Genomic DNA, 115,343 nt, shown 5'->3' with positions numbered 1-115,343 from the left:
TGAATGTCAAGACTGTTCAAAGTACCAACTTGGAATCATTTATCGTATCAGTTTTTCAATGCCAACTATTTTACTTGGTGATGAACTGCAAGCTATATTTGATTTTGGGCCAGGAGAGGATCCATTAGCGGATTGGGTAAAGCATGTTTTAGAGCATTTCCCATTAGAATATGAATTAAAAAAACCATGGAGATGGATTAATTCTGGCACAGCACCGTTAGGGGAATGGCTACTTGGTATTCGAGAAGATTTAAAAAACAATAAGGGTATAGATCTAAGGAAGGTACCTGAGAATATAACATGGATAAGACTGGATAATCTTCCAACAGACAGAGACAAATTACTTAAGGCATGTAATATTAACCCAAGTGAGGAAGGTAATATTCTTATAATTGGAGATAGCCGATTTCCAAAATCTCAACAGGAATTTGCAAGGGATATTTTTGGAGCAAGCACTGTTGAAAGTGTAAACCTTTCCGATCTGGTAGTTTTTGCATCAAACCTAAAGTTAAACTCTAGTAATGCATTAGTTAAAATATTAGAATTTGCTCAATCTATCATGACAAAAATCGAGGTAAAGAAATTTCTATCTAGGATAGAAACACTTAAATCCGGAAAAGCAAGAGTTGAAGCAAATAACCCTGAGATCGCTGCTCTTAAATTTTTAAAAACTCCCTCCTTTGCTAACCTATATGAATTATTTGTTGAGCTGCGAAAAACGGAAGGTTGCAGAATTTATCGACCAGAAATTTATAGATACTGCATAAATGCTCTAAGTTCTAGTCATGCCGATTTAACATTTTCTGACTCAGTAATTCGAATTAGAGAGAATAATAGATTTTTTGGAAGATCGTTGCCTAAAAAAGCAGTTGGAAGTACGCTATTGCTAAAGGGATTAGAGTCAGAGGTTGTAATTATTCTGAATGCCGATGTATTAAATTTTAAAAATTTATATGTTGCTCTAACTAGAGGATCAAAAAGTATAATTGTTTGTTCGAAAGAACCAATAATAGGCAAAAAATGATATTAGAACTTATATAATTTCAAAATTGATATTATATAAGTTTTGAAATTAGACATTAATTAATATCTTTAATTAATACTGTTTTTATCTTTAAAGTATCGTAACTCTAATTCCATTTTATCTTTTTCTAATTTTAGTTTCTCAACTTCTAATTTAAGTCTTTCAATCTCAAGTTGCTGCACAGTTGTATCATAATTATGATTTTGAACTCCATGATTGACTCCTATAGCACCATTGCATTGGTCAAAAAAATTATTGACTCTCTCACCAAAACTCAGAATATCTAAGGCAGATACTTCTAACTGTTCTGCAATTTGTTGTAATCGAGAATCTGAAATATCAGTCTTTCCCCTTTCTATATCACCATAAGCTCTAAGGGATATTTTTAACATTTCTGCTAAGTTTTCCTGAGAATATCCCTTCAGTAATCGAATACCCCTAATTTTATCGCCAGTAGTCATTGTCATGTTCGTAATAAAATATGAAGTTTCGCTTCACAAAATGTGAAGTCATTAACAAAAGTAATAAAAATGAAATGCTTTAACTTGCAGTCTATAAAGAATCTTTTCTACTTTAATTTTTGGCAAAAAATCCTTGTGTCAGCAATGAATAATATATTTGAAACTGATATTCAATTTGATGATTTATCAATCCTAAAAACTATTATCGGCAAAAGTAATATAAAGAATTTGTCGTCAAATAACGATTGCGATTGCGCAGGTTATACATCCACTTCAACCCAAGATGATCGTGATACCAATCAAATCGCCTCATCTGTTGGTCAAACCAATTGATGAAAAATATTATTACGCTGTTAACTGTGCCTTTCCAAGTTCATTAAGGATTCTGAACAAGGCACAAAAGGCTATACTTACTGCTGTTGACAATCAAAGCAGCATATCTTCGCTTTCAAATAAGCTTGGTATTCAATCTGATGTATTGGAAAGATTTTTCAAACTCCTTGCTGAAACAGAAATTATTCGATTTGACAATCACTTTACTAGTCCTCAAAAACCTACTTCACCAAAATCATTAAATTTTTGGGTTCATATAACCAACCAATGTAATTTGACATGCGGTTACTGTTATATCTCGACTTTGAATGCAACCGAAGGCATGCTCTCTGCCACTCAAACCCAATTACTTAATAAACTGGTTGAAACAGTAATCCGAAGAAAAATAACAAATATCAAGTTAAGGTTAGCAGGTGGAGAACCATTAATCCAATTCAAAACTTGGAAGTCATTTATTGTAGAGGCGAAGGCCAGACTAAAAACTTTGGATTGTGACTTCGTTATATCATTTATTACGAACTTGACAGTACTAAATGAGGATATAATAACTTTCTCTAAAGCACACGACATTCGCTTCGGGGTCTCTTTGGATGGATTAAACCAATATAACGATGCAACACGCAAGTTCCGCAACGGTTTAGGTTCCTTCAACCTGATTGATGGTAATATTCGCAAGTTATTAGCTAATAATATTCCTGTTTCTGTCAACACAGTGGTTAATAATCATAATCTGGAAGGCTTGCCTGGCCTGACACGTTATTTAATTGATTTGGATATACCCTTCCGATACTCCATCGTCAAAGGAGAGGCTGTTAATGCTGAGTTACTTGAACGATACCTGACAGAGGCTTACGTACTCATGGGAGACGCTGTACAGGTCGGATGGTCGTTTTCCAATCGGCATCAATTCTGTGACCTCAAACCTAATGAATTAGGCTTTCAGACTTGTGCTTCTGGCTTTTCTGGCGGTGCTATCTATATTGATGGTTCATTCAACTACTGTCATGTTCATTTTGGCGACCCTTTACAACATACTTTTTCCATTTTTGATGAAGACTTGGACATGGTGGATATGCTAGAACGAGGTAGCCATTATGAAGACATGAAATCGGCCGATTGTTCTTTATGCAAATATAAGTCGATTTGTACGAGTGGTTGTCCTGTTTATCGGATTAATGGGAAAGACCCTCAATGTTCTATTTATCATAAATTTATTCCATTAATTTATGAGCTTCAAGCAAGGGAGCGGTTGAAATTGCTCCAGGATTATAAGATGATAGAAGTCTAAATATAGCTAATCATATCTCTTCTATTGCTAAAGCGGCAGGTGTTTCTTGGAAATCTTTCTTTCTGTTCTGGCTCTTTTAGTTTCCATTTGCGCTTTATACATTCAACGTGTCCATAACGAGAAATCAATCAAGCCATTAGGACAGATTGATGTAATTGATAGTAAAACACAAATAGGCATTTACATCCAAAATAACGGGGTTGGCCCTCTAATTATTGATAAACTCATTTTCACAAAGAATGGCACACAATTTACCGCAATTAAAGATTGCCTAACCCTAGATCCAAAAATGTACTGGCATGTAGAAATTACGAATACTGTGAAAAAGGTAGTAGCATCTAATTTGAATTTTATCGTTTTTGAGAAGAATATTGAAGGTCTATCCAATTATGCGAAAGAGGACATCCGAAAGCAACTTACTCCGATATTATTGAAGGTAATTTATCGGGATATTTACGGCAATAAATTCAGCCATGAAAGAAATCTGAATTGGTTTTCTAGACACATGAGCTAGATAAAAACAAATAAAATAATTTACGGTTTGTCTTCCAAATTTTAGTAGAAGAACGGAGCCTATAGTTGAGAAAAGCAGTAATCAGCAAAAGTTTTCACCAACCAGGATTATAAGCAAAAAATAACTTGAAAATAGTTAATTTCCAGTAAATCACCCAATATATGCTCCTTTAGATATTTGATTTTTCTCCAACTAAAAATATCTTACTTTTTTGTTGTAATGTGTAACATTACATGTTACAATTGTACTATGATTCAATCTATCAGGCATAAAGGCTTGTTGCTTTATTATGAAACGGGAAATGGCTCGAAACTGCCAGCCCCGTTTTTGCGAAAAATCAACCGCATTCTTGACCAGTTAGATGCTATTTCGTCAGTAGATGATATTCAGCAGATGGGGCAAGGCATACATAAGTTATCAGGCGATTTGTCTGAATTTTGGTCTGTAAAAGTAACGCCTAATTTTCGCATCATTTTCAGGTTTGAAGAGGGCGATATTTTAGACGTTGATTATATTGATTATCACTAAAAGGAGGAAACCATGTTAAAACGGAACTTACCACCAGTTCATCCTGGGGAAATCTTACGGGAAGATTATATAAATGAGAGAGGCTTAACTATTACCGAGGTAGCTAAAGGTTTAGGTGTTGCCCGTGCTAATCTGTCGGCTATTCTTAACCAGCGGGCAGGGATAAGCCCTGAAATGGCGGTTAAGTTATCAGAAGCATTTGGCAATACTACCCAATTTTGGGTAAATTTGCAGAAAAACTATGAAGTATGGCATGCTGAACGGAAGGTAAACCGTCAGGCTATACAGCATTTTTTGTTACCAGCTACATGAGTAATAGTATAACCCAATTGAGTTTTTTAAATTTGTAAAGCCCAGCCAAAGGGCTTTTTTGTTAGTTGAAATGCACCTTAGCAGAGAGTTAATCTATTTTATTAATCATCAAAAAAAACATAGAAATTAAGAGAGGGAAAAATGGCAATTAAGAAATCCGAGTTATACAGTTCTCTTTGGGCAAGTTGTGATGAGCTAAGAGGTGGAATGGATCCAAGTCAATATAAGGACTATATATTGGTTTTGTTGTTCGTAAAATATGTGTCTGATAAATACGCAGATGATACTGATGCCATTATTGAAGTACCCGAAGGTGGTAGTTTCAAAGATATGCAAGCCTTAAAAGGCACGAAAGATATTGGCAACCAGATTAATATTATTATTGGTGTTTTAGCAGGTGCAAATGATTTAAAAGGCGTGATTGATGTGGCCGATTTTGCCGATGACGATAAATTAGGCAAAGGCAAAGAAATGGTGGATAGGCTCACCAATCTTATTACTATTTTTGAAAACCCCGCCCTTGATTTTAGTAAAAACCGTGCGGCAGGTGATGATATTTTAGGTGATGCTTTTGAATACCTGATGAAAAACTTTGCCACTGAAAGCGGCAAAAGCAAAGGTCAATTCTATACGCCAAGTGAGGTAAGCCGGGTAATGGCAAAAGTGCTGAACATTCACCATGCTACCAATAAAACTACTTTCTATGACCCTACTTGCGGATCGGGTTCGTTGCTTTTAAAAGCAGTAGATGAGGCCGATGGGAAAGGAACTATTTACGGGCAGGAGAAAGACGTGGCAACTGCCGCCCTGGCTCGTATGAATATGATTTTGCACGGACAGGAAGCCATCCAAATCCATAGAGGACAAAGTACGCTTTCAGACCCGTTTTTTAAAGATAATAATGGCTATCTGAAAACTTTTGATTTTGTAGTAGCTAATCCTCCTTTTTCTTCTAAAAACTGGGCTACGGGTTTTAATCCACAAGACGATCTTTATGGACGTTTTGAAAAAGATGAGATTGAAAGCAAAAAAGCCAATAAAGCAGTCTATAAAACGCCTCCAGATAAAAACGGAGATTATGCCTTTCTGTTGCATATTCTGAAATCATTAAAAAGCACTGGTAAAGGGGCTTGTATTCTGCCGCACGGTGTCTTGTTTAGGGGTAATGCTGAAGCCGAGATTCGTAAGAGCTTAATCGAAAGAGGATACATTAAGGGCATTATCGGTTTACCTGCCAACTTATTTTATGGCACTGGTATTCCGGCTTGTATTATTGTATTGGACAAAGAAGGGGCTGAAGAACGCAAGCATATCTTTATGATAGATGCCAGCAAGGGCTATATGAAAGACGGAAACAAGAACCGTTTGCGTGAGCAGGATATTCATAAAATTGTGGATATTTTTAACAAGCAAACGGAACTACCGAAGTTCAGCCGTTTGGTAAGTATAGAAGAAATCAGCGACCCAAAAAATGATTTCAACCTGAATATTCCTCGGTACATTGATAGTCAGGAAGCGGAAGATATACAGGACATAGAAGCGCATCTATTAGGCGGTATTCCGAATGCTGATATTGAAGCGTTAAATCAATATTGGGAAGTGTACAAGACTTTGAAAGCAGAATTGTTTGCCGCAAGCAGCAGACCTAATTACAGCCAGCTAAAACTCAGCAAAGAGCAGATCAAGCAAAGCATTTTTAATCACCCTGAATTTGTAAGTTTTAGTGAGGAAATGGACGCTTTGTTTACCGACTGGAAAACCCGAAATACCAAGCTACTAAAAGCTTTAATCATTGGCGTTAAACCCAAAGAAACTATTGCACGTATTTCGGAAGATGTGCTGACGACCTACACGGATAAAGCCCTGATTGATAAATATGATGTATATCAGCATTTGATGAATTATTGGCATAAGGTAATGCAAGATGATTGTTATCTAATAGCCGCAGATGGATGGAAAGCCGAACTAAGTATTATCAGACAAACCAAATCGGCGACATTCTGGGATTGTGACCTTGTACCCAAAACTTTGGTGATTGACCGCTATTTCTTACACGAGAAAAAAGCCATTGAGCAATTAGAAGCTGATAAAGAAGCCATTGCCACGCAACTAAGCGAACTGGAAGAAGAACACAATACAGAAGATGGTTTCTTTGCTGAATTGGACAAAGTAAACAAAGCTAACATACAAAAGCGACTAAAAACGATTGATAATCCTATGTTCAGGGCAGACAATGCCGAAGAAGTGAAAGTATTAAAATCCTATATTAAGCTCGTTGATGACCAGGCTGACCTGAATAAAAAAATAAAGGAAGCCACAACCGCTTTAGATATTAAGGTAATTGAACGCTACAAAACATTGACCGAGAGCGAAATAAAACAATTGGTAGTAGATGATAAATGGATGGCAAGTATAGAGCGCAGTGTAAAAACTGAAATGGAACGCATCAGCCAACGTCTTACTCAGAGGATAAAAGAATTAGCCGAACGCTACGAAACACCACTACCAAAACAGGTTGCTGAAATAACTGAATTAGAAGAAAAAGTAAATGCTCACCTTCAAAAAATGGGATTCGCATGGAACTAAGCAAAGGTTATAAAAATACGGAAATTGGCGTTATTCCTAGTGATTGGGAGGTAATAAAACTATTTGATATTATTGAGCCTAATAGAAGTATTAGATATGGAATAGTTCAGCCAGGGAAATTCGAGCCAAATGGTTGCCTAATGCTTAGGAGTCAAGATTATTCAAAAGGGTGGAGTAATTCAGATGAGATGCATAGAGTAGATGTAGTATTAGAAAATCAATATAAAAATGCTAGGTTAAACAAAGATGATTTAATAATGACTGTTGTAGGTGCTGGAATCGGTCAAGTGGTAATTACACCAAGTTGGCTTGATAAAGCGATTGTTTCAAGGAGTACCGCTAGAATTGCAATTGATAAAACAAAGGCCGCAAAAGAATACATTTTGTGTTGTCTTATAAGTCCACTTGGTATAAAACAAATATTGGATGCTCAAAAAGAAGGAGCACAGCCTGTAATAAGTTGTCTTGATTTGGCAAAATTTAATATACCTTACCCGCCTATTCAAGAACAAAAAGCCATAGCTAAAATTCTATCCGACACTGATGCCTTGATAAATAGTTTAGAAAAACTCATTACCAAAAAACGCAACATTAAGCAAGGGGCAATGCAAAAACTTCTGAAACCAAAAGAGGGTTGGGAAGTAAAAAAGTTGGGGGAAATTCTTAAAGTAAAACACGGAAAAGACCAAAAAGAATTTCAATCTGAAAATGGTAATTACCCTATTTTAGGAACTGGTGGGCTTATGGCTTTAAGCAGTAAATTCTTGTACGACAAGCCATCTGTATTAATTGGAAGAAAAGGAACGATTGATAAACCACAATTTATGCAAACACCCTTTTGGACTGTTGATACATTGTTTTATACTGAAATATTCAAAGGTTACGATGCGAAATTTATTTACTACATTTTCAACTTGATAGATTGGTATTCTTACAATGAAGCGTCAGGAGTTCCGAGCTTAAATGCAAAGACTATTGAAAAGATTGAAAAAGGATTTCCAAGCTTTGAGGAACAAACCCGCATCGCCACTATCCTCTCTGATATGGATAATGAAATAACTGGCTTAGAAGCCAAATTAGAGAAATACAGAAAGGTAAAACTGGGAATGATGCAAAACCTTTTAACTGGTAAAATAAGATTGGTATGAGTGCAGCAACCAACATACAAAACGTAGATGTACAGGTATTAAGCTTCAACGAGTTTTTTACTCAAACTGCCACTTATCCTGTTGGCATTGATAGTTATCAGCGTCCGTATGTATGGGGGAAAAGCAAAATACAGGAATTAATCAAAGATTTACAGGAGTATTTAGAAAAGCCTAATGATTTGTCCTACTATATGGGCAACATTCTATTGCATCAGCACGACGAAAAACAAAAACTATTTATTATTGACGGACAACAAAGGCTTACCACGCTATGTACTTTATACTATGTGTTGCACGGAAATTTATTATCTAATGGTAAAATGGCTTTAGAATATCGTTCACCTATTTCAGCTAAAAATATTCTTACTGCCAAAACACTTTTTCAGGAAATTAAAATAGAATGGCAGACCAAAATAGAATTCTTATTTAATAATTTAAAATTCACTTTTATTACTACTCTATCTGAAGATTTAGCTTTCACGTTCTTCGATACGCAAAACAACAGAGGAGTAAAACTGAACCCCACAGATTTATTAAAAGCTTATCATTTACGAGCCATCGGCAGTGCCGAATACATAAACATCCAAACCGATTGTGCAACCCGATGGGAGAAAATACAAGGCAGTAAAACCTTGTTTGGTCAAAAAAAAGATTTCATAGCCGAGCTTTTTCATCAATTTATATGGCGTAGTCGTTGTTGGAATGGGCAAAAAGTAATTTACAGAGAAAGAGACGAAGATATACTCAACGAATTTCAAAAGAAAACAATTGAACATACAAAGCCTGACATTGTGCCATTGTATCCTAATACCAATAATGCATTGGCAACAGCCTTACAGTTAAAATCGCAACATCAATTTACTTTATATCCTGCTGCTGTAGAAATGAGCAGTACAAGTGCTTACCTGCCATTCACATTTAGGCAACCTATAAGCAAAGGTTTAGGTTTTTTTCTATTTGCCGAAAAATATGCCGATTTAGTTAAAATTCTTTTCTTCAATCAAGATAATACTAATACTGAAATAAAAGCAGTTAGAGCATTTTATGACCAAGTGTTAAAACATATTTCGCTTTATTTAAAAGAACTGTACTTACTGGCAATAGTCATGTATTTCGATAAATTCAGTACTAATCGTTTGCTAGAGTTTACGCTTTGGTTTGACCACGTTTTGGGAGCATTACGGTTAGATAAGTATTATATTTTTAAAGAAACTACGATTAAATTTTTAAAGGAAACCGACAATAATATTTTCGATGTCATTAGTCAATCTTTCCGTCCTGATGAAGTAATAGCTTTTTTAAGCGACTTAAAATATGCAGGCCAAAATCTGGAAATAACAAAAATATACGCCCGTTCTGAATTACCAGATAGTGGAGTAAGAGGTGTATATAAAAATAGTGTACTGAAATACTATAACAAAACAAATCTTTCTGGTAAAGCCAACTGGATAACCAAAAACCTATTAAATAGCAAATTATAGTGACTATACAATCTACTTTAATATCATTGCAAGATGTTGTGAATAAAAATTTCTTTTTCAGTATACCTATTTATCAGCGTTTATATGTTTGGGAAGAGAGTCAAATAAAAACCCTACTTGAAGACATTAAAACCGCCCATTTTAATGAGAAAGAAATATTTTATTTAGGGGGTGTACTGGTAGTAGAAAACGAGCAAATCTCCAATGGTATAGTATATGACTTAATTGATGGACAACAGAGATTTACTACACTTTGGATGATTAGTGTCATATTTCAAAAAAGCTTAACCCCATTTATAGAGAGAAAAGAATTAGAAAGAAATCGTCACAGAGTTCATTTTGCTATTCGTGAAGATATATATAGGTATTTTAAGCAATATATTTTGGGTTTCAAAAATGGTAAGGCCAACACTAATATAGAGAATGCTTTAGCATATATAGATACTTTTAAAAAGGAATTAGAAAAAGAGGAAGCAGGAAAAAGCAGTAAATTTGCTCAATTTATATACGAAAAAGTACAATTGATTTTTACTGAAGTTCCTAGAGCAACAGACCTTAATAAATTATTTGAAATAATTAATAATAGAGGCGTCCAGTTGCAACACCACGAAATCCTAAAGGCACAATTACTAAACAAACTGAATCCTGAAGACAGGCTGAAGTATAGTTATATTTGGGATGCTTGTTCGTTTATGGAAAGTTATGTAGAAAAAAATATAAAAGAAATAGCTAAAGTAAGAATACAAGACCTATATGATAACGAAATTGCAAAAACAGGAGAGGAGAAACTAAGCCTTGCCTCAAATATATTAGGAGCCTTAACTGAACGTCAAATTGAAGATTTTGGAGTATTGAATCTAGAAACCATTTTATCAAATGACAATATTAAACTTGAAGACGATAAAAATACTGAAGAAGAAGTTTATGAAGCAGATGAAGTAAGAAGCATCATTTCATTTCCAATGTTGTTACAGCATACGCTTCGAATATTTTTAGCACAACATAAAAAGACTGACATTCCAAAAATATCAGATAGAGAACTACTGAACATTTTCGAGCAACATTTTCTTACTAAAGACAAAGATGAGGAACAATTAAAAACAGACATTGCCTATTTTATAGCACTGCTCTGGAAAGTGAGATATGTATTTGATAAGCATATTATTAAATGGGTTCGGTTAGAAGATGGAGACACACATCTTATTTGTAAGTTGGAAAAGTATAAAAGTGAAAATAATTTCTATTTAAGAAGAAGGCAGCCAGAAGCTAATGAAGGAGAAGCATTATTGCAAAGTCTTCTGTATCATTCTCAACAAATCACAACACATTATTGGCTTACACCATATTTGAAATTTTTAGTAGAAAACAAAGGTCAAGATAGTTTTAATTATTTAAAGCACTTAGACAATCATTTGTTGTGTTCAGCAGATGCAGAAAGTTTAATTGTAAGAACCCGAAAGTTCTTAGAACAATTCGATTACACCTCTACCTATGACATTTCATTATTGACACAACCAGAAGGAACAAGCTTTCCACATTACTGGTTTTACAAATTGGAATTTGTATTATGGGATAAACTAAAAGACAATAAAGGTGAGCGATGGAAAAATTTTAAATTCACTGCTAAAAATTCGGTAGAGCATATTTCGCCACAAACCCAAAAAGATACAGACACAAATACTGTTTCAGAATTAATGCTTAATCATTTTGGTAATTTGTCTTTAGTTTCGCGTAGTATCAATTCTGAATACAGCAATTTGCCGTTTAATGAAAAGCGGCAGCGATTTATAAACAACAATAAGGATAAATTAGATAGTTTGAAAATGGATTTAATTTATGCTAATGATACTTGGAGTGATTCAATTGCCAAGCAACATCAAGATGACATGATATTATATTTAGAAACTTATTTAAGAAGCACTACTATATGAGCAAAGTCGGACAAATAGAACGTGCCACCCAAAACCGAATTGTTGCCTTGTTTCAGCAACAATTGAATTACCGCTATCTGGGTAATCTCGAAAAGGTAGAAGGAAACAGTAATGTTGATGAAACTTTACTAAAAGCACATTTAACCCAACAAGGGTATAACCCGGCACTCATCACCAAAGCTCTGTTTGAGTTTAAAAAAATTGTAACCATCAATTCAAACGATGACCTTTACCAGGCCAACAAAAACGTATATGCTGCCCTCCGGTATGGTATCAACGTAAAAGAAGAAGCCGGACAAAATAAAGAAACCGTTTATCTGATTGATTGGAAAAACCCACTCAACAATGATTTTGCCATTGCCGAAGAAGTAACTATTAAAGGGCAATACAATAAACGCCCCGATATAGTCATCTATGTGAATGGCATTGCCATAGGCGTTTTAGAACTCAAACGTAGCACAGTATCGGTTTCAGAAGGTATCCGCCAGAATAACGATAACCAGAAACATCTCTTTATCAAGCCTTTTTACACAACTATTCAACTGGTAATGGCAGGACAAAATGTAGAAGGCTTGCGATATGCCGCCATTGATACCTCGGAAAAGTACTATTTAAAATGGAAAGAAATAAACGAAGATTTTAATCCAAACGATACCTATCTTTTAGAACTTACGAAACCTCTCAGAGAGCAAGCTGACAAAGCTGATAATCTTTTAGATAAGAATATCATTGAAATGCTAGGCAAAGAACGCCTGATTGAAATCATGCATAATTTTGTAGTGTATGACAGAGGGCAAAAAAAGCTCTGCCGTCCCAATCAATACTTTGGCTTAAAAGCCGCGCAGGAAAGTATCCGTCAGAAAGAGGGCGGTATCATCTGGCATACACAAGGCAGCGGTAAGAGCTTAACAATGGTATGGCTCACCAAATGGATACGAGAGCATAATCCCAATGCAAGGGTTTTAATCATAACCGACCGTGATGAGTTAGATAAACAGATTGAAAAGGTTTTCAAAGGAGTTGATGAACAGATAGTAAGAACCAAAAGCGGAGCCGATTTGATTGATAAATTAAATGCTACATCGCCGTGGCTTTTGTGTTCACTCATTCATAAGTTTGGTAACAAAGAAGAAGGCCGTGCTTCCGATTATGATAACTATTTACAAGAACTAAAGAATAGCCTACCCAAGAATTTCAAACCCAAAGGCGATTTCTACGTATTTGTAGATGAATGTCACAGAACCCAAAGCGGCGACTTAAATAAAGCCATGCGGCAGCTATTAGGCGAAAAAGCCATATTTATTGGTTTTACCGGAACTCCCCTTATGAAAGCCGATAAGCAAAAAAGCATTGAGATTTTTGGTAAGTACATTCACACCTACAAATTTGATGAGGCTGTCAAAGATGGCGTAGTGTTAGACTTGCGATATGAAGCAAGAGATATTGAGCAAAAAATAACCTCATTAGATAAAATTGATGCTTGGTTTGACAGCAAAACAAAAGGGTTAACCGATTTTGCCAAAACTGAATTGAAGCAAAAATGGGGAACCATGAAAAAGGTTTTCAGTTCAGTTGGCCGCCTGCAAAAAATTGTCGCAGATATTCTGCTGGATATGGAGACCCGGGAGCGACTACAAAATGGCAGAGGGAACGCCATTCTGGTTTCAGATAGTATTTATAACGCCTGTCGCTATTATCAGTTATTTCAGGATAGCGGTTTTATACGGTGCGCCATCGTAACCTCATTTGCCCCTACCCATAGCGATATTAAAGGCGAAGGTGAAAATTATACTGAAAAGATTATGCAGTATGAGATTTATCAAAAAATGCTTAAAGGCAAACCCCCCGAAGATTTTGAAGATGAAGTAAAAAAGCGTTTCATAGATGAACCTGCCCAAATGAAACTCCTGATAGTAGTTGATAAGCTATTAACGGGATTTGATGCCCCAAGTGCTACCTATCTCTATATTGACAAAAGCATGAGAGACCACGGCTTATTTCAGGCCATTTGTCGGGTAAACCGTCTGGACGGAGAAGACAAAGATTATGGGTATATCATTGACTATAAAGATTTGTTTGGCAGCTTAGAAAACGCCTACAACAATTTTACATCAAAAGCCTTTGAGGATTACGATAAGAAAGACGTGGAAGGCTTACTAAGCGACCGATTGACCAAAGGCAAAGAACGCCTGGCTGATGCCCGGGAAACAATTAAAGCCTTATGTGAACCCGTATTGCCACCCAAAGAAACAAAAGATTACATTGCTTATTTCTGTGGAAATCCGCAAATAAAAGAAGACTTGAAAGACAGCGAACCTAAACGCGTAGCTTTATATAAGGCAGTTATTTCGCTTATTCGTGCCTACGCCAATATTGCTGACGAAATGCCGGAAGCAGGGTATAAACCTGCTGAAACAGCAGCTATTAAACAGGATTTGAAGCATTTTGAAAGTGTTCGCAAAGAAATACAGTTAGCCAGCGGCGACTGGGTGGATTTGAAACAATATGAGCCTGCCATGCGGCACCTAATTGATAGCTACATAGGCGCAGAGGAAAGCCAAAAGGTTTCGGCTTTTGATGATTTTAGTCTGGTAGAACTTCTGGTAAAAGATGGCGAAAGTGCTTTAGATAAATTGCCCGACAACATTAAAAAGAACAAAGAAGCAATGGCCGAAACCATTGAAAATAACTTGCGGAAAGTAATAATTGAAGAAAGCCCGACAAACCCGATTTATTATGAGAAAATGAGCATTTTGTTGAATGAGCTAATCCAGCTAAGAAATGAAGAAGCCACAGAATATGAAGCCTATTTGAAAAGCATAGTTGATTTAGCCATAAAAGTAAAAAAGCCTGAAACAAGTAAGGAATACCCCACAAGCATAAACACCCAGGCCAAACGTGCATTGTATGATAATTTAGACAAGGACGAAATGCTAACGCTTGGCTTAGATAGCGCTATAATTGAAGGCAAACATGATGATTGGGAAGGCACTTTATCGAAAGAAAAACATTTAAAGAATAAAGTGGTTAAGCCTGTATTGGAAGAGTTTGGGAAGTCTGAAAAATTAGACCAAATTTTTGAAATCATCAAACAACAACACGGGTATAAGTGAGAATGGAAGAAACAAGCGTTTTAAATATCACACCTGACATATCTATTGATGTGGTTCGTAAAAACATCAAACATATGCACCTGGCGGTATATCCACCAACGGGCAGAGTGCGTATTGCAGCACCTATGCGCATAAACGATGAGGGCGTAAAACTTTTTGCCATTTCAAAATTAAGCTGGATAAAAAAGAACCAGCGCAATTTTGTTGCCCAGGATCGACAAACCCCACGCCAGTTTAAGGAGAGAGAGAGCCACTATTTTCAGGGCAAGCGCTACCTGCTGCGAATAACAGAACAGGACACTCCATCCAAAGTAGTAATAAAGACCAAAACTTATATAGACCTGTATATAAGACCCAATAGCACTACAGAGCAACGTCAAGACATTATTAATGAGTGGTATCGGGCAGAACTAAAAAAGCTCATTCAGCCTATTATTGATAAATGGCAAAGCCGTATAGGGGTCACAGTCAACGATTGGCAGGTAAAGCAAATGAAAACCAAATGGGGAACTTGCAATATTGAGCAAAAACGAATCTGGATAAATCTTGAATTGGCGAAAAAACCTGTAATTTGTTTAGAATATATTGTGGTGCATGAACTGATACATTTATTAGAACGCTACCATAATGACCGTTTTTTAGCATTGATAGATAGTTTTCTGCCACAATGGAAATTTTATAGAGAAGAACTCAATCGTTTTCCGGTAAGTCATGGGGAGTGGACTTATTGAGTAGGATTAATGGCTTTAGTTACGTTATGATCTAACATTTTCATTTTCTCCTGTTTTTAATATTCTATTCTAACTATTATGGGGAGGTTATTGGTACACGAGTTGGTACACTGCAAAATTCAATCTTATGAATAAAAATATTTAGATTAATTAAGTCATTGGAAAATATGATGGGCGTAACAAGGATTGAACTTGTGAACTCTTCTGTGTCAAAAAATGCTAGGTTACTTAGTTGAATTTAATTATATTTGTAATATAATAGTATTATAAATTAGAATTTTACAGGCATAACTAACATCATGATATCACTTATAACTCCTTCTAAAGCCCAAAGAAAACTTACTGATAATATCCGTAGGAGACGTTTGCTTATGGAGTTAACTCAGGAAGAATTAGCGGAACGCTCAGGCGTTGCTCTACCAACCTTAAGGAAATTTGAGCAGAAGGGGACTATTTCTCTGGAATCCTTTCTCAAACTTCTTTTAGTAGTTGGCGGACTTGAGGAGATCATTGACTCTACAAAACCAAATAAACCGCTATTCAATTCGATTGATGATGTGCTCAAGGAGGACAATCGTTCAACACGTAAACGAGGGCATCGGAAATGAAAAAACCAGTATCAGATATTAAAGTAGGTTTGGATTTTGGTGAAGAGATTTTGCCTGTCGGGCGTTTAGCTGCTCGTGACGGGGTTATCTATTTTGAGTATCACAATTCTTTCCTTCAATCGAACCTTGAAATTTCTCCACTACGTTTACCTCTAAAATCGGGAGTTTCTTCATTTGCGCCACGACCTTTTGAAGGCCTGGCAGGCGTATTCAGTGACAGTTTGCCTGATGGTTGGGGACGCTTATTATTTGACCGCTATATGCAATCACAAGGCGTACTGTCATCAGAGATAACACCTCTTGAACGTTTGGCCTATGTGGGATTAAAAGGTATGGGAGCGTTGGTCTATGAACCCGACTTTAGTCAGCCTAATATACATGATTTAATTCAGCTGGATTATTTTGCCGAAAAAGCTGAAGAAGTACTTACTGGCAGTTCAGGTGAAGTTATAAAAGAACTCTTGAGTCTAAATGGTTCATCTGCTGGAGCAAGGCCTAAAGCCCTTATCGGCCTTGATAAGAATCGCAAAAGTATATCACCCGGAGTAAAACATCTCGCAGAAGGGTTTGAACCCTGGCTTGTCAAATTTCCTAATACGCTAGATGGGACAGACGCTGGAGTCATAGAATATGTTTACGCTATTATGGCGAAAGAAGCAGGCGTGAATATGCCTGATGTACATTTATTCCCCTCACAAAAGGGAGCTGGTTATTTTGCCGTCAAGCGTTTCGATAGAGATGGATTAAAGCGATATCATATGCACACAGCCGCAGGCTTGTTACACAGTGATTATCGAATGCCTTCATTGGATTACGAAGATTTACTGACTCTCACGGGAGCACTTACCAAAGATATTCGTGAAGTAGAAAAGATGTACCGTTTGGCTGTTTTCAATGTATTGTCACATAACCGAGATGATCACGCCAAAAACTTCAGTTTTCTGATGGATAAAACCGGACAGTGGAAATTATCTCCTGCTTATGACCTTACCTTTTCCAGTGGCCCCAGAGGTGAGCAAAGCACTATGGTTATGGGTGAGGGGAAAAACCCAAAAGAGCAGCACTTAATAAAGTTAGGACTTGAAGCCAAACTTTCAAAACAATTGATTGACTTTATCATAGCTCAAACCAAATACGCATTAGGGCAATGGAAGAAATTAGCTACAGAATATGGGGTAAGCCCTACGAATGTAAATTTAATCGAGAGTAATATTAGAAGAACTTAAATTGGGAAGTATTGATTTACACTCTTTTATTAGCGATATTACCGAAAATGTATCTGAAACACTGATTATCAATGAACGTAAATCTGAATCTATTCGCAATCCATCAATTAATGTACACTTCTTTCAGAATGGCATATACCCAGCTGATTTAGGTGAACCAACATTCCCTCACGTTTTTGGAGCTTTTGCAAATGCATTCTATAAAAATACAGGGAAAAGACATTATAACCATCCTTCTAAGTCTGATTTACTTAAATCTTGACTAAATAAGGTAGATAAATGCTGAAAGTAAGCTTTTAGTTAGGTTGAATAGAGAGTTTTAAAAGAGATGGTTCGTTACTATCTCTTTTATTTTAACTTGCCGTTAGATGATACACAATAACAAAAAAATGAATGCTAATAATGTTTTTTCAATCATGTAAAACATTCTATTTTTAATTTTTTTATTCATCACATTTTTGCAAATCATCTAAAATCAGATATTCTGTAGAAGTATTTTTTTTATAAGTCTCATTCTATTCAATAAAACAAGCTACTTCAACGCTTGACTATGTTTAGGGACTGTCACGCCACCACCTGCAATTGGAGAGATTTTATTGTCTTTACCATTAAAATCATCGTTATCGTCATCATTATTTTCATTATCGTCTCCATAAAGCTTTTGAGCAATATTATTTATCTTTCTTATAAGAGGCTTAAAATCTTTATATAGTTTTCTTTTCTCTTTGCTCACATGTTTTTCTAAATCATTTTTTAGAAATAATTCACTGATCTTTACATTTAAACTATAACATATCCTATCTAATATATCTAATGTTGGATTAGCTTTATTATTTTCAATATTCGATAAATAGGGATATGGTACTTCTGCTAAACTAGCAAGTTCTCTGATGGTCAGTCCTCGCTCTTCTCGTAGTGATTTCAAAGTCGGACCGATATTTATAAGGTTTCTTTCGCCGTTCATATTTTTTATATTTTACTCTTATACTATGAAATAGATATAAAAGTTTATTTATCACACTTATTTGTTTATTCGCAGAAATTTTTGGGTAAGCGAGTTCATAGCCTATCCAGGTGAACTATCAAATTGATAGTAGGTAATACATACAAAAATTAAACAGAAAGAATTATTTCTATTGATAGTTATATTTATCCAGATTATCAGAAATTAACACATAACCTTCACGCTTACTATCTGGATGAAAATAGGCAAGCTCGGAAATTATTTTATCGATGACTCTAGCTGCTTTAAACCATTTAGGTTTTGAATTCTTGTTTATTGATGTTAATCTATTTAATAACGAAAACAATAGTGAAATTATTTCCTTACATCGATTTACTTCGTTAAATCTTTTTTTCTCTCTGCTATAATCCTGTAATTTCTTTATTCCGATATAAAGGTCGAGAAGAAGGTCTATTTCTTTAATTCTAGTATCACTCGTTGCAAAAGATATGCTCATTATTAGCCTATTTGTGGTTTATATTTCAACTAAAGCTAATGAGCTCACAGGAGTTCAGTAGCATTCCTGAACAAAATTAATATATTTTTTTGAGCATATGAACTTTTTAGAAAAAATATTTTGTTACTATATATGATAACAACTTCGTTGTCCCAAAAATCCCATTACAAATGGCAAACAAAAAACAATCATCTTCTTCCGTAGCCTCTTTAGCGGCAAAGGTATTATCAAAATCAGGATCATCCGATATTGCTAAAAGCTTGGCGGGTTCTGCTCTTTCTCAATTCAAATCAGGGAATCAGACAGGAGCAAAAATCGAAAGTGTGGCATCAAAAGCACTTAGCAGTATGAAATACAGCAGCCAGACAAAAAAGCTGGCGGGTTCAGTTCTATCGCAATCGGATAAAAAAAGATGAATTCATTAACCATCATCGACGCTCATGAACAATAATGGAAATTTTAAAAATTAAAATAAATATTCTTAAATGAACTTAGCACTAATTCAGGAACTACATAGAGAATTTGATACGACCATTAACGAGTCCGTAAAACAGCAAAGGAATATTGATTTTGACGAAATTATTCGTGGAAATAGAACAGAGTTTCTACGTGAATCTGCACTGAAAAGCGCAATTCAGACAAAGCTTGGGAATTCTTATCATACATACTTAAATAATCAGGTAAATACAGATGTGGTTCTATTATTTATAGATATGTGTAGCTTTTCTACCCGGTTTGGTCACTACACTAACGCACAGTTAGCAAATTTACTTGACCAATACTATGCTTTGGTAATACCTACGATTTATAAATATGGTGGTGAAATTGATAAGATTATTGGAGATGGAATTATTTGTTTATTTGGTCAGCCATTTTTAAGCGCTGTTGGCAGCCAGTTGTTTCAAAAAGCTGAAGACTGTGCGAAAGAACTCATTACTAAAACCAAAGGTGGGCCATTTAAATCAAAAATTGCGATACATGATGGTACAATAATGTACTATCGTAATAAACAAGTACAATATCCTGAGTATACTATTATTGGTAAACCGATAACAGAGTTACATAGACTGGAATCGATTTGTGAAGATGAGAAAATCAATTTTTACAATTCAACAAATTACTATAATTACACAAACACAAAATACCATTCTCAGCCTTGGTATCTCTCAGCCTTAAAAGGCATAACTCCACTACTTAAGGGCGTTACCTATAATCAAAGAAAATGTTTAGAAAAAATATAATTTAATTAGAATGAATACAGTAAAACAATTATTAGATGAAGTAGAAAATGATATACGAGATATTTTAAGTAGCAACTTTGAGTTAATAACTTCAAATACTCAGTCAGTGCCCAGCTATGAAGATTGCGATCTGACATTTGAAAGAGGTCAGATAAAAAAAGGCAAGAATATAGATACGTGTGTATTATTTATTGATATAAGGAATTCTGTCGCTCTGAATAATACGCATAGAAAAGACTCAATGGCTAAACTTTATTCTGCCTTTGCAAAATCAGTTACTACCACTGCCTATAACTTCAACGGCGCTGTAAGAAATATAATTGGTGACCGCGTTATGGTTGTATTTCAACCAGAAAATTGCTTTAAAAATGCAATGGAATGTGCCATTACTCTTAATACAATTTGCCGGAAACTTATTAACAAATATTTTCAACTCAATGATTTTAAGTGTGGGATAGGGATTGCTTTCGGTAATATGAGGGTAATAAAAGTCGGTATTCAAAAGCAAGGTGCAGAGAGAGCCTCTTCGAAAAACCTTATCTGGGTCGGCGATCCGGCAAATGTAGCGTCTAGATTGACAGATATAGCTAATAAAGATATGACTACAACACAAGTTAAGTACTCATACGAAACCTTTCAGTTTTATCCCGAAAATCAGAAATCCTATCTATCTCTTCAATCAGGTCTGCCTGTTGTAGGTTTGGGTCAATCTAAGCCGAATCCTAAACTTACTTTCAAAAAAGTAATTGCAGAAAAGACCGTAGATTTGGAAATTTTCATAAAAAAATCGAGAATTAATGAGAAAGGAGATTTAGTTCTTAATGAATTCTATGAAAAAAAAGTGCTGGCTTTTTCACATGTTGAAACTCACCATATGAATCCTGCGATTTTGATAACTGAAAAAGTTTATACAGAATATAAAAAATTATATCCTGACAGCCAATTACTTACGCAAAATTTCCTTTCTGAGCAAAATATAAAAACTAAAGATTATCACAATAAAATATATGGAGGTGGTATCATATGGAAGGCATAGTAAAAACAGAACTTAAATATATTTTCTCCAATATAAATGATTGGCTAAAATTTGCTGAGGCAAAACATGGAGCACTGATTACATTTAATACAGCAGCTATATTTGGTGTATTGCAGTTGTGGGGCGCATCTACTCAATATAAAGAGTTAGGAATATTTATTGTAATAATTTTTTCTTTATCAATTCTATTATCTTTATACTCGTTCATACCTGTATTTAGTTCCAAAGTTGATTGTATTACCGATGCAGATTTTCAGACAAAAAAAGAAAGTTTGAATATTTTGTATTTTAAGGATTTACACATACTAAATCAGAACCAATTGCTTGAACTTATAGCCAATAAATGTGGTACCACAGAAACCTGCACAAAATTTGATATAAATTTGGCCAGACAAATTATTAACAATGCTCGTATAACAAATACTAAATTTCGGTTTTTCTCTGTCGCAGGCTTTGTTACGTGGAGTGGAGTTCTTTCATTTATTTTGTTACTAATATTTGTACGCTAAAAATCAATACGATTATAAGGAAAAGCCATGAATATAAAAGCTGTTTTCGTAGGTATTAATAAGTATCAGGATGAGAAGATATCTGAATTAAATGGTGCAACACGTGATGCAACTGCTCTTTGGGCATTATTTACAGATAGTTTAAGCGGACTATCTGCAAGATTGTTAACTGATCAAAATGCGACTTATTCGAAAGTTCAACAAGCCATTATTGGTACATTAGAAACAGCAACTAATGAAGATATTATAATTTTATCTTTTGCTGGGCACGGCTCTCCTGACGGAAGTCTTGTAATGTATGATACATTAGTTAGTAATTTGGCAGGAACAACCATACCAATGGTGACCATTGCAGAAGCATTTAAGAAAACACAAGCGAAAGTGGTTCTTTTCATTCTTGATTGTTGTTTTAGCGGCCATGCTCCTGCACGTGTTCTTGAAATCAATGCCCGATCAAGAAACCCATTCGTGTTTTCTGATATTTATGGAGAGGGCCGCATTTTATTATCTGCTTGTGCTGCTGATGAAGTTGCGTGGGAACAGCCTGGTACGAGTCATGGTTTACTAACGTTTGCCGTTATCCAAGCTTTACAAGGCGAAGCTGGTAGAACTATACAATTTCCAGATATAGGAGGTGAAATTATCAGGCATGCAAGAATTGAAGGCGAAAAGATTGGTGTAACTCAAACTCCAGTTTTTCTAGGTAGTATTCAAGGGGGTCTGACTTTTCCAACATTGCAGCGTGGTGAGAACTTTATTGCTGCTTTCCCTGGAATGCCAGAACAGAAAATTGAAGGTCGATTTGAAGAACTAGAATCATGTGGGATTGAGCCTGATATCATCTCTGAATGGTCAAAAAAATATCCCAATGGCTTAAATTCATTACAACTTAAAGCTGTAAACGACCATGGTATCTTGAAAGGTAATTCTTTACTAGTCGTTGCTCCTACCAGCTCAGGAAAAACAATGATAGGAGAATTGGCAGCAATTCAGTCGGTTCAAAAATCTAGGAAAGCTGCTTTTCTATTGCCTTATCGCGCATTGGTAAATGAAAAATTCGAACAATTTACAGAGTTATATGGTCCATCCGGTATCAGAATAGTAAGATGCAGCGGAGACTCATCTGATGGAATTGCACCGGCATTAGCGGGTAGATATGATATAGGTTTTTTTACCTATGAAACATTCCTGAATATGGCCCTCAATTCTCAAAAGCTCTTAAGTCAGCTCGGGACAATAATCGTAGACGAAGGGCAGTTTATTACTGACCCTAATCGTGGCATGACAGTTGAATTAATATATTCCTTGTTACTTAGGTCAAGACAAAGCAGCATTAATCCTCAACTGTTAGTTTTATCAGCTGTTATTGGCAATTTGAATGGCTTTGACCGTTGGCTAAACCTACCGACATTAATCTCACATGAACGTCCAGTCCCTTTAGTAGAAGGAGTATTAGATAGACGTGGAACTTTTCAATATTTAGATTCAGATGGTACAACCAAACAAGAAGTGTTTTTAGAATCAAATAAAATTGTTCAAAGAAAAGAGAAAGCAAGTTCTCAAGACGTAATTGTACCTTTGGTAAAAAAATTAATTTCAAATTCTGAAAAAATAATTGTATTTAGAAATATGAGAGGGCCTGCCCAAGGGTGCGCCAAATACTTATCCCAAGAGTTAAACCTTCCTCCGGCGAATCAAGTGTTAGATGAATTGCCAAATCATGACCTTACTAATACTTCCTCTGATTTACGTGAAGCTTTAAAAGGTGGGACAGCATTTCATAATACAAATCTGCTTCGCCTCGAAAGAGAAGCTGTTGAAAAGGGGTTTAGAAATCCACAAGGTGGTATCCATGCATTGGCAGCTACTACAACCTTAGCAGCTGGAATTAATACACCAGCGTCAACAGTGATTTTAGCAGAAAACGAATTCATGGGGGATGATGGACGATCTTTTACTGTAGCCGAATATAAAAATATGGCGGGACGAGCAGGGAGATTAGGTTACAATGAAATTGGAAAAGCAATTATTTTAGCAGATACTCCTATTGAGAGAGCCCAACTCTTTCAGAAATATGTGATGGGAGTTCCAGAAGATATTAATTCCTCCTTTAATATAAATGATTTGTCAACATGGGTATTACGGTTACTTTCTCATTTAAAAGGGGTACGCCGTTCTGATATTCCCAGCTTATTAATAAATACATTCGGAGGTTATTCCGCATCTCTTAGAAATCCGGAATGGATTAAGTTGATTGAAAGTTCCATCAAACAATTAATTAGCCGGATGTTAAATTCTAACCTTGCTAATCTTGAAGGAGAAGTGTTGCACTTAACTTTATTAGGACGTGCGTGTGCGACTTCGTCTTTGAGTTTTGATTCGTCGCTTCGACTTGTGGAATTAATGGGCCAATTAAATATTGATACGATTTTACCAAAACATATAATTGCTATTTTACAAGTGCTATCAGAGTCGGACGCAATATATACACCAATAATGAAAAGAGGTCGCTCAGAAAGTGTAAGATTGAGTGACTTTGCCACTCGTTATGGCACAAATATGCTCTCTTTAATTCAGCGATATGTGCCGGATGAATTCTGTGTTTGGCAGCGTTGTAAACGTGCTTCAATCATTTGGGATTGGATAGAAGGTATGCCCGTTGATGTTATAGAAAGTCAATACACAACTAATATATTTCAAGGAGCAATTTCATACGGGGATATTAATAAAATTACAGAAGGTGTCAGATTTCATTTGAGATCAGCACATCAGATATTAGCTGCATTATTTCCAGATCGGTCTGATTTTCTAATAGCTCTTGATGAATTACTGATAAGAATAGAGTATGGATTACCATCATCGGCTCTGGGTTTGTTAAAGCTACCAATTCAATTAACACGAGGTCAATACATTGCCCTTTATAAAACTGGCCACTTAATAGTTGAAGATGTTTTAAATCTATCACAGGAACAGCTTCAAGAAATAATAGGTTTATCAAGTGTTGAACAATATAGGCAGAGATGAAAATTCACGTAGTAATTAATATGTTATACTGTCCAATTTATAAAAGTTACTTTCAGAAAGTATTTCTGAAGCAATTCCTTACTTCCTCAATATTAATTTCATTAAAATTTACAAATTAAGAATTATAGCCTGCAATCTCTATAATTGAAAAAGCGTTTGCAATTATTACATTTTGTGATAAATCGGCTGATAACTAGTCAACATTCAAATTAATTAAAGTGTTTTATTATTTCTTTAACAGAATAGATATCACAAGTACTTACTATCAAAAATCTTAATTCGAGCTGGGTTCGCAACCTGTCCACTAAGGGCAGCCACTCTTCTGAATTAGGTACATTTATGAATAATTCAAAGGGTTTTCTTAAGGTATAACAAAGACTTGACCCTTTCAAACTCAGGTTCGCAAAGATCAAATTCAGGATTTTGCGCTTCTCAGATATTTCAGCGGCCATGAAAAATTCATACGATCTGGTCAGCAAAGTAAGCAGCGATATCAGCGAATCCTTAAAGCCATCATCTCCGAATCGGTGTGAAGCGATTTGATTTTCAAGTTCAATCTGCTGTCCCCGCAATTTAGCTTTCTTTCCCTCAAAGTCTCCTTTTTCAATTGTTCCATCCAGAAGTAAGTCCATGAGTGTATCAAGACGGTTCTGAACTTTCTGGTATTCGTTTTGGAGTTCTTTTACCTGATAGCTTAAAAATTCCTGCTCTGTCTTATTGATGTCATACATATACTGTTGTACCCGGTCCAATATCAGTTCAGGAATTTGTATGTTCTTTAGGACAGCCTGCACTTGGGTCAAAATCAGGTCTTCACGTACCCACATAATCTTTTGAGGATTTACGGGTGAATAGCAACGCAGGTAAGTCCACTCAGCAATTTTTCCGCTAACGTAGGTTTTTTTCTTTGTATCGGCCGTAACCATTCGGCCAGATGTAGCACAGGTAAGTATCCCCCGAAATACAAATTCTTTTCCTGCCCATTCAAATCGTTTTTTATTCCACCCCTTCAAAATTGCCCGGCATTGATCAAAAAGATTCTTTTGAACGATTGGGGGATAACGATGGTCATATAATTGCCCTTTTACCATCATTTGTCCGTAATAAAACGGATTTGTCAGGATTTGATGAATCTGAGACCTTGTAATATCAGTTCTATTATTCCCACGATTTTTTGCACCCCAGATAATCGCCTGTGTCCTGATTTCCTCTAAGGTAAAACAGCCTTGTGCATAGGTTTTGAATATTTTCTCAACCAAAGGAGCACGGTCAGGGTCAAGGATCACATCGCCTCTACCACGACTATCTTTCACATTCAGATATCCGAATGGGGCGAGTGAAATCCATTCACCTTGTCGTATTTTGTGATCAATGGAGCGTTTAACATTATCACGTAGGCTATCTACATAGGATTGAGCCATGATAACACCCATAGACCACATAAATCTTTCCTGACTTACAGAATCCTTATGAATGATATAATTTTCAGTATTAAAGTGGAGTTCAATTCTCCCCTCTTGAATGAGTGCATCTAGCAGAGGATACTCCTTAAAAGACCTTTGCACCCTATCAACTTTGTCTGCCACTATAGCAATGGTCTCCCGATAGCTTTTGACAAACTTTATCATATCCATGAATTTAGTTCTGGAACCTACAGTTGAAGACTCTACTATTTCAAAAGTCTTTTCAACTTTTAATCCGTGCCTCAAGCAATACGTTTCCAAGCGATATTTTTGTGCTTCAATGGAATAGCCGTCTTCCTGTTCTCTATCGGATACACGAGTTAAAATAACCGCTTTGGTCGTTTTTTTCTGAGCATCTTTTGAAGAGGTAAATCTATAACTCATGATAGCTATATTACTCCTTTTTTTTACTTATTTCAAGGAGTATTTGAAAGAAATTTACAAGATTTCGAGCCGCTTCATGGGCTTCTTTCTGTGAAATTTTACCTTCATATAGCTCTATAATTCCTTCTACGACACCCATGTATGAATCTGGTTCTGGCTTCTGTTTTGGAGAGAAGATGTTTTCTTCCATTAATCCTGCTGTCTGTAATAGATTGTAAGACTATTGCTGCATTTTGAATCAGTTTCGATTTCAAAATAGGCAGATATTTCATTTAATCGGATTTTCAGGATTCATCAAAAAACGAATAAGTTTTAATGATAATATATCAAAGTCTGTAATGAATATGCGAGTATGCGAAATTGAAAGTGCACCATAGTCAGGCATGAATTACATTACACAACCATTCACAATCTTTGTTTGTGATTAATCAACTGCCAATTCAATTGCATTGAGTATTAGAATCCGATACCCAATAAATCCGACGAAAAACATTTTTGTTTTTCTGATTTCGGGTCAAAAGGGAAATCAATGCCATATCGTAAAAATGCTTCCAACTGCTTTATACAATTTGCTTCTGATGTAACCCGAATAAAACTTGATGTAGAGTTATTTCAAAAACTCAAAACTTATTTACCCAATCAAATTTATTTGAATATTAATTGCGCAGCAATATATCTTTGCTTCTCTACAAAGACGTTAGCTTCATGGCGTTCTAACAATCGGCATCAACTTCCTTTTCTCAAGAAAGGGAAAGATATTCATTATTTACTGTCCGATTTGAACCTCTTTATCGAGAAATATGCGTCGCAATCTTTAACTGGTTCACAAGAATACAAGTCATTACTTGATCGCAAAAGTGCCGCTAAACAAATCAATTCTACAGCAGGGACATTGGCGGTTTGGGTTACACAAAAGAACCCTGACCTCACCTTTATCAAAATAGGGAGAGCTGTCCGTTATCGACCTTATGATTTGTACATATTTAATTTAGAGCGATTGCGCACTAAAAAACTCTGCTGAATTTCAGTTCAAAGCAATCAAATTCAATTATCTGTCTCACGGAGAACGCAATGGGAAAGCCAAATGCGAATGTCAGCTCTATGCTGAAAATAAACCTGAATAATTACGACTATCACCAGCAAGAGGTCTTGCATTCTTTAAAAGAGCCCCATTCAAAAATATTGGATTTACCTGTAATAAAATATTATCAAAGTACAGATTTTTCTCTTATTAAATCAAAGAAACCAATTGATAGTGCAGGATTGATAGAATTTTTGGGTTCTTTGGGAATTTCATTGAAAATTGCCAAACACTACTTTTTTGAAGTCAGTGTCTATAACAAGAAGACCCATGAAAAACTCAAAACATTAGGCATACCCAATGAGGATGAAGGTTTTGAATTGATAAACCCATTTTTGAAAGGGACTATCGGCGCACAGACTATCTCTTTTATTCGAGGCACAAAACCCAATACTGAAAGCATTCATATATTTAAGGATAGCTTAGATTTCTTGTCTTTTCTTAGCAAAATCGGAGGTAAGAAAATTGTAGCAGATGCTATCATTCTGCATGCAAATGCCTGCATAGATCAAATCAAAATCTATATTCAAAATTACGGGTATAAGCAATTATATACATGGATGAATAATGATGAAGTTGGTAAGGAAGCGCAGGACCAAATCCTAACCCTCCTATCTTCAGAAAAAGAACTCAAAATTAAAGCCATGAGCAATTTATATAAGCCTTTCAAGACACTACACAATTGGTATCAAGCTCATGACAAACAATAAGGAATACTTGATGAACCATACACAAATAAAATCTTTATTCCGAGCCTCTGAAATTCAAATCAGGTATAAAAACAAAGTCCCTTATGCAGAAAGGGTTCAAATCCGGCAACCCAAAGATGCTTATCAAACGATCATACATTCATGGGATGAAAATAAAATTGAACTCGTAGAACAGTTCAAAATACTTCTGCTTGATCGAGGCAATAATTGTCTGGGATTTTCAGAAATTTCGTCAGGTGGTGTTACCGGGAGTGTTGCCGATCCAAAAATAATATTTTCAACATTATTATTAGCAAAAGCAAGTGCAGCTATCTTATTTCACAATCACCCAAGTGGCAATTTAGTGCCAAGTGAAGCTGATATAGAAATAACTAAAAAAATATGGCAGGGAGGGAAGATATTGGATATTACAATTCTAGATCATCAAATCGTTTCATCAAATGGATACTTTTCATTTGTTGAAAATGGAATCATGCCCGGTCATAAGCCTACGCCTTAAAAGGCAAGGGGGACAAATCTGTCCCCGATGAACCCAAAACAACTTTTGCTGTGACTAAAAAAGGTCAGCAATTTCTTTGATTCAGGCCAGAAATGCAAATTTTCTGAATATCCCTTCTTTAATCACATTTTGGTATTGATGCCTCAGTGCACAAACATGGGTGGTGGTCTGTTGCTGTCAGCCTGGCTAACATGGTGCTGATAACGCTTATCCCTCTTTTTTACGTTGGCAAAAAGGCTCTTCGACTCTCACCCAAAAATAGACACAAGCATCAATTTTTGGTCGTTCGGGGAGCTATTACCACCATGTTTGCCTTTTTTGCTGCCATCGTCCACCACCCATGAAAGAGACTTGATGATGAGCATTCCACTTTTCCCGGAAATGTTTCAAGTAGCAGAAATTGAAATCAACTATCGTAATCCTGTTCCACATCAAGACAGAATAAAAATTAATATGCCTTCAATGGCTTATCAGGTTTTTATCTGTACATGGGACAAAAGCAAAATCGAACTAGTAGAGCAATCTAAAATACTTTTGCTTAATCGGGCTAATTACTGTCTGGGAATTGCCAACCTTTCGATAGGAACGCTCACTTCTTGTCCACTTGATACCAGAATGATTTTTTCAATCGCTCTAAAAGCAAATGCTACTGCTTTTGTTCTGGCTCATAATCATCCTTCTGGTGATTACATGCCGAGTGAAGACGACACAAAAGCAACAAAAAATATCGTCAAAGCAGGAAATCTATTCGGTATAGCTATAATGGATCACATCATTCTGACTTCACATGGTTATTTCTCATTCGCAGAAAATAAAATTCTACCGAAATGAAATTGAAGGCAAACAGCTTTCAATACTCTTATTCCCTTCCAATAAGTGAGGTTTCATATGAGTCAATCTAAAGATATTTATACACGTATTACCAATAAAATCCTGTCAGACCTCGAAAAAGGTGAATTATCGTGGCGAAAGCCTTGGAACAGCAACCATCTGACAAGCCATGTCCAAAGGCCCTTAAGAGCCAATAATATTCCCTATACTGGCATTAATACAATTGTCCTGTGGTCTGTTGCCGCCGAAAGAGGCTATCAATTACCTCATTGGATGACATTTAATCAGGCTGTTCAGTACAAAGCATCTATCCGTAAAGGAGAAAAAGGTAGTCAGGTTATTTATGCAGACCAGATTATCAAAGAGGAAGAAAGCAGTGACGGTGAAAAACAATTTGTTCAGATGGCTTTCCTTAAACCTTATACAGTCTTCAATGCCTGTCAGATTGAAGGACTGCCTCAACAATTCTACGAAACACCCGAACAAATACCTGTGAATTCTCCTCAAAAAATTGCAGAATTAGAAACATTTTTTACTCAAACAAAAGCTGATATTCGAGAAGGGTATAAAGCCGCTTATTATATTGGTGATGACTATGTAGATATGCCGCCTATTGAGAGTTTTGATACTACACAAGACTATTATAGTGTTTTAGCACATGAAGTGACTCATTGGACAAGGCATCCAACCCGACTTAATCGTGATTTTGGTCGTAAAGTCTGGGGTGATGAAGGATATGCCAAAGAAGAACTGGTAGCAGAGTTAGGGGCCTGTTTTCTGGCAGCTGATCTTGGTTTTGAACCGATGCCAGAAGAGAAACATGCCGCTTATATGCAATCATGGTTACAAGCGTTACAAGACGATAAGAAGCTTATTGTCTTTGCCGCTTCTTATGCCCAGAAAGCTACTGAATACCTTCATAGTCTACAAGGTCCTCTTTTAAGTTAAAGCATTGGATACATCTGTTTTAAAAGTTTCATGCAGTTGATTATCTAAAAATCATGTCTTTGTTAATGAGTGATTGAAGTTGTCAGCTTGGCTCAAACGCTGTGATAACGCTTATCCCTCATTTTTACTTTGTAAAAATGCTCTCGGAGCGGATGCTCTACGACTCATGAAAAAAATAGATGACGAGTATCGATTTTTTGTCATTCGGGGAGCTATCCTTGCTTATTGTGCCTTTTTGCTGCCATCATCAACTACAAACAAAGGAGATTTGCTGATGACAAACACTACCGAAACTACAGAAAAAAGATTACCCACACATCTCATTTACATTACTAGTCCAAAAGCTGGAAGTAATGAGTCAAGTTGGCTTAAAGTCGGAGCTGCTTGGAAGCATAAAGAAAACGATGGTTTTACGCTTTCCATTGAGCATCCTCTGAGTCCAAATGGTCAGTATGTCATGCTGAAAAACGATGTAAAATCTGACTAAAAACATAAAGGCTAGGCAGATTCTTCTGCCTAGCCTTTATTCATTTCTTCGACAATAATTTCAGTTACAGCACTATCACCCTCACTAGCGTAGCGTTCATCAATCTGATAAACAATTCGAGGTATTTGTCTCGAAATCGCCATGAAAAGCGAGTATAACCCATAACCTGAAAGAGTTATCACTCTTGATGGTAAATCTATTATGATTTTATTTTTCACATCGCTAATCCTGAATTTTCTATAAACGATATAAGAATAAGGAAAGGCATCCATATTTCCATCCTTAAAAACCAGAGTTAATTCTCGAATGGAACCATCAGTTGAATAATTTGATGGTTCTTCATTGGAAGGAGGTTGCTTCAATTCAGTCGGATCACTTTCCTTCATCTGGTCGAAGCGTAATTTATATCCTTGGCTCATAGTGTCTATCTTTACGAGGAGATGGTTTGTCTACATCTTTCGTTCTGGCTTTATTTACAGGTATTGGAGCATCTATATCAATTGTTCTACGGATATGATGCTGAACAACCGTCATATCTGGACTTTGTTTATGAACCAATTCAATGGCTGATTGTCTGTCACCCATTTGCGATGCGTATTCCATCAACTGATCTTTATCATCTGTATAAATCCTGACTCTTTCACGGCCCCGAGACACGGATACATAAACTTGTTTTGAATCAGTTGCCGGAAACGTTGAGGCAGGTTGAGCAATCAAAACCTCATCAACAGTTTTTCCCTGAGATGCATGTGATGTAATACAATAGGCATGGGTCAGGTGCCCAAAATCTTTATTAACTTCAACTTCAGTATCGCAGTTGACATTCTTCAATTTAAATGTTCCATTATTGTTGACTTTTAGCACTTTGTACATTTGCCTGTTTTCAAGTCGATTCTTTCGATTATCAAAAGACGTTTTTGTAATGCGAATGATATCATTTTTTGCTACATGAATTATACTTTTCTCATACAAATCAAAGTCTTTGCTATTATGCATTGGTAACTGAATTGTTTGATTATCCTTATTTACAATATCAATTCCTCTTTCCGAGCTCTTTTTGACAGTCCACAAACTGCCTCTGGTGACATTTTTGAGGTTTTGATTAAATCCTATTACCTGACCTTCTTTAAAATTTCGCCAATCTCCTTTTTGAGCTTCGGTCAGGTTCATACTTTGCAAGCGTGATACTTCCAGTTCTTTCTTTCCCAACATGCCGGAAGATTTCAGCTTTTCCCGAATAGCCATAGTAACATCATCACTTTGTTGGTGGGTAGGAGAAATCACTAATACTGATTTTTTGCTATTGAGAGTTTCGATATAATCTTTAACAAGCGTTTCATAAGGTTTCAACGGGTTAATCGTTTTGATAGCTCCCATATCATCCAGTTTTTCAAAAGCACCTGATACATTACCAACTGATAAATCTTCCACGGCTCGTTTATATTTCTCATTCTGTTGACGATATATTTTACTGACCTCTGCGGTTTTAATATTACCAACTGTATTGAGGATTCGCTGAGCATCTCCTCTATCAACGCTTGAATGTTGTCTTGTATCACCAATTAAGATGAGGCGTGCATTCTGGTTATTTGCCAATTCCAGCAAAGAGGCCATATCTTTTGTACCTAGTGTTCCGGCTTCATCAACAATCAAGACCTGCCCGAGCAAATTTGTTTGCATCTTCTTATCTGTTAGAAGTTTCGTTACTGTGTCTGCTTGCTGAAAACCTTCTTCCCGCAACACACCTCTAGATGCGTCAGCAGAAGCTGCAACTATAGTCACGTTTTTACTTTTCTGTTCGATCAAAGGCACAAGTTCTTTTAAGATTGTCGTCTTACCTGTACCTGCTTTCCCACTCACAATAGAAACACGATCAGTGGTACTTAATACATGCTCTATAGCATTTTTGGCTTGTCCAGTTGCTTTAATTTTTGGTAGTTCCATATACAAAGGCCATAGTTTGCCTTTTCCCTGCTGAGCCAGCCTGACCATCCGCTGTTCTTCCGACAACACTTGGCGTGTTGTTGTCATGATTTTGCCTTTTTCCTTGATGTGGATCAGGCTATCTTCCTGTTTGAATTGTTCGGTAATATTATCCACAGAGACATTGGCATGGCCTATCCCAAAACGATAGGCCGCCGCCAACAACCGCCTATCCTGACAAACAGAAGCCCTTTCAAAGCTATGTTTCAGCGCATAGTCGACACATAGTTCCTGTGTAATTTGCTTTTTATCCTTTTTAGGAGCAAACCGAACGATTAAATCTTCGCTTTTGCCTTCCTTGGCTTCCAGTTCATGGATTTGCTTTTTCCAACTCACTCTCAGCTCATCCATAGAAAGACCTTTTTGTTTTTTGCTACGTGTCCTGGCCCCTAACTGATCAAGTTGTTTTACGTTAGTAATACCTTTCTCTTTAGCCACCCGACCTATTTCATCGGTTCGCTTAGAAAACAATTCATTGGCCTTTTGAGGGACACCAACGATTTCAAAGGAGTTCTTTGTCAATTGGATGCCATATCCCAGTTCGTCCAGACTGTCTGAAAATCGTTTCTGAAAACGTGCCTGATAATAAGGCATATCTCTTTTGATATCTCCGAACTGCCCTGCCTTGAACCGCTTTTCATAGTCATCCCATGTAGCATTAAAGACAAAACAATGTGCATGGAGGTGAGGGTCCGGTAGATAGTTATCAACAGGGCGAGCCGTCTGGTGTGTGAATGCAGCCCAGACAAGCTCTCCTGTTTCTCTATCCTTATCCTGGCCGTAGAGACGCACTCGGGTTTTCATGTCCTTCTCTATGTCCTCCATAGTCTCTCTAACGCTCTTTTCAAAAGCCTTCAGAAGATGATCATCTTTTGAGAGAGCATTTAAAATTGAAACTGACTTAGGACAATGGAAGTTAATGTCATAGCCAACTCTTCGTTCATCATTGGTGCGCAGGGTTAATGACTTCCCAGTCTTAGGATTTATATTATCACAAAGGTCATTGAATATGTCTTGTGTAACGATACCGCTTATCCCTAAACGTTCAGCTAATCGACCATCAAACCTTCCTTGTAATTCCTGATCGTTTACGTAGTAGTCACTCTTTTGGAGAGCATGCTTGAAATAATCTTTGGCTTGTTCTCCAGAGCTGCTTAATATCATTCGTATCATGACAATAAGGTTTATACCCAAACATTTCCTGCTTGGAAAAATTGATTATTAATTAAACTGGGTATAATGATTGGACTGGAAGACCCCGTTTGGGCTGTACGGCAAAACTTCACCTTATTATAAACTCGAAATATCAGACATCTCCCCTTGCACAGCCAAGGTACTTATTTGACCTCGACAAAGTCTACATCTTCAATGTCATCTGCCAGTGTTCTGCGATCGTTCGAGTTGGAGGGTTTTTTCGCATAATATTTTACTCCTTTGGTGTCTCTTGGATTTTTATCAAGTACAAAAGCACTTTCCAATTCCTCAGAAAACAGAATTCCATCAATTCTATCCATGATAAAATGATCTCCCTGATAATAGGCAAGCTGATAATTATACCAATACAAAATACTACTCACAAGTATTAAATATCCTACAGGTTGTTTGAACAGAATAAGTAATAGAGCAATAATAAAAAACAACAAAGGTTCGAGCCATGTCTCTATTTCTCTCAAATTGAATGCACGACCATTCCATCTAAAATTTTCAAAAAAAGGATGAATTTTGCCTGGGTCAACACTAGAACGGCCAAAGTCAAAAACTGATGGCAAACGTTTAATTTCTTTTTGGCGTTTAATACACTGGTACAAAAACGCAACTAAGAATAAATACCAAGTTGCGTTACGCCAAAGAAAATTTCCCAAGTCAAACTCATAGTAGCTTCCCGGTTGATACATTAAGATATTCATTACTTCTGAATTAGTGCTAGTAGTTCCGAAACCTAATAGTAAAGGTAAATTCTCTATTTCAAGCCGATAACCATAAGGTATATACGCTAAGAAAGAGAACATCATCATTGCATTGCCAAAGGAGAAATAACGCTCCCCTAAATCCCTCCTAATAAACACTTCGAGTAGTGTACGAGGAAAAGAAAGAATGCGAAGTGCTGTACCCATAACAGCATCGTCTATTGCCTGTGTACTCTTGCAAACAGTGCGAAAATAAATGTTTTGTTTGTTCATTTTAATAAAAGTTTTTTTGAAGAATTAAGATTTATAGTTTTGATTGAATCGCATTTTAATATGGTTTTCCTTAATAAAAACATCATCACCTTGGATGTGGAAATATCCTTCGACAAAGAAATTATTATTTGGGCCTCCGGTCTTAAGACGAATTAGTTCTTCAGGCCTGACTATCTTTCTTAGTTTCCAGGACTTCCCACTTGTATTTGAAACTTTATCCGCAATCGTATGGCCTGTTGTATACTCTTCAAAGTAATCCTCACCAATCAAATCAGATGCATACCGATTGGTTTCTAAATCAGTATTACTGTGAAACACTTTTGTTGCGAGCGTAGATAAAAATGAACTCACCTTATCTCTATACTTATCTCCCCCCATATTCGCATTATAATTTGGGAGATTTTGAGAGATGTATACAGTGGCCACTCGGCTACTTCTAGCAGTTGCTTGAAACTCGGTGTCCATTGGATGGAGAAAGTTCTGAGCTTCATCTGCCCATAGAAAAACGGGCCTAGAATTTTGCTTTATGGAACGCTTCTCCATTGCCCTTTGCCAAATGTATTTAAAAAGGGTTTGGGTCATATGTCCTGTTTTATGGTATTGTTTAAGGGGAAGATTTATGATAAGAATTTTTCCCATTAAACTATCCTCTGGCGAAAAATTCGATTCTTTGTTACAGAATAAAGAATATATTGGTTCTCGTAAAAATCTGAATAGAAAATTATTGAACGTGAGTTCGATAATCGAACGAGTTTTGTCACTAAGGTTTTTAAACCCTTTATTAAAAAACTGTTCAACAAAGTTGTATATTCGTATTTCGGGTACCGTTTTTTCACGTTCTATTTCAAATACTCCAGCATTCTTCATCCTGATTGTTTCTTGCAGACTAAGGGATGCAAACCATACTTCTGCTTTTGAACTCACATTTTCTCGTGCTTGTTGAAATGCCTTATTAAAAGCATTTCCATCTTCGTTGTCCTCGTCTGAGTCGTCGGGTTTTGGGATAGATTGTACGATGTCATAAAGACTCTGTATAGAAACTTCTCCATATGCCAAAAAGCATAAATCAATAGTATTATAGAGAAGCATATCCAAAGCTTCTTCCCAAAAAGGATCATCACTTTTACCTTTTTTTTCCTCTCCAGCTTTGATGACTGTCTTGAGGACTTCAACGATACTGTCTGTAGGATTTCCTTTGGCCTTACTTATTTCATATTGTAAAAGATTCATGTAATATTGGCCGGAAGGCTCAATAATCATGAGGTCGTTTTCTCGTTTGGCTAATCGACAATAATTTATCCAGAGATTTCTTTCGTCTTCTTTGCAACACAATACTAAGCCACCGAAGCCATGTGAGAGGTATTTCTGCGCCAATAAATGACCTGAACCAGAAGTTTTTCCACTTCCTGTATTACCAAATATAGCTACTCCAGTGCATGCATGGCGTATTCGCCAATAACCTGATGAGTTTCCTGTGAACTCTAAAATCGGTTTATCTAAATCAAATTGCTCCATATTTATTTCAGTTTAAAATTGGATTTAATTTTACTTTTGAAAGTGTAGTTATCTATTTCCTTGAAAGCTTGCTACTAAGCTGAAATACTTTTTGAGCGCAAAACCTGCCTTTGTGGCTTTCATTTAAAATCAGATTTCCTTTGTTTCTTTTTTTAGATAGCAAGTTGAAATCATCGATAATCAAACTTTTAATATGTTCTGATGTAATATTTTCTGAATTCATATCGTCCATTATTTTAGTTTATTATAATCATGTTTTATCTCGTACACTGAATTAGAAATAATTATGAAAGTCTTTTTAAATTTGATTTTACCACTTTTGAGAAGTCCGGTAAGTGATCACTCACCTACCGAACTTAGTTGGTTCAAGAAAGTCTATTCTGGTACGTATAATCCAGTAGCATGATTTCTTACCAATGTTTGACTGTAATGTTGAACAACAATTGGTGTTGAACCCGATGTTTGTAAAACACAAACATCAATCTCTTGTCCGAATTGGTTTTGAACTGTAGTGTACATGTTTTTATAAATTTTAGTTTGAAAACTCGGCGCTTAAGGAGTCCGACTATCCTCTTTTTTCCTATTAGAGAAAAAAAGTTCTTGTTCCAGATTTTGGGAATCTGGATAATTTATGTGCTTATAAATTGATATGATTGGTAGAATTATCCTACCTATTATTAAGTGCTAGCAATGACGAAAAATCTCATTAGCTTAACTATCATTGTTAAGGTCAAAATACTGTAACTCCCTTCTAGCTTAAGACTTTTATATTTGCCTTCTAAATTTATTAGAAACCTCTCGCGCAATCGAATAAAATATCTCTAATTAGGATTGCAATGTTATATCCCAGAAAATCTAGAATAAATGCTATGAACTTGATGTGTTTAAAATTTATCCAAATGATTATAATCATGACTCAAAGGTTGAACTTAAAAATGAAAGTGAAAAACCAGAGGAAAATTTTATTTTGAAGAAAATTAAAGTGCGAAAAAGATGTTTTCTGTCTTTAAAAAGACAATTTTTTGAGCATATTATCATTAAAGAAAAGAATTTTTAAAATTCCTCAGAAAACTAAATATTCTTGAGAAAATTGTTCCGTTAAAAAAATAAATTTCATTAATTTACAGTAGTGATGATAAGATTTCACTTACTATAAATAAGAAAATATTTTCAAATACTATCTGCTAAAATTATACTATGAAAGTCCTTGATGCTTTTTTGCTGCGCAAACCTTGGTATATAATTCTCAATCATGCTTCTACTCAAACTGGAACTAGTTTAAAACTATTTGAAAGGAGTGACCTTTCTGAAGGTGATTTACGTGATGAAGAAATAGAGTTTAACAAAGCAAATAATCTAATATTTAAAGAGTCAATTTCTTTTGCATGGGGCAAGATGAATGATGCTGCCAAACTACTAGAAATATATTGGATAAATCAAACAAAGACAGAAACAAATAAGAAAACAGGGAAGCTAGACTTTTATCTAAAGAAATTTATTACTTATGTTGAAAAAAGAGATAAGGACACTTTTAATAATGATATTGATACAAAAATTAGGAACAATTCAAAAAAGAAATATTGGGACAAGAAGTTTAAAAATATTGAGGAAAAGAGAAAGGCATTAGGCATACAGGCTAAATACGGTATAGTAATTTGTGATATTGCCCTAATTATTCTGGAGAAAGAAGCAGAAATAAGCACTAACATAGAAGAGGACAAAAGAATAACAAGAGAGATACGAGAAAAATTTATAAGAGCTTTAGATGATTCAGAAGACTTTACAGCCATCATTAATCAACAAGCAGCCTTTTGGAAATCAGATAAAAATAGTATTCCCTATTGGTTTCAGGACTCTCATTGGATTGGACATCAGAGGACAAATGGAGACCCAAAAGAAAATAATAACGATGAAAATAGTAAATGGGGGATTTTAAAGTTTTATATCTATATTGGGGTACCTACTAACGCTAAATATACTCCAATTAAAATTCTTACAGAAATTGGAGGAATAAAATATGAGGGGATTGGTGTCGTAACATTTGATGTAAAAAGTAAGTTTTTTATTGCTCATCTAACTTATAGATCTGCCTTAGATTCTAATATTGTTACACCTTCATTTTTTTTATTTCCAGTTAGTAATGAGCTAGATCAAAATTTTGCTATCGGATACACACAATATTTCTCTCAGCACTACAATACATTCATTGTTAAAACTGCTATACTTCTTCGTACACATGATGAGTTTGAACCCAAAAATTCGCCTTGTAAAAGCAAAGAGTTTAATGAAATTGAGTCTCCTATTCGTAGATTCTTTAATAATAAATCGTATAGTAGACTCTCATTACCTTTTGGCCCCATATCTAACCTATTCCACATTAATCAATATTATTCATTGCAAAAATGGATGGAAATGGGAACGCATGACTTTGATTCAGATCATACTTTATTAGCATGTTGTGATGAATATTATGTTTGCTTTTTTGTTGGTGATATTGATAGAATAAAATATAATCCAAATTCCATTAATAGTATAGATAAATACATTGCTTTTAAAGGAGACAGCGTTAAACACCTAACATCTAATATTCATGTTGACCAACTAAAAATAACATTTGATGATGATACAGTAGAATTTAATGCTTTTTATAACCATTACCAAACGCAAAATGTCAACTCGAATCATGAAACTTATAGTGGATTTGTTAGACGAAAAGGACAAACTTTACAGATAGTATTAGAGGATACAAGCGATCATTTGCCTGATATTGAATATTCACCTAAAATAAGAAGTACAATAGCAAGGTATATTTTATTAAGCTTCACAATCAGTAACCTTTCAAAAGGGTCTGCCCAGACAACTATCAATTCTTATCCATTTTTCTCAGGCATCATAACCGGGACCCATAAAAAAAATGAACCTGTTAGCTATATTGCTGTTGTTGTAAAAAAAGAAAGTATTAAAGGTGAAATTACTTTAAATGATTTTCGATTAAGAATCACTGATGAAAATAAGCGAGATGAACTCTCAAATAAAATTATTCAATATTTTCTTGAACAAATATCACAATCTAAAATTTCCAGCCCAGCTCCTTCTGATGATTTTATTAAACCATATCATAATATCGATATTTTCTCAAAATATATAGGTAGTGTCAGTCATGGCCCAAGAAAGACTGAAAATGGAGATTATAAATACTATTTTACTATATCTAGTGAAGATTCAACTTCGATATTAAACCAAGAATTTCTTGGCGTAACACCCGAAGAGGCAAAAGCACAAGCAGATTTATGGTTAGATACATATTACTCCTCCTTAAGGTAACACCTTTAGGCCTACTTCGGAGTTATCTCCGTTTTTTCTTTTGGAAAAGGAGGTTCAACTTTATATCCTGCATTTTCTAAGTATGCAGCCATTAATTCTATATGCTTTGAATCAAAAATAACTGGATCACTAAACCAATAGTATCTATTAGTTTTCTTACCTTTTTTATCCCAAGTACTACTAACTCCATGCAACCAATTTTCATTAAAATTTCGCTCTGAATGTAATCTTCCCTTTGAATCCCACTGACGCCATGTTCCGTGCTTGTCACCATTGTTAAAATGAATTTCATCGCTTAACTGGCCATTTTCATGGTATAGTAACCAAATTCCATGTGGTTTATCGTCCTTATTATGATGAGATTCTAATCGCAATTGGCCACTCTCATAATATTCTTTTTTAACAATCTTATCGTCCATTTACTCTTCCCTTTCAGAATAGAAATTTAATGAATTATAGACGATTTGTTGTTATATGTCAATAGCATTTTCATTTACGGTGTATTTAATATTGAGGAACTATTAGCTACCTCTTGTCCTTGAGTTAATAATATCTCCCGGTATTTAATAAGAGTTATTGCTTTGTAATCGATTTCTGTAATGTAGGATTGTAAGACCAAAATATCCTTTGCTATTATTTTAGATAGCCACATTTCAGCAATTAGAGAATTTTCCAATTTTGGTTCATAGCCAAGAAATCGTGTAATACGTTCTCTAGCGGCCTGAATGAAGGGAATATATGTTTTCTTATAGTTCTCATATATTATATCATCATAAATAAGACATAGATTTGGTTCCATATCTTTATTGCGAATTAGTTTAATATGTTCATCAGCCTGAACATAGAAATCAGCTTCATTCAGCTGTCCTAATCTGAAGCTGTGATAAAGTGAACGTAGAAATGGTTCAAAGGGAATTGTTACAGTTGGATGTGGTAAATATCCCAAACGTTTTTTAATCAACAGTTTGATCTCTACTTCAAGTTCAGGATAGACTTTCCATGATAGTTCCAAATCCTCCCAATAAATCAGGTCACTTGTAGAATGCTTGTAGTGTACCTGATATGCTTCTAAGTCGCCATTGAATACATCTTGAATCCATTGTTTTTCATCATCATCCATTTTCTCCTCCTTAATCAAATGAATTACTGAATATTGCTTATATTAGCATAATATACTCATGAAATCAATAATTTATCTATGGATAACGAGAAAAACAAGGATAGGGAAACAATGTTCCCATCTCCTTATGAACATTTTGAAGCTTTAATTGCGAATGATTTGAGAATGCGAAAAGAACTGGAAGATGAACTCAAGAAAATTAAACAAAATTATCAGCCGCCAAAATCTTATAAATTAGACTTACGGCCACCTGGAATAGAAGATGGCCGACAACATAAAAACTTTAATAGTGCGATTGCAAAGATAGAAAACCAAATTAAAGATACAGAAAATAGAATTGTTAAAGTAATTGATAGGGAATGTAAAAATTTGGAACTTAATAAGGAAGAGATTAATTTAATCAATAATATAACTTTTGAGAAAATGTTTCCGGACCCTCTCAAAGGCCTAGGTCCATTAGAAAAGAAGGCGTATATCAGTAGACCAAAAGATATTGAGGAATCCCAACAGAATATGTACTATCTTCTCAAAAATGCGCGTGAACATAGGCAATATAAAAACTCAAAAGAAGATTTCTCACCCAATATTGAATAATCATTTAATCCCTATCAATATCTCTATTACGTTCTTTTGAAGGCAGATTTTTCTTTTTGGGACTTTCTTTAAATAACGAGGGTATTTTTCCCTGCAATTGTTCTTTTAACAACTGTTCTCGACCTTGTTGCATTCCTAAAATATGTGGGCTTACTGCCTTTATTTTTGATAGTTTTTCAGCTAGTTCTGGTTCATACTTAGCAATCAGGTATCCATCATTAAATCCTTTCAAAAAATCTGGATCAATTTTATCTGTTTCTTCCATATTTAAAATGTTTCACGAGCATTTCGCTCAAGATATTGATTAATTGAGTCTTTATCATAAAGAATAACCCTTGGTTGAGGTTGCGTAAAACGGATTTTTCCTTCATCACGAAGTTTTTGCAATGTTGTTTTCGACTTGATATTTAATAACTGCATGGCTTCTTCATCCGCAACCCATTGAACCTTTTCTTTAAAATGTTCTTTCTTTAGCCTAGCAACAACTTGCTCAACAAGTGCATAAAAGGCATCCTCTTCAAGGCAAATAACTTGCATATAGAAAATTTTTTATTCACGAAACTATTTATTTTCCAAAGACTATCAAAGAACATTCAAAAGAAATGATTTGATTAAATCTGAATTCATGTTACCTACCTGTCATCAATCAAAAAAGGCAAGTACATTTTTACATGTAACTGTAAGATTGCAGAACAGAACGCGAACCTGTGTTTATTGACCTATGAAACCAAACTAATTACACTGTCTAGGGCATCATCCGTTGTTTTATTTATGAAGTTACTTTGATAGCCCATAGTAGTTTTTATATCTGAGTGTCTATATAATTGTTGCAAAATATTAGCAGGAATTCGGTCTGCTGATAATTGCGCAAAAGTATGTCTAGCGATATGCATTGTTAGAGGTTTATCTAGCTCAATAATTTTTGCCACTTTTTCTAAGTATATGTCACAGCTTTTAACTCTGGTTTTAATACGGACCTGCACATCATAGGCTTTTGAAAGATCGGATAGATTTGCCAAGTCATGAAAAACTAGATCATGAGCATTTATCCCACGTGGATATTGTTCCAATATTTCTAGTACCTTTTCAGGTACTTTAAGAGAGCCTGCTTTAAGATTTTTACCCATCGCATAATACAACCGATCGTTTTGAAAGTCAGACCATTTTAAACGTAATAAATCTGATACACGCATTCCTGCAAAATAGAAAGAAATTAACCACAAGTTTCGAGCATGATTTTCACCTTTTGGTAGTTCAATACTTTCTAATGCTCTTACTTCCTCTATACTTAGACCTATCTTCATGCTGTCAGGAAATTTAATTGAGATTTTTCCCTTTCCAAATGGATAATACTTAGAATCCACCAATCCTGCGGCGATGGCCCTGTTGAAAATTGTTCGTATGACTACGAAATGATTCATTACGGTTCTTTCAGACACATTACGAGAACCTATTAAATAGGCTCTGAACTTTTTCAACAGGCTTGTATCAATTTCTGCAAAATTTACATCTGACCCACTTAAAAACTTTTTAAATTGTTCAATCCTTGGAGAATCTGCCGATTTTTGATTGTATTTCCCTGTGGCTTCTAGCTGATCACAATATACTTTTGCTTGGCTAAAAAAAGACGTTCCTTCTTGAGGCTTTATTTGTTTACGAACTGCTTTAGAGGATACATCTTTATTGAGTGCAGCCATTTCTAACATTTTGTCATTAGCTTCTGCTTTCTTTTTAAGAATGAGATTGTTCAATCTAACAGAGTTAGGGTGTGACTTTTTCACTTGCTCTCTCAATCCATCCCAATCTATTTCACGGATACGATGGCCTAGGTAGAGATACGATGATTTTCTTTCTACGGTAACTCTGATTGCTAGTGGATAAGTACCATCTTGGTTACCCTTTTTGCGCAATACAACTTTAAGAGAAGTCGCCATAAATAAAAGCTTTAGATTTGTAGATATTCCTTATACAAATATACGAAGAATTGGTACAACATAGGTACAACAAATCATGTTTTTTTATGGATTCTATCAAATTCAAAATATTATAATTAACTCATAATAAGCACTTTAAAAATCAATACAATACAATAAAATACAAATCCCGCAGGACTTAAAATCCTGTGAGCCGAAACGCTCGTACGGGTTCGATTCCCGTCCCCGGTACTTTTTTAACTCGCTGATTATCAGTAAGTTATACAAAAAAAGGGTTTTAGAATTCAAAGTTGACAAAAAATTGACAAATGAATTCTCAAACCCTTCTCTTTTTAGCAAAGATTCACCACCTGCGAATTATGTCTGCTGTGTACCCCTACAAACTCTGCCGGATTACTCAAACGGACGACATTTCTAACCCCTCCTATGTAGAATATTATGTGTTTGATGAAAAAAAGGCTCAAGCGAAAAAGTTGGGGACTAAGCATAAATTTTAGCGAGTCTGAAGAGGAAGAAAGTAATATTTCTTATACCTCTGAACTGGTTTCTTAGTAGCATTCTTAGAACCATTGGAGCAGTATTACTACCTGTCCCTACAACCAAAATATGAAACTTTCGGCCAACAAATTTAAGCATCTGTATTAGTTCTCTCATTTTAGTCTTAACTGTCTCAGGATTTTTTGTAAGTAATAGTTGCTGAATAAAGCCTGGCCTTCTTTGATACTCTCTTCGGCGAGTTTGAATTTGCCCGCATAAGAACAATTGCCTATATGGCCGAATAAAAGTGTAGGATATAGAGGGTCTATGCTGATGGACTTTGTGCTGTATTCAATGGCTTTCTCTAACTCTCCTACTGACCGTAGAGATATACTGTACCAATAGATAATCTGCGCATCATTGGGGCTGTATTTGAGTGCTATGCGGTAGATAGTGATGGCCTGCTCCCATTTATTCTATTGCCGGTAGGTATTTGCCAGTACGGCATAAGCCAGCCCATTTTCAGCATCTTTCTGTAAGGTAGCTAAGGCATTTTGTTCTGCCAGACGCACACTCTGCTCCATATCCATAAAAGAAGAGTTACCTAATATGCGATAGGCAGAAGTTTTATAGTCCAGTGCGTCGGCAAAATCCGGATCAAGAGCAAGGGCCCGGCCGAAACGTTCGATGCCTGCCTCTAGTTTTTCTTTGGTACGGATAAGCATCAATTGCCTGCCTTTCAGGTATTCCTGATAAGCTTCCAAGTTTTGTGTGGGCATTACATTGCTGGCAGTTGTGTTGATACCTTTTAGCTTTTTACGCAATTCATTGCTGACTTCGTTGGTTATCCGGCTGATAAAGTCAATGGTATTGGTCAACTTTCCATCATATTGTTTGGCCCATACAACCTGATCTTCAGCTGCTTTTATGAGCTCGAGGCTTACCCGGATTCCTTGTGATGTTTTTGTTATTTTGCCATCTAATACATAGACAACATGCAGTTCGGAGGCAATCTGAGGGATAGTTTTATTGGTATGCTGAAATGATTCAGATGAGTTTTTTGAAATCACTTTCAGGTTTTCGAGTGAAGTCAGAGTGGTACGAATCTGCTCGGTGAGCCCCTCTGCCGTCATTGAGGTTTCGGTAGTATCAACGCTCTGAATGGGTAAAACAGCTATTGAATTATTTTCTACCCATTTCATAATACCAGTTGGCATACTATTCATATTCCATAAAAAACCAACAACCAGCACAACAGCTAAAATTGCCAAAGCCAGATAGGCATATTCTTTACGGGAAATTTTACGTGAGACCTCCTGGCGAACCGGAGCTGGTTCTTCTATTCTTTCAATGGGATTAACGGGTATTTGCTCAACGATTTCAGGGATATTCTCTGGAATGCTTTCTGTGGTATTTTCTCTGGTTTTGCGATAATCGGTAGGTGAAACACCAAATTCTTCGGTAAAATACTTACTGAAAGTCTGCTGGCTATCAAAGCCTATCAGGGAAGTGATTTCTACGATACGCAGGTTGGTATCCTCAAGCAATTGCTTGCCTTTACTAAGTCTTTTGAGCCAGATAAAACGTGAGGGAGAAAGATTGGTTTGTTCCTTAATAAAACGGAATAACTGCGAGCGACTGATAGCTAATTCAAGGCAGATATCATCGATGGAATACCCTGGTTTATCTAAATTCTTCTCTACTAAAGTGTTACGCTTTTCAAAATATTATTGTCCTTTACTGAGATTCATGGATTTAAATTACAAGTACCAAAATTAGAGAAGATTTGCTGAAGAACCAAGTTTGAGTCTGGTTAATAGAAGCAGATTATATTTACTTTTAATGAACACTATTTTTATATAAACGATATCAATATACGTAAGATATTGTTAAAATCTCACTCAATCAAGTGTTTACCGTTCCCTAAAAAACGAGGAAATTCTAACCAAAAAAGGTTTTCTATGCTTAGCTTCGTACCGTTTTAAAAAATCGGTGTAAAAGACAAAACACAAAATGGATAGATTCTGAGAGTATTTATCCTTCAAAGCAAAAGTAAATATATTGATAGCCTTGATTTTATGCCCTGATGTTGATGAGTAATTATTTATCAGATCTGATCGCACAAGCTTAGTCCGCCACAAGTTTATAGCAATTACCTCCCACACGTAATAGCCGTAAGTGTAAGTACATCTGCTAAAAAAGCAGGCTGGCATTGCTATGCCCTTTGGTGAAGAAAAGCTATTGATTCTGGCAAATAGATGAACCTTTTTTTCTAATTAACTATAAAACGGTACGATGAAAACATTTTTACTGAGAATTCTGAAATTGATTTATGTACTCCTCTTTTTTCTGTGGGGTAGTCAATCAATGGCGCAGGTGCTGAATGGCACCTATAATATAGAAGTACATTATTTGCAGGGTTATGGAAAAATTGATACAGATCCTACTACTGCAGGAGAACAAGTACACACGGCAAAAGTAGCATTGAATAGTAATAACGGGCTTCCTCAGGTACAATTATTTGACCTTTCGTCGGGTGCAAGTAACCAACCTAAAACCTGTTATGTATCTTATTCAGACGCCAACGACTGGGGGCCTGCAGTAGATTATAATATTGGCACGCTCATTGGTAGCACAAACGGTCGGTTTGACTGGACCTTTTTTACCTGGGAAGATGATGGTGGCGAGATATGCAACTGGGATGACGGTGATGATAACCGCGCTTATATATGGAATTACTATTTTGCTAATAGTTATACTCAGGCATCCTGGTATCAGTATGCTGATATAACTAATAGTGTCAATGGCACAAAAGAAAGAATAAAATCTACCTGGCGGTATCAGTATGGAGAAAAAACAGCTGCCTTAAATTTCGGTACTTTATCTAATACTACTTACACGCATATCAACACTAACAGAGGAGTACCCTCGGGTGCTAATACTGCTTTAGGGTATAAAAACCAATGGACATCTTCGACTAACGCCTCATTCAAAGCAGGTAATGATGTAACTTATAAATTTCAGATTAATAATTCAAAAAGAATTATATTTTCAACTGCCTATTCTGAAACCAATTTTGATACTTATGTCCATTTAGTGAAACTCAATAGCGACGGAAGTTTTAATAGTTATGTAGATGGCAACGATGATGGTGGCGGTAATTCAAAATCATATTTTCAAAAAGATTTATGTCCGGGGTTATATGGTGTTATTGTAGAAGGATATTATGATTCAAGCATCGGTGATTTTAAACTTACGCTTCAAGCTTCAGATTTAATACTTGTGCCTGGTACGCTTGCTATTTCTACCAATAATGGTGAAAGACTTAACCTTTGTCCAAATGCCACTATTCCGGCTATCAATAGTACTGCCAGTGCAACTTCAACAGTTGGTAGCATTACCTATCGCTGGGTAAGAGCTACCTATAACAATGGCTCATGGAGTGCATGGACTACTGATACAAATGCAGGAACTGGAACAAGCGCCTCAAATCTAGGCACCATCGGTAACAATGAAATTGTAGCTTTTTACAGGATAGCTAATGATTGTGGAAGCGAAAGAGGAACTAACATCGTGTATTTTGATAGATATACACCGACGGTCTCAGCGGGAGCTATTGCAGGGGCAACGATGATACCTTCTCCCAGAGAGTTAGCACTAGGAACAATGACCTCTTCGACAGATGCCACTGCAAGCCCAGGTCTGGTTATATCGTGGGAAAAGAAAGAACAGGGTGGTGCCTGGGAAACTGCTACACCAGCCGGAAGTAACCAGTCTTATAGTTTACCTGAGCTGAGTATAACCACTACTTTCAGAAGAAAAGCTTCGAGTACTTGTCCGAGCATAGCCTCGGTTTATTCGAATGAACAAACCATAACTGTTGTGAATCCGAATGGCCTCCTGACAGGAAAGGTAACTAGCAAAACAGGTGGAGGGGTGAATAATGTAACTATTACGGCACAACGAACGACTGCTGTTACAGGAGGGGCAACCAATAAAACTTATACCACTACTACCGGAATTGACGGTACCTATTCAATAGAGGGAGTGTATTATGGCTCAACAGCTACTGGCTCTGGTGCTGCTGCTGCTTTTACGATTACGCCTTCAAAAAATACCCATGTTTTTGACCCGACTTCTCTTACCAGAAATGTCAGTCAATTGCAACCGGCTCCGGCTGATGCCAACTTTACAGATAAAACAGTATTTAGTGTAACAGGAAAAGTTACTCAGGACTGTGCTGATTGTAATGGAGGGACAGTTCAGAATCCGGTATCATGCCCGATTGCCAATATTGAATTTTTGATTGACAATGTGTATTTAGCTAATAAAACCCTTACCGATGGTACCTATGCCCTTTCTATGGATGAGCAAAAGAACTATACTGTCAAGCCAAGATATAAAAATCATACCTTCTCTCCTGCTCAACAAATATTACCTGTTGGAGAGGCGCCCTCAATAGAAAATGTAAATTTTGTTGACATCACCACCCGTACCATCTCAGGAACAGTATTGGGCGGATGTAATGAGTACATCGGGCAAGCGACTATTAAATTCAGTCAGATATTGCCTGATGTTAACGGGAACCCGACAGCAGCCTGTTTAACTAAAACTATTACTACTAACCTGAATTCCGGTTATTATTCTATCACACTTCCAGCCGGAAAATACAGAGCCAGTATAGAAGGTTTCACTCCGGGCGGGAGTGGTACAGATCTGAATGGGCTGACAGTTAAAGATTTTCTGAATCAGAAAGTATTAATTCAGGACTCACTCACCCGTGATATAGACACTACTAACAGAGTACTTAATCTGGTATATCCAAGAGCCCCGGTTTTAGAAGTAATTGGCCTGAATACAGTGTGTACTTCAACAGCCAATGTCTGTACACCGGCACAGGCAGGTAAACCTTATTCAGTAATTGCACAAAGCGATACTGCTACCTTTACTATTAAAGTATGGCAAGGGCCAGCCAAAACTTGTCCTGCAAAAGATAGTCTGGTTTATTTACATACAAACATTCAGAAAGACGATACCAGTGAAGACTTCGTTTTTGCCAATCCTACGGGTAGTATTACCAAAAATCTGGTTGGAGGATTACCTAATATTGTCTGTCCATATTTCAAAACTTTTAACCTCCAATACACTGATAAATTTAAAAGATCGGCCACTGACATTAACAAAAATGTAGTGGTAACGGGTATAAAAGCAGATATTGGTACATTCACTACGGTATCTCCTGAAGTACCCTTTAAAATATTACACGATCCACAAGGTGATTTAAGCTATAGTTTCTGGGAGCAGAACAAGACAAGCGAAACAGCAATAAGGGCTTTCAGACAAGATAGCGATAATATGGGTGGATGGGCAAGTGTAACCATAGGTGCCAAATTCGGATTAGGATTGGCGTATACCGTTGAAAATTCGGTCTGGGGAACTATCAAGGGTTCATTAAATACAGGTTCCAGAAGTGTATCAGATAGTGTATCTATTCTTTCCATTTCAAATAATCAGGTATTTTCAACTGCCAATAATGAAGAAGTAGTAGGTGCGCAAGGCGATGTTTATATTGGTGCTGCACTTAATCTTCTTTATTCAAAAACTCATGTGCTCTCTTATAAAAGCCCATGTACGTTGACACTCAAAGATGATTTCATTATTGCGCCAGATGGTTTTGTGACCGAATATATTTATTCAGAAGACCATATCGTCAATACAGTCATTCCAACACTTAAGGCTTTCAGAGACAACCCTTCTAATACGCCTGAAGAAAAAGCCCGATATGCTAATCAGGTATCGGTATGGCAACAGACTTTAGCCAATAATGAAAGCAATAAAAAGAGAGCATCATTCGAAAAAAATCTCTCGTTTGATGGTGCCGCTGGTCCAATAAGCTCTACTACCACTACCAGTTCTACCAAAACCAGTACAATTGAGTTCGGGATGGAGATTGATAAAGAGCTAGCTATAGAATTAGGCTTTGAAGTGGCTGGTAATGGGGCAAGTGGAGCCTTTATTATGAATACCAAATTAGAAACAGGTGGTAGCATTGCTAGTACAACATTGAAATCTACTACGACCGGATATGTACTGGATGATGGCGACAATGGCGATTATTTTTCAATTGATATTAAAAAAGACCCTGTATACGATACTCCTGTCTTTCAGTTGGTAGCCGGAACATCAAGTTGTCCGTGGGAACTAGGTACACAGCCACGAGACGAAATGCAGCTGGTGTGTGCAGTGCCATCCGTTTCGAATATTCCGGCGGCAGGTGAAGCTGAGTTTATTCTTCAACTATCTAATACCAGCCAGAGTGGTGAAGCCCGTACCTATTTATTATCTTTTGACCAGTCAAGCAATCCATCTGGTGCGGTGGTTACAATCGGGGGAAGTCCTGTGGTGGGAAACACCTCATACACATTGGGTTATTTGGGCAGTGTTCAGGTAGTTGTTAAGGTAAAAAGAGGTGCTTCAAATGTTTATTCTTATACAGGGCTTAAATTTATACTTAAGGATGCGTGTGATGGAGCCATCAGTAAATCAGTCTCATTGAATGCGTTTTTCAATAGTCCTTGTAGCAATATAACCCTAGCTTCTCCAACCGATGGCTTTGGTATTATTACCAATACAATGCCGGTGATTCTGAAAGACTATACAGTAGCAAACCTGACGAATGTATCATTGGAGTATTCGAAGGTAGGAACCAGTAACTGGTCAACCGGATTTACAAAGACAGCCGCACAATTGTCTACTGATCCAAGTGGCACACTAGTTAACTGGGACATTGCCAATCTTCCGGACGGGAAATATAATATAAGATTAAAGCTATTGTGTGCTTCGAATGTTGTCTATTCTCAAACTGTTACTGGCATCATCGACAGAGTGGCACCTAAACTTTTCGGTAGCCCGGAACCCACCGACGACAATTATGTGATTGGCGACCAGATTTCAGCTACTTTTGATGAAGCACTGGGTTGTGCTAATCTAAACAGCAATAATGTCATAATTAAAAACTTAAAAACCAATGCCATTATTCAGGCGCAGCTAGGGTGCTTCGATAATAAAATCATGATTGTTCCGAAAGTTAGTATGGGAGTTACTCCGGATAGTATCAGGGTTACTTTGCAAAATATTCAGGATTTGTATGGAAATGTAAAAACAACACCTGATTCGTGGAAATTTATTCTTGGTAACTCTGTGGCTGCTACGGGTAACAAAGCGCTTTCGATTAACTCTAATACTTCGATACCGTCTGTTCAATCGGGAGCTATCTCTAATGCAGGGAATGTGACGATTTCGATGCAGGAGAATGCCACCGGAACATTAGATTTCTATTTTAATCTACCAGCCAATGCACCAAACGACTTCCTGATTAACTATTCGATTTCAGGAACAGCCAGTGCAGCCAATGATTATACTGTATCGTTTTTCCCGGCTTCACGGATTGATGGAAGAAAAATAGTGGCTAATCAGTTTAATGGCACCACTGGTACCATTACAATATTATCAGGCCAGAAGTCTGCCAGATTGATTATTGACCCTATCGGTGATACGAAATTCGAAGGTGATGAAACGATTATTATCACCGTGAATGAAGGAGGCGATTATGGCATCAGTGCCAGTTATATCATGACAGGCATTATTCTGAATGATGATGCAGATGATTGTTTGAATGGCGGTAATGTTTATACAGTCAGTAATAATACAGGTGGAAATACCTCAATAGCCGCAGGTACTTATCATAAATCTTTGCTGGAAACCAATGGAACCGTAGTTTCGCCAACAAATGTAACGATGAAAGGGGCTAAATCGGTAGTGATGAAGCCGGGGTTTGAAGTAAAACCGGGTGCTATATTCAAGGCCATTATAGAAGGTTGTCCGCCTGCACCATCAGGCTTTAGCATCACATCCCCCGATAAATCAGACCTGACTGCAAGTAACGACAATACACCTACTTTCATCACTCAGGCAGAGAGTACGCCTACGCAAGCTTCTTCTGCCGTTCAGTATGCGCCAAATGTACTTGCGGCCATAAATGACAAAAAAATATACTTCCAGTTTACGCTTGAAAACGATGAAGATGTCACATTGGTTCTTTACAACAAATATGCCGGTGAAGTGTTGAGAGTCATTGACAATACGCATTACAAAGCAGGCACGTATACCGCTGAAATTGAAACTGAAACACTTAAAAAAGGTGAATATTTTATTCAACTGGTTACGAAAGATAAGAAGACTTATCAACAGGTGACTGTGAATAAGTAAGAAAGGGGAAACGTAAATCAATAATAAATAAGAAAGAGTATAAGCAGCCTATTATAGGCTACTTATACTCTTTCTTTATAATAAGCCAGAATGCATCAATTTCAAGAGCGTGTGTCAGTCGCTTGGATGCTTACAAGCGTATGGCAATGGTGCATGACTATGAGTATTGCTCGCGTGAGCCTGACAAAATTGATATTATCTCTATCCAGAACTGGCGCTCAGACTTGTCACAAACGGCAGGATTGGCAACGATAATTTCTCATCGAGCGGTTACCCGCTGACTAATGGGAAAGACTTATATCTCTACTTTGTCCCTAAAGATAATTATCAGATCAATGTCATTATCCCGAAACCAGCCTCGGGCAAAATTGAAGCAAGCTGGTTTAATATTTTTACAGGCGAAACCCGTGAAGAAGCGGCTTCTGACTGGTATATTTTTAAAGCCTACCAATCACCCTGGAAAGGGCAATCGGCGGTTTTGATTTTGAAAGGGAAGTGATAAAGGTTAGGCAAGGTTGCCTCTTCTGGCATTGAAATCCCACTTATCAAAAAGTTTGATAAATATTTTGGCGATATTTTTAGCGTCGTCGATACCTCTGTGATGTGTGCCTTCTAAAGTGATTTTTTCATTTTTGAGGGCATTTTTCATACCCATTGAACGGGTATTTCTGATGATGGCGTACTGGTGTTTCAGACTGATATGTGATTGTAGCCAGTCGATAGGTAAGCTATGCAGTTGGCAATCGTTCTTGAATTGCACCTGATCGTAGAAACCCCATGAACACAGCAGGTATTCATCCTCAAAACTCAATATCCAATTCTGAAATTCTTCTAATATAATCGGGAATATCTGTGCACCGTCCACCTGTTCTTGTGTGATAGAGGTTAGTTCTGTGCAGAAATCTGACAAGATGCTATGTACAGTAGGTTTAACAAATCGGTTAAACTCACCAATTATCTGCTTTTGTTCATTGATACAAACGGCACCTATTTCTATAATTTCATTGGGCTGCCTGTCTCTTCTTTCCCAGCAGGTGGCTTCTAAGTCTAGGATTATGTATTTCATTTTTGTGTAGGTAAAATACCAATGTATATTAAATAAAAGAAGCAATAATCTCAATAAATGTTTTTATCAAACTGCAAAGGAAACCGTAAAATAAAAACAAATCAAACTACTTGTTACACTGTTAAAATAGTGTGTTTTTTGAAAAAAAAAAATATGCAAGCAATTACAAGTTACTTTGGAGAATTTTTATTTTGGGACGTTTATGTTCAAGGAATTTTAGCATCATTATTCATTCTAATTGGAATATCACTATGGATTTACACCTTAGCTGAATATTTCAATCCTAATGAAAATATGGATTTAATTGAATATATTAAAAAAAACTACACTGGATTGTACGATTTAGTTACAGTCGGTCTTAAACTCAAAATAGCCAGGTATGTTTCTTATTTTGCTATTTCTTTAACAGTTATTTATAATGTTGGGGTTTATATGACTAATTTTTCTGATGATTTTATGGATGCTTCTAATAGCTATCATCTTTATTTAAAAAAATATTGGGCAGATATGTTGGATAATAAAGAACATCATATCGATTCTGAAAAATTTCCAGATCTCTCAGACACTGATGAAATGATAAAAATTCGACAATTTGATTCAGTATTTCATATTCCCAAAAAAGATACTCTTGCTTCTTCCACCGACACTTCGATAAATAAAGAATTTCTCGAAAAAGTTTTCAAAGATTCTAAAGGGGCATTTAGAAAAGATGTTTATTATTTTGCTAAGCATGCTATTTTAGCTGATAAGGATTGGAGAGGCTATATTACATACTCTCAAAATCTGATAAATATTACACAAGTAGCATCATTAAGTTCATTTATATTGTTTTGCATGTGTCTAATAAATTTCTTTTTTGATTTTTTAAGGATTATTAAAGAGATATTTTTTCGAGATAATATGGGGAATGTTGTTAATTTAGAAAAGGGAAAAAGTGTGAAAAAGAATAAACTAATTATCTACTTATGCGTAGCAATTCTTAGTTTAATTCTATATTCATTCTTCAAGATAAATTTCATTTTACCTTTTTTTGCTATCTTTATCATTACTTGGCTTGGATGTTGGATTTTTAGCATATCTATCGAATGGATTGGAAAACGAACCCGAGCCACGCTTATTATTAGTATATTTTCGATGATTACTTACTTTATAGCTGCAAAATCATGGCAAGCTAATGAAAAGGAGATTTGCAATAAGATCTATGGTGTTTTTATTTTTAAAGAAAAACAGAACCTTGCTTTTAAATATATTGATGAGCTTTTTAAAACAAAATAAAGATTAAACATAATTTCATTTTAGATATAATTTGGAGACAATTATTACCGAAGTAACCTATAAAATATAATCAATAACAATGGTTAATCAGCCATAATTATGATACTTCAGAAGAGTATTTAAGAGAAACCTGAATATTCAAATGTATGATAATTTGAATATTCAGGCTCACACTAACAACTATTTTATTCAAAACGATTCCAATGTTCGTCTTTTGGTTCTTCTATTGTAGCTTGTCTTGCATTGTTCCTCGTTTCTCCTTTATAAGTGCCGAAAATAAAAAAATTCTTTTGTGCTTGTTTTAATGACACCTCGTTCGCTCCGCCCTCACTATTCGGGTCTTTCAATTGAAAAGGGTCGTCTTCCCAACGGCAAACCGGACAAATATCATATTCCCCGGGTTCATCCAATGTTTTATAGCCACAACAAGGGCAAGTAAACTTGGCTTTAAATGTCAGAATTGACAATGCTTTTGCTGTGGCATATTTATCAAAACCGATTAACGTTTTTGTAGCAACCCAACGCTTCTTTATCTCATCCGGCAAACCATGTAGCGAAAGGTCGTCGTCAATGATTACATAGTTTTCATTTTCCCCCGATTGCTCAACCCATGCAGTAATTTCACTAGCTCTATCCCCGAGTTGGTCGATGCTAGTTTTGTTGTTTAATTTGGTAATTGTATGAAAATTAAGCCCACGTTTTTTGAAGATTTCTTTCCACTTCGTTTCATCAAAGCTTATTCGATGAGTGGTTGTCAGAACTATTGAAGCATTTGTTTCTTTAAATAGAATTGCCAGATTCTCTGCAGCATTTTCATTAAATTTCATAAAACCATCTGATAGTTGTTCAGTTGGGCTCCAGATGGGTGTGGTTACTAAAACGCCTTCTATGTCTAAGAGGATAATCATATGCAATATATCTTTAAACAATTTCCTCCTCCACATATTCCAAAACATCCCCAGGCTGGCAGTTCAGTACTTTACAAATAGCTTCCAAGGTATCAAACCTAATACCCTTAGCTTTGCCAGTTTTAAGGATGGATAAATTGACGGTAGTAATTCCGATTTTTTCTGCCAACTCTTTACTTTGCATCTTGCGTTTGGCAAGCATCACATCTACATTGATAATAATTGGCATGGCTCAAATAAATAAATCTTGTTCTTTCTGTAATTGTAAACCCTGTTTGAAAATAGCGGCAAAAAAATAGGCAAAAACGCCCAAAATGAAATGCAAGATAATTAAAATAACAGCCATGTCGTCTACTTCAGCAAAAATACTGGCAAAGAGCACCGCAAGTGTTGGTAGCAATAAGTTGGCTAGATAAAAATACCGTAGCTGTCTGATGCCAAATTCTGTAAACAGCTTCGGCTGAAAGAATACCTTAAAAATATTACTGGCCAGCAGGAAGAACAATCCATATAAGCCCAGCACCAATAGAAACTCAAAGATAATATAAGGCATATTATAATCTCCGTTCAGAAAAGGGGTATCTGTAAACGGGTACATGACATGGAAATACTTTTTATTTTCTCTGAAACCCAACCCCCAGCCTGTTAGTAAACAAAAGGTTGAATAGGCCGCTGTACCTAGATAAAAGAAAGCCAGTATGCGGGTGATATAGAAAAGAATTTTAGAAACAATTTTTACTTTGTTCATTTTTCATAATTTTTAAAATATGATGTAAAAATAAGCTTTAATTATCATAAAACAATAATTAATTTATTTTTTACAATTATTTAGTACTTCATTTAATTTATACTTTCTCAATCTTATTTATTAATTTTATCATTCTTCAAAAAAATTTTAAAAACTTTTGTAATGAATTCTGAGGCGGGTCGTCTATGTTATTGAAATGGATTTAAAAGTATTTACACAATCGGTTCTTCAGCATCAATCCCGGCTTTTCCGGGTAGCAAAACTCTTCCTCAAGAATACAGAGGAAGCCGAAGACACCGTTCAGGAAATATTTTTAAAACTCTGGGATAAACGCCAGCAGCTCGAGGCTTATAATAGTGTAGAGGCTTTGGCAGTGCAAATGACCAAAAACCTTTGTCTGGATAAGTTGAAGTCGCACGCTTATAATTATACAAGCACAGGTCTGGAAACGGTAGAAGTAAGTGCCAAAACTTATACACCCCATGAACAGGCAGAGCTGGCCGATAGCAATGAGTTGTTAAAGAAAATCATTGACGATTTACCCGAAATTCAGAAAACGATTCTCCACCTGCGAGATGTAGAAGAGTATTCGTTTGAAGAGATTGAACAGATTACCGGACAGACCATCAATAATATCAGAGTCATATTGTCGAGAGCGCGAAAAAGTGTGAGAGACAGTTATCAAAAAACGAACAATTATGTATCAGGAAATTGAAAAATTACTGGAGAAATATTATGAAGGTGAAACCACACTCCAGGAAGAAAAACATATCAAAGAGTTTTTTAGTAAAGCAGAGGTGCCCACACAATTGCAACACCATATAGCCGAATTTGCCTATTATCGTCTGGCTGCTAAAGAAACACCCTCGAAAAACCTGAGCGAAGAAGTACTAAGGAAAATTGAGAAGAGAGGCAGAATTATTCAGTTCAGAGCCGTGAGTATGAGGATCGCCGCCGGAGTGGCATTAGTATTAGGCAGTTTTGCCGCAGGATATTATTATAATAATAAAGGTGGTGATATAATAGTATTTGCAGAAGATAAGCACGCCACTGTGATGAAAGAAACCTTGCAATTTAAACAGGTAAACCTGACATCGGCTAGTGAAAGAATTGATGCGGTAAACCAAAGCTTAAAACTGAAAGAATTAGACCAGGAACTCATCCAATTGTTGATTAATACTCTGAATTTCGACAACAATGTAAATGTGCGTCTGGCTGCTTGTCAGGCATTGGCTCGCTTTGAAACCGAGCCTGCGGTAAGAGAGGGGTTGATGCAATCACTCAAAATTCAGACTGACCCGAATATTCAGATTACGCTCATCGAGTTATTGGTAATGATGAAAGAAAAACGTGCCTCAGAAACGCTGGAGCAAATATCGAAAGACAAGGAAGTAATGGATGTGGTAAGAATGAAAGCGGAAGAGGGAGCAGCTACATTGATTACGTTGTAGGGAATAGGGCTTGCACCGCGGCCTTCGACTGCGCTCAGGCACAGGGCTCAGCTTCAGTTTAGATTACCAAAGTTTATTCAAAAATTCAATATATAAAACAATTAACAAAAACCGGATTTAATGAGAAGTTAAGGCCTTATTCTCAGGATAATCCAAACAAATCAATTTCAGAATTATTTAAAAGCCAATTACCATGAAAAAAAATATGTTCGTACTCGCTTGCCTTTTATTAACTGCTGTTTATACGCAAGCACAGGAATTCAAAACAAAATTAGCCAATACCAAAGACAGCAAAATAGCCATTGAACTGGATGGTGAAAATCTGAAAGTAGAAGGATATGCCGGAGATGAAGTAATCATTAAAGGTGGTGGACTTGACCCTATACCAGAACAAGCCAAAGGTTTGAAACCACTCTATAATACCAATGTTGATAATACAGGTCTGGGACTTGCTGTTAACTTGGAAGGTGGCATATTGAAAATTGAAAAAGCTTCCAGAAAATCAGCTAAATACACGATAATGGTTCCTAACAAGGCCAGTATTATGTTTACGCAGGTTAACTGGCAAGGTGGCTCACCTATCAGCTTCAGTAATATTGACGGAGACCTGGAAATAAAAACCAATAATTCCGATATAAAACTGAACAACGTTACAGGGCCTATTGTAGCTAATAGTATCAGTGGCAAGTTAACAGCGGTTTTCTCAGCATTAAACCAGTCGACACCTTCTTCTATCTCTCTGATTAGTGGCGACCTTGATATTACGCTTCCTTCTACGGCTAAGGCTACGCTTTCGATGAAATCTATTTCAGGAGAAATCTATAGTGACATTGATTTAAACCTGAAATCAGGAAAAGACGGTATGTCAAGAGTAGGCGGTGGTCATAATATCACAGGCAACATGAATGGTGGTGGAGTGAATCTTCAACTGAACACTATCAGCAGCAATATCTACGTCCGCAAAAAATAAAGACCTTTGTCCGATATAAAATTATGAAAAAGAGAATTCAATTCGTTATAACATTATTACTATTACTCGCCCTTGGCCAATCGTTCACTTACGCACAGAAAATTATCGAGAAACACCTGCCTTTCTCGGCAGGGCAATCGGTAGACCTGAACCTCAGATTCGCTGACGACATCAAGGTGCAATACTGGGATAAAGCAGAAGTATATGTAAAGATTGCCATTGAAATTAACGGAGGCAGGTTGAATGATGCCCTAACCGTTGATTCTAAAAGCAACTCAAATGAAATAAGCCTGAAAACTGATTATGATAAAGAGTTAATCAAAAAAGGCAGATACGAAGATTGCCCTGAAACTAAAGACGGTCGTCGCTCGTCATGGGGTAGTGATAACGAACGCTATTATGTGTGCAGCACTATCAACTACGAAGTATATCTGCCCAAAAAAGCCGAGGTAAGTCTGGAAACGATTAATGGCAATATCTGGATAAGCAGCATCAGCAACAATCTTACAGCGAAAACTATCAGTGGGTTTGTGGAAGTAAACTGGCCCAAAGGGAAAGGAGGTAATATAGGCATGAAGACTATTACTGGCGAAGTGTACTCAGATTTAGACATTGCCTTTACCAACAAAAAACAGAAGAACCCGATAGTGGGCTATTTGCTGGAAGGTAAAGTATATGGCGGCGGACCGGACGTGCGATTTGAGTCTATCAGTAATAATGTCTATATAAGAAATAAGAATTAAGTAAAATATATGTAATTAAGGTTTGGTTTTGGCAGCCTTGCACAGTTTAAAACTTGCAGGGCTGCCAAACTTTTTATATAACGTTTTCAGAAGCTATTAAAAGGACGGATTTTATGCCTGGAAGTTCATAAATTTCTTTGCGGCATCTATAAATTAAAGGATAAAGTATTCGTTCCTTTGTAAAAATATTCTATTGCTTCCTATGATTAAAAGATTAAAAATCAGATTGAAAGTCATTGCATTAATTGGTGCAACTTCTGCTTTTATTGGCCAGCCAACTTATGCCCAAACCCCCGAACAACTCAAGAAACTAGACCAGTTTATCCAGCAGAATATGGATAAAAACCATATTCCGGGTTTATCTATTGCGATTGTTAATAAAGACCAGATGGTTTTCTCGAAAGGTTATGGAAAAGATGGTACTAACAGAAGCATTATCAGCACTACGCCTTTTGCCATTGCTTCGCTTAGTAAAGCTTTTACGGCTATGGCAGTTATGCAATTGGTTGAAGCCGGAAAAATTAATCTGGATGCCCCTGTAAAACAATATATTCCTTCTTTCAAAATGGCGGATAGCCGTGCCGACCAGATTACTGTCAGACAGTTGCTGAATCAGACAAGTGGTTTATCGGATGTGGTGTATCCTGAGCTGAGTTTTAAGCAACAGCCTGCCTCTACACAAAACACGATTGAGCATCTGAAAGATGTAAAGCTGGATACTAATCCGGGTGAGAAGTTTCATTATCATAATCCGAATTACCATGTCATGGCTCGGCTGGTTGAGGTGGTGAGTCAGGAGAAATTTGCCGATTATCTGCAAAAACATATTTTCTCGCCTTTGCAAATGACCAATACGAGTAGTCATCACAGCACTCTGGAGTTTCAGAGAAAAGTGCCCCAAGGCAATATATTTGTATTTGGCCAGGCTGTAAAAACCAATGAGCCTAACTGGTTTATAGAGGGGTCTGCAGGATTGGTTTCTACCACTTCTGATCTGGCCCGATGGTTGAGATTGTACTTAAATAAGGGAGAGTTTCAGGGGCAACGGATAATCAGCGCACAAGGTGTAGAAACGATGTTTTCGCATCCTGCTAATAGTTCGTATGGATTAGGCTGGTTTGTAGATGGGCAAAAGAACGTTTCGCATAGTGGTGTATTCTGGACATATCAGGCCGAGCAGATGATTCTGACTAAAGAAGGGTATGGGATAGTGATTCTGTTTAATAGTGGTATCAATGCTTTTCAGGATTATCATACTTTTATGCAAGGCGTTAGTAATGTACTCACAAATCAGGAGCCAGAACTACCTTTTATGAATGATGCCTTGTATGAACTATTGATAGCTACTTTTATTATCGTTACGCTTATTCTTACAGTTTTCAGTTTCCGCAACATGAAAATGTGGGTTATTAAGCATCGGCAAAAGCCTTCGTGGGTAGTTATCAGCAAAAATATAGTTCGTCTATTGCCTTTAGTATTGTTGATACTGGCTCCTACTCTACTTACCTTAATTTCTCATAGAGTTTTAAGTTGGGAACGGATTTTCCTGATGGCTCCAAGTGTGATTATCTGGCTGGGTATTGTAGCATTCTGTAATCTGATGGTTGTAATAAGCCGGACTATCAGGCTCAGAAGCAGAGATAATTTCTGACCAAAAAAAGCAAGGGGCAAATATGCCCCTTGCTTTTAAACCATCTAACATTTTTTATCCAAATTATTTCAATTCCCAAACCCTGAAACTTTTCACGGCTACACTCCCATACGAAGATTTTCCTTGTGGCATATCCCTTTTGCCAATTAACAAACCCACATCTCCTTCAGGAGGAAAATTCTCTGATAGTTCAAAACTCCGAACTTCTTCGTTATCAATATAGCAGGTTATTTTTCGGCCATATTTCTTTACTTTCAGGGTACTCGTCTTGTCATCTTTCATTAAATCTTTTACCCAACGGCTACCATTTTCCCGGGAATGGCTCATTCCTTTTGGGGGCATTTCAGTAGTTCGCCAGCCATCGGTTGTTTTTACAAAGTATGCCTGGGAAGGAGTTCTGTTATCGTCTCTAACCAAGGGTAATTCCCATACAATGCCACAAATGCCGGCATTACCAACGTCGCATTGTACTTCTGCGACGAAGTTGCTGAGTTCTTTACCAATGCTAAAATAATACTCACGCTTCCAGTTGCCTAAATGTGCTTTGTATTTGCCGTCTTCATAAAAGAGTCTATCGCTCTCTCTTTCAAAAACAGGTAGTTTTAGCGGTCCTTTGCCATCGCAGGTTTCTTCTATCAGGAGCGGCGCATTTTTCAGACTTTCGTTCTCTTCGGCTTTCAATGCCTTTGCTTTCAGAGAATCGGCTCGCTCTCTGGCTTGTACGGCTTTATAGCGTTCTTTACCTTCCGGTGTTTGCGAATACCAGACGGCAAAGCCCATAAGCCCTATAAAACCCAGAAATATAAAAAGTATCACCTTCAGAAATTTCATTTGACAATTAAATCATGCATCAAAGTAAAGGAGGTGAATTCGTATCTTGTTTAATTGTTTGATACTAAGGCCATTTATTTTTATCTAATGGTTTTCCAAGACGTATACAATGTTTTTTTAAAGAGACGCTCTGCTCGCTATATTAAATTATATATTCTTAACACACTCTATTAGTCTATTTATTTGGTAGTCTATTATTTCTATCTTAATTTGCCGTTGAAATCAGTTTTCTATTCAACACTAAAAAACCTAAGATGAAACCCTATCTATTCATTCTCCTTTCGCTAGGACTTTATACTTGTGCACCTCATACTATACTTCACAATGCTGGTCAAGCCTGGCAGAATACAATTCAGCAGATTCCAGGAAAAATTGAGTGTGAATTTTATAATCAGGGTGGCGAAGGGGTGGCCTATCATGACACTGATGCTATCAACAACGGTAGTGGTAAGCTGAACCCTGCAAATGGCACATTTCTGAACGAATTCAGGATGAAAGAGGGTGTTGATATTTCGTACACAAAGTCTAACGACATTGACAATACGAAGTATAATTTAGTGGTACCGGAGATGAATAAATTTTATGTTGGCTGGACAGAACCCAGCGAATGGATTAAATATTACGTCAATGTAAATGAAACAGGTACTTATACAATCGGCTTGATGTATACGGCTAATGGTGATGGACTTATCTCGTTGGATATGGACGGCAAATCACTGGCTAAAAACCTGAAAGTAGTTTCAACTAACGACCCCAACGAACCTGTAGCCTGGCGCCAGTGGCACCATTGGAATAAAGCAGAATCATTGGCAGAAGTGAAACTAACCAAAGGGGTACATACATTGACCTTGCATACGGTGGAGCATGGCAATATGAACTACGATTACCTCGAATTCAAAAAGAAGTAAGCTGAAGGCTTGGCATAAATAAACTAAATTGTATACAAATGAATCAATATGTAATCATTGCCAGAGATGGTACTGATGAAGCAGCCATTGATCGACGAATGGCTACCCGCCCTATCCACTTAGCGGGTGCAAAAAATCTGAAAGAACATAATCAGTTTGTATTAGGAGGTGCTATTCTCGACGATGACGGGAAAATGGTAGGCTCTGTAATGATTGTTCAGTTTGAGACTGACGAAGAAATGCAGAACTGGTATGATAACGAACCATATATTACGCAGAATGTCTGGCAATCGATTGAAATCAAGCCATTTAGAATAGCAAATGTATAATTATTCTAATATGAGGCATGACATTTTTAATAAATTATTAAGTCGACAAATTCCATTAGCTAGTCTCAATATAATCATTTTATATCTATAAATTCGCAAAATAGGCAATTGTTTTAAACACTTAATCAATGTGAATTTATTGTAAATTTTTTTTTTAATCACTTTTTAATAATTTTACATTCCTAAATTTTTTTGTGTCTTAATTTTTAATAAACAAACAAACTAAACAAACCTACAAAACATGAGAAAACAATTTCTACTTCTCGTCATGCTGGGGATTTTCTTTACTGCGTTGCAGGCTTCTGCACAAGAAAGGACAGTTTCCGGAAAGGTAACGGCTTCAGAAGATGGCTCTCCACTCCCTGGTGTAAGTGTAACGGTAAAAGGAACGAAACAAGGATCGCAGACAGATGCATCCGGTGTTTACAAAATTAGTGTGTCAGGTAATGCTACTTTAATTTTCAGTTTCATTGGTACAGTATCGCAAGAAGTTGCGATAGGCACTCGTACAATTGTTGATGTACAATTGGTTGCTGACAACAAACAATTAAGTGAAGTTGTGGTTGTAGGTTATGGTACACAAAAAAGAAATGAATTTACAGGTGCGGCCTCAACCGTAAAAGCTACTCAGATTGCTGAGCGTCCTGTACAAAGTTTTTCACAAGGTTTAACGGGTCAGGCTGCCGGTGTGGCCATTACACAACCAAACGGTCTATTAAACAACCCTCCTGTTATCCGTGTACGTGGTCTTAGCTCACTTTCTTTGAGCTCTTTCCCATTGGTAGTTGTTGATGGTATACCTATCACCACAGGTGACGTATCAGGTAATGCCGCTACCAACAACCCGCTAGGTGATATTAACCCTGCCGACATTGAGTCAATCGACGTATTGAAAGATGCTGCTTCTGCCGCTATCTACGGTTCGCGTGCTGCTGCAGGTGTATTGTTAATCACTACCAAACGTGGTAAAGCTGGTAAAACCAAAGTTTCTATTGATAGCTGGGCTGGTATCAGCAACGCTGTGCGTCTACCAGATGTATTGAATGCACAACAATACATGGATCACAAAAACATGGCTATTGCTAATGCATTGACTATCAACCCAAATGCAATTGCAGCTTCGCAACGTAACGATAAAAATCAATCATTCTTACCAAACTACGATTCAAAAGGTAATTTAATTGACACTGATTGGTATAAAGAAGTATACCGCACTGGTTTCTCACAAAACCATAATCTGACAGTACAAGGTGGTACTGAGAAAACCAACTACTATTTCTCGGCAGGTTTCTCTGACCAGGATGGTTTCTTGAGAGCTAACAGTTTCCAACGTCGTACAGGTCGTTTAAACTTAGACCACCAGGCTACCAGTTGGTTGAAATTGACAGCAAATATCAATTTCGCTAACAGCATGAACAAATCACCTAACAGTGGTTCGTATACCGGTGGTGCGTTTGCTACTTCAGGTTTAGGGCGTATCGCCGTAGCACAAGTTCCTAACTTGCCTGCTTATAACGAAGATGGTACTTACAATATCGAAAACAACACAGTAGGTCGTAAAAACAACTTATTACCTGCCCAGTTCCCTAACGCGGCTGTATTAAGAGACTTAGATAAAAACACCTCTGAAACTAACCGTATTATTTCGAACTTAGGTGCTGAAATTAAATTGTACGATGGTTTGACTTTCAAAACCACTTATTCGTGGGATTTCAGAACCATTGAAAACATTCGTTTCTGGAACCCATATAATGGTGATGGTCAATCAGCACAAGGTGATGCCTACAACCAACACACACGTTCAGACAACTGGAACTGGATCAATACTTTACAATATGTAAAAACCATTGGTGAAAAACACAATATCTCATTGGTTGCAGGCTCCGACGTACAAAAAAGAAGAAATACTTCATGGGGTGCTCAACGTCAGGGTTTAGCTGACTTCTTCTTCCAGGATTTCCAAGGTAACTTTGGTACAAACCTTGCTGCCGGAAATGGTATCACTCAGGTATCTTATGAGGCTTATTTAGGTAGTATCAGCTATAACTATGCTAATAAATATTTTATCAGTGGTAACTACCGTCGTGATGGAAACTCTGCGCTTTCTTCTGAAAACCGTTGGGGTAATTTCGGTGGGGTATCAGCAGGTTGGACGGTTTCAGAAGAAGAATTCTTCAAAAACCTGGGTCTTGGCAACAAACTTTCTTCATTACGTTTGAAAGCAAGCTGGGGTAAAGTTGGTAACGGTAACGTAAACAATGCTTACGGTTCATACTCTACTTTTGGTTCAGGTCTTTACGGAGCAGCGCCTAGCTTAGCATTCAACCAGGCTGGTAACAGAGATTTGAAATGGGAAACAAGTGAGCAAACAAACATTGGTATGGATGTTAGCTTCCTGAACGACCGTATCACCCTTGAAGCTAACTGGTATAACAAAAATATCAATAACTTGATTTTGGAAGTTCCTCAAGCCCCTTCTAAAGGTATTCCTGATAATAGAATCCTTGCTAACGTTGGTTCAATGTATAACAAAGGTTGGGAGTTTGCTATCACTGCCGTGCCTATTAACAAAGGTGGATTTACGTGGTCAACTAACATTAACTTCTCTACCAACAAAAACCTGGTTACAGCGCTTGTTGATGATAATACACCTATCCTTACTACTACTTCAGGTCTGGAAGCAACAAGTATTACTAAAGTTGGTTACTCTGCAGGACAAGTTTATGGTGTGGTAACACATGGTGTGAACCCTGCTAATGGTCGTCGTATCTTCGTAACACGTGATGGTAAAGAAGTACAATACTTACACTTAGGTGGTGCTAATGCATGGACATTCCTTGATGGAACGCCAACCGTTTCTCCATCATCTCAACAACAAATCTTAGGTGGAACAATCCCGACATGGTATGGTGGTTTCAACAATACCTTGAAATACAAAGGATTTGACTTAGCAATTAACTTTACTTTCTCAGGTGGTAACTATATCTATAATGGTAGCAAAGCCGGTTTAAGAGACCAACGTGTATGGAATAACTCGGTTGACGTATTACGTTCTTGGAAACAAGCGGGTGATGTAACTGATGTTCCAAGAGCAGTATATGGTGATAACGTATCAAACGGTTCATCATTCCTTATCTCTGAAAACCTTGAAAAAGGAGATTTCTTACGTTTACAAACAGCTACATTGGGTTATCGTATCCCGAGTACATTTGGTAAAACAGGCATTACCGGTCTAAGAGTTTATGTTCAGGTGAACAATGCTTTCTTATTAACCAAATATACTGGTGTTGACCCTGAAATCTCGACTAACGGAGATACAAACCTTGCTCCTGGTATTGAGCGTAATACCATTCCTCAAGGAAGACAATTCACAGCTGGTCTTAACCTAAGTTTCTAATTCTTAAATTGACATTGATTTTATGAACATATTAAATAAAAAAGTAGGAATTTTAACCGTGGCTTTAGCCATGAGTCTATCTTCTTGCAAAGAAGACTTCCTGAACGCTGTCCCGGAACTAAGCTTGTCAGATGCAACAGTGTTCTCTACTCCGGCTCGTGTTGAGTCGCAGGTAATTGGTTTGTATGGTTCAATCAAAAATGGTGCGCTTCTGGGCGGTCGTTATTTGATTTACAATGATATCCGTGCAGAAGAATTCGTAAACCGTACTACTAACTCGGTAACAGGTTATTCTACATACCAGGGAAATCAGGATCCATCGGATACATATCTTGCTAACTTCTGGACACAAGGTTACCTGACTATCAACAGAGCTAACTTGTTTTTGGAAGGACTAGCCGCTAACCCTAATGCTGTTAGCACTGCTTTGGCAGGTAACTATGCGGGTGAGGCTAAATTTTTGAGAGCGCTTACTTATTTCTCTCTTGTACAATTCTTTGCGAAACCTTATGCATTAGATAATGGTGCATCTCCGGGTCTTCCGTTAAGATTAAAAGGTGAGGTTACTTCTGCTAATAATAACCTGGCAAGAAGCACAGTAGCTCAGATTTATGATCAAATTCTGAAAGATTTGAACGAGGCAGAAGCGGCATTGCCAGACAATTATACTACGCCATTATTGCGTACAACCAGAGCACACAAAAATACGGCTATCGCTTTGAAAACCCGTGTATTGTTGGCTAAGAGAGATTATGCAGGTGTAATTGCAGAAGCTAACAAACTGGTTTCAGCTACGGCGCCTTTCACTTCTCCAAACAGAGTAGCTCATGCCCTACAAGCTGATGTGGTTTCTGTGTTCAGATCACCGTATACTTCGACAGAATCAATTCTATCATTCCCAATGGCTGATACTAATGCTCCTGGTACTCAAAACCAGTTAGGTTATTATTTTAACGCCGGTAACGTAGAATATTTCATCAATACAGGTCCGACTGGTATTTATTCAAATCCACAGTTCAGAGATTCTGATGATCGTAAATCTAAACTGACAGTACCTACTACATCTGTAGCAGCGTTCCCGTCGAGCACTAAATTCAGTGGTGTTTCTCCATTTACTGACTTTGTACCAAACATTCGCTATGCTGAGGTATTATTGAATCTTGCTGAGGCAGAAGCTGAAGCTGGTAGCCAGACACGTGCATTAGCTTTATTACAAGCAGTTCATGAACGTTCGGATAAAGGTTACGATTTCGGTACACTTGACAAAGCTGGTTTAATAAACGCTATCTTAACTGAAAGACGTATCGAATTATTTGCTGAAGGTTTCAGAACAAACGACATTGTAAGAAGAGCACAACCTATCAACTCTTTCGGTGCAGGTGCTTTGATTCAACCAACAGAAACAAGATATATCTTCGGTATTCCGTTAGCAGAAACGCAAGTTAACCCAGGTATCGGTAACTAATCTAATTCTGTTCTTTCTTATATTTATAATGGGTTGTCTGAGTTTACTCAGCAACCCATTTTTTTTAAAACCCGTCTTATTATGAAAAATACTATGAAACAATTCGAAAAACTATTAATCGTCTTTTGCCTGGCCTATGGTACAGCCAATGCCCAGATAGCCGTATCAAGCGACATCTTAGGTGGTACACCCATGACAGGTCAATCCTACGTAAATGTAAAGGGCTCGCCCTATCTGCTTGAAAACTGGGAGAAAGGAAGTATTACTACGGCTTCTGGTAAAAAATATGAGAATCTGGACCTGAAATTCGATCAGGTGATTAATCAGGTAATCTTTCAGGATATTGATGGAAGTATGAAGGCATTCAGCCAGCCGATTGCAGCTTTTACTATCGGAAAAGATTTAAATGCACATGAATTCTATAGAGGCCCTGATGGCATATTTTATGAAAAACTGGCAGAGGGAAAGATAACGCTCTGGAAAAAGAATCATAAAACCATCATTGATGAAAAACCTTATGGCTCAGCAACCGTACAAAGAAATGTATTGAATAATAATACGTATTATACGGGTGAACTGGTGCAATTGGTCAAGATTAAAAATGATAAAAAATCGGTTCTGGAATTGTTGGCAGACAAGGCCGCCGATGTGGAAGCGTTTATCAAAAAAGAGAAATTGAACACCAAAACCGAAAATGATCTGGTGAGAGTGTTGATGTATTATAATGGTTTGTAAGCAACCTCCGATCTATCTTCTTAAAATGCCTGCTTTATTCACAAGAGCAGGCATTTTACTTTCTCTGTCATTCGTTCTGAAATTGCTCTGCTAGCAGAAAAAGAAATCCTTCTGAAAACGCTTCTGATTTTTAAAGTTTTAGTAATTTGCTCTGTCTTTTTTTGATACAAAGTTTTGTCTGAAAGGCATGGCTATTATCAGAAAAAATGGATCAAATAAGTGACTAAAAGACCTGAACCTACTTTTATATTCAATGAAAAAACTGCTTTGCCTACTTGTATTATTATTAGCGTTTTCAGATAGTTTAGCTCAAACCTCTTGGTGTCATACCACTTCACCTAACCAAAGTGAAAAGGGACTTTTATTGCAGAACATTAAGGCTTTTGAGTCGCAAAGGGCGCGTATGAATGCCGCAGGGATTAAAAACGTTGCTTTAAAAGTGCATCTATTGACTCTAACACCCAATGGATCGGATTTCCCTGAGGCACGCATAAAAGAGATGATTGATACGCTTAATTTCCATTTCATTAATGCAGGAATTCGGTTTTATCAGTGTAATGACGTTAATTATATCGGAGATAATAGTTTTAATAGTTTCAATCCTGTTTATGAAGATTTTTTTTGTAGCCAATATGATGTAAGTAATGCGATTAATCTATATCTCGTCAGAGGATTTGTTGACCCGCAACTTGGAGGTTACGCCAGATTCCCGACAGTAGAAAGAGAAAGTAACCGGATTTTTTGCGCTTATAAAAATCCGGTTGATTTAATCACTAAGATTCTCCCGCATGAAATGGGGCATTATTTTGGTCTATTACATACTTTTGAAGGAGATGGAGAAGAATATGTAACTCGGGGCGAAAACGCCAACTGTTCTTATAAAGGAGACCTTCTTTGCGATACCCCTGCCGACCCTTATACCAGTGTAAAATATGAAATTAAAAACTGTCAATTCATTAGTGATGCCTCAGACCCTAATGGTGAGCCATATACCCCGCAGTTAGGCAATCTTATGTCTTATTATCGCAATTGTGGTAACTTCTTTACTCCCGGACAAATTGCTATTATTAAAACCGGTTTGCTGATGCGCCTTATTCCTAATAGGGATGCACAGAGAGGATACACGCTTAATTGCCAGAGCAATATTACTGAAACCCTGACAACAGGCGACGTTTTTATGAATGGTCAAAAACTTGGGCAATCCTCGAACATTTGCGTTGACACACCTTTTACTGTCACCTTTACTACAAAAGGCAATTTTAATAACGATACTGAATATACTGCCTATATCATTTCGCAAAACAGAGCTTACTCGGCAGAAATCGGGAGAAGTAATACGAAAGAGCTTATTTGTAAAATACCCAAAGAAGCTCCTGCAGGAGACTATTACCGGATAAAAATAGAAGCTTCTAATCCGGATGTCAGCGGAACAGCCTCTGATTTATTCTATCTGGCTATCAAACGACCTGATACCCAGTTAAGTGGAGAATACAATGTTTTTGAGGGAGAAAGCTTAAAAATACCGATAAAGTTTTCAGGAGGTTATATGGAATATCAGTTGGAAAACAGAGCAGAGACATTTAATTTTCAGATTTCAGACGATGCGACTCTGAATTTTTTAATTAACAAAAGCGAGATTATTAAAATCAAACGCAGCTGGAATGAATGTGGCGATGGTATCAATACAGGGCAGGTAAAGGTGAATGTTGTGGCGAAACCTTTGGCTAAAACGTTCAAGCTCGAAAACCTGTCTGAAAATTATATCTGTCAGGGCAAATCTATGCTGATTAATATAAATGCCGATGGCTCTTTTGAAAAAGACAATAGTTTTAGAGTCAGACTATCAGATAATAAAGGAGAGAATTTTGAAGATATTGTTGTTGAAAACAACGGGCAAAATTTGTTAGGCGTAAAAATTCCCGATAACCTTCCCGTAGGTAATGGTTACAAGTTAAAAGTTATTTCTACCAAGCCTGCCATTGAAATAACTACCGTCAATCTCTCAGTTTATCCAAAGACTCTGGCTATGCTAAGCGGTGATACCAGTATTGTCAGTGGCCAACAAGTGTCACTGCCTATTCGCTTTGAAGGAAGGCCACCGTTTTCGTTCCAGACTTCGGAAGGAGAGACATTTACAGTAACTGATAATGGTTTCAAATGGCTGGTTAGCCCTACTGAAAACAAGTATTTCTCTTTAAAATCAATTAATAATATTTGCGGTAATGGAGAAGTACAAGGCAATGTTTTGGTCAAAGTTAATCATCAGATAAAAACAGCTTTACTTAAATTTTCTTCTGTTTGTGCCGGTAGCCAGATAAGTGTTCCTTTTGATGTAGAGGGTAAGGCTTTAACAGCAGACCAATTACTTGTTCAGCTCTCTGATAGACAAGGGGAAAATTATGCAACCATTAATAGTTATGGCAATACTAGTCCTTTAACGGCCATTATTCCTGAAAATACTGAAGAAGGCGGAAATTATCACTTACGAGTTATCAGTAAAGATGGGCTTTATATCGGCAATGAGTCGAACGGATTTGAGGTCAGAACGAAACCTACTGCCCAAATGAGCGAAGCTATTTTTGGTAATAAAGGGGATACACGCCCCTTGACAGCCAAATTTACTGGCGGTGGCCCCTGGGCTTTCTCAGTCAATACAGGTGATGAACTGGTAGATTATACTGCTCAGCAATCTCCGTATGCTATTCCGTTAGTGCTTACTAAAAACAGCATTTATCAGCTACAATCGGTGAGCAATGCTTGTGGTACAGGAAAAATATACGGGCAAACTATAGTCAATGTCCGGGAACAGACAGTGCCTTACTGTATTCCGACAGTATTTGCCAGAGGTTCGCTTGGTCAGATTTCCCGTTTCCGTTTAACAGATGCGGCAGGCAAAATACTTATCAGTAATTTCGAGCTTAAAACAGGAAAAGATTTTTATACTGATAATACCGACATGGTAGCTTATGTGAAGCCGGGCAGTTCTTATAATTTTGATATTATGGCGAGCGACTTTGGCATAGAAGAAGAGAAGGGAGACAATTACTCTGTTTTTATTCTGATGTGGATAGATTATAATCAGAATGGCGTATTTGAAAAAGAAGAAAGTATAATTAAAAATGCTTCTGACTTATACAGAGGCACTTTTACTATTCCCAAAGATGCAAAAAAAGGCTTGACCCGTATCAGAGTAAGAGCTACGGGCTCATTTCTTGATCTGGAAGAAATCATAAATGATGCGTGCGCAAAATCTTCGCTAGGAGGCGAAACAGAAGACTATACCCTGTATATTACTGATAGTACTCCTGCATATTCTATCGAGATGGATTTTACAGCTGCGGCCTTATGTAAAACCAAACAGTATACAATTCCTTTTTCGTATACCGGAGAATTCTCTGATAGCAATATTTTCAGAGCGGCTTTATACAATGGATTCGGGCAGTTTATAACTTATGTTGGCGAAAGCAAAACAAGCCCGGTAACCGTTAAATTTCCGGATGATCTTCCTATAGGGCATGGCTATAAACTAAAAATGATTGCTTCTGATTTTCAGTATGAAGGCTTTTTCACCAAGGCTTTCAGAATCAATTCTATTCCAACCGCCACTATCAGCGGCAATCAGAAGGCCTATGTTGGCGAACCAGTTTTTATTAATGTGAATCTGGATGGCGGAGGGGGTTGGCAATATTCAGCGGGTAATGGGGGCGTTTTAACCATTGGTTACTTACCTAATAAAATGAATGTCGAACTCTATGCTTTTCCTTCCTCCCCTCCCAAACCAGGGGTTTATAATGTTCAGTTAGAATATGTTTATAATGAGGCCTGCTATGAAGGAACCAGTGCCGGCAGTGCCCGAATAGAAATTCTTGAGGTAGACAAATCTCCTCGTGTCTATCGCGTATTTTCAGACCTTCAGGATATGGTATATCAACAATGCAGGCCTACCGAAAAAACGGTTACCTTTCTTACAGGTGGTGAGTTTGGTAAAGATAATTTTTTTACCTGCCATTTGATTGGACCTGATGATAAGTTTGTAGCAGCCATTGGCTATTCGAAAACGACGAAAATGCTGATAAATATTCCAAAAAATATTGATGGATATGGCTATAAACTGAAGATTGTTTCATCCGATCCTTATAGAGAAAGTTTATTATCTCTGCCGTTTACTATTGCACCAATTGCCAAGGCAAGATTATCAGGCTATAGTGAAATCTTGCCGGGAGAACAAGGAACCCTTCACTTAGATCTGATAGGAGAAGCGCCCTGGCAACTGAATTTATCGGATGGCAACACTATTACGACAAACATACCTACTCAGGAATTAAAGGTATCTCCGCCGAAAACCGAAACTTATTCAATTGTCAGTGTGAAAGACCGATCTTGCCCAGGAGAAGCCAGTGGCACAGCTACTGTTAAGGTATTGAAAAGGGCTTCTGCTATTTTAGTAAAGAAAGTACCAGATATTTGTGTAGGCGCTAATATGAATATTGGGTTTCATGCCAATGGTGCCTTTAGAGAGGGGAATACTTTCAGGTTATTATTAACTGATAAAAACAATACTATCTCCAAAGAAATAGATAGTAAGGCCATCAATGATTCCACCGTTTATCTTCGTATTCCTTCTGATGTGCCATCTGGTAATGGCTATAATCTGAGAGTAATATCAACCAACCCTTATATCGAAAGCGATACCAGTTATGCTTTCAATTTAAAACCATTGAGCCAGGCAATTATCAGTAGTGAGTTCAAATCAGTTTCTGAAAACGCTTCTGTTAAGCTAAGAGTTGATTTTACAGGAGAAGGCCCTTTTACCATTGAATTATCTGATGGCACTCAGTATAAAAATATTATTCAGAATCCTTATTTCATTACTATCAAGGCAACGACGGGTATTAATAGATATACCCTAAAAAATGTTATAAGCAGTTGTGGACAAGGCAAGGTAGCAGGAGAAGTAAATCTGAATGTAATTCTTTCACCAACTATTACTACAGGTCTTGTAAATGGGGCAGTTTGTGCGGGTACGCAGGTACATATACCTTTCATTGTCAGCAATACAGGATTTCAGCATGATAATGTTTTCAGGATAGAGATTTCTGATAAAAGCGGTACTGATTTTAAAGAAATAAAATCTTTGAACAAAGGCGATAGTCTTTTTGCTCAGATAGAAAAAGATACGCCAGGGGGCATATACAAAGTACGGGTAGTGAGTACCAATCCAGTTGTTGTTGGGTCTAATTCTGACCTTATGATTAAAATGTTGCCTAAAGCTACAATTATGGGCGGTAGTAAGGTATATGCAGGAGAATCTGCCAGATATTTCCTTACATTTTCAGGAGATTCTCCCTGGACGGTCAGGTTATCTAATGGTACAGAATTAACCAATATAACAGCCGATTCAATTGTAGTTACTTATTTACCCCGACAATCAGAGACACTCACCATAACCTCTATAAAGAATGGCTGTGGAGAAGGGAATTTCTCAGGGAAGGCCGTTTTCGAAATTATCTCTATACTTGATAAAGAGGAGCACCAACCACTTGAAGCAATCGAAAATCTGGTGCGGGTATATCCTGTTCCTTTTGAACGAACAATCAACTTGTCTATTGATGCTTTGTTACTCAAACAACCTGCTGTACTTTCTGTCTCAGATATACTTGGGAGAAATCTTATTAAGCAGACTATCACTCAAGCACAAAGTCTTATTGATTTCAACTTATATCCGAGCGGTATTTACTTTTTAAAGATTTCAACCGAACATAAACAGTTTTTACGAAAAATAATTAAAAACTAATTTTTACGCCTAAACATATGAAAAACCATTGATTTTGATGTTTATTCAGGATTGTTTATGTTGGCGTGCATCTATTGATGTTTCGGTTCTGGAACTGTTTAAGACCTTGAGTTGTTCCTTTATCTCCTGTTCTGTAACGTCTGTTAAGCAGGTTAGATTTCGCTAAATTGTCAAGAGCAAAACCTTCATTATAAGGTAAATAAATCTATTCTGATAAAATGATTTCGCACGAAAAGGCGTTAGAGGAATGGTATTGATGTATTATTAACCAAACGCATGCTTTAAAATTAAGATTTTAACCTATAAAAATCGCTTCTGGCGGCTACCCTGGTCAGGATACTTATGCTTAAACGTGCACTAATTATTACATATGTTCAAATCTTATCAGCTGATTTCCTTTATGGTTATCCTTGGTGTGGCACTATCTTCGGCTCGCACAATTAATTCAAAAAATGTTAATCACGAAAACAACTTGCACAAGAATGCAGTTACTACTAATATCAGTGCTGTAGAGACGCTCTATAATGATTGTCAACTGACTGGTATTGTTGATTTTGCGGCCTTTCAGGAGTCAATGGCTGGCTATGAGAAATATCATCCGTCGAAATCAATCGTTACGATTGTTGATTTTAATCTACCATCTACACAAGAAAGATTTTTTGTAATAGATGTAGCTCAGAAAAAACTGTTGTTTTCTTCGCTGGTAGCACACGGGCGTAATTCGGGCGACAATATGGCGACTGCGTTCTCGAACGAAATGGAATCTCATAAAAGTAGTCTGGGGTTTTATAAAGTTGGACAAATCATTCAAAGCCCGAAACATGGCATGGCTTTATTGCTGGCTGGTTTGCAGAAAGGCATCAATGATAATGCCCGTAGCCGTGAGATTATCATTCACGGAGCCGACTATGTAAGCACCAGTTTTGTGAAACAACATGGCAGATTAGGCCGTAGCTATGGTTGCCCGGCGCTGCCCAACGAACTGATACCGCAAGTTGTTCCTGTCATTGCTAATGGCAGTTTATTATATATCCACAAAGAAAATTCACCCATAGCCTATGCTAAAAGGTAAACAGGTTGCTGTATTATTCTGTATTATTTTAACTGTTGTTGTAAGTGTAAGCAGTTGTAAAAAAGGTAAAAAACGTAGAAGCCTACTGCCTGATTCGAGTATCTATTCGTCAAAGAATTTTACTGACATCATGCTGGACAGTAATGTGGTTAATAATTTCCTCAGAACTGTTTCGACAGAAGATACGGTCAGGGAAGAGGTGAAAGAGTTTTATGCCCGCCGCACCTATCAGTCGGCCTGGTTTAGTAAAAATGGGTTGAATAATGCCGCCCAGAACTTCCATAGCCAGCTAAAAAATTATACTTATGATTTTGCCGACAGCAGTTTTCAGAATGTAGAATTAGACAACCTGCTTGCCAGCGCCGAAAGCGACGAGAAAGATTTCATGGATCGCAAGGCTGAGGTACAACGCCTGGAGCTTTTGCTCACAACCACTTTCTTTAATTACGCCATCAAGGCTTATGGTGGTATTACCAAGAATCCGCTCGATTTAGAGTGGTTTATTCCTCGCAAAAAGAAAAACTATCAATTACTACTTGACTCACTGGTTTCACTCAATAATGGTGAAAAGGTAAGAGAACCTGTCAATCTCTATTATATCCGCCTGAAAGAAAAATTACGTATTTACCGGAATATTGAGCGGAAAGGTGGTTGGCCGAAGGTAATTACTACTAAAAAGCAATTAGCAACCGGAGATAGAGATTCGAGTATACTGGCAGCTAAACAGATGCTGTTTATGACTGGTGATTTCAGGCTACAGGATACCAGCATGACGTTTACTGATTCACTGAAAAACGCAGTTGTTCGTTTTCAACGAAGAATGGGTTTGAAAGATAGTGGCAAGATGGATGCAGCTACGCTTAAAGAACTCAATCAGCCGATTGGTTATCGTATTCAGCAGATTATGTTGAATATGGAGCGATTGAGATGGGTGCCTGAAGAACTGGAAAAAGATCATTTACTGGTTAATATTCCTGAATATATGCTGCACGTATTTGAAAACGGCAAGCAGGTATGGGCGATGAATGTGGTAGTAGGTAAAACGGCTTCGCAGACTACTATTTTTAAGGGAAATCTCTCTACAATTGTGTTGAATCCTTACTGGAATATTCCGCAGAGTATTATTCGCAATGAAATATTGCCGCAACTGAAACGTGGAACTGGTTATTTGGATCGGAATAATATGGAAGTGCTGTCGGGCAATAAGGTTATTAATCCATCAAGTGTAGATTGGGGAGCTTATACCAAAAATGTACCTTATATCATCCGTCAAAAACCCGGCAATAAGAATTCATTAGGTAAAATGAAGTTTTTGTTTCCGAACAGCTATAATATTTACCTGCATGATACCCCATCTAAAGGGCATTTTGGTGATTCGAAACGCGCATTTAGTCATGGCTGTATCCGTCTGTCAGACCCTAAAAGACTGGCTTTTTATTTGTTGAGGAATAATACTGAATGGACTCAGGACAAAATAAATGAAGTACTCGAAACCGAGAAAGAAACAGGTATTAAGGTAAGCCCTGCTATACCAGTCTATATCGTTTATTTTACAAGCTGGGTTGATAATACCGGACAAATTAATTTCAGGAATGATTTGTATGGATTGGATGCCAAGCTTTCGGCTGAGATATTTGGGGAGTGATAATCATAAATAAGCAAGCCCTGAAACCGAGTTCCAAGGCTTGCTTATTCCTACATATCCGAAATGCTCACATTATACTAATTCAAAAATTCTTTATCTCTTTCATCATTTACCGGAGAGTTTTCACGGATTTCGTTATATCCTCTGTTGTCAGTAATATTCTGATCTTCGGATTTTCTGATGCTTTCCTCACGACCTTCACGGGCTTCTCTCAAATCAGCTTCTTTTTCTTTTATTTTCTCCTGCCTCTCTTCTTCTTCTTTTTGTTGAATCTCCTGCGCTTCTTCGCCTTTTTCTTCTCTGTCATCTTCGTTGCCTACTGATGCTGAAGAACTTATTGACGAACCATAAAATTTAGGTTGCTCTACGCGTGGGAATCCTTGCTTGCCCGGATAATTGATTTCGTCCGGCGATTGGTCAGGGATAATATCCGGCGCAGTTGGCGGGTTAAGCTCATCTCTCAATGGTGGACTATCCGAGCCCTCACCTCTATCGTCTTTGTCAGCTATACGCTTATTAATCGCATCTTGCTCATTCTCGGCAGTACGTTCCTGCTCTAAAGCTGGGCCATCCCAGGTTTTTTCCGTTTGTGAATTATTTGGTTCAATTGCCTCGTTGTCACTTTGACTATAGAAGCTAGTATCCTGATCTTTCATAATTGTGTGTCTGTTTTGTGTGGTAGAAAGTAAAAATACCGTACCACACAGTAATCTGGCAGAATGATGAGAAAGAAGATACTCATTTTGTGGAGTAAGGAAAAGAAGAGTGGAAAATGGAGAAAGGAAGAAGGTTAATGTGGATGGGAAAATGGGATTAGGAGAGAGTGAGTGGTTTGGGTTTCTGTGTAGCTGGTTTGTGGTTTTGTGCTGATTAGATAAAAAACAACATTTAAATAATCTAATTAAAACCTGCTTAGTTTATAAACTTTCCTTTTCGGAATGGTGGTTAGATTGGTCGATTTAAAAGAATAGGAAGTCTATTTTATTAATAGATTATTTGTCGGAGAGCGAAATAATTCGTAATATTCTGACTCTTTTTATATTTAAAAGCCAATTTTTGAACGTCTATTTAACCTTCATTTATTTATGAAAACTTTATTCGCTTCTCTTTGTTTTTGTTGTGTTTTGAGTTTCTCTGTGCTGGCACAAACGCCGACTTTATCACAAGCCTGGGAAACAGATACTACACTGACAACACCGGAATCGGTACTATATGATGCCAAAAACAATGTATTGTATGTATCATGTATCAATGGAAAGTCAGTACCTGAAAATCAGGAAAGCTTTGTGGCTAAATTAGGCTTAGATGGCAAGATTCAGCAAAGAATCATGGTGCCTGGGTTGAATGCTATTAAAGGCATGGGTATTATCGGCAATAAATTGTATACAGCAAGCTTTTTTGCTGTGAATGAAATTGACCTGGCTACCGGAAAAGTAGTGAATAACTATACTGTACCAGATGCTAAAATGCTGAATGATATTACAATTGACGAGAAAAACAAGACACTTTACGTAACCGATATGCGTGCCAATAGCGTATGGAAACTGCAGAATGGCAAATTAGAGAAGATTCTGGAAGGTGGTTTATTGAAAAACCCTAATGGTCTGTTTTATGACAATGGTAAATTATTGATTGGTAACGGCGAGGGTATTCTTTACTCATACGATACTAAAACCAAAGACCTGAGCAAATTTGCCGAAGGAATGGGAACAGAGAAAAGCGGAATTGACGGGATTGAGTCAGACGGTAAAAAAGGCTATTTTGTGAGCGAGTGGAGAGGCAGAATCTGGCACGTAACACCTGATGGCAAACCAAGTCTTTTACTGGATACTATCGACAAACCAATGAATACAGCAGATTTTGAATATATACCAAGCAAAAAAATGCTTTTTGTGCCTACTTTCCTGAAAAACAAAGTAGTGGCTTATAAAGTGAATTAACCCATCTATACCCTATTCAGCCTTATATCCTATTTTACCATCCGAAATGAACAGCTTTAGAAAAAACAAAACCTTAATTTTAACTAAAAACACACTAGCTTTTATTGTTTGTTTAAGCATGAGTCTCTTCTATGTAAAGGTATCTTTTGCACAGAATGCAGGAAAACTAAAACTCAAAGGAAAAGTGATTGATGCACAGACAAGCGCGCCGCTGTCTTATGCCAGCGTTCGTCTGTTTAAATTGCCTGATAGCTCATTTGTGACAGGTAATATCACCAATGATACCGGAGATTTTGCTATTGACGCCCCAGCAGGAACATACTACGCTTTGTTGGAATTTATTGGCTATAAAGCTACCAAAACAGCCGTTTTCTCTTTAACACCCGATACTTCGCCGTATGATTTAGGCACGCTGAAAGTGGCTACTTCAAGCAAGACTTTAGATGAAGTAGAAGTAAGGGCCGAAAAAAGCTCGATGGAAATGACTTTGGACAAGCGCGTGTTTAACGTTGGGAAAGACCTGGCAAATGCCGGCGGAACAGCTGTTGACATTTTGACAAATGTACCCTCGGTATCAGTTGATATTGACGGCAACGTGAGTTTAAGAGGAAGCAGCAACGTAAGGATTCTGGTTGATGGGAAACCATCCGGTCTGGTGAGTATCAAAGGGGGTAGTGGTTTGCAGCAATTACAAGGGAGCAGTATTGAAAGAATTGAAATCATTACTAACCCATCGGCACGTTATGAGGCTGAGGGGATGAGTGGTATCATCAATATTATCCTGAAAAAAGAGCGTAAAGAGGGCTTTAATGGTTCTTTTGATGTTATTACGGGTTTGCCAACGAATCTTGGGCTGGCGGCTAATGTGAACTATCGCCGTAAGAATCTGAATTTCTTTGTTAATTATACTGCTTCATATCGGAATACCCCCGGAAGAAACTCGCTGTATCAGGAAGTTTATAAGGGTGATTCTACTATGATTACCCAACAAAACTCAACCAGTAGTCTGAAAGGGCAGAATAATAGCGCCAGAGCTGGGATTGATTATTTCTTCAACGAAAATAATGTATTGACAGGCTCATATCTATGGCGTATTAGCAAAGGCAAGCGTTTTTCTGATATTCGTTACAGAGATTATCTGAATAATCTATCTAACCCAACGGGTATTACTTATCGTACGCAGGATGAGACCGAAACTGAGCCTAATTCTGAATATGCCATTACTTACAAACGTAAGTTTGAGCGCAAAGGGCATGAATTATCGGCAGATGTACGCTATCTGGATAACTGGGAGGATTCGGACCAGTATTATAACCAGAATACCGTGAAGCCGGATGGAAGCGCCACAGATATTCCGGCCACTTTGCAACGCTCGATTAATTATGAAACTGAGAAGCAATTGTTGTTTCAGGTAGATTATACCCAACCATTTGGCAAAGATGGTAAGTTTGAATTGGGTGGCAGAAGTAGTTCGAGAGATATGACTAATGATTTCTCTTTGACACAGAGAGGGCAGGATGGCGTATGGTTTCCGATTGCAGGCTTTACGAATGATTTCTTGTATGAAGAGAATATCAATGCCGCTTATGGGATTGTAGGAAACAAAGTGCGCAAGTTTTCGTATCAGGTTGGGGTGCGTGCGGAATGGACGAATGTAACTACAACCCTGAAGAAAACGAATGAGGTGAACCCTCGTAAATACAATAATCTGTTTCCGAGTGTACACGTGACTTATGAATTTCCGAAACAGAATTCGATGCAAATCAGTTATAGCCGCCGTATTCGTCGCCCGACATATAATGATTTGAGTCCGTTCTCGACATTCAGCGATAGTCGTAATTTCTGGAGTGGGAATCCTGATCTGAATCCTGAGTTTACGGATGTATATGAATTGGGACATATCAAGTATTTTGAGAATGGTTCTATCAGCTCATCACTCTATTATCGATTCACTGATGGAAAAATCGTTCGTATCAGAACTTTGGATGAGGCTGGTAATTCATTTACCCGTCCTGAAAACTTAGCCACTGAAAACTCATTTGGTTATGAGTTTACGACTTCCTTATCACCTTATAAATGGTGGAAAGTAGATGGTAGTTTCAACTTCTTCCGTGCCATTACTAACGGAGCTAATTTTGATGCCAGTCTGAAAAGTGATACGTATAGCTGGTTTACTCGTTTGACCTCACGCTTTACATTCTGGAAAAACACCGATTTCCAGATCAGAGGCAACTATGAAGCACCACAACAAACCCCACAAGGTCGCAGAAAAGCTATTGCGGTAATGGATCTGGCGGTAAGTAAAGATATTCTGAAAAACAATGCTACGCTTACCCTGAATGTGAGCGACGTATTCAATTCAAGAATTTATCGTTCTATCACCGAAGGGCCAAATTTCTTCACAGAAGGCAGAGGCCAAGGTAGGTTACGACAAGTGAATTTAACATTCAACTACCGTCTGCATCAGGCTAAGAAGAAAACGAAAGAACCAAGCGAGGGAGATTTTTGATAAAATAGAAAATAATCTAAATTATCGGTGCCACGCTTAGCTTATGCCAGGCGTGGCATCTTTGTTTAAAATCTAAGACTATTTATATATGGGCAGAAGTTTATCCTTTATCAGATTGGAAAATGAGAAAATTCAAGGGAATTTGAGCCAATTAATTGGTAGCAATCCATTTATCAAAGATAGTTTGATAAGAGCAGTTGAGCATAGTAATCTAGCTGAATCATTTAAAATTGATTTCAATGTATTATTATCTAAAATCAGTACGAATCCTGAATTATTCAATCCTGAAGAAGCTTCTCTCCTTTATTATTGGATTATTAATGGATTCTATTTTAATTACGAATTAGGAGCAACTCTGGAAGGAGATACGCAATTAAGAAATTATGGGTTTGATGAATTTTATTATTTTGGAGGAAGAGCTAATGCTGAAAACACTTTGCAAGAATTATGGAATTTTTTCGATCCCTTTGACCAACGTGTATATATTTCTCCTGATTATATATATATTCTCAGAAAGAGTGTTTCGACTTTGTTTCATATTTATGTACGCTAACAGCTGTTTTTCAGGCTAATAATTATGAAGATACTCAAGCCTGGCAATATCTGGCTCAGCATAAAGAATATATACCGAGGGCTTTGGCAAGATATAATTTTGAGATAGAAAAGCAGAAATACTTCGAGCAATATGAAGATTTATCTGATTTCTACAAAAAAAATGAAGGAATTTTTGAGATAATTGGTTATCATGATGTTTTTGGAGATTATACGCATTTATCATATTCTTTTCTTGCCTTTCTGGAATTGAAAGAAAAGCTTTGCCTGATAAATCCTTCTGCAAGAATATTGCTTATTGACTCTTATTAGTCAAGGCTTAAGCATCTGATTATTTTCAAATTATTAAAAACGTAAACAAAAAAATGACTAAAACACCTACTGAGAACAAAATTACTAAAGACAAAAATGTTCTCTTTGCTTTGACTGAAAGCACAAAAAATCCTAACGAATTTCAGTATCTGACAGAGAATTTCTGTGGGATAGTAGTGAAAGACTTGGCTGAAATCTCCTCTTCTCTGAACGATAAACGAATCTATGTTTGTGGTGATATAGACCAATTGGCAGATGAGACTCATACTTATCATGTAATCATAGAGCTTTCTGAAAATTATGAAGATTCTGATAAGAAAAATATTCAGGTAGTAGCCCTTGGCGAAGTGCCAGTGATTGTGAGTGATGCAGGAGTGTATTTCAGGGAATTATTTCCAGAGGATGATTATTTTCATAAGATTGAGGCTGAGCATTCATTTCAGCAATTAACAGAGTCTAATAAGGGCGGAGTGGCGAATAGAACAGGGATTTATCTGACTGAAGTTGTGAAAGAAGAAACAGCAGATAATACTGAAATATTGCACTATCATTTGTTGAGATGCTCTAGTAATCTGACAGGGCCTACTGATAATTTCCGCGCCACTGACCATCGCATCATCCATACATTAAATGCGGCGGTCAGCCGTGTTTTTGAGCAGGAAACAAAGCTTAATCATGTATTAGCCCAGATTTATGAAAACAAAAAGACGGAAGATGAAAATGTGAGGGAAGTAAAAGCACGCATCAAGGCACATTCTGATAAAACGAAGGATATGCCTAAAGAAGGGCTTATTGCTTTTTGTACTTTCTATGATAAATCAAGTTTTGAGCACCTGAAGCCCTCAGAAACTGATATTTATGATTGGGGTTATAAGAAAAACAGTGGGTTTACGAAACTTCATTTCAGGCTAAAAAGCACTGTTGAGGATAATACGCTGGCTAAAGAGTTTAGCGTTACTTTGTATCCAAATTCCGCATTTGTGATTCCGCTTTCAACAAATAGATTGTATACGCACGAAATCAGACCTTCTGCCCTGAATATTGATATGATTCCGGTGAGATTGGGTTATGTGGCTCGTTGTTCGAATGTAGAAGCTATACATATGAATAATCAGGCTTATATCAAAGAAAATGGCGAATTGGTAAGGCTGGAACCGATGATTTCGGGTGATATGGAAAGTCTGAAAAGTTCGTATTATGAAGAGAATAAAACAGAGAAAATAGTGGAGTATGGCAAGGTGCATTTCAGCATGAATTCTGGCGATTATGAAAGACCAATCTATTAAATCATACAAGCAAGAATCATGAATAAAGCCGGATTTTATAAAATTACACTGCCTCTGGAAAGCAACTTATTTGATGAGTTATCTCACTCAGTTGATTTTGAGGATGTTGCTAAGGGGAGAATCGGGAATCATCTGGTAGATGCAGGTGAGAATGGAGTGCCCATTGTGAGAACTACTACGAAATATACTATTCCGGCGCATAAGTTTTCTTCTATTCATCATGGGCTGGTAGATTGTATCAATCATACTATTCAAAAGGATAAGCTAGGTGATTTGCCACCTATCCTATTCAATAATGCATTGATTGAAATATACGACCGCAATTATCATAAAATGGGTTATCATTCAGATCAATGTCTTGATTTGAATGGTGACTCTTATATCGGGCTTTTTTCTTGTTACGAAAAACCGGATGAATTAACGGAACCATTTACCCGAAAGCTTAAAGTAAAAGATAAAGTAACGAATGAAGAATTGGAAATTTCGCTAACACATCATTCGGTAGTCTTATTCTCCTTAGCGACCAATGAGAAGTTCCAGCATAAGATTGTATTGGAGTCGGCGGCGAACCTGAAACCATTGGAATATGACAATAAATGGCTGGGGATTACCTTCCGGCAATCGAAAACGTTTATTCAGTTTAAGGATGGCTTGCCTTATTTTTCAGATGGACAGTTATTGACCTTGGCGGACGAAGACCAACAATCTGCGTTCTTTAAAATCAGAGGACAAGAGAATAATAATACCGATTTCAGGTATTCTGAAATAAAGTATACGCTGAGTGTGGCGGATAGGATGATGCCGAAAGGTTAACTTATCGTGGGATGGTTGGGCACGTAGGAGATTAATTTGCTCTCATTATGTAGAAACCTAATTTTCCTCCCCTTAACCGTGACACGCTCTTTCTCGGACGAGTATAAGCGTGCCACAGTAGACCTTAAACAGGAAAATATAAACTAAAAGTGGCTCCTTGATTTTTGGCGCCTTCGGCGAAAATATGGCCAGTGTGCAATTGCATGATTTTCTTGCATAAGGCCAGCCCGATGCCTGTTCCCTGATATTTATCTGCGGTATGCAGGCGGGTAAATATCTTGAATATTCTTTCGCTGAATTCGTTTTCAAATCCTATTCCATTATCGGCAACTGTAATTCTGGTATAGAGCCTGGTATCATGCGGATCAGGAGAGGCAACTGGCGCTTCTGATTGGTTTATATGAATAATGGCAGGTACTCCTTCTTTGCTGAATTTTAAGGCATTCCCTATCAGATTGCTGAAAAGCTGATTGATAATCACCGGTATACCTGTTATGGTAGTGAGTCCTTGTGTATGAATAGTCGCTTTTTTCTCTTCTATTTCTTCGTGCAGTTCGGTTTCTACCTTAGAAATCAACTCCTGTACGTCTATGGTTTCAAATGATTGCTCTGAATGTCTGATTTTAGAATAATTGGTTATATCCGAAATCAATCTTTGCATTTTATTGGCCGAAGCATTCATTTTCTGCAAAGTATTGGTTACATCTGGCGATATATTCTTATCTAGATCCATCAATCTTGACGAAAACAACTGAATTTTTCGCAGGGGCTCTTTCAAGTCGTGCGTGCTTATCCAGCTGATGTTTTCCAGTTCAAGATTTGATTCTTTTAATTGTTTCGTTAGCTCTCTTTGTCTGGCTTCTTCTTCGCTTAGTAATATCAGGGTAATAAATTTCTGTAAGGAATAAGAGAAAGTCGAGGCAGCGGTTTGTTCTGTTTTTGTCCATTCATGCGAACGGCATTTCACAATCTGCTGGTATAACTGAAACGATTTTCTTGGTGATAAGCCATTGGCATCTTTCACAATAGCTTTTTCAGGGTCGCCACTCCAGTTGATTTCTTCCAGGCTTTCAGGGCGGAACCAGATGATGGTTTCATCGTGTACTACGCCAAGCTGATAATAGAGAATGCCAGAGGCTGTCCCGCACCATTCGCTGGCTTCGGGCATTTTTTCCGGTAAGCCATCTGTACTATAAATGCCTTTGGAAGCCTTTTTTCTGGCCCACTTCGAAATCTTTAAAATACTGTCATCGTCCGGCGTTTTACCTGCTTTGTATACTACATCGTTTAGTATGACAGCCACGCCGCCAGCATTGGCTATTTCGAGTATCTGAGGCTGTTGTACCAGATTTTGTAAAGAATCACGCACAGGCTCAAACGTCTGGTTGAGCAAGGTTTCCAACGATTTGTTGATGTTGGCTGCTACTGTATACTCTTCGGCCATTTCTCTTACCTGAATCTGTGAAGTAAGGAAATGCCCCTGCAATTGCGCTGCAATGCGGGTATAATGGTCGATATATTTATAAGAATAATGATGGCAGGCTATGAGCCCCCATAATTTACCCTCATGAATCAATGAAATAGTCAGGGTAGCCCCTACTCCCATATTTCTAAGGTATTCAACATGAATCGGAGAAACACTTCTTAAGGTTGAATAGCTTAGATCCAGACTTTCGTTGGTAGCATTTTCTTTTGTAAAAATCGGGACAGGCGTGTAGTTAATATCAACTATCAGCCTTAGTAGGTTTTTGATATAGAGTTGCCTTGCCTGTAGTGGAATATCGGTATGTGGGTAATGTAGCTCAAGAAAAGGCTCTTGTTCCTCAACTTTACTTTCGGCAAATACTTCTCCATTATATTCTTTATCAAAACGATAGACCATTACGCGGTCATAGCCCGTCAATGCCCGGATTTCGGTGACTACGCTATGGCATAGTTGCTGCAAAGTCATGGCCTGACCCATGTATTTGGCAAAATTGATGGCCTGATCGTAGACAGTTGAAACTCGTGGAATGAATTCTGAGACAGGCTCAAATTCGCAAATCAATAGATCATTGCTTTTGTGAATGATACATTGAAACTGAACGCCTTCTATATTGACAATATGCGGCGTGGTGATTCTATCTTGCAAATGGCTGAGATAGTGTTGAAGCTCCGGCAACTGGTCGGTTCCTATCAGGGCTTCAATAGGCTTTTGCAGTATTTCTTCTACCGATAAAGTCGAAAAATTATTGACATTGGCACTGGTATATCTGATGATAAAATCTGCATCAATTGCTATTAAAAACCCATGTGGCTGGATACTACCCGGCACATGAATCGGCTCTTGCTCACAATTGGTGAGGTTGACAATCTCTCGGTTTACTATATCCTTCAGTTTCATTATCTACTGCTCAAAATAATGTTTTATCGCTATAAAAGTATCTTTGGCTCCTGCAATGATTTCTTCGTCAGAGTCATGATTTGCCGAATATTCCTGCAAGGTATGCAAAAAGGTTTTCCAATAATGTCCGGTTTCGTCGCCATAGCCTCCAAAATACGAACCTCCCTGCTTAGGTATAAAACCTAAAGTTTTAGCGATATGTTTTAGAATAACTTTACCGCCTAAAGTAGAGCCCTCCATGACATACATACAGCCTAAAGCATAGCCTGTTGAGGGCCTTGGCGAAGCTGGAGTTTCAAAATTATCAGACGCTGAAATAGAAGAGAGATAGGTTAAGTCTTCATCAATCAGTGCTAATTTTTCTCTTTTGGCTAAATCTGGCAAGGTATCAGCTAATGCCTGAAAAACTTTAGTTTCGTAGAAAGCCACTATGTCGCGCATTTTCTGGAGGTAAGCCACATAGTTCTGTCTGGTTACGTGTTCGTCCAATAGGTCAACCGAAATTGATGTTTGTTCTATTGCTGTGTGAAGTGTGCTTGTGTGGGTTCGCAGCTGAATGAGAATGTTTTCTTTCTGGCTCATAGCATATTTTTTACTAAGGGACTTAAAGAGTTTTGTTCAAGCAATGACAAATTCTTTAAAAGGTTGTGTTTTTAGATAATCTGGCCAATTGATACTTAATAATTCGGCTAAGATTTTTTTAAGTTTTGCATACGAATTGGGTTTACAAATATATAAATCGGCTCCTGATTCTTTTGCTTTGGCAATAGCATCGGCATCATTGGAGGTTGAGATAACGATTACGGGCAAGTTTTTATTGATTGAATCTTGCCTGATTTCTGATAAAACCTGAAAACCATCGGTAATTGGCATATTGATATCTAGAAACAAAATATCGGGTTTATAGTCTATTTCTTTTAAACGAATCAATAATTCATTGCCATCACTTTGAAACTCGATAGAGGAATCGGGGTGAATTTCGTTGATGATTTCTCTGAAGATTTCTTTATCATCTATATCATCATCTGTATAGAAGATATTATAGCTCTTAGTTTTCATGCGTTTATTAGTAAGAGGGCGGCTATTTGCACGGGGCTACTTATAAGCGTTCAATCAATGAATTCATTAATCATTCAAGATTGTTTAATTTATCATTTATCAAAATTGAATAAAATTCAACAAAAAACATAATTTTTCAGTCAATTAAACACAAAAAGAGAGGCTAAACCTCAAAAAATGTAGACAGATGTTGAAAATCTTACCGGCAAAGCGTTTGATAAAATATTAAGTCATTTTACAATTGAAGCAAAGCCAATTCTAATTAAAAATAAATAGTTTATACCTATCTGAGTAAATGTAAAAAAATCATCATTTTGAGGAAAAACGCGTACAAAAACAAACAGTTATCTTTAATTTATGCGAAGCCGACGCGTGGCACAGAGTTTTTAACTATTATATCGTCAGAACAAATGAAAATGAGTAATGGCAACGCTAAAAATACACACAACTGAAGAAATAAAACCGGATTTATATCCGGGAATTAAAAACAGAATTATGGATTCAAAAAATCCAGAATAACGGAAGTGAAGAATCTGATTCTAAACTTCCAGATTCCGGTCATGCCAAACAGAAAAACCTTAATGGTTAAAATTCAAACAGTAAGCATCCGGAATTGTACATAAATGTGATGAAATGCAGTTCTTACGACAATTGGGTCACCTATTGGACTCTCTCTGGTAATTGTGCATTTTATCACATTTGTTTTTTATTATTTTTGCTAAGTTTACTCACAATCCTGTCACTACTGCTCTACCTTATTTGCTTATATATCAATCATTTATCTTAACCAATCACTTCAATACTCTATTTTCAGAAAGGGTAACCTTAAGTTTTTATACAACTATTTTTACCAAATATTGTTAGCTTAATAACACTAATCCGTAAGCAAAAGCAAGAGGTGCCGAAACCTAATAATATTCAAATCTGATTGGATTTATCGGCATTTATCATTTAGTTTAGCCTGTCAATACTATTTTAGCCATTTTATAAGTATTAATTGCCCTGCATTATGTTTCAATTATTGCCTAATGATACTGACTCTGAAATAATTGAGGGGATTTTAAAAGGAGGAAGAGAAAGACGGAAATACGAAAACAAACTCTACGAAAAGTATCAGTATTTTATTGACGAGGGTATCAAAAAACACCTAATCGAAGAACACGAATCTGCTTCTGTCTATTCAGACACTGTATTAACTGTGATTGAACACATTGTAAATCATCGTTTTGAAGCTAGATCTGCACTAAAAACCTATATTTTCCAAATTTTTTCCAATCAATGTGTTTCCCTTATCAGAAAAAAAGCGACCAATAAGGCAGCCCCGTCTTATGATACAGTTTTACTTTCTGAAATCATGACAGTGATGAGCGATAGTACTCAGAGTATTATCCAGCAAATCATTGAACAGGAGGAAGAGACAAGGCTATTACAAAGGCTGGATAAAATAGGGGATAAATGTAAAGAACTGCTATTACTGTGGGCTGATGGCCACTCAGATAAAGAAATTCTTGAAATGTTACCTTACAATTCGGTTGATGTAGTGAAAGTCAGCCGCATGAGATGCATCGATAAACTTAGAAAAATTTATTAGTCATGGAAGATGAATTAGCTTTGATCGAAAGCTTTTTTAATGACGAACTTTCTGCGCAAGCACGTCAGGAGTTCGAAAAGAGGTGTTCGACTGACCCTGCTTTTGCTGAAACTGTTGCTGCGTATGTTAAAGCCAAGTATGCCTCAAAAAAACTACATTGGCAGGAGCGCAAGGCAGACTTTGAGGAACTACGTAAAAAACCTAAACCTTCAATGGTAGTAAAACCAGTGTTCAGATACTGGATTGCTGCCGTAGCAGCCGTTTGTATCGCTATCCTGAGCTGGTTGTATCTGAGAGAACCTGACCTGACAAAACTGGCCAATGCATATGTTGACGAAAACTTTCAGGTTTTAGGCACAACAATGTCGGCAGATAAAAATACATTTAAACAAGCCATTGCCCTTTTTAACAAAGGTGAGTTGGCAGAAGCGGCAAAGATGTTTGATAGTCTGGCCGAATATAATAACCCCGAAGCCCTCAAATATGCGGGTATCTCCTATCTGCGCCTGGGAAACTATACATTAGCGCTCGAGCACTTTGAAACGCTGCAAAAACAAAATCTACAGTCCAATCCCGGCACTTTTTATAAAGCGCTTACACTTCTTCAACGTAATCAGAACAACGATCTTACCGAAGCCAAAAAACTCCTCGAAAAAGTAAAGAATGAAAAATCAGAAGGCTGGCAGGAAATAGAAAAATGGGGCTTATAAAAAAAATCAGAAAACTTGTTTACCTACGATCTCTAATTGCGACTAATGTATTACAATAGGAAAATAAGTTTTCTGATGAAGCCTTAAATGACTATTTGCTAAATTGACTAAAAGCTAACTAGCTAGTGAGGGAAATCTTTAAATGAATTGCTGAATTATTAGAATAGACTTTCTGGGTTGTGTGAACGACTCTTTAACAGTTTTTGCCAAAATTTTGTAGCCGTACAAAATTATGTGCCAATAATCTGAACGATACTTTTAGCCGAATGTATCGGAAAGATTATTGTTTACACAAAAAAACAACAATAAAATCTGTGATTAAACAAAAAAAAGAATGTTAAGGATAAGATTATCTGTAACGCTCTTTCAAAAGTATCAAACTTGCGAGTTGACTGAAAAAGAAGCTGTTTACATTTTAGAATCGCTCAGGAAATCACCTGACACTAAGGTACAAAGGCCTTTCGTATGTATAACAGGGTATTATGGTATGGCTATTCATATTCTGGAGGGAAGCTTCGAAAACTTCCCCCATTATATGACCCTCAATCAAGGGGTTGCTTATCATGGCCATAATAAAAACATCCACTGGCCTATTCTGAATAAAAGATTGGAAATGGAGCAAATAGAACTCTTTACCAATCGGTTTTTAAATGCAGAAGATAAAACGCCCCCTGAAAAGCGCTTTTATCAGCCTGTAACTATTGACACACAAAACTTAATCTATCCTTATGCTACCAGTGCACCTTATTCAGAACCGACGGGCAGTCTGATGCCATCTCCTGTTTATGAACCTCAGATATGGAACAATGATTTAGCAATATTAACCAATAATAACTGCTATACTTATGCCCTCAATATAAAAGGGGCCAGAATATCTTGCGGGAAAGACCCAAATCAAAGCTCTTTTGGAAATATTATTAAAAACTGTCTGGCAGATGAATTACATATAATACCTACCGTAAGTGAAGAGGACGATAAACATTTAATTGCACTGTTTGCTTCTGAGCCATTTTCTGAAACCAATAAAACGAGAAACGACTACCATTTTTTCAGGCGCGATGCCAATGGTGGATGGTCGCATAAAAATGGGCTTAGCACCGTATCGAACAGAGACTTTTCGGGTCATATCATTCAGGATTTGATGGCTTGCGACCGAGGGCGGTATCAATATTTTTATTGTTTTTTTCGGGTAACCACCGGGGCTGTAGAAAAAGTAAGTCAAAGGATTCAATAAAATGATGTGTCTTAAATAAATCCCTTATGTGTTCGCATCTGTTAAGAAATCTGGTTTTTATCAGATTAGCTACTGCTTTGTCTTTTTGATGATGATTACAGACCAAATTCTATAAGGTGAGCCAAAACTCACACAATGCTGTGTACTAAAAATCTTCATTTTTATAAATGCAGATCTGAAATCTGATAATGCTGGTATATCAGATCATACTATCGCTTTGCCCTTTGTCAGAGCTGCTGTGCCTAGTTTAATCAATTATCAACCACAAATCCACAATTTATTATGTAAAAAAATCAAAATTCCCAACAAAGCTGTGTACTAGAAATCTCTTTTTATGTACAACACCAACTAAAATCTGTTAGCTGATTCAAGATCAGTGAACGCTACTACTTTGCCCTTTCGCAGGGGTTTTGCGAAAAATCCAATCAATTTTTTAAACATCAAGAACAAATTTCAAAAGAAAATGGAAGAAATCTGGAGTGCCGATTTTACTGAGTGGGTAGTTGAAGACCAACAGCCTTTTAAAGATACTGTCTCATTGGAAGACGGTACAATCAAAATTTCTGATCAGGGAAATCCAATGATGAGTTATGCGCTTACTTCGCCGCTTATTAATGCCCTGGAAGACCTGAATTATACAGATGATTTTACTGATATTGCTATTGTGGCCAACGTAAAATTGTTTATCAATCAGAGCGATAATGCTTTTGTTTCTATTCATAACGGGAATAACGACTTCTGGCTGAGTTATCAGTTGTTTGGCGACCCTGAGTCTGTAAGCAGTACACCTAATAGTAGCAATATTTACGATATTAAAGTACCTGTTCTTACATTTGATAGCAATGAAAGCGGAGATGTTCAGATTGTACTTAAACCACAGGCGAATAGCGACTACGATGTATTAGGCGCTGTTACGCAATTGAAACTGAGATTGGTGATAGACCAAACGATGTCTCCACCACAAAAATCTTATTTCGAGGTGAGGAGTCTGAAAATCATGGGTCAACCCGTTTCTGTTTTAGAGGCATTAGAAGGTAACCCTGATCCGGGTACAAGTGGTCCGAAAGTACCACCGCCACCAAGAATCAAATAAGAATTCTATTGGCAATTTTAAAAAAATAGAATAAATTGATGGGTGCTTAACTATGTTGGGCACCCATTTTTAGCACACGTTTACTATGAATAAAAACTTTACACGATTTGTTTTTTTTATCGTTTTTAGCCTATCAGGCAAATTACTGGCTCAATGTCCAACTGATAACAGTATCAGCAAATCAATAAAAGAATATGCTACCCTCCCACTCGATCAGAACATTGCTCAACTAGAGCGTTTATATAAAACTTCACAAAGCTGTAAAAATATTCAGGACTCAACAAAAGGCATTATTTGTAGTAGCCTTGCTTACTATTATTTTGAAAAAAAAGAGGCTGACAAATCTCTGTCGAATATCAGATTATGCTTTCAGCACTGGGAAATTTACGCCAAAAAGAAGCCAGTAGGGCTTGCCGATGCTGCCTACGGTGCAGGAGCTTATCATCACTTATTTTTAAGGTATCGGGAAGCGATTAAATATTACAAGCTGGCAATTCAGTATTCAAATAGTCCTTATTGGAAAGGCTATTGCTTAAAATTAATTTCAGATCTGGAGTTAGAATTAGGTGATTATGAGGGAATGCTGAATACCTTAGATAAAGCAGAGCGCTTTGCAGAAAATACTAACCAAAGCGAGTTATTGCTATTGATGAGTCATATTTATAATAGTAAGGGTATCGCCTTTAGTAGATTAGAAGATGAAGAAAAGGCGATTAAAAATCTGCAGTCAGCCCAAAATTTCTATCAGAAATCTTTCAATATATCAAAAAAGGATGATGGGGAGTTAAAAGGGAATATTTATGCCAATATGGGTATCAGTTATTACAACAAGAAAAACTTTAATGCCTCAGAAAGCCATTTTAAAAAAGCAGAGCAGATTTTTATTCAGCATAAAACTACTTATTTAATACCCATGCGCATTCAGAATAACCTGGGTCTTTTATATACAGCTTTTCATCAATATAAACAGGCAGACTTGTTTTTCAATAAAGCTATTGACGTGTTGGAAGGTAAAAAGAGTGTAGAATTAAGCAGGGTTTATCTGAACTATGCCACTAATCTGAGAGAAGAGAACAGGATTGATTCTTCTACCAAAGCTCTGGAAAAAGCTATTGCATCATTTCCGCTATTGGATATTAAAAAACAGAATTTCAGTATTATCAGAAGTAAAAGAACACTTTTTTATATCCTGAGAGATTATGCCAAAAATCTGTTGACTATGTACCAGAGAAATAAAAAGCCGGAAATACTCACCCAGTCTATGCAATACTTCTCGTATGCTGACCTTTTACTTAATCTGATGAGGCAGGAGCATCAGGGGCAACAGTCTAAGAGTTTCTGGCGAGAGCATTCCCATAGTTTGTATGAATCGGCCATTGAGGCTTGCAGACTAGCCAACGACCCTGCTAAAGCCTTTTATTTCCTTGAAAAATCAAGAGCGATTCTATTATTGGATGATTTAAAAGAAAACAGTGCCCGCCAACTGTTGACTGCACAGGATTTAGCCAAAGAAAAGACTTATCAGGAGCAGATTTTTGAATTGCAATCACAACTTGAAAACAAGGCTGAAAATACTGTGGCTTATAAAGAAATCATCCGGAAACTAACCGTAGTAAAAGATCAGTTTGCTGAATTTAAAAAAGACTTGGAAAAGCGGTTTCCAGCTTATTATGCGGCCAAATATAATGAAGATTTTAAGGATTTAGGCACTTTTCAGCAATGGCTGAAAGCCAGTCAGCAAAAGGCATTTATCAGCTATTTTGTGGGTGATAGTGCCACTTATGCCATGAAAATAGGTCATGATGGAACGAAATTGATTAAAATTGCCCGAGACCAGCAAGATCTTAGCAGTAGGTTTTTGAGTTTTTGCAGTAATGCCGATTCACTCAACAAAAACTTTCCGGCTTTTCTGGCAATGTCCAATCAATTATATACGCGGTTGGTTAAACCACTTGAAGTTGCGGAGGGTAGAGTGATTATTTCTTATGACGACCAGTTTCTGCCATTTGAGGCGTTCAGCCTTACAGCTAAAAAGGATGATTTTCTGGTAGAGCATCTGGCTATCAGCTATGCTTATTCAGCTAATTTTTTATTAAAAAGTATTGAAAACAAAAATAAGCAAGGTTCGTGGTTGCGAGGTGTTTCATTTCTTGGAGTAGCACCTGTTAATTTTGCTCAATCACTTGCACTTGATAATCTACCACTATCTGCCAAATCAATAGAAAAAATTGAGGCAACCTTTGGTGGCGAGACTCTCTTGGAAAAAGAGGCGAGTAAGCAGGCATTTATGAGTCAGTTTTCAGACTATCGTCTGGTGCAATTATACACACATGCCGATACCACACAAAAAGGCCCTGTATTTTACTTGCAGGATGCTCCGGTCTATGTTGCAGAAATCGGCAGAACGCCTAATATCCGCACTGAAATGATTGCCTTATCGGCCTGTAAAACGGGTTCGGGCAAAAATGTGAAGGGTGAAGGTATATTTAGTTTATCAAGAGGGTTTTCGGCTTTGGGGATCGCCTCACTTATCACGACCCTATGGGATGTGAATGAGGAAGCCACTTATGGGGTAACTGAGCTTTTCTACGAAAACCTGAAAGCAGGTCTGCCTAAAGACGAAGCCTTACAAAAAGCCAAACAGACCTTTATCCACAAAAGCAACCGTAATCTATTGCCTGCGCTATGGGCTTCTTCTATTCTGATTGGCGACACCTCTCCTATTGAACAATCTAATGGCTGGGTGATAATTTTAGCTGGAAGTATGTTTTTCGGGCTTGCTGGGCTAATATTTTTCAGAAAAATAAGAAGAAAACGCTAATCGCTCAATCACACATTTACTCAATCACTCAATGAGAAGACACAACAATAGTTAGTAAAAATCAAACAATTTTGTTTACGAAAATACGGGCTTTGGCGACTAATGTTTATTGCTAAACAATAACCCTTACGCCCAATGACATCTTTTGACTGCACTGAAAACATGGAAATAGTATATCTGGAAGCAGATATTAACTATACTATTTTCCATTACTACAATGGTAAAAAAACTATATCACCCACTACTCTTAAACAAAATGCGGGTAAAGAAAATTTACGGCATTTTTTACGGGTACACCGTTCTTTTTTGTTAAATCCTGAGTATATCACGGGCTTACGCAGAGAGGGAAAAAAGGTAAGTATTCAAATGATAAATGGAAAAGAATTATCTGTTTCGCGGAGGAAGAAGCCTGTAATCAGACATCTGAAAAAACAGAAATTCTCAATTGCCTGAGTTTTAAAAGCCATTAATCTACGATTGATGGCTTTTTTAATACCCCTGTCTTACTTATATTTATTGTGTCATATACTCATTTCTTAATAAAAACATAATAGCATTTTTCCGTGATTTCTGGCATTAGTTTCCGTTTTTTACTGCGTGAAGTCTTCAGGGCTGAAACGGTTTTGTAGGTATTGGCAAAAGAGTTTTCTCATTGTTTTATTGAATTCATCTGATGTTTCATATCTAATCCATCATCTAAAATGCTTATCAATGAAAAAATCAGTACAGTTTATCTATCTTTTATTACTTGTTCCATTCGTTTGTTTTGCTCAGAAGCAAAAAAACATTCCACACCCAAAAAATATTATTTTGTTAATCGGCGATGGAATGGGCACCGCCCAAATCTATGCCGGAATAACCGTCAGTAAGCAAACCACGGGGCAACCACTTAATATTGAACGTAGCCAGGTAATAGGCTTTCATAAAAATCAGCCGACTGATACGTTTATCACTGATTCGGCGGCAGGGGCTACTGCTTTTGCTACAGGAGAAAAAACCTATAATGGTGCTATTGGAGTAGACAAGGATAAAAAACGCCTGACCACTATTCTGGAAATTGCCGAGCAAAAAGGATTAGCCACAGGTTTGGTTGCTACCTGTAATATTACTGATGCCACACCTTCTTCATTTATTGCGCATCAGCCAGCAAGAGCGATGATGGACGAAATTGCCGCCGATTTCCTTCAAACTGATGTTGATGTGTTTATTGGTGGTGGCCGCAAACACTTTGCACAACGCAAGGACAGCAGAAATCTGGTAGAAGATCTGAAAGCAAAGAACTATCAGATTGCTAACACAATTGAAGAAGTACAACAGGTTAAATCGGGCAAACTGGCGGGTTTTCTTGCTGATGAAAACCCTGTTAAAATATCAGAGGGTAGAGGTGACCAACTGTTGGTTTCGCTTCAGACAACTTTGAATATCCTGAAACAAAACAAGAAGGGTTTCTTTATGATGGCTGAAGGCTCTCAGATTGACTGGGGTGGACACGCCAACGATACGCAGTATATCGTAAACGAAATGCTTGATTTTGATAAAGCCATTGGCGCAGCCTTTGATTTTGCCGATAAAGATGGTAATACACTGGTAATTATTACAGCCGACCATGAAACAGGTGGTTTCTCGCTAAACGGTGCCAAAGATGGTGTAATAGATGGTAAGTTTACAACCAAAGGACACACCGGCGTAATGATTCCGGTTTTTGCTTATGGTAAAGGAGCCGAATTATTTTCGGGCATTTATTATAACAACGACATCTTCCACAAAATGCTGAAATCGTTTGATTTCAAATGAAATAGATTTTCATTAATCTAAATACGAAGAGGCTTTTGCAAGAGTATTATTTCTGGTAATACTCTTGCAAAAGCCTCTTCGTTTAGGAGCCATCCATACTGAATGATTAATTTCTAATCTACTCAACTAATATTATTCCAATCATGCAACTTGACTTTTGAAACGGTGTCATTACTAAAACAAATCAGAAACACATTTCATGGAACAAGCCCTGAACCGGAATATTTGGGTAGATTATTTACGCTCGGCATTGACAGTATTGGTGGTGGCACATCATGCCAGCCTAGCCTATACTACCTTTGCCCGATTTGATGCGGAGGCATATATCCGGTCGACACACCCGATTGTGGATGCCAGAAGATGGGTGGGGCTTGATATTTTTGAGAATTTCAATGATGTATTTTTTATGTCGTTGATGTTTTTGATAGGTGGTTTATTCCTGGTTAAGAGTATCGGCAAGAAAGGCTTTTCTGTGTTCATCAAGGATCGATTTTATCGTTTGTTTGTGCCATTTATCACATTGGGGACATTGTTGATGCTGATAGCCTATTTTCCTGCTTATTATATAGCTAAAGGAAGTACTGATATAGTGGCTTATGTAAAAGATTTCTTTATAGTTGAGCAATGGCCAGTTGGCCCACCCTGGTTTATCTGGGTGCTATTCGTTTTTAATTTGCTATTTGCCGTGCTGAGTCTGGTTATCAATAAAATAAGTAAGAATACTGGTAGGTTTATTTCCTCACTTCAACGCAGACCATTCTTGTTTTGTATGCTTTGGTGGGTCTTCACATGGTTATTATATGTACCGATTGCGCATAGGATTGGGGCAGGTACCTGGACAGGCTTTTATCCATTCGATTTTCAGCTGAGTAGATTTTTACTTTATTTTGGCTATTTTCTATTGGGTGTTTTCATTGGCACTACTGATTTTAATTATCAGGTGTTTTCTCCTACATCTGCCATTGTCAGAAAATGGTGGCTTTGGGCAGTATCAGCTTTAGTAGTTTATATAGTTTTAACGATTGTTGAACGAATGGACATATTAGCTGATATGGTCAAGGCGAATCAGCTTGGTGGCTTTAGCGCCTGGATGATTTACTTTAGTATTTATACGGCCTCGTGTACACTGAGTAGTATCGCTTTTATCGCTGCATTCAGACGATTGATTTATCGTTCTTTTGACTGGTGGGATTCGCTGACTGCCAATGCCTATCTGATTTACCTGACTCATTATGTATTTCTGATCTGGATTCAGTTTATACTATTGCCCTATGAATTACCTGCCTTCATCAAATTCCTGATAACGTTTATTTTTTCATTGGCTTTGAGTTGGGGCTTAAGCATACTATTACGAAAAATTAAGGTCATTAATCAATATTTATAAATACTATCTAAGGCCAGCATTAGCCTTATGCACTCATATTAGTTTAATACTATTTTTATGACGAGTATATGTTGTTTGTCGATAAACTGAACGATTCGGAAGATATTTATAAAAACTGAACAAAAACCACCCTTTTTTGTCGACGAACATACAAATCAATACTTCTTCTGCTTTCGTCCTATTAATGTTCCGGTTTAATCTACTCTGATATTTTCTTAAAAAAATACTATATACCTTTGACTCATCAAAGAAAATTATTTATAAAATCTAAACAATCAGTCATATGAAAAAGTCATTCTTAATTTTAGCTCTAGGCTTATTGACAGCCAATTTCAGCTTTGCCAATACCGAAAAACCGGCCATTGTTGCTAAAAAAGCGGATTCAAAAATCTCGGTTCAGGATATCAGCAATTTACGTTTGAGAGTTCTTTTTACTGATCTTGAAAGGAGCACTGCCAATGTGGAAATCTTCAATGCCAAAGGTGATGTTTTCTATAAAGATCTTAGCGAAACCAATAAGCCATTGGTATTGAATCTTGAGCATCTGGAAGATGGTGCCTATACTTTATCAATCAGCTCGGGCGAAGATAAATTAACTTATGATTTCAATATCCAAAGTCAGGTAACTCGTGTTGCGGTATTAAAGAGTAAATAATCGGATGTGTGCATGGAAAGAAGGGCAAGGGTATCATAACCTTTGTCCTTTTTGTTTTTTATAAAGGCTTTTTAGACGTAAAAATTATGAAAAGTCACAGAAATTGAAATATTTTTTATTCGAATATCTATTATCTTCTTCAATCCTGTCTAATTGCTGGATTTGCGGATGAATATTACACACAGTAAATTTTTCAGAATAAATTCTATTGAAATTTTGAGCTATCTGTTTTTCTATTGTAATTTCAATAAGCCATCAGGTAATTATTCAAAAGAGGCCTTATAAATCCCTAAATTCTAAATGCAATAGTCATGAAAAAACTAGCCATTCTCCTATTAATGTTTGTCTCAGGTTTACATACTTTCGGGCAAGCCGCTCAATTATCACCCAATTCTATTCAGATTCCGCAGGTAAATGGTACCAATAGTGTAGCCAATCCTGCCAATGGGATGCTTATTTATAATCTCTCTGACCATAGTTTATATTACCGGAAACAGAGTGAGTGGGTGAAAATCAATAATAATACAAACAATGTAGTGGCTAATCCAACGATTTACTATACGATTACCTCCAGTGGTAATGCCCCTGCTGTTCAGGGCGAAATTACCAGTGGTATCCATGCCGGACAAACCAAAGTAGATTATGTTGACTATAATTTTACCCTTAATTATGATCCGACGAATGCCGGGGGTGCTGGTTCAGGGAAAGCAGTTATTTCACCTGTGAAGATTTCGAAACCAAGGGGGGCAAATTCAATCCCATTTTTCAAAGTCCTGACAAAGGGTTTGCATTTTGATACCATGGAATTCTTTTTTTATGATGCCAGCGACCAATTATACTATAGTGTGAAATTATCTTCGGTCTTTGTTTCCAAGATTGAAAAATCGGAATTGGAGGGTGTTGATACCATTGAATTAAAGTCTTTAAAAATGGGATGGAAAGATTATCCCAGAAATGTATTCGGCACTTTTGATATTACAATGAATAGTTTTACTGATACTTATTGATAGGAAGTCCCGTTAGTAAAGCGTTTCCGATATTGAAAGATCAGGCTATGGTCAGAAATGCCACCAGTTCTATTCTCAGTTATTTAACTTCGTCGATACCTCTTGTCAGATTTGATATGCTTGTTAAAGGAAAAAGCATGATGCAGGCCATTATGTACGATATTGAAAAAGACAAGGTAGTTTTTTTTGAGTGCCGAATACTATACAGGCAGAGTAGAAATGAGAAGAATTATTAAACATTTTGACCAACAGTTCTATCTGTTTTTTGATTGATAGATTATTTATATCAATAACTCATTCCCCAATTATCCCTCTTATTTCTCCTTTTTCCCCTACTTTATTCTCCGTTTATTCATCAAAAGTTCAAAATGAGTAAAAGAAAGTCGAAAATGAGATAACACTTGCTTTGGCTGTTGACATAGCTTTGTGGCATTGATCATCTATTGAAATCTACCACGAAAACTATGAACAACGAATTGCTAATTACGATTGACAAAGGCACGACTGTGAGGTCGAGCAAGATATTAATGCTCAAAGCCGACATTAATTATACACACATACTGCTTGAAGATGGTAGCACGATACTCTCTTCCCGAACATTAGGGATATTCGAAAAACGATTATATAGTTATTCGTTTTTCAGGCCCAATCGCTCTGTGATTATTAATCTCGATTATATGACTAGTTTTCAGAAAGAATCCTTTACCATTAAGATGGAGAATGATGAACTGATTAATATATCTAGAAGGCGCGCCAAACAATTTCTAAAAAGAATTTAAAAAGGCTTCGTCAAAAGACCTTTCGTGGTAGAAAGAATGGAAGTACAGAGGGTGAGTTCATAAGCAATTCTGGACTCCTCTCTTTCCTGAAGCTTTCGACACGGACAAGTTTTCAACGGCTATAGCCACGATTAGTATTAGATAACTCAATAGTTTTAAAAAAAGGGTTTGGTACTATTGAGTAAATCTTATTTATAGAGGTTTCCGATATTTATCAGATACCTCTTTTTTTATAAGCTCTCCAGTAAAAATTTGATGTTTGCAATAACCGCCTTTGCATCATCCTGTTGGATATAATGCCCGCTATTTGACAGATATATCAATGCTCCGCCTTTGCCTGAAGAATGAATCAGTTGTAACCAGCGCCCGATGTTCTTAGAATTTTTTACATGAAAGAAGCGTTCGTGGTCATAGTCTTTACTCTGGTAGGCAGGAGGAACTTCAAATTTGCCCCCTACAAAAAAATAGATAGGTACATTGGGTAAGGGTAGATTTTTTATCTCGGCAAAGTCTGTCTTTCTTAAAGCAGTCAGTAAATGTCTTTCACTCCATGGCCCGAAATTCAGCGAATCATTATGTGCGGCTGGTTTGGTTGGCTGATACAGGCGCTCGTACATCATCTCATCGATGCGCTTTTCGGGCACATTAATTTCTCTGAAAATCTGGTTCCAGTCGTCTTTAGATTCTGTAAAATCTGCCGGGTCTATAAAGACCAGCCCGGCTATATCTTTCGGGTAATATCCTGCAAAACCTCTGGCATATAAGCCGCCTAACGAATGTCCAATTACCACATACGGTGGCGGGATATTAAGTGTGGTTAAAATGGCTTTGAGGTTTTCGGCAGTTGCCTTTGGTGTAGGCACCTGATAAATTTTATCTGATTTTTCTACGCCTGCTCTATCGTAGGCAAAAACAGGCGCTATTCTGGCTAATTCGTCAAGTACTTTATTCCAGCTATCAATGCCCACACCCATACCATTTTCAAAAACGAGAACAGGGGCATTGGGTTTTCTGTTTTCCAGCCCTTTGGTATAGACTGCAAAATTTTTGTCATTTACTTTTACTAAGCGTTCCTGAGAATAAGCTGTCAATGTTGCCAGTAGCAGGAAGAGGTAGAGGAGTTTTTTCATTAGATTTAAGTTGAATAAATGATATTTATGCAATAGACTTGTCTACCATTTCAGTTTAGGGTTTATTTTTCGAATAAATCAGATAATCATAGTAATACTATTCAAATTAAGCCAACTATCTTAAATCTTACCGAAATAGCTTTAAAGAAATCTGACCAAACGAACGAACTTTCAATCACAAATCTACCTTAATGTAAAAATTCATCTAAAATAATTTGAATAGCTTTTGCTGTCACTATTTCTTGTATTTAAGCCATATTAATTTCTATTGTACAACCCTGATAAAGTTTTCTGCACGCTAAGGAGTCAAACCCTGCCTCTGTATTAAGAAGCACCCTTTAGCTGAAATTCTGGCTTCTTGCACGAGGTTCAACAATTGATGAATATGTTCTATAACCTCAATTAAATCATATCATTCAACCTAATTAGTTCTGAAATAGCAATGAACACACCTTTCTATTTAGGTGACATTATGAGACAGATTCATTTTCAATTATAACGAATTGGCGCGATTTTTGATAAAAAAATTATTTTAGAAAATTGATTTTTTTTTCTTTTTTTTAAATTTGCAGTTTAAAATTTAACTTCTGTGGCTTCAAAATTTAAATGATAATTATTGTAAAATTCTTAGAATTTCATTTTAATAAAAATGAAGGATTTAAAATTAGCCGAAAAGAGAAGAATAGAAGCTGTTCATCAATTCCTGAAAATAGATTTTGATAAATCTAAAGAATATCAGGAAATAGTAGATCTCGCTGCTGAACTTTGTGAAAAACCTGTTGCATTATTAACCCTTTTAGACAAAGATGTAAATTGGCTGAAAGTCCGCTCAGGAGTAAATATCCAAATTATGCCAAAAGAGACTTCCTTTTGCCAATATGTTGTTCAATCAGAATCTTTGATGGTTGTTGACGATGTAACAAAGGATAGTAGATTTGATAATAATCCGTTAGTTTACACTGACCCCAAAGTCCGTTTTTATGCCGGAGCCCCTCTTTTATTAAGTAGCGGTATAACCATTGGGTCATTATGCTTGTTCGATCTAAAACCCAATAGTCTTACATCTCTTCAACAGAAAACGCTCTCCGTTTTATCAAGTCAGATTACCAACCTGATGGAACTTGAACTCAGCCATAAACTTCTTAATTTAAAAGTAGAAGAAATAGAAGAAAGAAATAAGTCACTACAAAAAATTGCATTTATACAATCTCATGAAATTCGTCATCCTTTAACAACCATTATGGGATTAGTAGATCTTATTAGACATAAGTATCAGGAAGTTGATGAAGAATGGATACAAATGATTGTTGAGGCAACAAATAAACTCGACAATAAAATTTTGTCTATTGTAAATGAAACGATAGAAAATAAGGATATCCGGACAACCAGGTTTTATAAAATGGTTGAGGAAATTGAAGACTATGCGATCATTCTTTTAGACAAAGAAGGAAATATTGAAAACTGGAATAATGGTGCCCAAAAAATTAAAGGCTATAAAGCTATTGAAATTGTAGGCAAAAATTTATCTACGTTTTATACAAAAGAAGACTTAGCAGAGCAACGTCCACAAAAATTAATTAATCAGGCCAGAGAGCAAGGTTTTGCCAAAGATGAAGGCTGGCGAGTCAAAAAAGACGGTTCAAGATTTTGGGGAAGCGTACTTATTACTGCTATTCATAACCAAGAAGGAGAAGTAATTGGGTTTACAAAAGTTACCAGAGATTTAAGCGAAAAGAAAGAGAGAGAAGATGCTAACATTGCGTACATTGATTACCTTGAAGACCAGATTAAAAAGTTAAGTGCGTAATAATTACATAGAATCGTTGATACTTGTATCAGTAGCTTAATGACGAGAAAATAAACAATTTTGCTAATTGGTTGTTTTCAAATAATATGAAACAAAAAGATGTAGATGAATCAAAATGACTTTTTAAAAGAGATAAACTGCTTTTTATTAGTAGACGATGATAAAATTACTAATTTACTTCACTCAAAATTACTTAAGGTCTGCAATGTACAGAGCCACGTTCAAATAGTAACTTCTGGTTTGATGGCTCTTGATTTTCTGACTTGTAAAGGGGCATATACAAGCAACAAAAATATCCCTCAATCTGGTATTATTTTTCTTGATATTAATATGCCGGAAATGAACGGGTGGGAGTTTTTGGATGAGTATAAAAAATTTGACAAAGTAACGAGGTCCAAGTTTTTTATTGTTATGCTTACTTCGTCTATTGACCCAAGTGATAAAAACAAAGCAGATGAAATAGAGGATATAAAAATGTTCTTAACGAAACCTTTGACAAAGGGGAATTTATTAAGTATCCTCAATAACTATTATTTATATGAATCAAGTTTGAATTGAGAAGGCAATTTGCAAAAGTTTGTTTTATTTTCAATTGTCAGGATAGAAATACTGATTTTATATCTTATATACTTTTCAACTATCGAAATCAGTATCGCATTAGGGTCTCAGTTTTAGTTGGCTCTTATATTTTAGGCAGAATTAACAATAACTTTTAGAGTAATAAGCCCGGTATTCTATCAGGCTTATGTCATTTCATATGCATACATATTTGTATGCTTCTTTCACTAGTGCTAACAGATCTTTTATCCCACGCCTTTTGATTTAATCACATTTTCTCCAAAGCATTATAGGTTTTTCATATATTTACTACACCTTGCTTACAGAACAAATCTCTTAATTTTAACTTATGATCTATGAAAAAGACGTTGCTACTGCTATTCATTATTAGCTTGCTTTCCGAGCTTATTTATGCCCAGAATGATGATAAAATTGTATTGGGTAAAAATGATAAAGTCCATTCAAAAATACTAAACGAAAACCGCCGGATTATGGTCTATGTACCTGGTGGAGGCGGGGATATTTTCACTAAGAAAAAATATCCAGTTGTATACTTATTAGATGGTGATGCCCACTTTTTCTCGGTTGTAGGTATGATTCAGCAATTAAGCAGTGTGAATGGCAATACCATTTGTCCCGAAATGATTGTAGTAGGAATACCTAATACCAGACGCACCAGAGACCTGACTCCCACCCATGTGGATGTTGACCCACCTTTCATGGATAGCACTTCTTCAAAACCTTCGGGCGGAGGTGAAAAGTTTATGGCATTTATAGAAAAAGAACTGATGCCTCATATTGACTCGCTCTACCCTACTCAGCCTTATAAAATACTGATAGGTCACTCATTTGGTGGTTTAACCGTAATGAATGCCTTGATTAATCATACTCATTTATTCAATGCGTATGTGGCAATAGACCCGAGTATGTGGTGGGATCAGATACGATTTTTAAAGACCACCAAGAAAGCCCTTACAGATAAAAAATATGCCGGAATCTACTTATACTTAGGCATAGCCAACACCATGTCAGAAGGGATGACTGTTGCTAAATTAGCTAAAGATAAATCTTCCGACAACGCGCACATCCGCTCTATTTTTGAGTTGGATAATCATCTGAAAGCCAGTAAGCAAAACCTGCTAAAATATAAGAGTAAATATTATGCTACTGACGACCATAGTTCGGTGCCCTTGATTAGTGAATATGATGCCTTGCATTTCATTTTCAGTTATTATCCACTTAAATTGACTATGAAGGATTATAAGGATACTACTACTGTATTGGCGGGTAAATACCAGAAACATTTCGAAACAGTTTCTAAAGAATTCGGGTATCAGGTAAAACCTGATGAAGAAACTATTAATATGATGGGCTATAATGCACTTGGACAAAAGCAGTATAAAAAAGCGGAAAGTTTCTTCAAAATGAATGTGGTTAATTATCCGGAAAGTGTCAATGTTTATGATTCTTATGGCGACTATTTTGTTGCTAAAAAAGATACTGCCCGTGCTATCGAACAATTTAAGAAAACATTGGCAATCAAAGAAATTCCAGAGACAAGGAAGAAACTGGAGGAATTAACAAAGCATTAAACAAATTACCAATCATTGTAGTTTAAATAACATCGTTTAGCAATATACGTTTAATGGTATTGCTAAACGATGTTATAATAACCTGATTACCTTAAAAAACTTTTGTTATGCCATTAAAAAAATGCCTCCTGCCACTTCTTTTATGCCTTTTCATTTTCCAAGCTCTTTCAGGACAAGTACTTAAACCCGGATTTGATAAGGCGGAATATATTGAAACCCTGAAAATTAACCAGAAAGTACATATTGCCCTGAATAAATGGGCAGACTCTAGCAGTATGCCTGAACCACAAGACCATCGTTTCCTTTATCGCTCTCCGGTTGTGGCTTTTGATAATCTTTGGGATTTATGGATACACAAGACCAAACCTGTGGCTATCATTGCAGTACAAGGGAGTATTCCGACACAGGCAAGTTTTTTAGCTAATCTTTATGCGGCAATGATTCCGGCTAAAGGGGAGTTACAACTAGACAAAAACTTCAAATTCTCGTATAAGCTATCCAATAACCCCAACTCTGCCGTGCATGTAGGGTGGTTTGTGGCTATGGCGTATTTATCAAAAAGCATTGAGCATAAAATCGATTCATGTTATAAAGCAGGTATCAAAGATTTTATTCTGACAGGGCATAGCCAGGGCGGTGGAATTACTTTTCTCCTTAATGCCTATCTGGAAAACCTGAAAGCAGAAAAGAAACTGCCACAGGATATTCGATTCAAAACCTATTGCAGTGCTGGTCCCAAGCCAGGTAATTTATTTTTTGCTTATGATTACGAAAATATGACCAGGGGCGGCTGGGCATATAATGTTGTAAACACGGCAGACTGGGTTCCGGATGTACCTTTTTCTCTGCAAACTATTAACGATTTCACGCCTGTCAACCCTTTTCATGGGGCAAAGGCTATGATAAAAAAACAGAAGTTTCCGAAGAATCTGGCTTTAAAACATATTTATAACAAAATGAGCAAACCAAGCCTGAAAGCCCAGAAAAACTATCAGAAATATCTGGGAAGAATGGTTTCGATGGCCGTAAAAAAACAAATTCCTGATTTTGTTACCCCTCAATATTATGAGAGCAACTACTATGTCCGAACAGGCAGTATCATTGTCTTAACACCAGATGAAGATTATTTTAAACGCTATTCTAATACCCCGGATAGCCCCAATATCTGGTTACATCATTTTCCGAAAAATTATCTTGAACTCGTAGAGAAAATAAAATAATAATCTGACGTATTATGCCAATGATAAGAGTCGGTTAGTAGTCCGTCAGAATTCCGGATATGATATTCCTATCAGCGGTGAATTATTCGATACCACAATTTTTAGTGGGTATAAGATAAATTAGGATATGGAATTTTCATTCATATAAAATTTCAAAGAAATCTTATAAACATTTTCTGAAAACTGAAATTTATGGTAAATTTTGAGTCTCAATAGTATCTGTCCTCTTTTATAACCATAAACCCATCAGAAAATGAGCCTAATCATTACCATTATTGTTGGCGCCGTAGCAGGCTGGCTGGCAGACCGTGCCTTTAAAAGTTTCAGTTTATCTACTTTGTATCAGATTTTACTAGGTATAGCCGGGGCTCTGGTAGGCCATTGGTTATTAGAAGGTGAGCTTCATACGATGTTGGGCTTACCAGATATCATCAGCCGCATTGCAGAAGCATTTGTGGGTGCATCAGTTATTTTATTAGGTGTCATGCTTTATAGAAGATATTCTAAAAAAGCGTAACAGATTAGCAATTGAGATAGCTTTGAGCAATCAGGGCTATCTTGTTTATTTATTGATAGCCTATTTTTATCAGTTGCTTTGAATAAATCGTATTAGCATTACTCAGGTAATTTTTTATTTCTTTCGCTTTTAAAATTTCAGTAGGCAAACCTTTAGCATTGTATGTATAATTATAATTAAGTACGTAGCTTTCTTTCAATTCACCTACATTGTTTCTTTCTGTTTTTGCGATTTTTAATACATTTCTATCAGAATAATTTAAGAGTCTTCCCAGAATCATATCATCAAAATGCGAAAAGGGAGTAATAGTCAGGTAGCCGGGGATTGCTGGTCTGTATTTATCATCAAAACTTACTACATAGTAGTAGTAGATACTCTTATCTGCATTCAGTACCTGAACAGTTATTATATTATCTTCTACTGAATAAACTACATCTCTTTCTCCATATTTCATAACCAGGTGCTGTGAATTAAACTCTTTTATGATAGTTCCATACTGTGAAGAAGTAGAAACAACCCGATTGGGATAGACTTTTACAGTTTCTTTATTATTGAGAACAGCGTTAGACTCTTGCATGATATATTCTTTTATGTTGTTATCAGCGTCGTAGTTATAAATACGCTCTCTTAAAAACTGTTTATCAAACCACAAGAATTCTTTTACCTTAATGAGTTTATTTTTCTCGTTATAATAAAAATCCAGATCAACAATTTTCTGACTATCATATCTGACACTCGGGAGGCCATAGTCATTATATCTATAATCTCCGTCCATCCATACATCTTCAAATTTTATAATTTCACCGGTGGGTGAATACTTTATTTTAAACCTTATTTCTCTGGCGGCTTCGAGATAGTAAGTATCAGGCGTATTTCTGACCTCGTATGCATTTACCAAGTTTTTCGGATAAAAATCTGACCTTCTGAGGAAATAAAGCGATGGAATATCAGGGCGGACCTCATAATGAACAGTATCTTCCAGAGGATTTTTAGTAGTATTCGAATCAAGAACCACTTCTCCCATTATTTCCGGCTCAATATCTACTATATCGACCCTACAGGAAATAAGCGAAAGCATAAAAAATGTGACCCCAAGAATTAAGTATATGATTTTCATTAATAGCATTTTTTGAAATGACTATACTAGGCGTTAATACGTTGTATGGCTTATAAAAGAAATCAGGAATATTTGTATTTATTAACCTATGTTAATGCTATCCTTTTTGCCTCTCTTCAATTTTGTGTCATTAACAATCACCAGATAATGACCCGAATTCTCTTCATATTTTTCACCATTTTGCTTTTGACAACAGGCAAAGCACAATCTCATATAGACGTTATGGAAACAAAAAAGCCTTATACCATTCTGGTATTAATGAATGCTACTCCTCAGTGGCTTAGCCTCGCAAGAGACCAACGAAGTGAGTTTTTTAAAAAACAGGTGATGCCGATTTTTCAGAAAGTCGGGCAGGCTGTTGAAGTCAAGTTATTTGATAGTGAATACTTTCATGCCAAGGTTTCTGATTTTATGATTATTAGTACTGGGAACCTTGATCAATATAAGTTGTTGATTGAATTTTTAAGGGACTCTAAAATATATGGCGTGCCTTATTTTGAGGTTATAGATATTATTATCGGGCAGGAGAATTTGTTTGAGGATTTTAATGAGGTTTTGAGGAGGAATTGAATTGGATAGATAAGAAATAATGTAGGGGTTCAAAATTTTGAACCCCTACCGAAATACATTTTACAAATTTTCAAAAAAAAATTCCTCCCATTTGTCCAAATCTGAAAATTGGGTTGTCATTAGGCTTTAAAAATAAATCTTAATAACAATGGAACCTAGAATCAACGTTCAACAACAACAAGGGATGAGTGCCTTATATGGCTTTGGTAAACATTTATCAAAATCTGGTATCGAGAAACCTTTATTACATCTGTTGTATTATCGTGTTTCTCAAATCAATGGCTGTGCTTTTTGTCTGGATATGCACTCGAAAGATTTATTAGCAGCAGGTGAAAGCGCGCAACGCTTGCTTGTGATGGATGCCTGGAGAGAAGCCCCATTCTATAGCGAGAGAGAACGTGCGGCCTTAGCCTATGCCGAGGCACTCACAGTAATCAAAAGCAGTCTGGTGTCTGAAGAAGTGTATGAGCAGGCCGCGGCCCAGTTTTCTGAATCAGAGTTGATGGATTTAACCATTGCCGTGATAGCAATTAATAGCTACAATCGTATTAATATTGCATTTGGCGCACCCGTGGGTACTTATCAGGTCGGACAATTTAATTAACATCGTAGCTATGGAAGAATTCGTATTAATATTCAGAAGAGACTCGGAGACGAAAGAGAATCAGCCCTCTCCTGCTGATATGCAGGCATCTATCAAACCGTGGCAGGATTGGTTAGGGGGCATTGCTGCCCAGAATAAACTGGTGAGTTCGGGCAATAGATTGCACCCCGAAGGCAAGGTAGTGAAACCGAATAATGTAGTGATAAATGGCCCTTATGCTGAAATCAAAGAAGCGATTGGTGGGTTTATTATTGTACGCGCTGCTGATTTTGAGGAAGCTGTGGAGATGGCGAAGGGTTGTCCGGCGCTTAAGGAACCGTGGAATGCGAATGTGGAGGTTAGGAGGATTATTAACAATGCTTAAAAAATGATGTTGCCTTTACCAGTTGGCAAAGGCAACATTACTAGTCCATGAAAGAAAAAGAACTAATACCACACTTATTCAGAACGGAGTACCGGAAGATTGTTGCTGTACTTTGCTATTTATTTGGCATTGAGCACATTGAAACCGCTGAGGATATTGTGAGTGATACTTTTTTGTCGGCTACTGAATTGTGGAGTCAGAAAGGGATACCTGATAATCCGACGGGATGGTTGTATGCGGTTGCTAAAAACAAGACTAAGAATCATCTGAAACATCATGCTATTTTTACAAAGAAGCTGGCAGTTGAATTGAAATATGGGGCTGTGGATTCGGAAGAAATTGAGATTGATTTATCCAGCAAGAGTATTAAAGATAGTCAGTTAGCTATGATTTTTACGGTTTGTAATCCTTGTATTTCTATTGAATCGCAAATTGCTTTGGCGTTGAATCTGCTTTGTGGTTTTGGTATTCAGGAAATTGCTGATGCTTTTCTGACCAATAAAGAGGTGATTTACAAGCGCCTCAATCGAGCCAAAGAAAAACTGAAAGCTGAAAAGATAAAAATTGAACAACCTACCCCAACTGAAATAGATGAACGGTTGGATACAGTATTAACTACGCTTTATCTGCTATTCAGCGAGGGATATTATTCTACTTCACAAAATACGGTTCTTCGCAAGGATCTTTGTGCTGAGGCCATGAGGCTTGTTTATTTATTAATTGAAAATGGGGATACCAATAAGCCATCTACCAATGCCCTGATGTCGTTGATGTGTTTTCATGCCTCACGTTTTGAGGCGAGGATGAATGAGAAAGGGGAAGTGATTCTCTACGAAGATCAGGATACGAATTTGTGGAATCAGGAATTGATTAGTAAAGGTGAGTATTTTCTGGAACAGGCTTCAAAAGGTAAATATCTTTCTAAATATCATCTGGAGGCGGGTATTGCCTATTGGCATACACAAAAGGAAGATACCAACCAGAAATGGGAAGGTATCCTCCAATTGTATAATCGTTTATTGCAGATTGAATATTCTCCTATTGCGGCACTAAACAGAACCTATGCCCTTGCCAAAGCCAATGGTAAAGAAGAAGCGATTATTGAGGCTGAAAAATTATCTCTTACCGATAATCACTTCTATTATTCACTATTAGGCAATTTATATACAGGCGTTGATAATGAAAAAGCATTACAACATTTCGAGAATGCCTTAAAACTGGCGCATTCTGATACTGATAAAGCTATCATAAACCGAAATATCCAAAAGATTACGCCTTAACCTTTAATTCCTTTAGATATTCCCATTTTAATACTTTATTTCTCAATTTCAGGAATGGTTTTTCGACTATTATTTGCAATAGCCATGCACCTAACATCGATGTAAGCATACACAAAACAAGCATCAATACACTTTCTTTAGCTATGCCCAGCTTTGCCAGTTGCTCTTGCGAAACGTGTACAACAATCTTATGTGTGAGGTAAAGTCCATACGATAAGGAGGCAACTGTGAAAGTGATTTTTGAAGGAAAACGATACAAAAATACTTTTGGGCTAATGGCAGCAATGACAACCAATCCATATCCCAGAGCAATAATCGGGAAACCAAAAATGGATGCGCCAAATGAAACCTGTTCTTTACATAAGAAATAGGCTCCTACCAACACGGCGACTCCTGCCAATAATAGATAATTCCCGTATTGTTGGAGTTGTTGTTTTAGTTTTGGTCTGAACTGAAAAACAGCCGCTATCGTCACCCCTACCAACAGCCCATCTAAGCGGCTATAAATGGGGTAATAAATCCATTTATACCAGATTACCCAGAAATTATCCGTCTCTTTAAACGGCTCAACAAAATTAGTCCACATATAAAACCTTATGAAAAAACCCGCTAGGAACAGAAACGCTAATAAAGCAGAAGCTTTCTTGAAAATCTTCCCATTGATTAATCCTATCAGAATAAGCGGCAGAAATAAATAAAACTGCTCTTCAATACAAAGCGACCATGCGTGAGAGAAAGTACCTTGTGTACGCAAATCAAGCCCAAGATTCTGGGTAAATGTCAGGTATTTCCAAAGGGGAGCAAGTGCTTCTCTTTCTCTCAGATAGGGAAATAAGAAATACAAGGCTAATACTGTCAGATAGGCCGGAATAATTCTGAAAAAGCGTTTCAGAAAAAACTCTTTGAATGAAATAGCTTGCTGCCGGCCTATTTTGGCAAAGAGTTGGGCTGAAATCAGATAGCCACTCAACACAAAGAAAAGATCAACACCTGTCCAGCCGAATTTTCCAATCGAATAGAGCCATTCGGGGCTGGGGAACATAATGCTGTAATGGTAAAGAAACACATAGGTAATGGCAAATGCACGCAGATGATCAAGCCCAACGAGCTTGTGGTTGTGCGGGAGTTTTTCAACTCCTGGGGTACGAGTCATACAATTTCTGGGTATTAAACGGTGAGTATCAGGAAAGCTTGTTTTTTGCTACAATTTAACCAGAAACTCTCAATAAGTATAGGCTAAAGCGTTTTAATTTTTAATCAATATATTACTTATTGGTTTTTCATTATAAATCTGAATGATATAGTAAATAAATATTTTATTGTTAAAACAAATGTTATATTTGCTTCCAAACTACGTTGTAATTATGCCTAGCCCTTTGCTTTGCTTGTTGATAGATGATGATCAGGATGATCAGGAAATTTTTACTTTGGCCATAGAAGACTCCGGCCTGAATATGCAATGTGTGATAAGTAATAATGCCAGTGAAGCCTTGCAAAGGCTAAACCAGGATGGCACGTTTTTACCCAATTATATCTTTCTCGATTTGAATATGCCTCGTATTAATGGTATACAATTGCTAACCGAAATAAAGAAAATTTCCCGCCTCAAACATATTCCTGTCATTATTTACTCTACCTCCTCACACCCTAAAGATAAGGAGGCAACCCAGAATCTGGGAGCAGCTGCTTTTATTACCAAGCCATCGGGCATCAAAGAACTTTCGCAATTACTAAAAGATTTATTTCAAATACATTTACAACCAGCTTTTGAATAAGCAATAAAAATAAGGGCAACCAGACTATGAAAAATGAAGCCGTAAAAATTATTAAAGCCAAGAAAAAATACATTCTTGAACAATGGTTTCAGAACCAGATAGAAAACGATGGTTTACGCGATGATTTAATTACTAACGAAGACCAACGGATACAATCAGAAGAATTACTGAACGCTTTTGCTGCCAGTATAAGCGATAGTAACTTTGACGATGCACAGTCAAGAGATTTCGAAAAAGTTGAAGAAATATTATCGGGTATTGCTATTGCCAGAGCGAGACGAGGATTTACTCCGCGCGAAACAGGTGCTTATGTTTTCAGTTTAAAAACAGCTATATTAAAAACATTATCAGAAGAGATTACCGACACTAAGGTATTATATAATGAGACTATACGTATCAATAATATTCTGGATAATTTCAGTATCATTACTTTTGAAACCTTCATTAAAGGTCGCGAAGATGTGATTCTTCGTCAGACTGACGAAATTACTGAAATTTCGACTCCTGTTATTAAAGTTTGGGATGGCATTCTGGCGTTACCAATTATTGGTACTTTAGATAGTTCGCGTACGCAGGTAGTGATGGAAAACCTTCTGCAGGAAATTGTAGAAACCGGTAGTTCTATTGCGATTCTGGATATTTCTGGAGTGCCAGCCATAGATACTCTGGTAGCGCAACACCTGATTAAAACAGTAAGTGCGACACGTCTGATGGGTGCTGAATGTATTATTAGTGGCATTCGCCCTGAAATTGCGCAAACAGTTGTACACTTAGGCATTGACCTATCTGAAATCACAACAAAAGCTACTTTAGCCAGCGCGCTAAAAAATGCTTTTGGTATGTTAGAGCTAGAAGTAAGAAAAAAAGCATCTCCAAAAGTTTTATAATACATATTGTAGGATATATAGATTAGTATGGATAGAATACCTATTCTGAAAATGGGTGACTTTCTGTTAGTCACCATTCAAGTTGATTTATACGACCAGTTAGCCGAAACTCTGCAATCTGACCTGGCTAATATGGTAAAGAAATACAACTCTAAAGGCGTGTTGATAGATATTTCTGCGGTATCCATCATCGACTCTTTTATGGGGCGTATTTTAGGTAATATCTCCATTATGTCGAAAATCATGGATGCAGAAACCGTAGTAGTAGGTATGCAACCGGCTGTGGCTATTACTTTAGTCGAGCTGGGTTTACCTCTGAAAGGGATACACTGCGCACTGAATGTCGAAAGAGGAATGGAATTATTACGTTCTAAAATTATAGCCGACACGCCTGAAGACGACGAAGAAGATGATAGTTACCCTGAGTAAAGATAGCGTTAAAATAGCCAGAGAACAGGACACAATTTTTTTACGGAATCGGGTAAAGGAATGGGCCACTAAAATTGGTATGGGCTTAGTAAACCAGACTAAACTCATTACTGCGGCCAGCGAGCTGGTGCGTAATATGTTGAAATATGGCGGTGGTGGCACTGTTGATATTGAAATTGTAAGCAAAGGTCGTGAAAATGGTATAAAATTGATTTTTACTGATAAAGGACC

At 36.9% G+C, this 115,343-nt stretch carries 101 protein-coding genes (2 of these 101 cut by a window edge); 73 read left to right on the top strand and 28 right to left on the bottom strand.

Translation table 11 applies throughout. The features are described from left to right. Window positions 1–1,024 carry the 3' portion of a DEAD/DEAH box helicase family protein gene (locus tag ACYVFA_RS16545; protein ID WP_460472957.1) on the top strand. The gene continues 395 nt to the left of window position 1, outside the view, so the window shows 1,024 of its 1,419 coding nt (coding positions 396–1,419); its start codon lies off the left edge, out of view; the stop codon is at window positions 1,022–1,024. 68 nt (window positions 1,025–1,092) lie between these two features. On the opposite strand, the gene ACYVFA_RS16540 is transcribed toward ACYVFA_RS16545, so the two are convergent. After that, a complete protein-coding gene (locus ACYVFA_RS16540; protein ID WP_460472956.1) occupies window positions 1,093–1,485 on the bottom strand; it encodes a helix-turn-helix domain-containing protein in 393 nt (130 codons plus the stop codon). Window positions 1,486–1,774: 289 nt separating this feature from the next. Here ACYVFA_RS16540 and ACYVFA_RS16535 point away from each other — a divergent pair, with 289 nt between their 5' ends. From ACYVFA_RS16535 to ACYVFA_RS16475, 13 genes are all read left to right on the top strand, one after another. Next, on the top strand, window positions 1,775–3,106 hold the full coding sequence (locus tag ACYVFA_RS16535; RefSeq protein WP_460472955.1) for a radical SAM protein: 1,332 nt from the start codon (window positions 1,775–1,777) through the stop codon (window positions 3,104–3,106). 46 nt (window positions 3,107–3,152) lie between these two features. Then, window positions 3,153–3,620, top strand: a complete 468-nt coding sequence (locus ACYVFA_RS16530; RefSeq protein WP_460472954.1) for a hypothetical protein — start codon at window positions 3,153–3,155, stop codon at window positions 3,618–3,620. A 249-nt stretch (window positions 3,621–3,869) separates the two neighbouring features. Further along, window positions 3,870–4,148, top strand: a complete 279-nt coding sequence (locus ACYVFA_RS16525; RefSeq protein ID WP_460472953.1) for a type II toxin-antitoxin system RelE/ParE family toxin — start codon at window positions 3,870–3,872, stop codon at window positions 4,146–4,148. Between the two features lie 12 nt (window positions 4,149–4,160). Further along, window positions 4,161–4,460, top strand: a complete 300-nt coding sequence (locus tag ACYVFA_RS16520; RefSeq protein ID WP_460472952.1) for a helix-turn-helix transcriptional regulator — start codon at window positions 4,161–4,163, stop codon at window positions 4,458–4,460. 141 nt (window positions 4,461–4,601) lie between these two features. Beyond that, window positions 4,602–7,046: an N-6 DNA methylase gene (locus ACYVFA_RS16515; protein WP_460472951.1), complete on the top strand. Its 2,445-nt coding sequence runs from the start codon at window positions 4,602–4,604 to the stop codon at window positions 7,044–7,046. After that, window positions 7,037–8,194 carry a restriction endonuclease subunit S domain-containing protein gene (locus tag ACYVFA_RS16510; protein ID WP_460472950.1) on the top strand — a complete coding sequence of 386 codons (1,158 nt, stop codon included), beginning with the start codon at window positions 7,037–7,039 and terminating at the stop codon, window positions 8,192–8,194. Before ACYVFA_RS16515 ends, ACYVFA_RS16510 begins: the two co-directional genes overlap by 10 nt. Continuing rightward, a complete protein-coding gene (locus ACYVFA_RS16505; RefSeq protein WP_460472949.1) occupies window positions 8,191–9,675 on the top strand; it encodes a DUF262 domain-containing protein in 1,485 nt (494 codons plus the stop codon). Before ACYVFA_RS16510 ends, ACYVFA_RS16505 begins: the two co-directional genes overlap by 4 nt. After that, window positions 9,675–11,606 carry a DUF262 domain-containing protein gene (locus ACYVFA_RS16500; protein WP_460472948.1) on the top strand — a complete coding sequence of 644 codons (1,932 nt, stop codon included), beginning with the start codon at window positions 9,675–9,677 and terminating at the stop codon, window positions 11,604–11,606. Before ACYVFA_RS16505 ends, ACYVFA_RS16500 begins: the two co-directional genes overlap by 1 nt. Beyond that, on the top strand, window positions 11,603–14,719 hold the full coding sequence (locus ACYVFA_RS16495) for a type I restriction endonuclease subunit R (protein ID WP_460472947.1): 3,117 nt from the start codon (window positions 11,603–11,605) through the stop codon (window positions 14,717–14,719). The genes ACYVFA_RS16500 and ACYVFA_RS16495 overlap by 4 nt, the downstream gene beginning before the upstream one ends. Window positions 14,720–14,721: 2 nt before the next feature. Then, on the top strand, window positions 14,722–15,450 hold the full coding sequence (locus ACYVFA_RS16490) for a M48 family metallopeptidase (RefSeq protein ID WP_460472946.1): 729 nt from the start codon (window positions 14,722–14,724) through the stop codon (window positions 15,448–15,450). 299 nt (window positions 15,451–15,749) lie between these two features. Beyond that, complete coding sequence (locus ACYVFA_RS16485; RefSeq protein ID WP_460472945.1) at window positions 15,750–16,058, top strand: helix-turn-helix domain-containing protein; 309 nt, start codon at window positions 15,750–15,752, stop codon at window positions 16,056–16,058. After that, window positions 16,055–17,284 (top strand): type II toxin-antitoxin system HipA family toxin, encoded by a 1,230-nt coding sequence (locus ACYVFA_RS16480; RefSeq protein ID WP_460472944.1) that lies wholly within the window; start codon window positions 16,055–16,057, stop codon window positions 17,282–17,284. Before ACYVFA_RS16485 ends, ACYVFA_RS16480 begins: the two co-directional genes overlap by 4 nt. Before the next feature lies 1 nt (window position 17,285). Further along, the gene (locus ACYVFA_RS16475) at window positions 17,286–17,546 is read left to right on the top strand and encodes a hypothetical protein (protein ID WP_460472943.1); all 261 of its coding nucleotides are present in this window, start codon (window positions 17,286–17,288) and stop codon (window positions 17,544–17,546) included. 270 nt (window positions 17,547–17,816) lie between these two features. Here ACYVFA_RS16475 and ACYVFA_RS16470 read toward each other — a convergent pair whose 3' ends face one another. Next, entirely contained in the window at window positions 17,817–18,248 is a 432-nt protein-coding gene (locus tag ACYVFA_RS16470) for a helix-turn-helix domain-containing protein (RefSeq protein ID WP_460472942.1), read from the bottom strand. 169 nt (window positions 18,249–18,417) lie between these two features. Beyond that, window positions 18,418–18,744 carry a hypothetical protein gene (locus tag ACYVFA_RS16465; RefSeq protein WP_460472941.1) on the bottom strand — a complete coding sequence of 109 codons (327 nt, stop codon included), beginning with the start codon at window positions 18,742–18,744 and terminating at the stop codon, window positions 18,418–18,420. Window positions 18,745–18,914: 170 nt separating this feature from the next. Here ACYVFA_RS16465 and ACYVFA_RS16460 point away from each other — a divergent pair, with 170 nt between their 5' ends. From ACYVFA_RS16460 to ACYVFA_RS16440, 5 genes are all read left to right on the top strand, one after another. Next, window positions 18,915–19,160: a hypothetical protein gene (locus ACYVFA_RS16460; protein WP_460472940.1), complete on the top strand. Its 246-nt coding sequence runs from the start codon at window positions 18,915–18,917 to the stop codon at window positions 19,158–19,160. A gap of 69 nt (window positions 19,161–19,229) precedes the next feature. Next, window positions 19,230–19,985 carry a nucleotidyl cyclase domain-containing protein gene (locus ACYVFA_RS16455; RefSeq protein WP_460472939.1) on the top strand — a complete coding sequence of 252 codons (756 nt, stop codon included), beginning with the start codon at window positions 19,230–19,232 and terminating at the stop codon, window positions 19,983–19,985. 10 nt (window positions 19,986–19,995) lie between these two features. After that, entirely contained in the window at window positions 19,996–21,021 is a 1,026-nt protein-coding gene (locus ACYVFA_RS16450) for an adenylate/guanylate cyclase domain-containing protein (protein WP_460472938.1), read from the top strand. Next, window positions 21,009–21,530 (top strand): hypothetical protein, encoded by a 522-nt coding sequence (locus tag ACYVFA_RS16445; protein WP_460472937.1) that lies wholly within the window; start codon window positions 21,009–21,011, stop codon window positions 21,528–21,530. Before ACYVFA_RS16450 ends, ACYVFA_RS16445 begins: the two co-directional genes overlap by 13 nt. 27 nt (window positions 21,531–21,557) lie before the next feature. Further along, window positions 21,558–24,554, top strand: a complete 2,997-nt coding sequence (locus ACYVFA_RS16440; RefSeq protein ID WP_460472936.1) for a DEAD/DEAH box helicase — start codon at window positions 21,558–21,560, stop codon at window positions 24,552–24,554. Between the two features lie 209 nt (window positions 24,555–24,763). Here the strand turns inward: ACYVFA_RS16440 and ACYVFA_RS16435 are convergent, their stop codons facing one another. Further along, on the bottom strand, window positions 24,764–26,401 hold the full coding sequence (locus ACYVFA_RS16435) for a recombinase family protein (protein ID WP_460472935.1): 1,638 nt from the start codon (window positions 26,399–26,401) through the stop codon (window positions 24,764–24,766). 10 nt (window positions 26,402–26,411) lie between these two features. After that, window positions 26,412–26,591, bottom strand: a complete 180-nt coding sequence (locus ACYVFA_RS16430; RefSeq protein ID WP_460472934.1) for a hypothetical protein — start codon at window positions 26,589–26,591, stop codon at window positions 26,412–26,414. A 339-nt stretch (window positions 26,592–26,930) separates the two neighbouring features. On the opposite strand from ACYVFA_RS16430, the gene ACYVFA_RS16425 reads away from it, so the two are divergent. The 6 genes from ACYVFA_RS16425 to ACYVFA_RS16400 all read left to right on the top strand — a co-directional run bounded on the left by ACYVFA_RS16425 (window position 26,931) and on the right by ACYVFA_RS16400 (window position 30,957). Beyond that, window positions 26,931–27,422, top strand: a complete 492-nt coding sequence (locus ACYVFA_RS16425; RefSeq protein ID WP_460472933.1) for a hypothetical protein — start codon at window positions 26,931–26,933, stop codon at window positions 27,420–27,422. A 50-nt stretch (window positions 27,423–27,472) separates the two neighbouring features. Further along, a complete protein-coding gene (locus ACYVFA_RS16420; RefSeq protein ID WP_460472932.1) occupies window positions 27,473–28,192 on the top strand; it encodes a hypothetical protein in 720 nt (239 codons plus the stop codon). Next, the gene (locus tag ACYVFA_RS16415; RefSeq protein ID WP_460472931.1) at window positions 28,179–28,691 is read left to right on the top strand and encodes a JAB domain-containing protein; all 513 of its coding nucleotides are present in this window, start codon (window positions 28,179–28,181) and stop codon (window positions 28,689–28,691) included. The genes ACYVFA_RS16420 and ACYVFA_RS16415 overlap by 14 nt, the downstream gene beginning before the upstream one ends. A 225-nt stretch (window positions 28,692–28,916) precedes the next feature. After that, a complete protein-coding gene (locus ACYVFA_RS16410; protein ID WP_460472930.1) occupies window positions 28,917–29,522 on the top strand; it encodes a JAB domain-containing protein in 606 nt (201 codons plus the stop codon). A gap of 57 nt (window positions 29,523–29,579) precedes the next feature. Continuing rightward, the gene (locus ACYVFA_RS16405) at window positions 29,580–30,470 is read left to right on the top strand and encodes an ArdC family protein (RefSeq protein ID WP_460472929.1); all 891 of its coding nucleotides are present in this window, start codon (window positions 29,580–29,582) and stop codon (window positions 30,468–30,470) included. Between the two features lie 166 nt (window positions 30,471–30,636). Then, on the top strand, window positions 30,637–30,957 hold the full coding sequence (locus ACYVFA_RS16400; RefSeq protein ID WP_460472928.1) for a hypothetical protein: 321 nt from the start codon (window positions 30,637–30,639) through the stop codon (window positions 30,955–30,957). Window positions 30,958–30,986: 29 nt separating this feature from the next. Here the strand turns inward: ACYVFA_RS16400 and ACYVFA_RS16395 are convergent, their stop codons facing one another. From ACYVFA_RS16395 to ACYVFA_RS16375, 5 genes are all read right to left on the bottom strand, one after another. Beyond that, entirely contained in the window at window positions 30,987–31,376 is a 390-nt protein-coding gene (locus ACYVFA_RS16395; RefSeq protein ID WP_460472927.1) for a hypothetical protein, read from the bottom strand. After that, on the bottom strand, window positions 31,360–34,113 hold the full coding sequence (gene mobF / locus ACYVFA_RS16390; RefSeq protein WP_460472926.1) for a MobF family relaxase: 2,754 nt from the start codon (window positions 34,111–34,113) through the stop codon (window positions 31,360–31,362). Before mobF ends, ACYVFA_RS16395 begins: the two co-directional genes overlap by 17 nt. 164 nt (window positions 34,114–34,277) lie before the next feature. Next, window positions 34,278–35,120 carry a hypothetical protein gene (locus tag ACYVFA_RS16385; protein ID WP_460472925.1) on the bottom strand — a complete coding sequence of 281 codons (843 nt, stop codon included), beginning with the start codon at window positions 35,118–35,120 and terminating at the stop codon, window positions 34,278–34,280. A 24-nt stretch (window positions 35,121–35,144) separates the two neighbouring features. Next, on the bottom strand, window positions 35,145–36,635 hold the full coding sequence (locus ACYVFA_RS16380) for a type IV secretory system conjugative DNA transfer family protein (RefSeq protein ID WP_460472924.1): 1,491 nt from the start codon (window positions 36,633–36,635) through the stop codon (window positions 35,145–35,147). Window positions 36,636–37,010: 375 nt separating this feature from the next. After that, a complete protein-coding gene (locus ACYVFA_RS16375) occupies window positions 37,011–37,154 on the bottom strand; it encodes a hypothetical protein (protein ID WP_460472923.1) in 144 nt (47 codons plus the stop codon). Between the two features lie 678 nt (window positions 37,155–37,832). Here ACYVFA_RS16375 and ACYVFA_RS16370 point away from each other — a divergent pair. Beyond that, window positions 37,833–39,959 (top strand): hypothetical protein, encoded by a 2,127-nt coding sequence (locus tag ACYVFA_RS16370; RefSeq protein WP_460472922.1) that lies wholly within the window; start codon window positions 37,833–37,835, stop codon window positions 39,957–39,959. 11 nt (window positions 39,960–39,970) lie between these two features. On the opposite strand, the gene ACYVFA_RS16365 is transcribed toward ACYVFA_RS16370, so the two are convergent. Then, a complete protein-coding gene (locus ACYVFA_RS16365) occupies window positions 39,971–40,378 on the bottom strand; it encodes a toxin-antitoxin system YwqK family antitoxin (protein WP_460472921.1) in 408 nt (135 codons plus the stop codon). Window positions 40,379–40,452: 74 nt separating this feature from the next. After that, a complete protein-coding gene (locus tag ACYVFA_RS16360) occupies window positions 40,453–41,079 on the bottom strand; it encodes a hypothetical protein (protein WP_460472920.1) in 627 nt (208 codons plus the stop codon). A 78-nt stretch (window positions 41,080–41,157) separates the two neighbouring features. Between ACYVFA_RS16360 and ACYVFA_RS16355 the strand changes: the two genes are divergently transcribed. Next, window positions 41,158–41,673, top strand: coding sequence for a hypothetical protein (locus ACYVFA_RS16355; protein WP_460472919.1), 516 nt, complete (start codon window positions 41,158–41,160; stop codon window positions 41,671–41,673). Between the two features lie 4 nt (window positions 41,674–41,677). Here the strand turns inward: ACYVFA_RS16355 and ACYVFA_RS16350 are convergent, their stop codons facing one another. The 4 genes from ACYVFA_RS16350 to ACYVFA_RS16335 form a co-directional block, all read right to left on the bottom strand. After that, on the bottom strand, window positions 41,678–41,938 hold the full coding sequence (locus tag ACYVFA_RS16350; RefSeq protein ID WP_460472918.1) for a hypothetical protein: 261 nt from the start codon (window positions 41,936–41,938) through the stop codon (window positions 41,678–41,680). Between the two features lie 2 nt (window positions 41,939–41,940). Then, on the bottom strand, window positions 41,941–42,210 hold the full coding sequence (locus tag ACYVFA_RS16345; RefSeq protein ID WP_460472917.1) for a helix-turn-helix domain-containing protein: 270 nt from the start codon (window positions 42,208–42,210) through the stop codon (window positions 41,941–41,943). Window positions 42,211–42,392: 182 nt separating this feature from the next. Continuing rightward, a complete protein-coding gene (locus ACYVFA_RS16340; RefSeq protein ID WP_460472916.1) occupies window positions 42,393–43,607 on the bottom strand; it encodes a phage integrase SAM-like domain-containing protein in 1,215 nt (404 codons plus the stop codon). A gap of 953 nt (window positions 43,608–44,560) precedes the next feature. Then, window positions 44,561–45,727, bottom strand: a complete 1,167-nt coding sequence (locus tag ACYVFA_RS16335; RefSeq protein ID WP_460473545.1) for a helix-turn-helix domain-containing protein — start codon at window positions 45,725–45,727, stop codon at window positions 44,561–44,563. Between the two features lie 652 nt (window positions 45,728–46,379). Between ACYVFA_RS16335 and ACYVFA_RS16330 the strand changes: the two genes are divergently transcribed. Both ACYVFA_RS16330 and ACYVFA_RS16325 read left to right on the top strand, forming a co-directional pair. After that, the gene (locus ACYVFA_RS16330; protein WP_460472915.1) at window positions 46,380–52,352 is read left to right on the top strand and encodes a 3-coathanger stack domain-containing protein; all 5,973 of its coding nucleotides are present in this window, start codon (window positions 46,380–46,382) and stop codon (window positions 52,350–52,352) included. Between the two features lie 122 nt (window positions 52,353–52,474). Continuing rightward, a complete protein-coding gene (locus tag ACYVFA_RS16325) occupies window positions 52,475–52,633 on the top strand; it encodes a hypothetical protein (protein ID WP_460472914.1) in 159 nt (52 codons plus the stop codon). A 224-nt stretch (window positions 52,634–52,857) separates the two neighbouring features. On the opposite strand, the gene ACYVFA_RS16320 is transcribed toward ACYVFA_RS16325, so the two are convergent. Beyond that, a complete protein-coding gene (locus ACYVFA_RS16320; RefSeq protein ID WP_460472913.1) occupies window positions 52,858–53,418 on the bottom strand; it encodes a 3'-5' exonuclease in 561 nt (186 codons plus the stop codon). A gap of 153 nt (window positions 53,419–53,571) precedes the next feature. Between ACYVFA_RS16320 and ACYVFA_RS16315 the strand changes: the two genes are divergently transcribed. Beyond that, window positions 53,572–54,693 (top strand): hypothetical protein, encoded by a 1,122-nt coding sequence (locus tag ACYVFA_RS16315; RefSeq protein ID WP_460472912.1) that lies wholly within the window; start codon window positions 53,572–53,574, stop codon window positions 54,691–54,693. Between the two features lie 185 nt (window positions 54,694–54,878). Here the strand turns inward: ACYVFA_RS16315 and ACYVFA_RS16310 are convergent, their stop codons facing one another. From ACYVFA_RS16310 to ACYVFA_RS16300, 3 genes are read right to left on the bottom strand one after another with little or no spacing between them, the layout of a single operon-like run. Beyond that, on the bottom strand, window positions 54,879–55,601 hold the full coding sequence (locus tag ACYVFA_RS16310) for a CPCC family cysteine-rich protein (protein WP_460472911.1): 723 nt from the start codon (window positions 55,599–55,601) through the stop codon (window positions 54,879–54,881). A 13-nt stretch (window positions 55,602–55,614) separates the two neighbouring features. Then, on the bottom strand, window positions 55,615–55,830 hold the full coding sequence (locus ACYVFA_RS16305; protein ID WP_460472910.1) for a helix-turn-helix domain-containing protein: 216 nt from the start codon (window positions 55,828–55,830) through the stop codon (window positions 55,615–55,617). A gap of 3 nt (window positions 55,831–55,833) precedes the next feature. After that, a complete protein-coding gene (locus tag ACYVFA_RS16300; protein ID WP_460472909.1) occupies window positions 55,834–56,349 on the bottom strand; it encodes a hypothetical protein in 516 nt (171 codons plus the stop codon). A gap of 196 nt (window positions 56,350–56,545) precedes the next feature. On the opposite strand from ACYVFA_RS16300, the gene ACYVFA_RS16295 reads away from it, so the two are divergent. The 5 genes from ACYVFA_RS16295 (at window position 56,546) to ACYVFA_RS16275 (ending at window position 61,164) form a co-directional block, all read left to right on the top strand. Beyond that, entirely contained in the window at window positions 56,546–57,064 is a 519-nt protein-coding gene (locus tag ACYVFA_RS16295; RefSeq protein ID WP_460472908.1) for an RNA polymerase sigma factor, read from the top strand. Then, window positions 57,048–57,800: a HEAT repeat domain-containing protein gene (locus ACYVFA_RS16290; RefSeq protein ID WP_460472907.1), complete on the top strand. Its 753-nt coding sequence runs from the start codon at window positions 57,048–57,050 to the stop codon at window positions 57,798–57,800. The genes ACYVFA_RS16295 and ACYVFA_RS16290 overlap by 17 nt, the downstream gene beginning before the upstream one ends. A 193-nt stretch (window positions 57,801–57,993) precedes the next feature. Further along, a complete protein-coding gene (locus ACYVFA_RS16285) occupies window positions 57,994–58,770 on the top strand; it encodes a DUF4097 family beta strand repeat-containing protein (RefSeq protein ID WP_460472906.1) in 777 nt (258 codons plus the stop codon). Between the two features lie 23 nt (window positions 58,771–58,793). Next, complete coding sequence (locus ACYVFA_RS16280) at window positions 58,794–59,513, top strand: DUF4097 family beta strand repeat-containing protein (protein ID WP_460472905.1); 720 nt, start codon at window positions 58,794–58,796, stop codon at window positions 59,511–59,513. Window positions 59,514–59,715: 202 nt separating this feature from the next. Next, window positions 59,716–61,164 (top strand): serine hydrolase domain-containing protein, encoded by a 1,449-nt coding sequence (locus ACYVFA_RS16275; protein WP_460472904.1) that lies wholly within the window; start codon window positions 59,716–59,718, stop codon window positions 61,162–61,164. A 63-nt stretch (window positions 61,165–61,227) separates the two neighbouring features. Here ACYVFA_RS16275 and ACYVFA_RS16270 read toward each other — a convergent pair whose 3' ends face one another. Beyond that, window positions 61,228–61,995 carry a hypothetical protein gene (locus ACYVFA_RS16270; protein ID WP_460472903.1) on the bottom strand — a complete coding sequence of 256 codons (768 nt, stop codon included), beginning with the start codon at window positions 61,993–61,995 and terminating at the stop codon, window positions 61,228–61,230. A gap of 254 nt (window positions 61,996–62,249) precedes the next feature. Between ACYVFA_RS16270 and ACYVFA_RS16265 the strand changes: the two genes are divergently transcribed. The 8 genes from ACYVFA_RS16265 to ACYVFA_RS16230 all read left to right on the top strand — a co-directional run bounded on the left by ACYVFA_RS16265 (window position 62,250) and on the right by ACYVFA_RS16230 (window position 77,340). Then, the gene (locus ACYVFA_RS16265) at window positions 62,250–62,903 is read left to right on the top strand and encodes a carbohydrate-binding protein (RefSeq protein WP_460472902.1); all 654 of its coding nucleotides are present in this window, start codon (window positions 62,250–62,252) and stop codon (window positions 62,901–62,903) included. 38 nt (window positions 62,904–62,941) lie between these two features. Further along, on the top strand, window positions 62,942–63,232 hold the full coding sequence (locus ACYVFA_RS16260; RefSeq protein WP_460472901.1) for a YciI family protein: 291 nt from the start codon (window positions 62,942–62,944) through the stop codon (window positions 63,230–63,232). Between the two features lie 241 nt (window positions 63,233–63,473). Further along, window positions 63,474–66,629, top strand: coding sequence for a SusC/RagA family TonB-linked outer membrane protein (locus ACYVFA_RS16255; RefSeq protein WP_460472900.1), 3,156 nt, complete (start codon window positions 63,474–63,476; stop codon window positions 66,627–66,629). Between the two features lie 22 nt (window positions 66,630–66,651). Next, on the top strand, window positions 66,652–68,094 hold the full coding sequence (locus ACYVFA_RS16250; RefSeq protein WP_460472899.1) for a RagB/SusD family nutrient uptake outer membrane protein: 1,443 nt from the start codon (window positions 66,652–66,654) through the stop codon (window positions 68,092–68,094). An 81-nt stretch (window positions 68,095–68,175) separates the two neighbouring features. Then, window positions 68,176–68,829: a hypothetical protein gene (locus ACYVFA_RS16245; RefSeq protein ID WP_460472898.1), complete on the top strand. Its 654-nt coding sequence runs from the start codon at window positions 68,176–68,178 to the stop codon at window positions 68,827–68,829. A 253-nt stretch (window positions 68,830–69,082) separates the two neighbouring features. Then, window positions 69,083–74,623 (top strand): zinc-dependent metalloprotease, encoded by a 5,541-nt coding sequence (locus ACYVFA_RS16240; RefSeq protein WP_460472897.1) that lies wholly within the window; start codon window positions 69,083–69,085, stop codon window positions 74,621–74,623. A 370-nt stretch (window positions 74,624–74,993) separates the two neighbouring features. Beyond that, window positions 74,994–75,695, top strand: a complete 702-nt coding sequence (locus ACYVFA_RS16235) for a murein L,D-transpeptidase catalytic domain family protein (protein WP_460472896.1) — start codon at window positions 74,994–74,996, stop codon at window positions 75,693–75,695. After that, entirely contained in the window at window positions 75,682–77,340 is a 1,659-nt protein-coding gene (locus ACYVFA_RS16230) for a L,D-transpeptidase family protein (protein WP_460472895.1), read from the top strand. The genes ACYVFA_RS16235 and ACYVFA_RS16230 overlap by 14 nt, the downstream gene beginning before the upstream one ends. Before the next feature lie 77 nt (window positions 77,341–77,417). Here ACYVFA_RS16230 and ACYVFA_RS16225 read toward each other — a convergent pair whose 3' ends face one another. Continuing rightward, window positions 77,418–77,996 carry a hypothetical protein gene (locus ACYVFA_RS16225; RefSeq protein WP_460472894.1) on the bottom strand — a complete coding sequence of 193 codons (579 nt, stop codon included), beginning with the start codon at window positions 77,994–77,996 and terminating at the stop codon, window positions 77,418–77,420. Window positions 77,997–78,425: 429 nt separating this feature from the next. Here ACYVFA_RS16225 and ACYVFA_RS16220 point away from each other — a divergent pair, with 429 nt between their 5' ends. The 6 genes from ACYVFA_RS16220 to ACYVFA_RS16195 all read left to right on the top strand — a co-directional run bounded on the left by ACYVFA_RS16220 (window position 78,426) and on the right by ACYVFA_RS16195 (window position 84,752). After that, window positions 78,426–79,280, top strand: a complete 855-nt coding sequence (locus tag ACYVFA_RS16220; protein ID WP_460472893.1) for an SMP-30/gluconolactonase/LRE family protein — start codon at window positions 78,426–78,428, stop codon at window positions 79,278–79,280. Window positions 79,281–79,398: 118 nt separating this feature from the next. After that, window positions 79,399–81,789 carry a TonB-dependent receptor gene (locus tag ACYVFA_RS16215; protein WP_460472892.1) on the top strand — a complete coding sequence of 797 codons (2,391 nt, stop codon included), beginning with the start codon at window positions 79,399–79,401 and terminating at the stop codon, window positions 81,787–81,789. A gap of 88 nt (window positions 81,790–81,877) precedes the next feature. After that, window positions 81,878–82,342 carry a hypothetical protein gene (locus ACYVFA_RS16210; RefSeq protein WP_460472891.1) on the top strand — a complete coding sequence of 155 codons (465 nt, stop codon included), beginning with the start codon at window positions 81,878–81,880 and terminating at the stop codon, window positions 82,340–82,342. Between the two features lie 83 nt (window positions 82,343–82,425). Further along, complete coding sequence (locus ACYVFA_RS16205; RefSeq protein ID WP_460472890.1) at window positions 82,426–82,653, top strand: hypothetical protein; 228 nt, start codon at window positions 82,426–82,428, stop codon at window positions 82,651–82,653. Window positions 82,654–82,706: 53 nt separating this feature from the next. Then, window positions 82,707–83,939 carry a hypothetical protein gene (locus ACYVFA_RS16200; protein ID WP_460472889.1) on the top strand — a complete coding sequence of 411 codons (1,233 nt, stop codon included), beginning with the start codon at window positions 82,707–82,709 and terminating at the stop codon, window positions 83,937–83,939. 18 nt (window positions 83,940–83,957) lie between these two features. Next, entirely contained in the window at window positions 83,958–84,752 is a 795-nt protein-coding gene (locus ACYVFA_RS16195; protein ID WP_460472888.1) for a hypothetical protein, read from the top strand. A 124-nt stretch (window positions 84,753–84,876) separates the two neighbouring features. On the opposite strand, the gene ACYVFA_RS16190 is transcribed toward ACYVFA_RS16195, so the two are convergent. From ACYVFA_RS16190 to ACYVFA_RS16180, 3 genes are read right to left on the bottom strand one after another with little or no spacing between them, the layout of a single operon-like run. Further along, window positions 84,877–87,135 (bottom strand): ATP-binding protein, encoded by a 2,259-nt coding sequence (locus ACYVFA_RS16190; RefSeq protein WP_460472887.1) that lies wholly within the window; start codon window positions 87,133–87,135, stop codon window positions 84,877–84,879. A 3-nt stretch (window positions 87,136–87,138) separates the two neighbouring features. Continuing rightward, window positions 87,139–87,717, bottom strand: coding sequence for a biliverdin-producing heme oxygenase (locus ACYVFA_RS16185; RefSeq protein WP_460472886.1), 579 nt, complete (start codon window positions 87,715–87,717; stop codon window positions 87,139–87,141). Between the two features lie 36 nt (window positions 87,718–87,753). Further along, complete coding sequence (locus ACYVFA_RS16180; protein WP_460472885.1) at window positions 87,754–88,194, bottom strand: response regulator; 441 nt, start codon at window positions 88,192–88,194, stop codon at window positions 87,754–87,756. A gap of 1,009 nt (window positions 88,195–89,203) precedes the next feature. Between ACYVFA_RS16180 and ACYVFA_RS16175 the strand changes: the two genes are divergently transcribed. The 11 genes from ACYVFA_RS16175 (at window position 89,204) to ACYVFA_RS16125 (ending at window position 101,262) form a co-directional block, all read left to right on the top strand. Next, entirely contained in the window at window positions 89,204–89,785 is a 582-nt protein-coding gene (locus ACYVFA_RS16175; RefSeq protein WP_460472884.1) for an RNA polymerase sigma factor, read from the top strand. Window positions 89,786–89,787: 2 nt separating this feature from the next. Further along, window positions 89,788–90,495 carry a tetratricopeptide repeat protein gene (locus ACYVFA_RS16170; protein ID WP_460472883.1) on the top strand — a complete coding sequence of 236 codons (708 nt, stop codon included), beginning with the start codon at window positions 89,788–89,790 and terminating at the stop codon, window positions 90,493–90,495. Between the two features lie 334 nt (window positions 90,496–90,829). Continuing rightward, window positions 90,830–91,729 carry a hypothetical protein gene (locus ACYVFA_RS16165; RefSeq protein ID WP_460472882.1) on the top strand — a complete coding sequence of 300 codons (900 nt, stop codon included), beginning with the start codon at window positions 90,830–90,832 and terminating at the stop codon, window positions 91,727–91,729. 463 nt (window positions 91,730–92,192) lie between these two features. Next, on the top strand, window positions 92,193–92,822 hold the full coding sequence (locus ACYVFA_RS16160; RefSeq protein WP_460472881.1) for a hypothetical protein: 630 nt from the start codon (window positions 92,193–92,195) through the stop codon (window positions 92,820–92,822). Between the two features lie 85 nt (window positions 92,823–92,907). Beyond that, window positions 92,908–95,643 (top strand): CHAT domain-containing protein, encoded by a 2,736-nt coding sequence (locus tag ACYVFA_RS16155; RefSeq protein ID WP_460472880.1) that lies wholly within the window; start codon window positions 92,908–92,910, stop codon window positions 95,641–95,643. 135 nt (window positions 95,644–95,778) lie between these two features. Next, entirely contained in the window at window positions 95,779–96,096 is a 318-nt protein-coding gene (locus tag ACYVFA_RS16150; RefSeq protein ID WP_460472879.1) for a LytR/AlgR family response regulator transcription factor, read from the top strand. 258 nt (window positions 96,097–96,354) lie between these two features. Further along, on the top strand, window positions 96,355–97,437 hold the full coding sequence (locus tag ACYVFA_RS16145; RefSeq protein WP_460472878.1) for an alkaline phosphatase: 1,083 nt from the start codon (window positions 96,355–96,357) through the stop codon (window positions 97,435–97,437). Window positions 97,438–97,636: 199 nt separating this feature from the next. Beyond that, window positions 97,637–98,821 (top strand): acyltransferase family protein, encoded by a 1,185-nt coding sequence (locus ACYVFA_RS16140; RefSeq protein ID WP_460472877.1) that lies wholly within the window; start codon window positions 97,637–97,639, stop codon window positions 98,819–98,821. A 283-nt stretch (window positions 98,822–99,104) separates the two neighbouring features. After that, entirely contained in the window at window positions 99,105–99,476 is a 372-nt protein-coding gene (locus tag ACYVFA_RS16135) for a DUF3244 domain-containing protein (protein ID WP_460472876.1), read from the top strand. Between the two features lie 311 nt (window positions 99,477–99,787). After that, window positions 99,788–100,483, top strand: coding sequence for an Hcp family type VI secretion system effector (locus ACYVFA_RS16130; RefSeq protein WP_460472875.1), 696 nt, complete (start codon window positions 99,788–99,790; stop codon window positions 100,481–100,483). A 464-nt stretch (window positions 100,484–100,947) separates the two neighbouring features. Continuing rightward, window positions 100,948–101,262, top strand: a complete 315-nt coding sequence (locus tag ACYVFA_RS16125; RefSeq protein ID WP_460472874.1) for a LytR/AlgR family response regulator transcription factor — start codon at window positions 100,948–100,950, stop codon at window positions 101,260–101,262. A 230-nt stretch (window positions 101,263–101,492) separates the two neighbouring features. On the opposite strand, the gene ACYVFA_RS16120 is transcribed toward ACYVFA_RS16125, so the two are convergent. Beyond that, window positions 101,493–102,392 (bottom strand): alpha/beta fold hydrolase, encoded by a 900-nt coding sequence (locus tag ACYVFA_RS16120; RefSeq protein ID WP_460472873.1) that lies wholly within the window; start codon window positions 102,390–102,392, stop codon window positions 101,493–101,495. Window positions 102,393–103,041: 649 nt separating this feature from the next. Here ACYVFA_RS16120 and ACYVFA_RS16115 point away from each other — a divergent pair. From ACYVFA_RS16115 to ACYVFA_RS16095, 5 genes are all read left to right on the top strand, one after another. Next, on the top strand, window positions 103,042–104,199 hold the full coding sequence (locus tag ACYVFA_RS16115) for a PAS domain S-box protein (protein WP_460472872.1): 1,158 nt from the start codon (window positions 103,042–103,044) through the stop codon (window positions 104,197–104,199). Between the two features lie 105 nt (window positions 104,200–104,304). Further along, window positions 104,305–104,757, top strand: a complete 453-nt coding sequence (locus ACYVFA_RS16110) for a response regulator (protein ID WP_460472871.1) — start codon at window positions 104,305–104,307, stop codon at window positions 104,755–104,757. 356 nt (window positions 104,758–105,113) lie between these two features. Further along, entirely contained in the window at window positions 105,114–106,349 is a 1,236-nt protein-coding gene (locus ACYVFA_RS16105) for an alpha/beta hydrolase-fold protein (protein ID WP_460472870.1), read from the top strand. Between the two features lie 107 nt (window positions 106,350–106,456). Then, a complete protein-coding gene (locus ACYVFA_RS16100) occupies window positions 106,457–107,569 on the top strand; it encodes a lipase family protein (protein ID WP_460472869.1) in 1,113 nt (370 codons plus the stop codon). Between the two features lie 253 nt (window positions 107,570–107,822). Then, on the top strand, window positions 107,823–108,086 hold the full coding sequence (locus ACYVFA_RS16095; RefSeq protein ID WP_460472868.1) for a GlsB/YeaQ/YmgE family stress response membrane protein: 264 nt from the start codon (window positions 107,823–107,825) through the stop codon (window positions 108,084–108,086). Between the two features lie 49 nt (window positions 108,087–108,135). Here the strand turns inward: ACYVFA_RS16095 and ACYVFA_RS16090 are convergent, their stop codons facing one another. Continuing rightward, complete coding sequence (locus ACYVFA_RS16090; protein ID WP_460472867.1) at window positions 108,136–109,203, bottom strand: hypothetical protein; 1,068 nt, start codon at window positions 109,201–109,203, stop codon at window positions 108,136–108,138. A gap of 222 nt (window positions 109,204–109,425) precedes the next feature. On the opposite strand from ACYVFA_RS16090, the gene ACYVFA_RS16085 reads away from it, so the two are divergent. The 4 genes from ACYVFA_RS16085 to ACYVFA_RS16070 all read left to right on the top strand — a co-directional run bounded on the left by ACYVFA_RS16085 (window position 109,426) and on the right by ACYVFA_RS16070 (window position 112,021). Continuing rightward, on the top strand, window positions 109,426–109,773 hold the full coding sequence (locus tag ACYVFA_RS16085; RefSeq protein WP_460472866.1) for a darcynin family protein: 348 nt from the start codon (window positions 109,426–109,428) through the stop codon (window positions 109,771–109,773). Between the two features lie 148 nt (window positions 109,774–109,921). Then, window positions 109,922–110,377: a carboxymuconolactone decarboxylase family protein gene (locus ACYVFA_RS16080; protein ID WP_460472865.1), complete on the top strand. Its 456-nt coding sequence runs from the start codon at window positions 109,922–109,924 to the stop codon at window positions 110,375–110,377. A gap of 10 nt (window positions 110,378–110,387) precedes the next feature. Next, the gene (locus ACYVFA_RS16075; RefSeq protein ID WP_460472864.1) at window positions 110,388–110,741 is read left to right on the top strand and encodes a YciI family protein; all 354 of its coding nucleotides are present in this window, start codon (window positions 110,388–110,390) and stop codon (window positions 110,739–110,741) included. Window positions 110,742–110,788: 47 nt separating this feature from the next. Next, window positions 110,789–112,021, top strand: a complete 1,233-nt coding sequence (locus ACYVFA_RS16070; RefSeq protein WP_460472863.1) for an RNA polymerase sigma factor — start codon at window positions 110,789–110,791, stop codon at window positions 112,019–112,021. Here ACYVFA_RS16070 and ACYVFA_RS16065 read toward each other — a convergent pair. After that, window positions 112,011–113,174 carry an acyltransferase family protein gene (locus tag ACYVFA_RS16065; RefSeq protein WP_460472862.1) on the bottom strand — a complete coding sequence of 388 codons (1,164 nt, stop codon included), beginning with the start codon at window positions 113,172–113,174 and terminating at the stop codon, window positions 112,011–112,013. The two genes, ACYVFA_RS16070 and ACYVFA_RS16065, sit on opposite strands and share 11 nt — an antisense overlap. Window positions 113,175–113,352: 178 nt before the next feature. On the opposite strand from ACYVFA_RS16065, the gene ACYVFA_RS16060 reads away from it, so the two are divergent. The 4 genes in view from ACYVFA_RS16060 to ACYVFA_RS16045 are tightly spaced (at most 27 nt apart) and all read left to right on the top strand, a layout consistent with a single transcriptional unit that may run on beyond the window. Further along, complete coding sequence (locus tag ACYVFA_RS16060; protein ID WP_460472861.1) at window positions 113,353–113,796, top strand: response regulator; 444 nt, start codon at window positions 113,353–113,355, stop codon at window positions 113,794–113,796. A 26-nt stretch (window positions 113,797–113,822) separates the two neighbouring features. Then, window positions 113,823–114,683: an STAS domain-containing protein gene (locus tag ACYVFA_RS16055; protein WP_460472860.1), complete on the top strand. Its 861-nt coding sequence runs from the start codon at window positions 113,823–113,825 to the stop codon at window positions 114,681–114,683. Window positions 114,684–114,710: 27 nt separating this feature from the next. Beyond that, complete coding sequence (locus ACYVFA_RS16050) at window positions 114,711–115,112, top strand: STAS domain-containing protein (protein WP_460472859.1); 402 nt, start codon at window positions 114,711–114,713, stop codon at window positions 115,110–115,112. Then, window positions 115,093–115,343, top strand: partial view of an anti-sigma regulatory factor gene (locus tag ACYVFA_RS16045; protein WP_460472858.1) — the 5' portion only. 163 nt of this gene lie beyond the right edge of the window; the window shows 251 of its 414 coding nt (coding positions 1–251); its start codon is at window positions 115,093–115,095; the stop codon falls past the right edge of the window. Before ACYVFA_RS16050 ends, ACYVFA_RS16045 begins: the two co-directional genes overlap by 20 nt.

This window comes from Emticicia fontis, from assembly GCF_054779675.1.
Note: the sequence above shows the minus strand (reverse complement) of the source record. Positions and strands in the feature narration are given on the sequence as shown.

Bases quoted from the DNA above. Each gene is read 5' to 3' on its own strand.
- ACYVFA_RS16060 (WP_460472861.1), top strand. From the start codon at position 113,353: ATGTTATATTTGCTTCCAAACTACGTTGTAATTATGCCTAGCCCTTTG.
- ACYVFA_RS16235 (WP_460472896.1), top strand. From the start codon at position 74,994: ATGTTCAAATCTTATCAGCTGATTTCCTTTATGGTTATCCTTGGTGTG.
- ACYVFA_RS16520 (WP_460472952.1), top strand. From the start codon at position 4,161: ATGTTAAAACGGAACTTACCACCAGTTCATCCTGGGGAAATCTTACGG.
- ACYVFA_RS16210 (WP_460472891.1), top strand. From the start codon at position 81,878: ATGGGCAGAAGTTTATCCTTTATCAGATTGGAAAATGAGAAAATTCAA.
- ACYVFA_RS16080 (WP_460472865.1), top strand. From the start codon at position 109,922: ATGGAACCTAGAATCAACGTTCAACAACAACAAGGGATGAGTGCCTTA.
- ACYVFA_RS16315 (WP_460472912.1), top strand. From the start codon at position 53,572: ATGCAAGCAATTACAAGTTACTTTGGAGAATTTTTATTTTGGGACGTT.
- ACYVFA_RS16085 (WP_460472866.1), top strand. From the start codon at position 109,426: ATGGAAACAAAAAAGCCTTATACCATTCTGGTATTAATGAATGCTACT.
- ACYVFA_RS16405 (WP_460472929.1), top strand. From the start codon at position 29,580: ATGAGTCAATCTAAAGATATTTATACACGTATTACCAATAAAATCCTG.
- ACYVFA_RS16345 (WP_460472917.1), bottom strand. From the start codon at position 42,210: ATGCAAGTTATTTGCCTTGAAGAGGATGCCTTTTATGCACTTGTTGAG.
- ACYVFA_RS16435 (WP_460472935.1), bottom strand. From the start codon at position 26,401: ATGAGTTATAGATTTACCTCTTCAAAAGATGCTCAGAAAAAAACGACC.
- ACYVFA_RS16140 (WP_460472877.1), top strand. From the start codon at position 97,637: ATGGAACAAGCCCTGAACCGGAATATTTGGGTAGATTATTTACGCTCG.
- ACYVFA_RS16380 (WP_460472924.1), bottom strand. From the start codon at position 36,635: ATGGAGCAATTTGATTTAGATAAACCGATTTTAGAGTTCACAGGAAAC.
- ACYVFA_RS16495 (WP_460472947.1), top strand. From the start codon at position 11,603: ATGAGCAAAGTCGGACAAATAGAACGTGCCACCCAAAACCGAATTGTT.
- ACYVFA_RS16150 (WP_460472879.1), top strand. From the start codon at position 95,779: ATGACATCTTTTGACTGCACTGAAAACATGGAAATAGTATATCTGGAA.
- ACYVFA_RS16425 (WP_460472933.1), top strand. From the start codon at position 26,931: ATGCCATATCGTAAAAATGCTTCCAACTGCTTTATACAATTTGCTTCT.
- ACYVFA_RS16320 (WP_460472913.1), bottom strand. From the start codon at position 53,418: ATGAAATACATAATCCTAGACTTAGAAGCCACCTGCTGGGAAAGAAGA.
- ACYVFA_RS16090 (WP_460472867.1), bottom strand. From the start codon at position 109,203: ATGAAAATCATATACTTAATTCTTGGGGTCACATTTTTTATGCTTTCG.
- ACYVFA_RS16305 (WP_460472910.1), bottom strand. From the start codon at position 55,830: ATGCCAATTATTATCAATGTAGATGTGATGCTTGCCAAACGCAAGATG.
- ACYVFA_RS16175 (WP_460472884.1), top strand. From the start codon at position 89,204: ATGTTTCAATTATTGCCTAATGATACTGACTCTGAAATAATTGAGGGG.
- ACYVFA_RS16200 (WP_460472889.1), top strand. From the start codon at position 82,707: ATGACTAAAACACCTACTGAGAACAAAATTACTAAAGACAAAAATGTT.
- ACYVFA_RS16440 (WP_460472936.1), top strand. From the start codon at position 21,558: ATGAATATAAAAGCTGTTTTCGTAGGTATTAATAAGTATCAGGATGAG.
- ACYVFA_RS16115 (WP_460472872.1), top strand. From the start codon at position 103,042: ATGAAGGATTTAAAATTAGCCGAAAAGAGAAGAATAGAAGCTGTTCAT.
- ACYVFA_RS16135 (WP_460472876.1), top strand. From the start codon at position 99,105: ATGAAAAAGTCATTCTTAATTTTAGCTCTAGGCTTATTGACAGCCAAT.
- ACYVFA_RS16365 (WP_460472921.1), bottom strand. From the start codon at position 40,378: ATGGACGATAAGATTGTTAAAAAAGAATATTATGAGAGTGGCCAATTG.
- ACYVFA_RS16245 (WP_460472898.1), top strand. From the start codon at position 68,176: ATGAAAAATACTATGAAACAATTCGAAAAACTATTAATCGTCTTTTGC.
- ACYVFA_RS16505 (WP_460472949.1), top strand. From the start codon at position 8,191: ATGAGTGCAGCAACCAACATACAAAACGTAGATGTACAGGTATTAAGC.
- ACYVFA_RS16125 (WP_460472874.1), top strand. From the start codon at position 100,948: ATGAACAACGAATTGCTAATTACGATTGACAAAGGCACGACTGTGAGG.
- ACYVFA_RS16265 (WP_460472902.1), top strand. From the start codon at position 62,250: ATGAAACCCTATCTATTCATTCTCCTTTCGCTAGGACTTTATACTTGT.
- ACYVFA_RS16485 (WP_460472945.1), top strand. From the start codon at position 15,750: ATGATATCACTTATAACTCCTTCTAAAGCCCAAAGAAAACTTACTGAT.
- ACYVFA_RS16145 (WP_460472878.1), top strand. From the start codon at position 96,355: ATGAAAAAATCAGTACAGTTTATCTATCTTTTATTACTTGTTCCATTC.
- ACYVFA_RS16170 (WP_460472883.1), top strand. From the start codon at position 89,788: ATGGAAGATGAATTAGCTTTGATCGAAAGCTTTTTTAATGACGAACTT.
- ACYVFA_RS16215 (WP_460472892.1), top strand. From the start codon at position 79,399: ATGAGTCTCTTCTATGTAAAGGTATCTTTTGCACAGAATGCAGGAAAA.
- ACYVFA_RS16465 (WP_460472941.1), bottom strand. From the start codon at position 18,744: ATGAGCATATCTTTTGCAACGAGTGATACTAGAATTAAAGAAATAGAC.
- ACYVFA_RS16230 (WP_460472895.1), top strand. From the start codon at position 75,682: ATGCTAAAAGGTAAACAGGTTGCTGTATTATTCTGTATTATTTTAACT.
- ACYVFA_RS16420 (WP_460472932.1), top strand. From the start codon at position 27,473: ATGGGAAAGCCAAATGCGAATGTCAGCTCTATGCTGAAAATAAACCTG.
- ACYVFA_RS16290 (WP_460472907.1), top strand. From the start codon at position 57,048: ATGTATCAGGAAATTGAAAAATTACTGGAGAAATATTATGAAGGTGAA.
- ACYVFA_RS16285 (WP_460472906.1), top strand. From the start codon at position 57,994: ATGAAAAAAAATATGTTCGTACTCGCTTGCCTTTTATTAACTGCTGTT.
- ACYVFA_RS16540 (WP_460472956.1), bottom strand. From the start codon at position 1,485: ATGACTACTGGCGATAAAATTAGGGGTATTCGATTACTGAAGGGATAT.
- ACYVFA_RS16275 (WP_460472904.1), top strand. From the start codon at position 59,716: ATGATTAAAAGATTAAAAATCAGATTGAAAGTCATTGCATTAATTGGT.
- ACYVFA_RS16260 (WP_460472901.1), top strand. From the start codon at position 62,942: ATGAATCAATATGTAATCATTGCCAGAGATGGTACTGATGAAGCAGCC.
- ACYVFA_RS16055 (WP_460472860.1), top strand. From the start codon at position 113,823: ATGAAAAATGAAGCCGTAAAAATTATTAAAGCCAAGAAAAAATACATT.
- ACYVFA_RS16280 (WP_460472905.1), top strand. From the start codon at position 58,794: ATGAAAAAGAGAATTCAATTCGTTATAACATTATTACTATTACTCGCC.
- ACYVFA_RS16480 (WP_460472944.1), top strand. From the start codon at position 16,055: ATGAAAAAACCAGTATCAGATATTAAAGTAGGTTTGGATTTTGGTGAA.
- ACYVFA_RS16070 (WP_460472863.1), top strand. From the start codon at position 110,789: ATGAAAGAAAAAGAACTAATACCACACTTATTCAGAACGGAGTACCGG.
- ACYVFA_RS16340 (WP_460472916.1), bottom strand. From the start codon at position 43,607: ATGGCGACTTCTCTTAAAGTTGTATTGCGCAAAAAGGGTAACCAAGAT.
- ACYVFA_RS16050 (WP_460472859.1), top strand. From the start codon at position 114,711: ATGGATAGAATACCTATTCTGAAAATGGGTGACTTTCTGTTAGTCACC.
- ACYVFA_RS16220 (WP_460472893.1), top strand. From the start codon at position 78,426: ATGAAAACTTTATTCGCTTCTCTTTGTTTTTGTTGTGTTTTGAGTTTC.
- ACYVFA_RS16195 (WP_460472888.1), top strand. From the start codon at position 83,958: ATGAATAAAGCCGGATTTTATAAAATTACACTGCCTCTGGAAAGCAAC.
- ACYVFA_RS16185 (WP_460472886.1), bottom strand. From the start codon at position 87,717: ATGAGCCAGAAAGAAAACATTCTCATTCAGCTGCGAACCCACACAAGC.
- ACYVFA_RS16270 (WP_460472903.1), bottom strand. From the start codon at position 61,995: ATGAAATTTCTGAAGGTGATACTTTTTATATTTCTGGGTTTTATAGGG.
- ACYVFA_RS16360 (WP_460472920.1), bottom strand. From the start codon at position 41,079: ATGGATGATGATGAAAAACAATGGATTCAAGATGTATTCAATGGCGAC.
- ACYVFA_RS16225 (WP_460472894.1), bottom strand. From the start codon at position 77,996: ATGAAAGATCAGGATACTAGCTTCTATAGTCAAAGTGACAACGAGGCA.
- ACYVFA_RS16250 (WP_460472899.1), top strand. From the start codon at position 66,652: ATGAACATATTAAATAAAAAAGTAGGAATTTTAACCGTGGCTTTAGCC.
- ACYVFA_RS16095 (WP_460472868.1), top strand. From the start codon at position 107,823: ATGAGCCTAATCATTACCATTATTGTTGGCGCCGTAGCAGGCTGGCTG.
- ACYVFA_RS16490 (WP_460472946.1), top strand. From the start codon at position 14,722: ATGGAAGAAACAAGCGTTTTAAATATCACACCTGACATATCTATTGAT.
- ACYVFA_RS16450 (WP_460472938.1), top strand. From the start codon at position 19,996: ATGAATACAGTAAAACAATTATTAGATGAAGTAGAAAATGATATACGA.
- ACYVFA_RS16470 (WP_460472942.1), bottom strand. From the start codon at position 18,248: ATGAACGGCGAAAGAAACCTTATAAATATCGGTCCGACTTTGAAATCA.
- ACYVFA_RS16075 (WP_460472864.1), top strand. From the start codon at position 110,388: ATGGAAGAATTCGTATTAATATTCAGAAGAGACTCGGAGACGAAAGAG.
- ACYVFA_RS16370 (WP_460472922.1), top strand. From the start codon at position 37,833: ATGAAAGTCCTTGATGCTTTTTTGCTGCGCAAACCTTGGTATATAATT.
- ACYVFA_RS16445 (WP_460472937.1), top strand. From the start codon at position 21,009: ATGGAAGGCATAGTAAAAACAGAACTTAAATATATTTTCTCCAATATA.
- ACYVFA_RS16120 (WP_460472873.1), bottom strand. From the start codon at position 102,392: ATGAAAAAACTCCTCTACCTCTTCCTGCTACTGGCAACATTGACAGCT.
- ACYVFA_RS16065 (WP_460472862.1), bottom strand. From the start codon at position 113,174: ATGACTCGTACCCCAGGAGTTGAAAAACTCCCGCACAACCACAAGCTC.
- ACYVFA_RS16240 (WP_460472897.1), top strand. From the start codon at position 69,083: ATGAAAAAACTGCTTTGCCTACTTGTATTATTATTAGCGTTTTCAGAT.
- ACYVFA_RS16105 (WP_460472870.1), top strand. From the start codon at position 105,114: ATGAAAAAGACGTTGCTACTGCTATTCATTATTAGCTTGCTTTCCGAG.
- ACYVFA_RS16375 (WP_460472923.1), bottom strand. From the start codon at position 37,154: ATGTACACTACAGTTCAAAACCAATTCGGACAAGAGATTGATGTTTGT.
- ACYVFA_RS16385 (WP_460472925.1), bottom strand. From the start codon at position 35,120: ATGAACAAACAAAACATTTATTTTCGCACTGTTTGCAAGAGTACACAG.
- ACYVFA_RS16300 (WP_460472909.1), bottom strand. From the start codon at position 56,349: ATGAACAAAGTAAAAATTGTTTCTAAAATTCTTTTCTATATCACCCGC.
- ACYVFA_RS16395 (WP_460472927.1), bottom strand. From the start codon at position 31,376: ATGAGCCAAGGATATAAATTACGCTTCGACCAGATGAAGGAAAGTGAT.
- ACYVFA_RS16525 (WP_460472953.1), top strand. From the start codon at position 3,870: ATGATTCAATCTATCAGGCATAAAGGCTTGTTGCTTTATTATGAAACG.
- ACYVFA_RS16110 (WP_460472871.1), top strand. From the start codon at position 104,305: ATGAATCAAAATGACTTTTTAAAAGAGATAAACTGCTTTTTATTAGTA.
- ACYVFA_RS16160 (WP_460472881.1), top strand. From the start codon at position 92,193: ATGGAAGAAATCTGGAGTGCCGATTTTACTGAGTGGGTAGTTGAAGAC.
- ACYVFA_RS16190 (WP_460472887.1), bottom strand. From the start codon at position 87,135: ATGAAACTGAAGGATATAGTAAACCGAGAGATTGTCAACCTCACCAAT.
- ACYVFA_RS16455 (WP_460472939.1), top strand. From the start codon at position 19,230: ATGAACTTAGCACTAATTCAGGAACTACATAGAGAATTTGATACGACC.
- ACYVFA_RS16165 (WP_460472882.1), top strand. From the start codon at position 90,830: ATGTTAAGGATAAGATTATCTGTAACGCTCTTTCAAAAGTATCAAACT.
- mobF (WP_460472926.1), bottom strand. From the start codon at position 34,113: ATGATACGAATGATATTAAGCAGCTCTGGAGAACAAGCCAAAGATTAT.
- ACYVFA_RS16255 (WP_460472900.1), top strand. From the start codon at position 63,474: ATGAGAAAACAATTTCTACTTCTCGTCATGCTGGGGATTTTCTTTACT.
- ACYVFA_RS16510 (WP_460472950.1), top strand. From the start codon at position 7,037: ATGGAACTAAGCAAAGGTTATAAAAATACGGAAATTGGCGTTATTCCT.
- ACYVFA_RS16355 (WP_460472919.1), top strand. From the start codon at position 41,158: ATGGATAACGAGAAAAACAAGGATAGGGAAACAATGTTCCCATCTCCT.
- ACYVFA_RS16100 (WP_460472869.1), top strand. From the start codon at position 106,457: ATGCCATTAAAAAAATGCCTCCTGCCACTTCTTTTATGCCTTTTCATT.
- ACYVFA_RS16130 (WP_460472875.1), top strand. From the start codon at position 99,788: ATGAAAAAACTAGCCATTCTCCTATTAATGTTTGTCTCAGGTTTACAT.
- ACYVFA_RS16310 (WP_460472911.1), bottom strand. From the start codon at position 55,601: ATGATTATCCTCTTAGACATAGAAGGCGTTTTAGTAACCACACCCATC.
- ACYVFA_RS16180 (WP_460472885.1), bottom strand. From the start codon at position 88,194: ATGAAAACTAAGAGCTATAATATCTTCTATACAGATGATGATATAGAT.
- ACYVFA_RS16430 (WP_460472934.1), bottom strand. From the start codon at position 26,591: ATGGAAGAAAACATCTTCTCTCCAAAACAGAAGCCAGAACCAGATTCA.
- ACYVFA_RS16350 (WP_460472918.1), bottom strand. From the start codon at position 41,938: ATGGAAGAAACAGATAAAATTGATCCAGATTTTTTGAAAGGATTTAAT.
- ACYVFA_RS16155 (WP_460472880.1), top strand. From the start codon at position 92,908: ATGAATAAAAACTTTACACGATTTGTTTTTTTTATCGTTTTTAGCCTA.
- ACYVFA_RS16460 (WP_460472940.1), top strand. From the start codon at position 18,915: ATGGCAAACAAAAAACAATCATCTTCTTCCGTAGCCTCTTTAGCGGCA.
- ACYVFA_RS16295 (WP_460472908.1), top strand. From the start codon at position 56,546: ATGGATTTAAAAGTATTTACACAATCGGTTCTTCAGCATCAATCCCGG.
- ACYVFA_RS16515 (WP_460472951.1), top strand. From the start codon at position 4,602: ATGGCAATTAAGAAATCCGAGTTATACAGTTCTCTTTGGGCAAGTTGT.
- ACYVFA_RS16330 (WP_460472915.1), top strand. From the start codon at position 46,380: ATGAAAACATTTTTACTGAGAATTCTGAAATTGATTTATGTACTCCTC.
- ACYVFA_RS16415 (WP_460472931.1), top strand. From the start codon at position 28,179: ATGACAAACAATAAGGAATACTTGATGAACCATACACAAATAAAATCT.
- ACYVFA_RS16400 (WP_460472928.1), top strand. From the start codon at position 30,637: ATGAAAAAAATAGATGACGAGTATCGATTTTTTGTCATTCGGGGAGCT.